This is a genomic window from Paraburkholderia sp. RL17-383-BIF-A (assembly GCF_046028015.1).
Taxonomy (GTDB): Bacteria; Pseudomonadota; Gammaproteobacteria; order Burkholderiales; family Burkholderiaceae; genus Paraburkholderia.
Window position 1 is genome coordinate 57022 of record NZ_JARESR010000012.1, and the last position, 115343, is coordinate 172364.

The 115343-nt window shown below is 63.1% G+C and carries 98 protein-coding genes (2 of these 98 only partly in view); 56 read left to right on the forward strand and 42 right to left on the reverse strand.

Annotated elements, in window-relative coordinates; genetic code table 11:
* Both P0D71_RS16190 and P0D71_RS16195 read right to left on the reverse strand, forming a co-directional pair.
* Window positions 1-637 carry the start of a CoA-acylating methylmalonate-semialdehyde dehydrogenase gene (locus P0D71_RS16190; protein WP_408300764.1) on the reverse strand. 887 nt of this gene lie to the left of the window's left edge, so 637 of the gene's 1524 nt are visible here — the first part of the coding sequence; it begins with the start codon at window positions 635-637; its stop codon lies off the left edge, out of view.
* Window positions 638-894: 257 nt separating this feature from the next.
* Entirely contained in the window at window positions 895-1851 is a 957-nt protein-coding gene (locus P0D71_RS16195; RefSeq protein ID WP_408480970.1) for a LysR family transcriptional regulator, read from the reverse strand.
* A 261-nt stretch (window positions 1852-2112) separates the two neighbouring features.
* Here P0D71_RS16195 and P0D71_RS16200 point away from each other — a divergent pair, with 261 nt between their 5' ends.
* Genes P0D71_RS16200 through aroQ form a run of 3 tightly spaced genes read left to right on the forward strand, consistent with a single transcriptional unit; the run spans window position 2113 to window position 5104 of the window.
* A complete protein-coding gene (locus P0D71_RS16200) occupies window positions 2113-3519 on the forward strand; it encodes an MFS transporter (RefSeq protein WP_408480971.1) in 1407 nt (468 codons plus the stop codon).
* 33 nt (window positions 3520-3552) lie between these two features.
* Window positions 3553-4620 (forward strand): Gfo/Idh/MocA family protein, encoded by a 1068-nt coding sequence (locus P0D71_RS16205; RefSeq protein ID WP_408480972.1) that lies wholly within the window; start codon window positions 3553-3555, stop codon window positions 4618-4620.
* Between the two features lie 46 nt (window positions 4621-4666).
* Entirely contained in the window at window positions 4667-5104 is a 438-nt protein-coding gene (aroQ, locus tag P0D71_RS16210; RefSeq protein ID WP_408300768.1) for a type II 3-dehydroquinate dehydratase, read from the forward strand.
* A gap of 60 nt (window positions 5105-5164) precedes the next feature.
* Here aroQ and P0D71_RS16215 read toward each other — a convergent pair whose 3' ends face one another.
* On the reverse strand, window positions 5165-6253 hold the full coding sequence (locus tag P0D71_RS16215; protein WP_408480974.1) for a hypothetical protein: 1089 nt from the start codon (window positions 6251-6253) through the stop codon (window positions 5165-5167).
* Window positions 6254-6452: 199 nt separating this feature from the next.
* On the opposite strand from P0D71_RS16215, the gene P0D71_RS16220 reads away from it, so the two are divergent.
* The 3 genes from P0D71_RS16220 (at window position 6453) to P0D71_RS16230 (ending at window position 9322) form a co-directional block, all read left to right on the forward strand.
* Window positions 6453-7358, forward strand: coding sequence for a LysR family transcriptional regulator (locus tag P0D71_RS16220; protein ID WP_408480975.1), 906 nt, complete (start codon window positions 6453-6455; stop codon window positions 7356-7358).
* A 131-nt stretch (window positions 7359-7489) separates the two neighbouring features.
* Window positions 7490-8161: an HAD family hydrolase gene (locus P0D71_RS16225; protein ID WP_408480976.1), complete on the forward strand. Its 672-nt coding sequence runs from the start codon at window positions 7490-7492 to the stop codon at window positions 8159-8161.
* A gap of 21 nt (window positions 8162-8182) precedes the next feature.
* Entirely contained in the window at window positions 8183-9322 is a 1140-nt protein-coding gene (locus P0D71_RS16230; protein ID WP_408480978.1) for a DSD1 family PLP-dependent enzyme, read from the forward strand.
* Window positions 9323-9372: 50 nt separating this feature from the next.
* Here P0D71_RS16230 and hpaR read toward each other — a convergent pair whose 3' ends face one another.
* The gene (gene hpaR / locus P0D71_RS16235; protein ID WP_408300778.1) at window positions 9373-9780 is read right to left on the reverse strand and encodes a homoprotocatechuate degradation operon regulator HpaR; all 408 of its coding nucleotides are present in this window, start codon (window positions 9778-9780) and stop codon (window positions 9373-9375) included.
* A 179-nt stretch (window positions 9781-9959) separates the two neighbouring features.
* Between hpaR and P0D71_RS16240 the strand changes: the two genes are divergently transcribed.
* From P0D71_RS16240 to hpaI, 7 genes are read left to right on the forward strand one after another with little or no spacing between them, the layout of a single operon-like run.
* Window positions 9960-10733 carry a fumarylacetoacetate hydrolase family protein gene (locus tag P0D71_RS16240; RefSeq protein ID WP_408480979.1) on the forward strand — a complete coding sequence of 258 codons (774 nt, stop codon included), beginning with the start codon at window positions 9960-9962 and terminating at the stop codon, window positions 10731-10733.
* A complete protein-coding gene (locus P0D71_RS16245; RefSeq protein ID WP_408348316.1) occupies window positions 10730-11488 on the forward strand; it encodes a fumarylacetoacetate hydrolase family protein in 759 nt (252 codons plus the stop codon). Before P0D71_RS16240 ends, P0D71_RS16245 begins: the two co-directional genes overlap by 4 nt.
* Window positions 11489-11514: 26 nt before the next feature.
* Window positions 11515-12972, forward strand: a complete 1458-nt coding sequence (gene hpaE / locus P0D71_RS16250) for a 5-carboxymethyl-2-hydroxymuconate semialdehyde dehydrogenase (protein WP_408480981.1) — start codon at window positions 11515-11517, stop codon at window positions 12970-12972.
* Complete coding sequence (gene hpaD, locus P0D71_RS16255) at window positions 12972-13835, forward strand: 3,4-dihydroxyphenylacetate 2,3-dioxygenase (RefSeq protein WP_408181979.1); 864 nt, start codon at window positions 12972-12974, stop codon at window positions 13833-13835. Before hpaE ends, hpaD begins: the two co-directional genes overlap by 1 nt.
* A gap of 21 nt (window positions 13836-13856) precedes the next feature.
* Complete coding sequence (locus P0D71_RS16260; protein ID WP_091802438.1) at window positions 13857-14258, forward strand: 5-carboxymethyl-2-hydroxymuconate Delta-isomerase; 402 nt, start codon at window positions 13857-13859, stop codon at window positions 14256-14258.
* A 20-nt stretch (window positions 14259-14278) separates the two neighbouring features.
* Window positions 14279-15082, forward strand: a complete 804-nt coding sequence (gene hpaH, locus P0D71_RS16265; RefSeq protein WP_408300788.1) for a 2-oxo-hept-4-ene-1,7-dioate hydratase — start codon at window positions 14279-14281, stop codon at window positions 15080-15082.
* A 32-nt stretch (window positions 15083-15114) separates the two neighbouring features.
* Window positions 15115-15918: a 4-hydroxy-2-oxoheptanedioate aldolase gene (hpaI, locus tag P0D71_RS16270; protein WP_408480982.1), complete on the forward strand. Its 804-nt coding sequence runs from the start codon at window positions 15115-15117 to the stop codon at window positions 15916-15918.
* Between the two features lie 49 nt (window positions 15919-15967).
* Here hpaI and P0D71_RS16275 read toward each other — a convergent pair whose 3' ends face one another.
* Together P0D71_RS16275 and P0D71_RS16280 are read right to left on the reverse strand one after the other, a co-directional pair.
* Window positions 15968-18298, reverse strand: coding sequence for an EAL domain-containing protein (locus P0D71_RS16275; protein ID WP_408480983.1), 2331 nt, complete (start codon window positions 18296-18298; stop codon window positions 15968-15970).
* Window positions 18299-18412: 114 nt separating this feature from the next.
* Window positions 18413-19564, reverse strand: a complete 1152-nt coding sequence (locus tag P0D71_RS16280; protein WP_408480985.1) for a GGDEF domain-containing protein — start codon at window positions 19562-19564, stop codon at window positions 18413-18415.
* A gap of 131 nt (window positions 19565-19695) precedes the next feature.
* Between P0D71_RS16280 and P0D71_RS16285 the strand changes: the two genes are divergently transcribed.
* The 8 genes from P0D71_RS16285 (at window position 19696) to P0D71_RS16320 (ending at window position 33303) form a co-directional block, all read left to right on the forward strand.
* Entirely contained in the window at window positions 19696-19962 is a 267-nt protein-coding gene (locus P0D71_RS16285) for a hypothetical protein (RefSeq protein WP_408480987.1), read from the forward strand.
* Window positions 19963-20135: 173 nt separating this feature from the next.
* The gene (gene bcsD, locus P0D71_RS16290; protein WP_408480988.1) at window positions 20136-20591 is read left to right on the forward strand and encodes a cellulose biosynthesis protein BcsD; all 456 of its coding nucleotides are present in this window, start codon (window positions 20136-20138) and stop codon (window positions 20589-20591) included.
* 228 nt (window positions 20592-20819) lie between these two features.
* Entirely contained in the window at window positions 20820-21749 is a 930-nt protein-coding gene (bcsP, locus tag P0D71_RS16295; RefSeq protein ID WP_408480990.1) for a cellulose biosynthesis protein BcsP, read from the forward strand.
* Window positions 21746-22534, forward strand: a complete 789-nt coding sequence (bcsQ, locus tag P0D71_RS16300) for a cellulose biosynthesis protein BcsQ (protein WP_091802461.1) — start codon at window positions 21746-21748, stop codon at window positions 22532-22534. The genes bcsP and bcsQ overlap by 4 nt, the downstream gene beginning before the upstream one ends.
* Window positions 22531-24735, forward strand: a complete 2205-nt coding sequence (gene bcsA / locus P0D71_RS16305; RefSeq protein ID WP_091802463.1) for a UDP-forming cellulose synthase catalytic subunit — start codon at window positions 22531-22533, stop codon at window positions 24733-24735. Before bcsQ ends, bcsA begins: the two co-directional genes overlap by 4 nt.
* Before the next feature lie 3 nt (window positions 24736-24738).
* Window positions 24739-27309, forward strand: a complete 2571-nt coding sequence (bcsB, locus tag P0D71_RS16310) for a cellulose biosynthesis cyclic di-GMP-binding regulatory protein BcsB (RefSeq protein WP_408480991.1) — start codon at window positions 24739-24741, stop codon at window positions 27307-27309.
* Between the two features lie 10 nt (window positions 27310-27319).
* Window positions 27320-28501: a cellulose synthase complex periplasmic endoglucanase BcsZ gene (gene bcsZ / locus P0D71_RS16315; RefSeq protein ID WP_408480993.1), complete on the forward strand. Its 1182-nt coding sequence runs from the start codon at window positions 27320-27322 to the stop codon at window positions 28499-28501.
* Entirely contained in the window at window positions 28492-33303 is a 4812-nt protein-coding gene (locus P0D71_RS16320) for a cellulose synthase subunit BcsC-related outer membrane protein (RefSeq protein WP_408480994.1), read from the forward strand. The genes bcsZ and P0D71_RS16320 overlap by 10 nt, the downstream gene beginning before the upstream one ends.
* Before the next feature lie 75 nt (window positions 33304-33378).
* Here the strand turns inward: P0D71_RS16320 and P0D71_RS16325 are convergent, their stop codons facing one another.
* Window positions 33379-34611: a DUF2252 domain-containing protein gene (locus P0D71_RS16325; RefSeq protein WP_408480996.1), complete on the reverse strand. Its 1233-nt coding sequence runs from the start codon at window positions 34609-34611 to the stop codon at window positions 33379-33381.
* Between the two features lie 353 nt (window positions 34612-34964).
* Between P0D71_RS16325 and P0D71_RS16330 the strand changes: the two genes are divergently transcribed.
* From P0D71_RS16330 to P0D71_RS16345, 4 genes are all read left to right on the forward strand, one after another.
* On the forward strand, window positions 34965-37613 hold the full coding sequence (locus P0D71_RS16330) for a response regulator (protein ID WP_408480998.1): 2649 nt from the start codon (window positions 34965-34967) through the stop codon (window positions 37611-37613).
* Window positions 37614-37649: 36 nt separating this feature from the next.
* Entirely contained in the window at window positions 37650-38561 is a 912-nt protein-coding gene (locus tag P0D71_RS16335; RefSeq protein WP_408300803.1) for a DUF72 domain-containing protein, read from the forward strand.
* A 128-nt stretch (window positions 38562-38689) separates the two neighbouring features.
* Window positions 38690-39637 (forward strand): phosphatase PAP2 family protein, encoded by a 948-nt coding sequence (locus tag P0D71_RS16340; RefSeq protein ID WP_408300805.1) that lies wholly within the window; start codon window positions 38690-38692, stop codon window positions 39635-39637.
* Window positions 39638-39901: 264 nt separating this feature from the next.
* Window positions 39902-40168, forward strand: coding sequence for a hypothetical protein (locus P0D71_RS16345; protein ID WP_091802485.1), 267 nt, complete (start codon window positions 39902-39904; stop codon window positions 40166-40168).
* 117 nt (window positions 40169-40285) lie between these two features.
* Here P0D71_RS16345 and P0D71_RS16350 read toward each other — a convergent pair whose 3' ends face one another.
* The 3 genes from P0D71_RS16350 to P0D71_RS16360 all read right to left on the reverse strand — a co-directional run bounded on the left by P0D71_RS16350 (window position 40286) and on the right by P0D71_RS16360 (window position 42780).
* Window positions 40286-41641 (reverse strand): ATP-binding protein, encoded by a 1356-nt coding sequence (locus P0D71_RS16350; RefSeq protein WP_408480999.1) that lies wholly within the window; start codon window positions 41639-41641, stop codon window positions 40286-40288.
* Window positions 41638-42351, reverse strand: a complete 714-nt coding sequence (locus tag P0D71_RS16355; protein ID WP_091802491.1) for a response regulator — start codon at window positions 42349-42351, stop codon at window positions 41638-41640. Before P0D71_RS16355 ends, P0D71_RS16350 begins: the two co-directional genes overlap by 4 nt.
* Before the next feature lie 135 nt (window positions 42352-42486).
* Window positions 42487-42780, reverse strand: coding sequence for an EF-hand domain-containing protein (locus P0D71_RS16360; RefSeq protein ID WP_091802493.1), 294 nt, complete (start codon window positions 42778-42780; stop codon window positions 42487-42489).
* A gap of 541 nt (window positions 42781-43321) precedes the next feature.
* On the opposite strand from P0D71_RS16360, the gene P0D71_RS16365 reads away from it, so the two are divergent.
* Complete coding sequence (locus tag P0D71_RS16365; protein WP_091802496.1) at window positions 43322-43567, forward strand: hypothetical protein; 246 nt, start codon at window positions 43322-43324, stop codon at window positions 43565-43567.
* 51 nt (window positions 43568-43618) lie between these two features.
* On the opposite strand, the gene P0D71_RS16370 is transcribed toward P0D71_RS16365, so the two are convergent.
* A complete protein-coding gene (locus P0D71_RS16370) occupies window positions 43619-44869 on the reverse strand; it encodes an arsenic transporter (protein ID WP_408481001.1) in 1251 nt (416 codons plus the stop codon).
* Window positions 44870-45002: 133 nt separating this feature from the next.
* Entirely contained in the window at window positions 45003-46019 is a 1017-nt protein-coding gene (locus P0D71_RS16375) for a GGDEF domain-containing protein (RefSeq protein WP_091802502.1), read from the reverse strand.
* A 229-nt stretch (window positions 46020-46248) separates the two neighbouring features.
* Here P0D71_RS16375 and P0D71_RS16380 point away from each other — a divergent pair, with 229 nt between their 5' ends.
* The 5 genes from P0D71_RS16380 to dinB all read left to right on the forward strand — a co-directional run bounded on the left by P0D71_RS16380 (window position 46249) and on the right by dinB (window position 50449).
* Complete coding sequence (locus P0D71_RS16380) at window positions 46249-46803, forward strand: cytochrome b (RefSeq protein ID WP_091802505.1); 555 nt, start codon at window positions 46249-46251, stop codon at window positions 46801-46803.
* Window positions 46804-46921: 118 nt separating this feature from the next.
* A complete protein-coding gene (locus tag P0D71_RS16385) occupies window positions 46922-47497 on the forward strand; it encodes a YceI family protein (protein ID WP_091802508.1) in 576 nt (191 codons plus the stop codon).
* 46 nt (window positions 47498-47543) lie between these two features.
* Complete coding sequence (locus P0D71_RS16390) at window positions 47544-48122, forward strand: YceI family protein (RefSeq protein ID WP_091802511.1); 579 nt, start codon at window positions 47544-47546, stop codon at window positions 48120-48122.
* 483 nt (window positions 48123-48605) lie between these two features.
* Window positions 48606-49211, forward strand: coding sequence for a hypothetical protein (locus tag P0D71_RS16395; protein ID WP_408300914.1), 606 nt, complete (start codon window positions 48606-48608; stop codon window positions 49209-49211).
* Between the two features lie 71 nt (window positions 49212-49282).
* The gene (gene dinB, locus P0D71_RS16400; RefSeq protein WP_408481003.1) at window positions 49283-50449 is read left to right on the forward strand and encodes a DNA polymerase IV; all 1167 of its coding nucleotides are present in this window, start codon (window positions 49283-49285) and stop codon (window positions 50447-50449) included.
* On the opposite strand, the gene P0D71_RS16405 is transcribed toward dinB, so the two are convergent.
* The 6 genes from P0D71_RS16405 to P0D71_RS16430 all read right to left on the reverse strand — a co-directional run bounded on the left by P0D71_RS16405 (window position 50416) and on the right by P0D71_RS16430 (window position 59431).
* On the reverse strand, window positions 50416-51870 hold the full coding sequence (locus P0D71_RS16405) for a heavy metal sensor histidine kinase (protein WP_408182032.1): 1455 nt from the start codon (window positions 51868-51870) through the stop codon (window positions 50416-50418). The genes dinB and P0D71_RS16405 overlap by 34 nt on opposite strands.
* Window positions 51867-52553: a heavy metal response regulator transcription factor gene (locus P0D71_RS16410; RefSeq protein ID WP_091802526.1), complete on the reverse strand. Its 687-nt coding sequence runs from the start codon at window positions 52551-52553 to the stop codon at window positions 51867-51869. Before P0D71_RS16410 ends, P0D71_RS16405 begins: the two co-directional genes overlap by 4 nt.
* Window positions 52554-52629: 76 nt before the next feature.
* A complete protein-coding gene (locus P0D71_RS16415) occupies window positions 52630-54126 on the reverse strand; it encodes an efflux transporter outer membrane subunit (protein ID WP_408481005.1) in 1497 nt (498 codons plus the stop codon).
* Complete coding sequence (locus P0D71_RS16420; protein WP_408481007.1) at window positions 54123-55346, reverse strand: efflux RND transporter periplasmic adaptor subunit; 1224 nt, start codon at window positions 55344-55346, stop codon at window positions 54123-54125. Before P0D71_RS16420 ends, P0D71_RS16415 begins: the two co-directional genes overlap by 4 nt.
* Before the next feature lie 35 nt (window positions 55347-55381).
* Window positions 55382-58621 (reverse strand): efflux RND transporter permease subunit, encoded by a 3240-nt coding sequence (locus P0D71_RS16425; RefSeq protein WP_408481009.1) that lies wholly within the window; start codon window positions 58619-58621, stop codon window positions 55382-55384.
* A 375-nt stretch (window positions 58622-58996) separates the two neighbouring features.
* Window positions 58997-59431 carry a VOC family protein gene (locus P0D71_RS16430; RefSeq protein ID WP_408481011.1) on the reverse strand — a complete coding sequence of 145 codons (435 nt, stop codon included), beginning with the start codon at window positions 59429-59431 and terminating at the stop codon, window positions 58997-58999.
* A 143-nt stretch (window positions 59432-59574) separates the two neighbouring features.
* Between P0D71_RS16430 and P0D71_RS16435 the strand changes: the two genes are divergently transcribed.
* The 3 genes from P0D71_RS16435 to P0D71_RS16445 all read left to right on the forward strand — a co-directional run bounded on the left by P0D71_RS16435 (window position 59575) and on the right by P0D71_RS16445 (window position 61682).
* On the forward strand, window positions 59575-60459 hold the full coding sequence (locus tag P0D71_RS16435; protein ID WP_408481013.1) for a LysR family transcriptional regulator: 885 nt from the start codon (window positions 59575-59577) through the stop codon (window positions 60457-60459).
* A 155-nt stretch (window positions 60460-60614) separates the two neighbouring features.
* Window positions 60615-61253 carry a LysE family translocator gene (locus tag P0D71_RS16440; protein ID WP_408481097.1) on the forward strand — a complete coding sequence of 213 codons (639 nt, stop codon included), beginning with the start codon at window positions 60615-60617 and terminating at the stop codon, window positions 61251-61253.
* A 69-nt stretch (window positions 61254-61322) separates the two neighbouring features.
* Complete coding sequence (locus P0D71_RS16445) at window positions 61323-61682, forward strand: hypothetical protein (RefSeq protein ID WP_091802544.1); 360 nt, start codon at window positions 61323-61325, stop codon at window positions 61680-61682.
* Between the two features lie 42 nt (window positions 61683-61724).
* On the opposite strand, the gene P0D71_RS16450 is transcribed toward P0D71_RS16445, so the two are convergent.
* Complete coding sequence (locus tag P0D71_RS16450) at window positions 61725-63422, reverse strand: SulP family inorganic anion transporter (protein ID WP_408481015.1); 1698 nt, start codon at window positions 63420-63422, stop codon at window positions 61725-61727.
* Between the two features lie 717 nt (window positions 63423-64139).
* Between P0D71_RS16450 and P0D71_RS16455 the strand changes: the two genes are divergently transcribed.
* Window positions 64140-64997, forward strand: coding sequence for a PA4780 family RIO1-like protein kinase (locus tag P0D71_RS16455; RefSeq protein ID WP_408182050.1), 858 nt, complete (start codon window positions 64140-64142; stop codon window positions 64995-64997).
* 95 nt (window positions 64998-65092) lie between these two features.
* On the opposite strand, the gene P0D71_RS16460 is transcribed toward P0D71_RS16455, so the two are convergent.
* The 12 genes from P0D71_RS16460 to rpoD form a co-directional block, all read right to left on the reverse strand.
* Window positions 65093-66148, reverse strand: coding sequence for a LacI family DNA-binding transcriptional regulator (locus P0D71_RS16460; protein ID WP_408481017.1), 1056 nt, complete (start codon window positions 66146-66148; stop codon window positions 65093-65095).
* A 50-nt stretch (window positions 66149-66198) separates the two neighbouring features.
* Window positions 66199-67386, reverse strand: a complete 1188-nt coding sequence (locus P0D71_RS16465; RefSeq protein WP_408481019.1) for an ABC transporter ATP-binding protein — start codon at window positions 67384-67386, stop codon at window positions 66199-66201.
* Between the two features lie 4 nt (window positions 67387-67390).
* The gene (locus P0D71_RS16470; protein ID WP_408481021.1) at window positions 67391-68311 is read right to left on the reverse strand and encodes a carbohydrate ABC transporter permease; all 921 of its coding nucleotides are present in this window, start codon (window positions 68309-68311) and stop codon (window positions 67391-67393) included.
* On the reverse strand, window positions 68311-69252 hold the full coding sequence (locus P0D71_RS16475) for a carbohydrate ABC transporter permease (protein WP_408481023.1): 942 nt from the start codon (window positions 69250-69252) through the stop codon (window positions 68311-68313). Before P0D71_RS16475 ends, P0D71_RS16470 begins: the two co-directional genes overlap by 1 nt.
* Window positions 69253-69261: 9 nt before the next feature.
* On the reverse strand, window positions 69262-70500 hold the full coding sequence (locus P0D71_RS16480) for an ABC transporter substrate-binding protein (protein WP_408481025.1): 1239 nt from the start codon (window positions 70498-70500) through the stop codon (window positions 69262-69264).
* Between the two features lie 52 nt (window positions 70501-70552).
* Complete coding sequence (locus P0D71_RS16485) at window positions 70553-71965, reverse strand: GH1 family beta-glucosidase (protein WP_408481027.1); 1413 nt, start codon at window positions 71963-71965, stop codon at window positions 70553-70555.
* Window positions 71966-72243: 278 nt separating this feature from the next.
* Entirely contained in the window at window positions 72244-73458 is a 1215-nt protein-coding gene (locus tag P0D71_RS16490; protein ID WP_408182068.1) for a DUF2252 domain-containing protein, read from the reverse strand.
* A 43-nt stretch (window positions 73459-73501) separates the two neighbouring features.
* Complete coding sequence (locus P0D71_RS16495; RefSeq protein ID WP_408182070.1) at window positions 73502-74269, reverse strand: bestrophin-like domain; 768 nt, start codon at window positions 74267-74269, stop codon at window positions 73502-73504.
* Between the two features lie 188 nt (window positions 74270-74457).
* Window positions 74458-75423, reverse strand: a complete 966-nt coding sequence (ftrA, locus tag P0D71_RS16500; RefSeq protein WP_408481029.1) for a transcriptional regulator FtrA — start codon at window positions 75421-75423, stop codon at window positions 74458-74460.
* Window positions 75424-75641: 218 nt separating this feature from the next.
* Complete coding sequence (locus tag P0D71_RS16505) at window positions 75642-76679, reverse strand: isocitrate/isopropylmalate dehydrogenase family protein (RefSeq protein WP_408481031.1); 1038 nt, start codon at window positions 76677-76679, stop codon at window positions 75642-75644.
* A gap of 139 nt (window positions 76680-76818) precedes the next feature.
* Window positions 76819-77274 carry a 3-hydroxyacyl-ACP dehydratase FabZ gene (fabZ, locus tag P0D71_RS16510; RefSeq protein ID WP_091802585.1) on the reverse strand — a complete coding sequence of 152 codons (456 nt, stop codon included), beginning with the start codon at window positions 77272-77274 and terminating at the stop codon, window positions 76819-76821.
* A 79-nt stretch (window positions 77275-77353) separates the two neighbouring features.
* Window positions 77354-79231, reverse strand: coding sequence for an RNA polymerase sigma factor RpoD (gene rpoD, locus P0D71_RS16515; protein WP_408481033.1), 1878 nt, complete (start codon window positions 79229-79231; stop codon window positions 77354-77356).
* Window positions 79232-79781: 550 nt separating this feature from the next.
* Between rpoD and P0D71_RS16520 the strand changes: the two genes are divergently transcribed.
* Window positions 79782-80606: a fused MFS/spermidine synthase gene (locus P0D71_RS16520; RefSeq protein WP_408481035.1), complete on the forward strand. Its 825-nt coding sequence runs from the start codon at window positions 79782-79784 to the stop codon at window positions 80604-80606.
* Window positions 80607-80690: 84 nt separating this feature from the next.
* Here P0D71_RS16520 and P0D71_RS16525 read toward each other — a convergent pair whose 3' ends face one another.
* From P0D71_RS16525 to P0D71_RS16545, 5 genes are all read right to left on the reverse strand, one after another.
* A complete protein-coding gene (locus tag P0D71_RS16525; RefSeq protein ID WP_091802594.1) occupies window positions 80691-80888 on the reverse strand; it encodes a ribbon-helix-helix protein in 198 nt (65 codons plus the stop codon).
* A 174-nt stretch (window positions 80889-81062) separates the two neighbouring features.
* Window positions 81063-81836 carry a spermine/spermidine synthase domain-containing protein gene (locus P0D71_RS16530; protein WP_408481037.1) on the reverse strand — a complete coding sequence of 258 codons (774 nt, stop codon included), beginning with the start codon at window positions 81834-81836 and terminating at the stop codon, window positions 81063-81065.
* Between the two features lie 70 nt (window positions 81837-81906).
* Window positions 81907-82170: an HPr family phosphocarrier protein gene (locus P0D71_RS16535; protein WP_095422938.1), complete on the reverse strand. Its 264-nt coding sequence runs from the start codon at window positions 82168-82170 to the stop codon at window positions 81907-81909.
* 65 nt (window positions 82171-82235) lie between these two features.
* The gene (locus P0D71_RS16540) at window positions 82236-82682 is read right to left on the reverse strand and encodes a hypothetical protein (protein ID WP_408182093.1); all 447 of its coding nucleotides are present in this window, start codon (window positions 82680-82682) and stop codon (window positions 82236-82238) included.
* Between the two features lie 225 nt (window positions 82683-82907).
* Entirely contained in the window at window positions 82908-83033 is a 126-nt protein-coding gene (locus P0D71_RS16545; protein ID WP_286162082.1) for a hypothetical protein, read from the reverse strand.
* Window positions 83034-83301: 268 nt separating this feature from the next.
* Between P0D71_RS16545 and P0D71_RS16550 the strand changes: the two genes are divergently transcribed.
* Genes P0D71_RS16550 through P0D71_RS16580 form a run of 7 tightly spaced genes read left to right on the forward strand, consistent with a single transcriptional unit; the run spans window position 83302 to window position 91318 of the window.
* Entirely contained in the window at window positions 83302-84135 is an 834-nt protein-coding gene (locus P0D71_RS16550; RefSeq protein ID WP_408481039.1) for a fused MFS/spermidine synthase, read from the forward strand.
* 20 nt (window positions 84136-84155) lie between these two features.
* Window positions 84156-86165 (forward strand): hydrogenase 4 subunit B, encoded by a 2010-nt coding sequence (hyfB, locus tag P0D71_RS16555; protein WP_091802606.1) that lies wholly within the window; start codon window positions 84156-84158, stop codon window positions 86163-86165.
* Window positions 86162-87112: a respiratory chain complex I subunit 1 family protein gene (locus tag P0D71_RS16560; RefSeq protein ID WP_408348169.1), complete on the forward strand. Its 951-nt coding sequence runs from the start codon at window positions 86162-86164 to the stop codon at window positions 87110-87112. Before hyfB ends, P0D71_RS16560 begins: the two co-directional genes overlap by 4 nt.
* A complete protein-coding gene (locus tag P0D71_RS16565; RefSeq protein ID WP_091802611.1) occupies window positions 87113-87772 on the forward strand; it encodes a formate hydrogenlyase in 660 nt (219 codons plus the stop codon).
* Window positions 87765-89225, forward strand: a complete 1461-nt coding sequence (locus tag P0D71_RS16570; RefSeq protein WP_408481042.1) for a hydrogenase 4 subunit F — start codon at window positions 87765-87767, stop codon at window positions 89223-89225. The genes P0D71_RS16565 and P0D71_RS16570 overlap by 8 nt, the downstream gene beginning before the upstream one ends.
* A gap of 3 nt (window positions 89226-89228) precedes the next feature.
* A complete protein-coding gene (locus tag P0D71_RS16575; protein WP_408481044.1) occupies window positions 89229-90791 on the forward strand; it encodes a hydrogenase large subunit in 1563 nt (520 codons plus the stop codon).
* A complete protein-coding gene (locus P0D71_RS16580; protein WP_408481046.1) occupies window positions 90791-91318 on the forward strand; it encodes an NADH-quinone oxidoreductase subunit B family protein in 528 nt (175 codons plus the stop codon). Before P0D71_RS16575 ends, P0D71_RS16580 begins: the two co-directional genes overlap by 1 nt.
* A gap of 453 nt (window positions 91319-91771) precedes the next feature.
* Here P0D71_RS16580 and P0D71_RS16585 read toward each other — a convergent pair whose 3' ends face one another.
* Window positions 91772-92266 carry a universal stress protein gene (locus P0D71_RS16585; protein WP_408481099.1) on the reverse strand — a complete coding sequence of 165 codons (495 nt, stop codon included), beginning with the start codon at window positions 92264-92266 and terminating at the stop codon, window positions 91772-91774.
* 349 nt (window positions 92267-92615) lie between these two features.
* Between P0D71_RS16585 and P0D71_RS16590 the strand changes: the two genes are divergently transcribed.
* Window positions 92616-92948: a hypothetical protein gene (locus tag P0D71_RS16590; protein ID WP_408481101.1), complete on the forward strand. Its 333-nt coding sequence runs from the start codon at window positions 92616-92618 to the stop codon at window positions 92946-92948.
* A 148-nt stretch (window positions 92949-93096) separates the two neighbouring features.
* Here P0D71_RS16590 and P0D71_RS16595 read toward each other — a convergent pair whose 3' ends face one another.
* Complete coding sequence (locus tag P0D71_RS16595) at window positions 93097-94458, reverse strand: ATP-binding protein (protein WP_408481048.1); 1362 nt, start codon at window positions 94456-94458, stop codon at window positions 93097-93099.
* A gap of 2 nt (window positions 94459-94460) precedes the next feature.
* A complete protein-coding gene (locus P0D71_RS16600; RefSeq protein ID WP_408481050.1) occupies window positions 94461-95120 on the reverse strand; it encodes a response regulator in 660 nt (219 codons plus the stop codon).
* Between the two features lie 142 nt (window positions 95121-95262).
* On the opposite strand from P0D71_RS16600, the gene P0D71_RS16605 reads away from it, so the two are divergent.
* From P0D71_RS16605 to P0D71_RS16620, 4 genes are all read left to right on the forward strand, one after another.
* Window positions 95263-95730, forward strand: a complete 468-nt coding sequence (locus tag P0D71_RS16605; protein WP_408481052.1) for a PepSY domain-containing protein — start codon at window positions 95263-95265, stop codon at window positions 95728-95730.
* A 108-nt stretch (window positions 95731-95838) separates the two neighbouring features.
* Complete coding sequence (locus P0D71_RS16610) at window positions 95839-96309, forward strand: DUF2271 domain-containing protein (RefSeq protein ID WP_087670468.1); 471 nt, start codon at window positions 95839-95841, stop codon at window positions 96307-96309.
* 8 nt (window positions 96310-96317) lie between these two features.
* Window positions 96318-98534, forward strand: a complete 2217-nt coding sequence (locus P0D71_RS16615) for a PepSY domain-containing protein (protein WP_408481054.1) — start codon at window positions 96318-96320, stop codon at window positions 98532-98534.
* Window positions 98515-99513: an FAD:protein FMN transferase gene (locus P0D71_RS16620; protein ID WP_408481056.1), complete on the forward strand. Its 999-nt coding sequence runs from the start codon at window positions 98515-98517 to the stop codon at window positions 99511-99513. Before P0D71_RS16615 ends, P0D71_RS16620 begins: the two co-directional genes overlap by 20 nt.
* Here P0D71_RS16620 and P0D71_RS16625 read toward each other — a convergent pair.
* Window positions 99485-102145 carry a cation-translocating P-type ATPase gene (locus tag P0D71_RS16625; protein WP_408481058.1) on the reverse strand — a complete coding sequence of 887 codons (2661 nt, stop codon included), beginning with the start codon at window positions 102143-102145 and terminating at the stop codon, window positions 99485-99487. The two genes, P0D71_RS16620 and P0D71_RS16625, sit on opposite strands and share 29 nt — an antisense overlap.
* A 244-nt stretch (window positions 102146-102389) precedes the next feature.
* Here P0D71_RS16625 and P0D71_RS16630 point away from each other — a divergent pair, with 244 nt between their 5' ends.
* Window positions 102390-103448 carry an AI-2E family transporter gene (locus tag P0D71_RS16630; RefSeq protein ID WP_408481059.1) on the forward strand — a complete coding sequence of 353 codons (1059 nt, stop codon included), beginning with the start codon at window positions 102390-102392 and terminating at the stop codon, window positions 103446-103448.
* Between the two features lie 89 nt (window positions 103449-103537).
* Here the strand turns inward: P0D71_RS16630 and P0D71_RS16635 are convergent, their stop codons facing one another.
* Window positions 103538-104488 carry a universal stress protein gene (locus P0D71_RS16635; RefSeq protein ID WP_408481061.1) on the reverse strand — a complete coding sequence of 317 codons (951 nt, stop codon included), beginning with the start codon at window positions 104486-104488 and terminating at the stop codon, window positions 103538-103540.
* A 572-nt stretch (window positions 104489-105060) separates the two neighbouring features.
* Between P0D71_RS16635 and P0D71_RS16640 the strand changes: the two genes are divergently transcribed.
* Window positions 105061-106719 carry an AMP-binding protein gene (locus P0D71_RS16640; RefSeq protein WP_408481063.1) on the forward strand — a complete coding sequence of 553 codons (1659 nt, stop codon included), beginning with the start codon at window positions 105061-105063 and terminating at the stop codon, window positions 106717-106719.
* 136 nt (window positions 106720-106855) lie between these two features.
* Window positions 106856-109699 carry an AMP-binding protein gene (locus tag P0D71_RS16645; protein WP_408481065.1) on the forward strand — a complete coding sequence of 948 codons (2844 nt, stop codon included), beginning with the start codon at window positions 106856-106858 and terminating at the stop codon, window positions 109697-109699.
* A gap of 220 nt (window positions 109700-109919) precedes the next feature.
* Here the strand turns inward: P0D71_RS16645 and P0D71_RS16650 are convergent, their stop codons facing one another.
* Entirely contained in the window at window positions 109920-110957 is a 1038-nt protein-coding gene (locus tag P0D71_RS16650; RefSeq protein WP_091802643.1) for a LysR substrate-binding domain-containing protein, read from the reverse strand.
* Between the two features lie 101 nt (window positions 110958-111058).
* On the opposite strand from P0D71_RS16650, the gene P0D71_RS16655 reads away from it, so the two are divergent.
* The 5 genes from P0D71_RS16655 to P0D71_RS16675 all read left to right on the forward strand — a co-directional run.
* Window positions 111059-112135 (forward strand): ABC transporter ATP-binding protein, encoded by a 1077-nt coding sequence (locus P0D71_RS16655; protein WP_408481067.1) that lies wholly within the window; start codon window positions 111059-111061, stop codon window positions 112133-112135.
* A 75-nt stretch (window positions 112136-112210) separates the two neighbouring features.
* Window positions 112211-112924, forward strand: coding sequence for an HAD-IA family hydrolase (locus tag P0D71_RS16660; protein ID WP_091802649.1), 714 nt, complete (start codon window positions 112211-112213; stop codon window positions 112922-112924).
* A gap of 4 nt (window positions 112925-112928) precedes the next feature.
* Window positions 112929-114266 carry an NAD(P)/FAD-dependent oxidoreductase gene (locus P0D71_RS16665; protein ID WP_408481069.1) on the forward strand — a complete coding sequence of 446 codons (1338 nt, stop codon included), beginning with the start codon at window positions 112929-112931 and terminating at the stop codon, window positions 114264-114266.
* Entirely contained in the window at window positions 114263-115171 is a 909-nt protein-coding gene (locus tag P0D71_RS16670; protein WP_408348146.1) for an ABC transporter permease, read from the forward strand. The genes P0D71_RS16665 and P0D71_RS16670 overlap by 4 nt, the downstream gene beginning before the upstream one ends.
* On the forward strand, window positions 115168-115343 hold the 5' portion of the coding sequence (locus P0D71_RS16675) for an ABC transporter permease (RefSeq protein WP_408182148.1). 619 nt of this gene lie beyond the right edge of the window; only the first 176 of its 795 coding nucleotides appear in the window; it begins with the start codon at window positions 115168-115170; its stop codon lies off the right edge, out of view. The genes P0D71_RS16670 and P0D71_RS16675 overlap by 4 nt, the downstream gene beginning before the upstream one ends.

The window sequence follows — 115343 nt, forward strand, 5'->3', positions numbered from 1 at the left end:
CGACGTTGAACACGCCGTCGGGCAAACCGGCTTCCTTCAGCAATTCGGCAATCCGCAGCGACGCCGACGGATCACGCTCCGAGGGTTTCAGCACGAACGTGTTGCCGCAGGCGAGTGCGACCGGGAACATCCACATCGGCACCATGACAGGGAAATTGAACGGGGTGATGCCGGCGACCACACCGAGGGCCTGACGCAGATTCCAGTTGTCGATGCCGCCGCCGATCTGGTCGGTGAAATCGGTCTTGAGCAGGTTCGGAATGCCGCACGCGAACTCGACCACTTCGATGCCGCGCACCACTTCGCCCTGCGCGTCCGTGAACACCTTGCCGTGTTCGCGTGTAATCAGCATGGCCAGTTCGTCGTGATGCTGGTTGAGCAGTTCCTTGAACTTGAACAGAATGCGCGCGCGCTTGAGCGGCGCGGTCTCGCTCCAGGCGGGAAAAGCGGCCTTGGCGGCCTGGACCGCCGCATCCACTTCCTCGACCGACGCGAGGGCGACCGAGCCGGTCACCTTGCCGGTGGCGGGATTGAACACGTCCTTGAAACGGCCGCTGGCCGGCGCGGCCGGCGCACCGCCGATGTAATGGCCCAACTGCTGCACCGACAGCTTTGCTTGTTCATTCACTGCATTCATGTCTTACCTCGTGTTCGGGATCAACCGCGGCATGCCAGCGCCGGGGCATAGGCAAAAAATCGGGCTACGTCGCACCACCCTGAGCGGGCATCCGCTCGCCGGCAGGCTCCATCGAGACTTGCCAACTGTATCGACGGTGCCGGTCATACTCCCGATACAGCCAAATAAAACCGCGCCTCACTGTATTGTTTTCTGCGTGACAACTGTATTGGAACGTGGATCTCGCTCAGGCTCGAGCGGCGTCACGACCATTCCGGTCAAAACCCGCCCACGCCGCGCGTCACCAGCGCATGCGGCCCACTCGTCAGCTGCTCCCTGAGGAACTCGATGCACACCTGGACCTTCGCCGACGACGACAACCGCTCCGCCGTCACCGCCCATACGTCGGCGGATTGCATGTAGTCGGGCAGTACACGCACCAGTTCGCCTGCACGCAGGCTCTCGGCGACATCCCAGATCGATACCATCACCACGCCGAAGCCATCCCTCGCCCACTGCACCACGATATCGCTGAGGTTGGACGCAACGCTGCCCGTCACCTTCACGCTCTTTTCGCCGTCCGGCCCACTCAGGCGCCACACGCCGAAGCGGTCGTCGCGCCCGCGAAACAGCAGGCAATCGTGCTGCGCCAGCTCGGCCAGTTCGACCGGCGCGCCGCGACGTTCCAGATATTCGGGCGATGCGCAGAGTATTCGCGCACTCTCCACGATCTTGTGCGCAATCAGGTGAGGCTCCTGCACTGCCCCCACCCGAATGTCGATATCGAAGTTCTCGCCGACGAGGTCCGCGCGCCGGTCCAGCAATTCCAGCCAGATCTCGAGGTTCGGATGCCGCTTGCGCAGCATGGCCAGAATCGGCGAAACGTGTTTGCGGCCGAGCCTCAAGCTCGTGCTGATGCGCAGCAAACCACGCAACTCGGTGCGCCGGTCGGCGAACGCGTCGGCCATGCCCTGCACGTCGTCGAGTATTTTCTGCGCCCACTGCAAAGCGGCCTCGCCGTCGCTCGTCATGCTGACGCGGCGCGTGGTGCGCTGAAAGAGCTTCACACCGAGACTCGCTTCCAGCATGGCAAGGCGCTTGCTCACATGGGAGGGCGACAGCCCCATGTCAGTCGATGCCGCCACGAAGCTGCCCCGGCGGGCAATGTTGCAGAACAACTGGAGGTCGCGCAGGAAAGACTCATTGCTGGCTGTGAGCGCATTCTGATTTTCCATTGGGCCGCATTGTGTCGGTACAGAAGCACATTACCCTAGCCTTAACGAGTCGATCGGGCAAGCCGGGGCGGGGTCTGACAAATACTCCGGACAACCAGGCACTGGTTAACCCTATGACCGTGGATTCACTCGCTGCACGGCAGCATTCGGGCACCGCTCGCAGACCGTGCCCCGGTAAATCCTGGCTTGCATAGTTTCACTTTCAGGACGCAAATGAATCAGCCGTAGAAGCTGATCAAACATTTCTGTTCAGGAGACGACATGGAAACGAATACATCGGCGGGAGGCCATGAGCACCGCTCGCAGGCTCGCAAGGCAACCGCCAGCGGCTGGATCGGCTCAGCGCTCGAGTACTATGATTTCTTCATCTACGCGCAGGCAGCGGCGCTGATCTTTCCGCAGTTGTTCTTTCCTTCGGGCAATCCGAAGATCGCGATCGTGGCTTCGCTCGCCACGTATGGGGTCGGTTACGTCGCGCGGCCGATCGGTGCGCTGGTGCTTGGGCATTGGGGCGACACCCACGGCCGCAAGAACGTCCTGCTCGTCTGCATGTTCCTGATGGGCATCTCGACGATGGCGGTCGGCTTCCTGCCCACCTACCATCAGGTGGGGCTGCTCGCCCCCGCCCTGCTGGTGGTGTTTCGTCTGATTCAGGGCTTCGCGGTGGCCGGTGAAATCTCGGGCGCGAGTTCGATGATTCTCGAACACGCACCATTCGGACGGCGCGGCTATTACGCGAGCTTTACGCTGCAAGGCGTGCAGGCGGGCCAGATTCTCGCCGCCGCGGTATTCCTGCCGCTCGCGTATTACATGGAAGAGAGCTCGTTCAATTCTTGGGGCTGGCGTATTCCCTTCCTGTTGAGCGCGGTGGTGCTGATTGCCGGCTACATCATTCGCCGCGAGGTCCACGAAACGCCCGCCTTCGCCAAGGAAGACGAGAGCGGCAACGTGCCCAAATCGCCGATTGTCGAAGCCTTCCGCTACAACTGGGGCGATATGCTGCGCGTGGTCGGCTGCTCGCTGATGAACGTGATCCCGGTCGTTGCCACGATCTTCGGCGCGGCCTACGCGGTGCAGGCTTCGTACGGCATCGGTTTTTCCAAGAGCGTCTATCTGTGGATTCCGGTGATCGGCAACATCGTCGCCGTGCTGGTGATTCCCTATGTGGGCAATCTGTCCGACCGGATCGGCCGGCGCCTGCCGATCATCGTCGGCGCGCTCGGCGCGGGTCTGCTCTCGTTCGGCTACCTCTACGCGATCAGCATCCGCAACGTGCCGCTCGCCATGGTCATGTCGATCCTCATGTGGGGCATCATCTATCAAGGGTATAACGCCACTTTTCCAAGCTTCTATCCGGAACTGTTCCCGACCCGCTCACGGGTCTCCGCCATGGCCATCGGCCAGAACATCGGCACGACGATCACCGCCCTGCTGCCCGCGCTGTTTGCCTATGTCGCGCCGCCCGGATCGCACAACGTGCCGCTCATCATCGGCGCGATCACCTTCGGCATCACCATCATTGCAGCGGTGACCGCATGGAGCGCACGCGAGAACTACCGCGTCAAGCTGAGCGATCTGGGCGAGCCCAATGCGGTACCGATCGACAAAGTCAGCTATGAGCGCATGCGCGCCGAGACCATGGCTGAAGCGAAGAAAGCACTCGCGTAATCGCGCGCTCCCGACCTTCGGAGGAATTCACCCATGAACCGGATCCGGATCGCCGTAGCGGGCGCGGGTTACATCGGCCGCGCGCACATGGCTGTCGCCCAGCAGAGCGGCACATGCACGCTGTCGGCGATCGTCGATCCGTCGTCGGCGGCGCAAGCGCTCGCCTTCCAGGCCGGCGTTCCGCTTTACCGGACGCTCGAGGAACTGCTCGAACGGGATCGTCCGGACGGCGTGATTCTGGCCACACCGAACCAGTTGCACGTAGAGCACGCGTTGACCTGCCTCGCGGCCGGCGTGCCGACGCTCCTCGAAAAGCCGATAGCGCCCACGGTCGACGCCGCCGAGGCGCTGGTCCGCGAGGTCGAGCGCTGCGGCGTGCCGTTGCTGATCGGGCATCATCGCGCGCACAGTCCGATCATGGCCCGCGCAAGGCAACTGATCGACGAAGGCCGGCTCGGCAAACTGGTCGCGGTGATGGGCAGCGCGGTCTTTTTCAAGCCAGACCAGTACTTCTCCGACGCTCCATGGCGGCGCCAGCCGGGCGGTGGCCCGATTCTGCTCAACATGATCCACGAGGTGCACAACCTGCGCATGCTATGCGGCGATATCGTCGCCGTGCAGGCGTTTTCCTCGCACGCGACGCGCGGCTTTCCAGTCGAAGACACGGTGGCGATCAACCTGCGCTTCGCGAGCGGCGCGCTCGGCAGCTTCATGCTGTCGGACACGGCGGCAAGCGCTCGCAGTTGGGAACAGACCTCGCAGGAAAACAAGGCTTACCCTTCGTATCCGGATGAAGACTGCTATGTGATCGCGGGCACTTTCGGCTCGCTCGCCGTGCCCACCATGCGGCTGAAGACCTATCGGGAAGCCGCGGATCGTTCGTGGTGGAAACCCTTCGAAACCGGCGTCGCCGACACGACCCGCGACGATCCGCTCAAGCTTCAACTCGACCATTTCGTGCGTGTCATTCGAAGAGAAGCAGTTCCGCTCGTGAGCGCCAGCGACGGCCTGCAGAACCTGCGCATTACCGAGGCGATCGCCGCAGCGGCCGACACGGGCCTCGCGATCGAGACGACGCCCGCAGTCGCCGCGGCCCATTGACGTCGCGCCGCCCACACCACTAATTCCGTCACGCGAGGGAAGCTCCATGAAAACGTTCGTGATGCTCCACGGCATCAATCACAACATGTTCGGCAAGCGTGACCCCGTGCAATACGGCACGGTGACGCTCGCCGAGATCGATAGCAGCTTGCAGGCATTGGGTAAGGAACTGGGCGTCCAGGTCGAGAGCTTTCAGACCAACAGCGAGGCGGCCATGTGCGAGCGCATCCATCAGGCCTTCACGGACAACGCCGACGGCGTCATGATCAACGCCGGCGCATGGACGCATTACAGCTACGGCATTCGTGATGCGCTGGCGATCTTGACGGTGCCGGTGGTGGAGGTCCACATGTCGAACATCCACGCGCGCGAAGCGTTCAGGCATCAATCCGTCTTTGCGGAAATCGTCAAAGGACAGATTTGCGGCTTTGGGGTCGACAGTTACCTGCTGGGTTTGCGCGCGGCCGTTTCGGCGGCCGCCTAGGCGGCGGGCGGCGAGCCCGCCTCGCCGCGTTCGGTGCCGGTCACCGCGCGCGGCGAATGCTCAGCGCCATGCGTCGGTCAATTCGTTGGCGAGCACCATCTTCTCGCGGATCACTTCCACGAAGGCGGCATTAGCCCCGGCATGCGCCTTGAGGAATTTGAGCGCAGCGGAATGCACCGTGCGCATGGCTCGTCCATCGATTCCGTTCATGCGTGCGACGCTGCGACGCGTCTCTTCAACCAGGTCGCGTGCGCTGCCGAAGTCGGGCGACAAACCGCTTTGCGTTTCGAACGCCGCGCTCAATTCCCGCGCGTAGTCGCGCGAGGCCCCAAGCCGGTCGATGTCGACCAGCAGATCGACCCCGTCCGCCATGCGCAACGCACAAAGAATCCACAACGCGACGAATGCCCGATACGCGTTATTGCCTTCCGCCGTGCGCGCATAGTGCTCGCACGCCGCTGCATAAGCGTCTTCCGAAGTGGGCGCGGCAGGCGGCAAACTCACGCCGCAGATTTCGATAGCCTGCCTGACCAGCGGATCCGTCTGATTCAGCCCCAGCACACGAAACGGCGCAGCCACGAAGAACGGATTGCTCCATTGCCGGCTGAGCAACCATCCCGATGCGAACTGCGACGCCGGATTGCGCAACACGCCCACGTGCATGGCCCGCGGAAAAGCCTGCTTCAGCCAGGGCAGACGGCCTGACGAACGGCAAAACTTGAAAACCGGTACGCGGCCCTGTTCGGTGGTGCGCTCGCACAGATTGCGCAAATAGGCTTGCAGTGGGGCAAACGCCGCGTCCGGCTCGCTTGCGAAGCGATCGAGACTGAAGCCCCTCCGGTATCCGGCCACACCGCGAGTACTCTCCTGCAAAAACGGTCGGTATTCTTCAAAGTACGGCGCGGCAAGCGGCGGGTGCCCGGAAGTCAGCGTGGGACGCGACGCGGAAACGTCGGCGAGGCTCAGGTCCGCGAGCACATTGCTGAGCGGTTCATAGAAGGCAGTCACGGTCTCGAGTTCGCGCAGACGCGACCAGACCCACGTTCCCGCACTACGCCAGCCCGTGTGCAGAAACACCGCCTGTTTCAAGGCGCTGTTCTGCGCAGCATCGTTTGACAGGCCGTTCGACGGCCCATTGGACAACGGCATTTGGACTTCTCTTCAAATGAAAGTAACCGGAAATCGGCGCAAACGCGCACTTTAGCCGCTCGTGCCGCCTACCGGGTGACAGAAGCGTCACTTTACCTTGCAAACCAGGCTGCCTTCTTCGGCGCATGCGCAAGTCCAACTGGAAGCGCGCATTCAAACACTTTAAGCTGCCAGATTTGCGAACTCAAACGTTGCTGCCATGAACGACTCGGCCGATATCCGCTTCCTGTTGACACTGCGCGAAAACGGCAGCCTGATCGCCGCGGCGCGAAAGCTGGGGTTGTCGCCCTCAGCGGTCACCCAGCGCCTTCAGCAACTCGAAAAGAAACTGGGCGCGCAACTGGTGAACCGCTCCGCGCGTCGCCTGCAATTCACGGAAGAAGGCACGTTGCTATGCGAACGCGGCGCCGAGCTCGTCCAGCAATTCGACGCGCTGTTCGAGGATTTGCAGATGCGCCGCGGTGGGCTCGTCGGCACGCTGAGAATCAACGCGCCGCTGGGGTTCGGACGGCGGCACCTCGCACCCGCGATTGCCGAGTTTCAACAGCAACATCCGGATGTCGACATCGCGCTCACGCTCTCCGACCGCCCGTTGACCGAGACAACCGACCGTTTCGATATCGTCGTGCATATCGGCGAGTTGCCGGTGTCGAACCTGGTCGGCTACACGATTGCGCCGAATGCGCGTTTCGTCTGCGCCGCGCCGGCATTGATCAAGCGAATGGGCACGCCGGACTCTCCAGAAGAATTGAGCAAACTGCCCTGCATCGTGCTGCGCGAGAATAACGAAGACGTCTCGCTGTGGCAGTTCAGCAAAGGCCGCACGCGTCGCAGCGTGCGCGTATCCGCCCACCTGAGTTGCAACGACGGCGACGTGATCCGCCAATGGGCATGCGAAGGCCGCGGCGTGATCCTGCGTTCCGAATGGGACGTGGCCGACGACCTTGCCAAGGGCAGGCTCATCCGTTTGCTGCCGGAATGGAAAGCGCCCGCTGCCGACGTCATCGCGCTCACGCACCAGCGAACGGGGCTGCCGGCGCGCACCCGCCATTTCATGCAGTATTTGCAGAGCAGGTTCAGGCCGCAGCCGCCCTGGCGGCGATGACTGCCGCGCTCCGGTCGCGCGAAGTCACGAATGAAGCATTCAGTCTGACTGAATCTATGAGTTAGCCCATTTGAACGTCGCCACGCGGATCAAACTCTATAATCAGCTCACCGTTTCTTGCCGGTTAGATCATGACTCTCGCTTCCGCGCCCGCCACCTATCCCAAAGCGGTCCTGTTCGACCTCCTGACCGCCCTGCTCGACTCCTGGACCTCATGGAATCGCGCCGCCGGTTCCGAACACGCGGGCCGCGCATGGCGCGCCGCGTATCTGCGCCTGACCTACGGCTGTGGCCGCTACATTGCGTATGAACAACTGGTGCGCGAAGCCGCCGCGCAAGTCGGCCTGCCCGAATCCGCCGCGCTCGCGCTCGAGGCGGACTGGCTGACGCTTACGCCGTGGAGCGGCGCCCTCGACGCGTTGCAAACGCTTGAGCCGCACTGCAAGCTGGCCATCGTCACCAACTGTTCCGCGCGCCTCGGCACGCAAGCCGCCAACCTGTTGCCGGTTCGCTGGGACGCCATCGTCACCGCCGAAGAAGCCGGCATGTATAAACCCGACCCGCTGCCCTACCGCCTCGCGCTCAAAAAACTGGGCGTAGCGGCGCACGAAGCCGCATTCGTAGCCGGCTCAAGCTACGACATGTTCGGCACGGCCGCCGTCGGCTTGCGCACCTACTGGCACAACCGCGTCGGCCTGCCGCTCGTCAGCGGTGCGCAGCCGCCCGAGATCGAAGCGCCGACGCTCGACTCGCTCGTCCCGTGGCTCGCGCGCTTCGGCGCGAACCAGCATGACCTTGCATGACTCCATTTTCCCGGTGAAAGCATGAAACTCGACCAGATCGAAACCCCAGCCGCGTTGATCGACATTGCGCGGATGCAAAAGAACATCGCGCGGATGCAGGGGCATATGAACACGCTCGGCGTTGCGTTTCGTCCGCACGTGAAGACCACCAAATGCATCGACGTGGTCCGTGCACAGATCGCAGCGGGCGCGCGCGGCATCACCGTTTCAACCTTGAAGGAGGCGGAGGCCTTCTTTGCCGCGGGTGTCAGCGACATTCTTTACGCCGTCAGCATGGCGCCTTCCAAGTTGCCGCGAGCGCTCGCGCTGCGCCGCCAGGGGTGCGATCTGAAGCTCGTGGTGGACAATCCGACTGCGGCTGCCGCCATTGCCGCCTTCGGCGACCAGCACGGCGAAACCTTCGAGGTCTGGATCGAAGTGGACACGGACGGGCACCGCTCAGGCATCACGCCGGAACAGGACAGCTTGCTTGAGGTTGGCCGCATTCTCCATGAGAACGGCGTCAAGGTAGGCGGCGTGATGACCCATGCCGGCTCCAGCTACGAACTCGACACGCCCGAGGCGCTAGCGGCACTGGCGGAACAGGAGCGCGCGGGCTGCGTGCGCGCCGCGCAACGGCTGCGCGAGGCCGGCATTGCATGCCCGGCGGTCAGTGTCGGCTCGACGCCGACCGCGCTTGCCGCCGAAAAACTGGAAGGCGTCACGGAAGTGCGCGCCGGCGTGTACGTGCTGTTCGATCTGGTCATGCACAACGTCGGCGTGTGCGCGCTCGACGACATCGCGCTCAGCGTGCTCGCCACCGTGATCGGTCATCAGGAGGACAAGGGCTGGGCCATTCTCGACGCGGGCTGGATGGCGATGAGCCGCGATCGCGGCACGTCGAAGCAATCGCACGATTTCGGTTACGGCCAGCCGTGTCTCTTGAACGGCACGCCGCTGCCCGGCTATCTGATCAGCGGCGCCAATCAGGAACACGGCATTCTTTCCCCGACTGGAGAGACCCCTCACGCCGCAGGCGACATCACGCAACGCTTTCCGATCGGCATGAAACTGCGCATCCTGCCGAATCACGCGTGTGCGACCGGCGCGCAGTATCCCGAGTACCACGCGGTTACACCGGACGGCGACAGCGTGGAATGGAGACGCTTTCAGGGCTGGTAAAACCCGCACGCGGCTCGCCCGCCGAGCCGCCGAGCCGCTGAACCGCTACTTCACTCGTCCTCTTCCTCCAGACCGGCCAGCAGATCGTCCACGGCGCGATACACGCGCTCGACGATCTCCGCTCCCACCTTGCGCTCCAGCTCGCGGTAATGCGCCTCGAGATCCCTGGAAATCACGCGCACCAGTTCCCGGCTCGTATCCGTCAGCGAGACCAGCACGCGCCGCTGATCCTCCGCGAAGCGCTCCTTGGTCACCAGTTCCATGCTCTCCATGCGCGCGAGCACGCCGGCCATGCTCGGGCTCGAAATCGTGCAGATATCGGAGATGTGGCGCGGTTCCATCGGACCGTGTTCATTCAGCGCGCGAATCACGCGCCACTGCTGTTCGGTCAATCCATGCGCAGTAATCAATGGGCGAAAACGCTCCATCATTTTTTCTCTGGCGCGCAGCAGCAACATTGGCAGGTTGCGGTGCAGAACTCGGGTCGAGGCGGAAGCGGACATAGTGAAAGAGGATAAAGAACAGCCGTCGAAACTTAAGGGAAAACCCGCGATCAGCCGACAGGCTATTGACCGTGGATCATATCAAGCGCAATACTACTAACATGTTAGTGTTTTTGCCAAGAGACAGGTCGAATATGTTTGCACTTGCCGATCACCTGCTGCATCCCGAAGGCGAGGCGCTGCCCCGCGATGTGAATGCCAGCGCCGCGGCCGCGCTGCTCGCACGCGGCATGGCGTGCCGCGCGCCGGTTGGCGGCGCTGTCTACGCAACCTTGCTCAACGACCGTGCCGCGCTCGCGGCGTTGGGCGATGCGATGCACGCCGCCCCCTATAAAGCGCCGCCCAAAGCGCCGGTGCTCTATCTGAAGCCGCGCAACACGCTTGCCGGGCATCGCGCGCGTGTCGTCGTGCCGGACAATGCGTTGGGCGTGGAAGTCGGCGCGTCGCTCGGCATCGTGATCGGCCGCACTGCAACACGCGTTAGTGCGGAACAGGCATGGCACTACATTGCCGGCTACACACTGGTCGCCGATCTCAGCGTGCCGCATACGAGCGTGTACCGGCCGTCGGTGCGATTCCGGGCACGCGACGGCTTCTGCGTCGTCGGACCTGCTGTGGTTGCAGCGCGTCATATGCCGGCGCCCGACGCGTTGCCGATCAACGTTTCGCTTAACCATGGCGCGAGTTTCAGTGCGAACACTGCGTCGTCGGTGCGCAACGTCGCGCAGTTGCTCGCGGACGTGACCGACTTCATGACACTCAGCGCGGGCGACGTCATCACGCTCGGCGTGCCGCACGGTTCGCCGGTCGCGCATATCGGCGACACGGCCACCATGTCGATCGGTGCAATGCCGCCGCTCACGGTGTCGTTCGTCGCCGCCGAAGCACAACGGGGAGAACAGCCATGATGCGCGGCCGCGTTGCGTATGCAGGCGCGATTCACGAAGCTTATCCTGATGCCCATGGCGTGCGTCTCGCCGATGGCCGCGTGCGTCGCGAAGACGAAGTGGTCTGGCTTGCGCCGATCGAAGTCGGCACGATCTTCGCGCTCGGTTTGAACTACGCCGAGCATGCAAAGGAATTGCAGTTCAGCAAACAGGAAGAGCCGCTCGTGTTTCTCAAGGGACCGGGCACGGTGCTCGGTCATCGCGGCACGACGCGCCGCCCCGCAGACGTCACCTTCATGCACTACGAGTGCGAACTCGCTGTCGTCATCGGGCAAACCGCCCGCAATGTCACGCGCGAGCACGCCATGCAGCATGTGGCCGGCTACATGATCGCCAACGACTACGCAATTCGCGACTACCTGGAAAACTACTACCGCCCCAACCTGCGCGTGAAAAATCGCGACGGCGGCACGGTGCTGGGCCCCTGGTTCGTCGACGCCGCGGATGTCGAAGACGTCACGCAACTGGAGTTGCGCACGTTCGTGAACGGTACGCGCCAGCAACACGGCAACACGCGCGATCTCGTCACCGATATTCCGGCGCTGATCGAATACCTGAGCAGCTTCATGACCCTCGCGCCCGGCGACGTGATCCTGACCGGCACGCCGGAAGGCATTGTCAACGTCAATGCGGGCGACGAAGTGGTCTGCGAAATCGACGGCCTTGGCCGTCTCGTCAATACGATCGCATCCGACGCGGACTTCAACCGCGCCTGATCGACAGCTTTACAGGGGACAAGCCAATGCGAATCGAACACCTGATCGACGGTAAAGCCAGCGCCGCAAAAGACTACTTCGAGACCGTCAACCCGGCCACGCAAGACGTGCTCGCAGAGGTGGCCCGGGGCGGTGCGGAAGAAATCGACGCCGCCGTGCGCGCCGCGAAAAACGCGTTTCCCGCATGGGCCGGCAAGCCCGCCGCGGAACGCGCGAAACTGGTCCGCAAGCTCGGAGAACTGATCGCGAAGCATGTGCCGGAGATCTCGGAAACGGAAACCAAAGACACCGGCCAGACCATCTCGCAGACGCGCAAGCAACTCGTGCCACGCGCCGCAGACAACTTCAGCTACTTCGCCGAGATGTGCACGCGCGTGGACGGCCATACGTATCCGACCGATACGCATCTGAACTACACGCTGTTTCATCCGGTCGGCGTCTGCGCGCTGATCTCGCCGTGGAACGTGCCGTTCATGACCGCGACATGGAAAGTCGCGCCCTGCCTCGCGTTCGGCAATACGGCGGTGTTGAAGATGAGCGAACTGTCGCCGCTCACGGCCTCGATGCTCGGCAACCTCGCACTCGAAGCCGGCATTCCAGCCGGCGTGCTGAACGTGGTGCACGGCTTCGGCAAGGAAACCGGCGAGCCGCTCGTGGCGCATCCGGACGTGCATGCCGTGTCGTTCACCGGATCGACGGCAACCGGCAACCGCATCGTGCAAACCGCGGGGCTGAAGAAGTTCTCCATGGAACTCGGCGGCAAGTCGCCGTTCGTGATTTTCGACGACGCCGATTTCGAGCGCGCGCTGGACGCCGCCGTGTTCATGATCTTCTCGAACAACGGCGAACGCTGCACGGCGGGTTCGCGCATTCTCGTGCAGCGCTCCATCTATGCACGTTTTGCCGAGCGTTTCATCGAGCGCGCGAAGCGTTTGACCGTGGGCGATCCGCTATCCGACAGCACCATTGTCGGCCCCATGATCAGCCAGGGCCATCTGGCGAAGGTGCGCAGCTATATCGAACTGGGTCCGAAAGAAGGCGCGACGCTCGCCTGCGGCGGCCTTGCTATGCCCGAGTTGCCCGACGCCATGCGCAAAGGCAATTTCGTCCAACCCACCGTGTTCGTCGATGTCGACAATCGCATGCGCATCGCGCAGGAAGAAATCTTCGGCCCGGTCGCCTGCCTGATTCCGTTCGACGACGAAGCCGACGCGATCAAGCTCGCCAACGACATCTCCTACGGCCTGTCGAGCTACATCTGGACCGAGAACACGGGCCGCGCGCTGCGCGTCGCAGCCGCTGTCGAAGCCGGCATGTGCTTCGTCAATAGCCAGAACGTGCGCGATCTGCGCCAGCCGTTCGGCGGCACCAAGGCATCCGGCGTGGGTCGCGAAGGCGGCACCTGGAGCTACGAAGTGTTCCTCGAACCGAAGAACGTCTGCGTATCGCTCGGCTCGCATCACATTCCGCGCTGGGGGGTTTGATGGGCAAGCTCGCATTGGCAGCAAAAGTGACGCACGTCCCGTCGTTATATCTGTCCGAACTCGACGGTCCCCATAAGGGCTGCCGGCAGCCGGCGATCGACGGCCATCATGAAATCGGCCGGCGTTGCCGCGAACTGGGTGTGGATACCTTCGTCGTGTTCGACGTGCATTGGCTGGTGAACAGCGAATACCACATCAATTGCGCGCCGAAGTTCGAAGGCGTGTACACGAGCAATGAACTGCCGCATTTCATCAAGAACATGCCGTACGCGTGTCCGGGCAACGTCGAACTCGGCAATCTGATCGCGGAAGTCGCCAACGAAATGGGCGTGAAGAGCCGCGCGCATAGCGAAACCACACTCGGACTCGAATATGGCACGCTGGTGCCGATGCGCTACATGAATGCGGATCAGCATTTCAAGGCCGTATCGGTAGCGGGCTGGTGCGTGTGGCACGACCTCGCCACGAGCGCGCGTTTCGGCCTCGCGGTGCGCAAGGCGATCGAGGAGCGTTACGACGGCACCGTCGCGATTCTGGCAAGCGGGTCGCTCAGCCACCACTTCGCCAACAACGGTACGGCCGAGCAGTTCATGCACAAGGTGTGGAATCCGTTTCTCGAACTGATGGACCGCAAGGTGGTCGAGTTGTGGGAAGCCGGCGACTGGAAGACCTTCTGCGAGATGTTGCCGCTCTACAACGAGAAATGCTGGGGCGAAGGCGGCATGCACGACACCGCCATGCTGCTCGGCGCGCTCGGCTGGGATCGCTACGACGGCAAAGTGGAAGTCGTCACGCCGTACTTCGGCAGTTCGGGCACTGGCCAGATCAACGCGATCTTCCCGGTTACGCCGCTACCCGCCTGAGTTGCAAAGAAGGAGCCCGCCATGCCGCATCTCACACTCGAATACAGCGCCAATCTCGCCGATCACGCAAGCATCGGCCAACTGTGCAACGCGCTCGCGCATAGCCTCGACACGCAGCGCGAGAACGAACAGCGGGTCTATCCGCTCGGCGGCATCCGCGTGCGCGCCTTGCGCTGCGAGCAGTACTGCATCGCCGACGGGCGCGCCGACGCGGCCTTCCTGCATGCGAACCTGAAGATCGGCGCGGGCCGCTCCGAAGCCGTGAAAAAGGCCACCGGCGACGCTTTGTTCGCGCTCATCAAACAGCACTTCGCCGCTGAATTCGAACAGCACGGCCTCGCGTTGTCGCTGGAGATCAATGAGTTCAGCGAAGCCGGTACGTGGAAACACAACAACCTGCACGCACGCCTGAAGGCTGAATAGCGGCTCATCGAGACTCCACCATGCTAGACGAACAGACTATCCGCGACCTCGCGGCGCAACTCGACCATGCCGAGAAAACGCGTACCCAACTGCGTCACTTCTCCGCCGCTTATCCGCAGATGACGGTACAGGATGGCTACGCGATCCAGCGCGAGTGGGTGAAACTCAAACTCGCCGAAGGCCACGTGATCAAAGGCCGCAAAATCGGCCTCACTTCACGCGCCATGCAGCGCTCCTCGCAGATCGACGAACCGGACTACGCGCCGTTGCTCGACAGCATGTTCATCGAGAATGGCCAGGATATTCGCGCGGACCGCTTCATCGCGCCGCGCGTGGAAGTGGAACTGGCGTTCGTCTTGAGCAAGCCGTTGAAGGGCCCTGGTGTGACGCTGTTCGATGTGCTGGACGCGACCGCTTACGTGACGCCGGCCGTGGAGATCATCGACGCGCGCATCGAACAGTTCGACCGCGACACCAAAGCGCCGCGCAAGGTCTACGACACGATCTCGGACTTCGCGGCGAATGCGGGCATCGTGTTGGGCGGCCGCCCCGTGCGTCCAATGGATGTCGATCTGCGTTGGGTCGGCGCGTTGCTTTACAGGAACGGCGCGGTGGAAGAAAGCGGATTGGCGGCCGCGGTTTTGAATCATCCGGCCACCGGCGTGGCGTGGCTCGCCAACAAAATCGCCCCATACGACGAAATGCTCAACGCGAACGACGTGATCCTGAGCGGTTCGTTCACCAGCCCGATCGCCGCGCGCGCGGGCGACACGTTTCACGTCGACTACGGCCCGTTGGGCGGAATCGGCCTGAACTTCATTTGAGTCCATTTCAGTTCGTTTGAGTTGATAGCGACATGCCCACACCGCAAAACCCTTTCAAGCGCGCCCTCGCCGAAGGCAAACCGCAATTCGGCCTGTGGGCCGCGCTCGCCGACGCCTACGTCACCGAGCTGCTGGCCACCGCCGGTTTCGACTGGCTGCTGATCGACAACGAGCATGCGCCGAACGACGTGCGCAGCACGCTGGCCCAATTGCAGGCGGTGGCCGCGTATGCCTCGCATCCGGTGGTGCGTCCGGTGCGCAGCGACACAGCGTTTATCAAGCAGTTGCTCGACATCGGCGCCCAAACGCTCCTGCTGCCGATGATCGACACGGCCGAGCAGGCCACCGAAGCAGTCGCGGCCACCCGCTATCCACCGCAAGGCATTCGCGGCGTGGGCAGTGCGTTGGCGCGCGCATCGCGCTGGAACCGGATACCGGATTACCTGAACACTGCGGCAGACGAATTGTGCGTGCTGGTGCAGGTGGAAACCGTGCGGGGCATGGAGAATTTGCCGGCGATTGCGGCCGTGGATGGTATCGACGGCGTGTTCTTTGGTCCGGCGGACCTGAGCGCGTCGATGGGGCTGCTGGGCCAGCCCGGCGATGCCAGCGTGCGCGAAGCCATTTGCCACGGCATCCATATCGCGCGAAACGCGGGCAAGGCGGCAGGCGTGCTCGCCCCCGATCCGGCGATTGCCGCCGATTATCTCGCCGCAGGCGCCACCTTCGTCGCCGTTGGCACCGACACGGGTTTGCTGAGCCGCGCCGCGGCGGATCTGGCGGCGTCGTATAAAAAGACGACGGCGACGCCGGCATCGCCAAAGGGCGGGTATTGAGCGAGTCCGCGGGTCGCAAACGCGCTGGCCCGCGGCGGGAGAATACGCGCTACTCCCTCGCAGGCCACGGCAACCCCAGCGCCGACCAATCCAGCTCCACGCCGATCACGGAGCGCCCAGCAGCGAACTGCAACGCCAGCGTCACCGCGATACACGGCCTGCCGCTCGCGAGCGAAAGATAAGGATTACTGGCAACCGCGACGCCCGGCAACAGCACCGCATTGCGGAAATACGGACGATGGTCCCAGCGCGCATCGCGCGGATTCGCCACGGGGTGCAGCGAGGCGCCGTCACTGCGCGAGGCCGGCCCCGGCACTTCCAGACCGACCTGCCTGCCCGAGTCGTCGAGAATGAAACAGCTGATGCACCGCTCGAACCTGGCCAGCGAGGCGAACGCCTCTTCCATGGCCACGCCGGCCAGCAACGCATCGGCGGCGACGCGCAAGGCGGCCCGGTAAGGCTCCACTTCGGATTCGAACAACGCATGCCGATGCGCGCGGCCATGCGCGATGACATCGAAAGCATCGTCGATGCGCCGATGCACCGACTCCGGCCGCGCAATTTCCGCAGCCGGCCGGCCCAGCAGATAACCCTGCGCGAAATCCACATTCGATTCCACGGCGAGAATCAGTTCCTCGGTGGTCTCCACGCCTTCGACAACCACCAGCATGCCCGCCTGATGCAGCAGCGAAACGAGCTTCGGCAGAATCGGCTGCTCGGTGCCGTGGCTCGTCGCGCGAATCAGTTCGCCGTCGAGCTTGACCAGGTCAGGGCGGATTCTGAACAACCGGTCGAGATTCGACTGACCCGCGCCAAAATCGTCGACGGCGATCAGAAAGCCGTATTCGCGGTACAACGCCGCCGCCCGCGACATGTCGTCGACGCTGCCGCCGTGCGATTCGAGAATCTCCAGAATCACCCGTTCAGGTTCGAGCCCCACGCCCCGCACGATCTTCGCCAGTTGATCCGCATAACCTTCGGCAATGAACGTGGCCGGCAGAATGTTGAGGAAGAGCCACGCGTCGTCCGGCAGCGATCCGCGCGCGTTGGCCAGATGCACGGCGTGACTCGCACGGTCGAGCGCGCCTTCGTCGCTGGAAGGCCTCGGCGCGAACAGCACCGCGGGCGGCACCAGCGTGCCGTCGCCCTGCTCGCCGCGCAGCAAGGCCTCGAAGCCCACCTGCTTCTGATGCGACAGGCTGTAGAGCGGCTGGAAATGCGAGGTGAGGTAGTAATCCTCCCATCGGTGCCGCCGGACCGCCGCCCCACCCTCGCCCACTGCGTCCTCGCCAAGCCGGTGCAGCGCGCGCTCGGCGCACACGCGGTTTCTGCCGGAGTGCTTGGCGCGCAGCAGGGCTTCGTCGGCGCGATCGAGCAGCATCATGATGGTTTCGCCGCCGCGATGCTCGGCTACGCCGAAGCTCGCGGTCAGACGGCCGTCCGGCCGCTCGATCGCGGCAATCGCCAGACGCAGCCGTTCGGCCAGATGGAGCGCGCCGGTCAGCCCGTCGCGCAGCAGCAGCGCGAATTCCTCGCCGCCGATCCGGCTCACGCTGTCGTCCGCGGAGGCCTCTTCCATCAGCGCCTGGGCAACCTGATAAAGCGCGTGGTCGCCGACCGCATGGCCGAAGCGGTCGTTCAGGGACTTGAAGTTGTCGATGTCGAGAAAGATCGCGCTGATCCGCGTGCCCGGCGCGAGGGTGTCGAGACGGCGCTCAGCCTGCGTGACGAAGGCACGGCGGTTTTGCAGGCCGGTCAGCGGGTCGGTCGCCGCGAGTTGGGCGAGCTGGCTTTCGAGCAGAAAGTGGTTGCGGCGAAACCGGTAGAAGCCGAAGTGAAACACAGCGGAAGCCGGCGCGGCGAGCGCCGCCATCCACATCCACACCACGACGCCGACATCATGCGCAAGCGGCTCGCCGAACAATAGCGTGACAGCCGTCGCATAGAAAAGCGCGGTGCCGGCGATGTAATGCGTGGGCGTGAGCCACAACGGCGCGGCGCAGACCGGTATCACGACCATCGCCGGCAGCGCCCACAACAGCGGTTGCGCGACACCGGCGATGTTCATGGCGAGGCCCGCCACCAATACCTGCGAGTAAGCGACGCCGATCAGGCCAAATACCCAGGTCAAGTTCGCGCGTGGAATCGCCAGCACCAGCAACGCGAGCGGCAGCGCGCACGCGAGCCGGTACGCGAGCGGCGCAGCCGGGCCATCGACCAGATTGCGCGCTCCGATGAAGCACAGGAACGCGACCACCGTAAACGCCATGATCACGGTGGAAAGCGGACGCTGGTGCTCGAGCGAGCGCCGGTGGAAGCGATCGCGTAGACCGGCATCGGACGGGTGGTGCGTCGACGTGGAAAGCGTATTGATGGGCATCAGCCTGGTTCCGATCACTCTGCCATTGGTTATCGGCTTACATCTGACAAATATTTATGCCTTGCGCACAAATAGCGCCGCAAATTCTCCATCCCGGCCCCGGCCCGCCACGCCCTACGCGGTCATCACCCGATCGCGGCCCGACGCCTTGGCGGCGTACAGCGCGCCATCGGCCCGCGCCATCAACTGGGCGAGCGACTCGTCACCCCGAAGCCTGTCCACGCCGACACTGAACGTGTAGCGCAGCCCGCGCGGCCGCTCGTGCGGCGCGATGGCGGCAAGGCGGGTCCGCAGCCGGTCCAGCAGGCTCACCGCCTCGGCGGCGGTGGTGGCCGGGCACAGCACGCCGAATTCCTCGCCGCCCAGCCGGCCGAACACGTCGCCCGCCCGCAGGTTGCGCGCGACGAACGTCGCGAAGTGGCTCAGCACCTGGTCGCCGGCCGCGTGGCCGTGTTGGTCGTTGACGGCCTTGAAGGAGTCGATGTCGATGATCGCCATTGCCAACGGCGAGCGGCTTCGCCGCGACGCGTCCAGCAGCGCGACGCCGGCCGCCAGAAACGCGCGGCGCGACAGCGCGCCGGTCAGGTCATCGATATTGGCAAGCCGTTCGAGCCGTTCCGCGAGACGGTCGTGCGCGAGCATCACGACGCCGATCGAAAGGCACGGCGACGCCAGAATCCCGAGCGCGAGAAACAGGACGTTGGACGGCGAGACCTGCAGCAGGCTGGTCTGCGTCATCCAGCCGAGGCCGTACATGAACCCGCGCGCAGTATGCGCGGCAAACAGGAGTAGCGCCGCCCCGGCGACAAAGTAATAGCTGTAGCGCGGCCGGTTCGAAGGACGCCCACGCAGCATGAGGACGGCGAGCGTGACGCAAAGGCTCGCGTGATACGCCGACACCACCGCGACACGCGCGTTGAAGTTCGGCGCGGCGAAGGTCCAGTACGAAATGCCGAACAGCACCGCGACGAGGCCGAGGTAGGCCGGCCAGGGGCGCGTGCGCCGCCCCAGAAAGCGCAGGCAACCTTCCACCACCAGCAGCAGCGAAGCCGCCATCAGGACGTTGGACGCCACCAGGGTCAGCCACTGCGACGCATGCGCATGCCCTTGCAAGGCGAAAGCGAGCAGCGCGACGATCGCTGCGGCGTTGGCCGACAGCCAGTAGCCTACGCCGGGAATTGCCGCGCGCCATAACGATCCGAGCACGGCGATTGCCATGACGCCCGACAGAACGGTAACGAGAAGAATGCTAAGTGGATTGAACATTTGCAGCGAATGAATCGAACGGCATCGTGACGACGTGCCACTGAGGTGTCACTGAGGTGCCACCCACGAGCTAGGTGCACGCAGCGAGACACAAGTCCGCAAGCTTAACGGGCGCGGGCAAAACCTGGAGTATGAAAGCAAATGGAAAGATTCGGGAAGATTGCCGGCGAGATCGATTCGGCGAAGCTGCACGAGGCGCGAAACGTTGCATTTACCACGAAACGAAACAGCTCAATCAGGCGACGAATCAAGCCGTTAATGCAGACATCAAGGACGCAATTTTACCGGGCATCCTTGGCCGCGCGGCGAACAGCCAATTCAAGCAGCAAGATTTACCCATTGATCCGCATCCATCGCAAGCGGATCCGCGTATACGCAGACGAATGGAGAGTGGTTAAATCTTAATGTCTTAAGTAGACTGCTTCGGAGTGTGGTGAACGGACTAGACAGCCTGAGAAAAGTAACCTAGGCCGGATGCAATACGCGATTTCCCGATAACACTTTTTCTTTGCGCTCGGCCGTGAGCGGCCGATTTCAAGCGGCTCGAAGCAACGGCCATTTCCCGGAAAACATGGTTCCAATTCTCGATTACCTGCTGGAACGCCAAATCTCGCCACAGTGGCGCGGCATGCTCACCGCGTTGGCAAGCGAGTTCGAAGCACAGATCGGTCGCGACGAACTGCGCCAACTGATGCATCGCGTCGGCACCCGGTTCGCGGCGGCGCATCCGCTGCCCGCCTGCGACTCGACCGCCGAACTCGCGCGCACCTTGAACCTGTCCTGGCAGGAGATGGACTGGGGCTACGTCGAATTGGTGGACGAACCCGAGTCGCTGCGCATCGTTCACTATTGCGCGCCGTTGCCGGCGTTCGGTGGCAACGCGCTCGCATGGACGCCGGCGTTTCTCGAAGGCGTCTATCAGACCTGGTTGAGTGCGTTGGGCGCGCAAGGTTTGTCGGTGGCGCAAACGAGTGGGTATAGCGAGGACACCGCGATCGAATTTCGTCTTGGCCGTCATCCTGTTTGAACGGGATGGGCGGCGCACCGTGATGTGGTTGCTGCGGGCGCGTAGCGAACAGGCGAAGCAGCACGGGCAAGACCGAGCAAGACCGAGCAACACCAGGCAACACCAGGCAGTAGAGAAACGCGCCAGACCGGTGCGCGTGAAGTAGCGGGACAGGCAGTCCCGTGTTATAGCGCCGCGAACACAAGTTGGGATCGGGGCAAGGCTAGTCATGAACAAGACGGCGGCACTATGAGTTCATCGAGCGACATCGAAAAACTTTTCGATCATTTTGGCGGCGACGCCGACGCGTACCAGGAAATCGGCCGCGAAAACGAGGCGCGCTCGGCGCGCACCCGTTGGCCACTATTAGTCACGCTCGATCTGACCCAACCGACGATTCCCGCAATCGGGCAGCGTCGCGAGGCCAAGCCTCAGTCACCGGTGGCCGCGTCACCGGTGGCTGTCGATCGTCAGGACACCACGCCAAAAGATGCAGCGTCCGTGACGCGCGCCAAAGCGCCGTTATTCACGCGATCGCATCGGCGGGATATTCCGCCGGTAGCTGTCGCCGCTCCGGCTAGCACGCAGAGAGGCGCGTCACGCTTTGGCGAACTCGAATCGAAAGATGATGCGGCGCCGCTGGCGGTGGCCGGCGCTGCGCGAGTGGGCACGGTGGCTGCGCAAGCATCGCCGGCCGCGTTCGTGGCTCCGGTTTCTGTGGCTCCGGTTTCCGCAGACCCCGTGTCTGTGGCTCCGGTTTCTGCTGCACCTGCTTCCGCACTCCCCGCTACCGTGCCTCCCGTGATCGCCTTGCGCACACCGATCGCGCAAACGATTCCGTCCGTCGCCCCCAGTTGGGCAAATGCGCCGGCACAGGTGCGCGCTCACACGAGCGCGCCGTTAGCACCATCAGCACCATCGACGCTGCCGGCAGCAACCGCACCCGCCGCGCCGACGCAACAAGCTGCTTCGATCCTCGGCAAGCTTTTCGCGCCGGAACCCGAACCCACGCCGCCGCAACCCGACGCGGCCAGCGGCGAGTCCGCGCCCCTGCAAGGCATCTTCGACCGTCTGCGCGGCGCCCCCGCTCAAACGGCCGCCGCGCCCGCCGGCGCTACGTCTGCCGCTGCGCCCCGCACCTCCAACTCGTGGCTGGTCAACGGCCCTCGTCGCTCATGAAAGTCATCGCGGTGGTGTCCGCCAAAGGCGGGGTCGGCAAGACCACCCTCGCCGCCAATCTCGCTTCCGTGCTGGCCGCGAGCGGCCGGCGTGTGATCGCGCTCGACCTCGACCCGCAGAACGCGCTGCGCCTGCACTTCGGCGTGCCGCTCGACAGCATCGACGGTTTGTCGCGCGCCACGCTGACGGGCGACCCGTGGCAGAGCGTGATGTTCGACGGCGTGGACGGCGTGACCGTGCTGCCATACGGCGCGGTGCTCGAAGACGACCGCCGCCGCTTCGAAGCGTATATCGACCAGGAGCCGCGCTGGCTCGCGCAGTCGCTGCAGAACCTGCACCTCGAAGCGTCCGACATCGTGATCATCGACACGCCGCCGGGTTCGTCGGCGTATGTGCGCACGGCCTTGTGCGCGGCCACCTTCGCGCTGAACGTGGTGCTCGCCGACGCCGCCTCGTACGCCGCGATTCCGCAGATGGAGCGGCTGATCGCAACCTACGCGGCGCCGCGCGCCGAGTTCGGCGGCGACGGCTACGTGATCAACCAGATCGACCAATCGCGCCAGCTGACCAAAGACGTCCTCAAGGTGCTGCGCCAGATGCTCGGCGCCAAGCTGTTCCCGGGCGTGATCCATCTGGACGAAGGCGTGAGCGAAGCGCTCGCGTGCGACACCACGTTGATTCACTACGATCCGCTCAGCCAGGCGGCCGCCGATTTCCGCGCGTGCGGCACGTGGCTGATGGCGGCCATCGACGCGATCGCCGTCTCGCCGAGGAACGTCGCATGAGCACGACACCGTCGCAGGGTCTCGAGCCCGCGGAACCGTCGCGGCTCGAACGTTTCGTCGACGCGCGCTTCTGGAACAGCCGCATCGTCACGGGACTCGTCACGCTGTTCGCGCTGGTCATGCTTTACTTCGTGTTCACCGTGCCGCTCGCGTTCTACGAACAGTTGACGTTCGCGACCTGCTGCTTCGTCACCGCCCTCATGTTCCGCCGTCTGCAAGGCCGCTACGCGACGATGGTGATGATCATGCTGTCGGTGGTGACTTCAGGCCGCTATATGTACTGGCGGCTGACCGCGACCACCTACTGGGAACATCCGCTCGACGCCGCCTGGGGTCTGCTGCTGGTGTCGGCCGAAGTCTATTCGACCATCGTGCTGCTGCTCGGCTACTTTCAGACCGCCTGGCCGCTCAAGCGCACGCCGATGCCGCTGCCCGCCTCGCGCGCCGAATGGCCGACCGTCGACGTGTTCATTCCGACCTATAACGAGCCGCTCTCGGTGGTGAAGCCGACCATCTACGCCGCGCTCGCACTCGACTATCCGGCCGAGAAGATCTCGATCCACGTGCTCGACGACGGCCGCCGCCCCGAGTTCAAGGCGTTCTGCGAAGAGGTCGGCGTCAACTGGACGATTCGCACGCACAATCGCCACGCCAAGGCCGGCAACATTAACGAAGCATTGAAGATCACCAGCGGCGAATACCTCGCGATCTTCGATTGCGATCACATTCCGACCCGCTCGTTCCTGCAGATCGGCCTCGGCTGGTTCCTGCGCGACAAGCTGCTGTCAATGCTGCAAACGCCGCACCATTTCTTCTCAGCAGACCCGTTCGAGCGCAATCTCGGCACCTTCCGCAAGGTGCCGAACGAAGGCGAGCTGTTCTACGGCCTCGTGCAGGACGGCAACGATCTGTGGAACGCCACGTTCTTCTGCGGCTCGTGCGCGCTGCTGCGCCGGACCATGGTCGAGGAGATCGGCGGCATCGCGGTCGAAACCGTGACCGAAGACGCGCACACCGCCCTCAAGCTGCACCGCCTCGGCTACACCACCGCGTATCTGGCGATTCCGCAAGCCGCGGGGCTCGCCACGGAAAGTCTTTCCGGCCACATCGGCCAGCGGATTCGCTGGGCCCGCGGCATGACGCAGATTTTCCGGATCGACAATCCGCTCACCGGCAAGGGCCTGAAATTCGGCCAGCGTCTGTGCTATCTGAACGCGATGATGCACTTCTTCTACGGCATTCCGCGTCTGGTGTTCCTGACCGCTCCGCTGTCGTATCTGTTCTTCAACGCGCACGTGATCGAAGCCGCGGCCGGCACGATCGCGATCTACGCGCTGCCGCACATGATGCATGCGAGCATCACCAACTCGCGCATGCAGCGCTCGTTTCGCCATTCGTTCTGGGCCGAAGTGTACGAATCGGTGCTGGCCTCCTACATCACCGCGCCGACCCTGCTTGCGCTGATCAACCCGAAGCTCGGCAAGTTCAACGTGACGGCCAAGGGCGGCCAGATCGAGAAGAACTACTTCGACTGGGCCATCTCGCGCCCGTATCTGTTCCTGCTGTTGCTGAACCTGATCGGCTTCTGCGTGGGCATCGTGCATATCTATTACAACTGGCACATTCGCAGCGTGGTGCAGACCACGATCCTCAATCTCGGCTGGACCACCTACAACATGCTGATTCTCGGCGCGAGCGTGGCCGCCGCCAGCGAGCGCAAGCAGATTCGCGCGGTGCACCGCGTGGCGATGCAGATGCCCGTGATGCTCAAATTCTCGACCGGCCGCACGCTTGCCTGCGAAACCATCGACTACTCGGAAGGCGGCGTCGGCGTGGCGCTGCCCGCCGCGATCCAGGTGCCGATGCACGAGCGCGTCACCGTGTCGCTGTTTCGCGGCGACGAGGAATATGCATTCCCCGCCACGGTCGGCTTCACCGCCCCGGGCCGCGTGGGTCTGCGCTTCTCGGCGATGACGCGCGAGCAGGAATACGAGTTCGTCAAGACCACCTTTGCACGCGCCGACGCCTGGACCGGCTGGGCGGAAGGACGGCAGCAGGACACGCCCCTGCGCGGCCTGTCGCATGTGCTGACGGTCGGCGCCCGCGGCATCGCGGGTCTGTTCGAGCATCTCTATGCCGACCTCCGCAGTTCGATGAAAAGCCGTCCAGTGGACGTCAAGAAGCTAAAAACCAAAGACTGATCTATGCGCAACAGGATGGCGAAGGGCAACATCGAACGCTCGATTCACGAGCGCAGTGGGACTGGATTGCAGACGCGCCGCATCGGACGCCCCGGCTCGCATCGGCTGATGCGCGGCCTCGCATGCTGGCTCGCGTTGCAGACGGCATTGGCCGCGCCGCTCGCATCAGCGGCGGAAGTCGTGGCGGCTGCGGGCGCCAGTTCGGCCGGCGCGATTCAGAGCGCGGCGGGCACCGTGCATGGCGCGCCGGCCACGTCCGCTGCTCCGGTCGCGACCGGTGTCGGTAGCGTGCCCGCGCCGAGTGCCGCGGTGCCCTACGATCCGAACACGATCGCGCAGGCTCAACTGGCCACGCCGACGCCGGCGCTCGCCGCGTCGTCGGTGAAAGCGTTGGGCATCAAAACGCCGACCACCGCAGAGCCAGGCACGCTGGTGCCGGGCGGCCGCCGTCAAACGCTGACCTTCGCCGACCTCGGCGCGCTCGACCCGCTGCAACTGCGCGGCACCGACGGCCAGAACGGCGTGGCGTTCTCCGTGCGCGGCGACGAAGTGGTGACGGGCGCGGTCCTGCATCTGGTCTACAGCTACTCGCCCGCGCTGCTCGCGAATATCTCGCAGCTCAAGGTGCTGGTGAACGGCGAAGTCGCCGCCACCCTGCCCGTGCCGCACGAGCAGGCCGGCATGCTGGTGGCGCGCGATGTCTCGATCGATCCGCGCTTCATCACCGAATTCAACCACCTGAACGTGCAGTTGATCGGCCATTACACGACGAGTTGCGAAGACCCCGCCAACTCCTCGCTGTGGGCGACCGTCAGCAATGCGAGTTCACTCGATCTGACGTATGCGTCGCTCGCCAGTAAGCCGGATCTGGCGGCGTTGCCGCAGCCGTTCTTCGACCGCCGCGACGTGCGCCGTCTCGAGTTACCGTTCGTGTTCCCGCAAAAGCCGAGTAACGCCACGCTCGAAGCGGGCGGCATCGTGGCGTCGTGGTTCGGCGCGCTCGCCGGCTATCGCGGCGCGGTGTTTCCGGCGCAACTGGACAACGCGCCGCTGTCGGGCAACGCCGTGGTGTTCGCCACCTCGGATCAACGTCCGGCCGGTATCACGATTCCGGCGATTTCCGGCCCGACCATCGCCGTGGTCGATCGCGAAGCGCCGGCGCGCGGCAAGCTGCTGCTCGTGCTCGGGCGCACCGAGGCCGAACTGAAAACCGCCGCGAAGTCGCTCGGCATCGGCCAGAACACCTTGACCGGCCAGAGCGCGACGATCACGCAGCTAAATGAACTCACGCCACGCGCGCCGTACGACGCGCCGAACTGGCTGCCCACCAACCGTCCGGTGCATTTCGGCGAACTTGCCGATCCGCGCGATCTGACCGTGTCCGGCTACGACGCCGACGCCGTGCACGTGAATCTGCGCGTGCCGCCCGATCTGTTCATGTGGCACACCAAGGGCGCGCCGATCGATCTGCGCTACCGCTACACGGTACGTCCGTTGCGCGATCGTTCTTCGCTGAACGTGAGCGTGAACAACGGCTTCGTGCAGGCGCTGCCGATTCCGGCCGAATCCGCCTCGGTGTTCGAGCTGAGCCATTACTTCGGCCGCGTGTTGCCGGACAAGACTGCCGAAGCGCGCCGTACCGTGCATATTCCGCCGCTGCTTCTGACGCCGCGCGCGCAGGTGCGCCTGCACTTCTACTACGACATTCCGAATACCGGCGAATGTCACGGGCGTCTGCTCGACAACGTGGTCGGCGCGATCGACCCGAACTCGACGATCGACCTCTCGTCGTTCCCGCACTACATGGCGCTGCCCGATCTGGCCGCGTTCGCCAATAGCGGTTTCCCTTTCACGCGCATGGCGGACCTCTCCGAGACCGCGGTGATCCTGCCGAACGACGCCGATTCGAGCGACTACAGCCTGTACCTGCTGACCATGGGCCGGATGGGCACCTCCACCGGCTATCCGGTCATGGGCGTGACGGTCGGCACCGCCGACGACGCCGACAAGTTCGCCAACAAGGACCTGCTGATTTTCGGCGCGCCGGGCAAGCAACCGCTGCTGCAGCGCTGGGCGAAGTCGATGCCGTTCTCCAGCGACGGCGACTCGCGCACCTTCCAGCTCTCCGACATCGCCTTCAAACTCGAGGACTGGTGGCATGGCGAACGCGGCGTCGAGCGCACACCCGCGCGCGCCGATCTGACACTGGTGAGTTCGAACGGCGACGCGCTGCTGACCGGTTTCGAATCGCCGCTGCAGAAGAACCGCAGCGCCGTCGCACTGGTGAGCGCGGCCGGGCAGTCGGACGCGGACCTGTCCGCGGCGCTGCTCGACGCCGACGTGCTGCCGCAGATTCAAGGCGCGATGGCCGTGATCCACGGCCGCACCGTCACCATCACCTCGAACGGCGAGGCGTATTACGTCGGCCACCTGTCGCCGCAGGAGTATCTGCGCTGGGCGCTGTCGTCGCATCCGTTGCTGTTGATGCTGGGCGGCGTGCTCGCCGCGCTGATCATCGCGGGCCTGTTCTACCGGACGCTGCGCTCGATCGCCGCGCGCCGCCTGAAGGACTAATAGGATTGATATGCGGGTTCGAATCAACAAGACAATCGGCCTCGCGCTGACGCTCGGGCTGGCGGCGTCGGCGAGTTTCGGCAATATCGTGAAAGTGGCGCAGAGCACCGCCGCACCCGGCGTGTGCGGCGACTGGAGCGGTTATCGCGCGTTCGTCGAACGCTTCGTGCAGGCCGACGGCCGCGTGATCGACTACTCCACGCCGACCCAGCAAACCACCTCCGAAGGCCAGTCGTACGCGCTCTTCTTCGCGCTGGTCGCCAACGACCGCGCCACCTTCGACCGCCTGCTCGGCTGGACCCGCAGCAATCTCGCGGGCAATCAGTTCGACGCGCAAAACATGCGGCTGCCGTCGTGGCTATGGGGCAAAAAAGCGGACGGCTCGTACGGCGTGCTCGATCCGAATTCCGCCTCGGACTCCGACTTGTGGATCGCTTACGATCTGCTGCAAGCGGGCCGCCTGTGGCATGAAGCGGGTTATACGCAATTGGGCGAGGCGCTCGCCGCGCAGATCGCGCGTCAGGAAATGACCACGTTGCCGGGTGTCGGGCCGATGCTGCTGCCCGGGCCGCAAGGCTTCAAAAATGGCGGCGTGACGCGCCTGAATCCGAGCTATCTGCCGCTACCGGTGCTGCGCGCGCTCGCGCACGAGATGCCGAACGGCCCGTGGGGCAAGCTCGCCGAGAGCGCGTACAAGCTCGTCAAGACCACCGCGCCGCAAGGCTTCGCGCCCGATTGGGCGGCCTGGCAGAACGGCCAGTTCGTGGTCGATCCGAAAAACGGCGACACCGGCAGTTACGACGCGATTCGCGTCTATCTGTGGGCCGGTCTCGCCTCGCCGGCCGATCCGCTCGCCAAACCGTGGCTCGCGGCGCTCGGCGGCATGCGCGCGCGCGTCGCGCAAACCGGCATTCCGCCCGAGAAGGTCTCATCGACCACCGGCGCGGCGAGCGGCGAAGGACCGCTCAGCTACTGGGGTGCGCTAGCGCCGTATTTCAAGGCGCTCGGCGACGAGCACGGGCTCGGCCTCGCGCGCACGCATCTCGCCGCGCTCGACGCCGCCGTGCCGGGCCGCGAACCGGTTTACTACGATCGTGTGCTGGGCTTGTTCGGCACGGGTTTCATCGACGGCCGCTATCGTTTCGACGAAGCCGGACGTCTCGTGCCGAGTTGGAGAAACGCATGCGATTGAGCGCCCTCGCGTTGTCATTGCGCTTCGCGCTCAGCCTCACCGCCGTCTGCTGCGTGGCGACGGTTTCGCCCGACGCTCTCGCGCAGGCGTCGAAAGATCCGTTGAATGTGCTGATCGATCAGGGCAAGTACTGGCAGTCGCATCAGCGTGGCGACCTCGCCGAGCAGGCATGGCTGAAGGTGCTGCGCATCGACCCCAAGCAACCCGATGCGCTGTTCGGCATGGGCATGGTGCTCGCCGACCGCAAGGACGGCGCGGGCGCGCAGCAATACCTGGCGCGCCTGAAGGCGATCGCGCCGAACTATCCGAATCTGGATGAGCTCGGCCGGCGCCTGGGTGAATCGAGCCTGCGCGACCAGACCGTGAACGACGCGCGGCGGCTCGCGCAAAGCGGTCAGAGCGCGAGCGCCGTGCAGGAATATCAGCGCGCGCTGACCGGCAAACCGGCCACGCCCGAATTGCAGCTCGAGTACTACCAGGCGCTCTCGGCCACGCCGCAAGGCTGGGATCAGGCGCGCCGCGGTCTCGAACAGCTCGCGCGCGACAACCCCGACGATCCGCGTTACGCCCTCGCCTACGCGCAGCATCTGACCTATCGCGACGTGACGCGCCGCGACGGTATCGCGCGGCTGCAAAAGCTGGCGGGCGACAGCACGGTCGGCGCGTCGGCGAAAAAGAGCTGGCGCCAGGCGCTGTTGTGGCTGGACGCGCGGCCCTCCGACGCCGCCCTCTACCAAGCCTATCTGCAAACCGCGACCGACGACGCCGCGGTCAAGGCGCGCTTCGAGTCGATGGTTCAGCAGGACAGCGCGGCCCGTGCGCGCTCGCAGGAAAACGCCGCCGTCGACGCGCGCGGCCGCACGATCGCCGACGGTTTCGCCGCGCTCGATCGCAACGACGTGACCACGGCGCGCACGAAGTTTTCCTCGGTGCTCGCCACGAGCCCGAACGACACCGACGCGCTCGGCGGCATGGGCATCGCCGCGTTGAAGCAGGAGCGTTTCGCCGAAGCCCGCAATTACCTGGAGCGCGCGTCGCGCAACGGCAATCCGGCGCGCTGGAAAACCGCGCTCGACAGCGCGAGCTACTGGACCTATACGAGCGACGCGATCGGCGCGCGCAGCAACGGCGAGTTCGCGAAGGCGAAGTCGCTGTTCGAGCGCGCAATCGCGCTGAATCCGTCGGATGTCACCGCGCAGGTCCTGCTCGGCGAAATGCTGCTCGCCAACGGCGACCCGGTCGGCGCGGAGCAGGCCTACCGGATGGCACTGCGCCGTCAGGCCGACAACCCGGACGCGGTGCGCGGCCTCGTCGGCGCGCTCGCCGCGCAAGGCCGCGGCGACGAGGCGCTGCAGTTCGCCAATCAGCTGAACGCCGAACAGCAATCGAAGGCCGGCGGCATCAACCGTCTGCGTGGCGAAGCGCAGGCTGCGCAAGCGCGCGCCGCCGAAGCGCGTGGCGATCTCGGCAACGCGCGCAGCCTCTTCGAAGACGCGCTGCTGAATACGCCCGACGACCCGTGGCTGCGGCTCGACCTCGCGCGCATCTACGTGCGCCAGGGCGCGGTCGCCAACGCGCGCAGCATGATGGACGGCCTGCTCGCCGCGCATCCCGACATGACCGATGCGCTCTACGCGAGCGCGTTGCTGTCAGCGGAAACGCAGGACTGGTCGGCCGGTCTCGCGCAACTCGAGCGCATTCCGGCCGCGCAGCGCACCGACGCGATGACGACCTTGCAGCACCGCTTGTGGGTGCATCAACAGGCCGATCTCGCTACGCGCATGGCGCGCAGCGGCCAGACGCAACAGGCGCTCGCCACGCTGCGGGCCGCGGAGCCGGTCGCGGGCAACAGTGCCGAACTGATCGGCGTGATCGCCGCCGCTTACAGCCAGGCCGGCGACCCAAACCGCGCGCTCGGACTCGTGCGCGCCGCCATGAACGCGGCGCCCGGCAACACCGATTTGCTGCTGCAATACGCGGGCATTCTGTCGGCCACGCAGCAGGAAGCCGAACTCGGCATGGTGATGCGCCGGCTCGCCGCGATGCAGTTGACGCCGCAGCAACGCACCGACTTCGGCAACCTGAATCTCGGCATCGTCATCAAGCAGTGCGACGCGGTGCGTCAGCGCGGCGACCTGGCCAGTGCCTACGACGTGATCGCGCCGTGGCTCGCGGCCATGCCCGACAATCCCGATCTGCAAGCCGCGCTCGGCCGCCTTTATTCGAGTGCCGGCGACGACCGCAACGCGGTCGCGAGCTATCGCGTCGCGCTGCAACGCAAGCCCGACGATCTGAATCTGCTGCAAGCGACTATTTCCGCCGCGGCCGGCGCAAAGCAGTTCAGCTACGCCGAGTCGCTCGCGAAGCAGGCCTTGAACGCGGCACCAGGCGATCCTGCCGTGCTGGCCACCGTCGGCCGCATGTATCGCGCGGAAGGCAAGCTGTCGCTCGCGTCGACTTATCTGCAACGTTCGCTCGTGGCCGCCAACACGCCGCTGATGGCGAACGCCCCGCGCAACCCGGCGAGCAACGTGCCGCGCGGCTGGGAAGTGGCAATGCGGCGGATCGGCGCGACGCCGCTGCCGGGCACCAATCCCTTCGAGGGCAAGACCGCCACCGTCACGCCGACCGACGCCGACAACGCCGCGCTTGCCGGCGGCAGCTACAACGCCGCGCGCGCAGCGCTCCCGTATTCGCAGTCTTCCTTGCCGACACAGACCGTGCCGAACTATCCGCCGCCTACGCAACCCGCGCCTTACGTCGCGCCTTATACGTCGCCCGCGCAGCCTTATGCGCCTGGCTCGGCGCCCGCTACCCTTCCGTATAACGCGCCGCGTCCGGCCGGCGGGTCGGCTGGCAACTCGGGCGGCTATGGTCAGGAAGCCTACGGGTCGAGCCAGTCGGGCGCGCCGTTGCAACCTTATCCGGGTCAAGGCCAGCAGCCGATGCAGGCGCAAGCGCCGCAGATGCAGCAGGCACCGCAGCAGTACAACCCGGGTTATCCGCAGCAGGCGCCTTATGCGCAGCAAACGCCTTACCCGCAGCAGACGCCTTATGGGCAGCAGGGTCCTTACGCGCAGCAGCCGCAATACGGCGCGCCGGATGGTTATGCGGCCACGCCGTGGCCGATGTCGCCGGCCGCGCGCGAAGCGCAGGCCAACGCCGGTTCAATGCAGGCGCAACCTTATGGCGCGCCGGGCACGGGTACAAGCACGAAACGCGCGGCCAGCAAGAAGCAAAGTGCGTCGAAAAATACCCGCAACGCGCCCGCCTACGCGCAGGCGCCGTATGGACAACAGCAAGGCTATCCGCAGCCACAGCAGCCCTACTACGGCCAGCCGGCCTATCCCCAGCAGCAGCAGCAACAGCAGGGCTACGCGCAGCAACCTTATCAACCGTATCCGCCGCAACAGCAGGCTTACGCGAATCAGGGCTATTACGCGCAGCAGCAACAGCAGCCATACATTCCTCAGCCGCCCACCGGTTATGCGCAGCCGTACTACCCAGCGCAGCCTGGCGCGAACGGCGCGGGCAACGGCAACGCCTATGCGCCGTCGAACGTGGCGAACGCGCAAACGCTCGGCGTCGCGGAAGAGCTCGCGCAGGTCAACCGCGAGCAGTCGAGCACGATATCGGGCGGCATCGTGTTCCGTAACCGCACCGGCGAGGACGGCCTGTCCAACCTCACCGACATCGAAGCGCCGGTTCAGGGGCGCATCAAGGCGGGCAACGGCCATATCGTCGTCACGGCAACGCCTGTCACGCTCGACGCTGGCAGCGCAGCCGCCAATGTGTCGACGCTCGCGCGCTTCGGCTCGGGGCTATCCAGCGATGCATCCAAAACAGCCGCCCAGGCGGGCAACAACACGTACGGCAGCCAGACGGCGAATGGCGTGGGCCTGTCGGTCGGCTACGAAGGCCGCAGCCTCAGCGGCGATATCGGCGTGACGCCGATCGGTTTCCGCGAGACGAACATCGTGGGCGGCGCACAATACAACGGCGGCATCACCGACAAGGTGTCGTATTCGCTCGCCGTCGCGCGCCGCGCGGTGACCGACAGCCTCTTGTCCTACGCCGGCGCGCGCGACTCCGGCTCAGGCCTCGAATGGGGCGGCGTCACCTCGAATGGCGGGCTCGCCAGCCTCGCCTGGGACGACGGCACGAACGGCCTGTACGTAAACGGTTCCTTTCAGTACTACGATGGCAACCACGTGCCGAGCAATACCGCCATCAAAGGCGGCGGCGGCGTCTACACGCGTCTGCTGAAAGACGCCGATCAGACGCTCACGATCGGCGTGAATACGACGCTGATGGGCTACAACAAGAATCTGTCGTACTTCACGTACGGCCAGGGCGGCTACTTCAGCCCGCAACAATACGTGATCCTGAACTTGCCGATCGAATGGACCGGGCGTAACGGCGCGTTCACCTACGACGTGAAGGGTTCGATCGGCGTACAGCATTACCGTGAGGACGCGTCGAATTACTTCCCGCTCAACGACGGCTCCAACCGCCAGAGCACGGCGGCGAACAGCGCGGATTCCATCGGCACCAGTGTGCAGAGCGGCGCGCAGTACCCGGGCCAAAGCAAGACCGGCGTGTCGTATTCGCTCAGCGCCGTGGGCGAATATCAACTGGCTCCGCAACTGGCGTTCGGAGCGACTGCTTCGCTCGGCAATGCTTATGAATATCGCGAGTGGCTCGCGGCGGTTTATGTGAGGTACAGCTTCAGCAAGCAGACGGGCTTGCAGCCGTTCCCGCCCACGCCGCTCGTCTCGCCGTATGTGTCGTTGTCGAACTGAGGCTGGCTTGACCTCGTTAGCGGTTTTCCGGCGGCGGCTCCAATCATGTTGCCGCCGCCAGTGGACAAGCCTGCGTCAACCGTCCCGGCGCTCGGTCGCGTAGCGCCGGCAATGCTCCAGATAGCCGGCTGCATGGCTGCTCACCAGTTCCACGATGCCTTTCCACAGCCACCCGGGCGCGTCGAGGGTCTTTGAACGGTTTCTGCGCAGTTCGGTGAGCCAGGCCTTGCGCTCGGGGCGATCCATTTGCCGCGCATGCGCCCGGCCGACCACCATTGCCAGAAAGCGCGCCGCCTTCGTCGCTTCGTCGCGGGTCAGTTGCTCGATGGTCAGCTTCATATCCTGCGGCAGCAGTTCGCGAATCACGACGGCGCGATCCGCGAACCGCGCCGCCCGCATCCGCTCGCCGAGCGACGGCGACAGATGCCGCGCACCCTCCACCACCCGCTCCGCGTTGTCGCGCGGCATCCGCACGCCGGGATAGCGCGGCGCGGCGGCCTGCGCGGCCTCCTTGATATCGATAAGGCACAGGTCGTCGCCCTCCATCGCGGCCCCGTCGATGTCGAGCAGCACCGCATACCGCAACCTGCCGAGCGAACTGCATCCTTTCACCCAGTAAGCGGCGTCGAGCACTTCCACGTCGGTCTCGTCGCCGACGGCGCGCAGCACCGTGGCGAACCGGGCCAGCGAGCCCTTCTCGAACAGCGCTTCGATCTCGCGTCGCTCGCTCTTCGCAAGCGGCCAGAAGCGCGGACCGAGCGGAATGCTCGGCTCGAGATCCTCGATGCGCTCCTCCGCCAGATGCCGCCACGAGCGGCGCACCGCTTCCTTCATCACAACCCGCACCGCCTCGGGCTTTTCTGCGCGGATGTCGGCGTCGCTGGCCGCTTCGTCGAAGGCGCGCTCGTAGCCGTCCGCCAGCGCTTCCATCATGCCGACAGTCGTCACGCCCGGCAGGTCCGAACCACGCGCGGCGGTCGCCAACGAGAGGCCGAGGCGAATCAGGTCGTGGGCCGGATTGCCGATCACGGTCTGATCGAGGTCGCGAATCTGAATCTCGACGCGCCCTTGCGCATCGGCCACCGGCCCGAGATTGCCGGTATGGCAGTCGCCGCAAATCCAGATGGCGGGTCCCTCCGGCAACGCATGGCCGTCGATGCCTTCGAGCCATTCGTAGAACTTGCTGGTATTGCCGCGTACATAAGCGTGCGCCGAGCGCGCCATTCTGGCATTGCGGCGCGTAACGAGAAGCGCCTGACGCGCATCCGGTTTGGGCAGCTTGTTTCGTGTGCTGATTTTCTTCGCCATTGTGTGGTCCGCGTTGTTCAAGGTTCGAATTCTGCGTGGTGCCCCGCCCCACGATGCGCCAGGTGGCGCACGCGAACAAGTGGGATCAGCAGGATTCGCGCCTGGGGTAGACCTTCCACGCAAAGTCCGCGAACGCGTCTTGCGGATGTGATCCAGACGACCCGCCGGTCGCCGGGGCGACCTGTCACCCGTTGGGGGTTGTGACCTACAATTGTCGCTGCCTGCCTGCAGCTATCCTGCCGGCAGATGTGGACGGCAAAGGTTCATCCCGCCTGCTGCCAGGCATAGAAGCGCGTCACACACGCCGGCAGAGTGGGAACACATTGATCGACGTGACCTTTGGAGAGCGCAGCATGCCATTTCCGGCACAAGACCATGGCTGCCCAGGCTGGAGCGGGGAGATGGCGCAGCGCATCAGCGCCTTCGACTGGGCCGCCACCGGCATCGGCGCAATTGAAGACTGGCCGCGCAGCCTGACCGCCACGGTCCAGCTGGTGCTTGCCTCCCCCGTGCCGCTCGTGCTGCTGTGGGACAAGCCCGGCTACATGATCTACAACGACGCCTACGCGGTCTTCGCGGGCGGACGGCATCCCTATCTGCTCGGCAGCCCTGTCGAAATCGGCTGGCCTGAGGTTGCCGACTTCAACCGCCACGTCATGCACACCTGTCTCGCGGGCGGCACGCTGTCGTATCGCGACAAGGAACTGGTGCTGCTGCGCGACGGCCGGCCCGAAGACGTGTGGATGGATCTCTACTACAGCCCGGTCGCCGGCGACAGCGGCGCGCCGGCCGGCGTGCTGGCAATGGTCGTCGAAACCACCACGCGTGTGCTTACCGAACGCTGGCGGCAACGCGCCGAAACCGAACTGCACGAAACCAACGAGCGGCTGCAACTCGCCCTCAACACCGGCGCGGTGCTCGGCACATGGGTACTGGACGTGCGCACGGGGAAGGTCAGCGGCGACGAACGTTTCGCGCGCACCTTTTCGTTTCCGCGCGAAGAAGCCGCGAAAGGCATCGATCGTCATGCGGCCACGCAGATGCTTCATCCGGACGATCAGCCGCTCAACGATCAGATGACCGTCGAGGCCATGCGCACTGGCGCGCCGTTTCGCGCCGAGTACCGAATCCGCCGGCCCGATGGCGACTATCTGTGGGTGCAGGCGAACGGCCGCTGCGAATTCGACGAGCATGGCGAGCCGACCCGCTTTCCCGGCGTGCTGATCGACATTCACGAACGCAAGATCGCCGAACAGTCGCTGCGTCAGTTGACCGAAACGCTCGAACAGCGCGTTACCGACGCGGTCGCGGCGCGTGCGCTGGCCGAGGAACAATTGCGCCAGGCGCAGAAGATGGAAGCGATCGGCAGCCTCACGGGCGGCGTCGCGCACGACTTCAACAACGTGCTGCAGGTCATCAACGGCAACCTGCAAATGCTCGCCGCCGACGCCGGCGGCAATCCGGCCACGCTGCGCCGCCTGTCCGCCGCAACCGACGCTGTCAAACGCGGGGCGAAGCTGGCCGCGCATCTGTTGGCGTTCGCACGGCGCCAGCCGCTCTCGCCCACGGTGCTGAACCCGCGCCGCCTCTTGAACGGCATGACCGAGATGCTGCATCGCGCGCTCGGCGAAACCGTCAAGGTGGACACGGTCCTGAGCGACGATCTGTGGCACGTGCAGGCCGATCGCAATCAGCTGGAAAACGCGCTGCTCAATCTGGCGATCAACGCGCGCGACGCGATGCAGGCAGACGGCACGCTCACCGTGCGCGCCGCCAACCGCGTGCTGGACGCCGCGTTTTGCCAGGATAAGCCGGAGCTGTCGCCGGGTGAATACGTGGTGTTCTCCGTCGCTGACACCGGCGGCGGCATGCCGCCCGAGATCTTGCAACGCGTGTTCGAGCCGTTCTTCACGACCAAGCCCGACGGCCACGGCACCGGTCTCGGCCTGAGCATGGTATTCGGCTTCGTCAGACAAAGCGGCGGTCACACCGTGATCGAGAGCGAGGTGGGACGCGGCACCACCGTCTCGCTGTTTTTTCCGCGCTGCTGCGAGCCGGAAACCGCGGAAACGGTCGACGATACCGCTGCGCCGAGCGGCGGCGGCGAAACGATTCTGGTCGTGGAAGACGATGCCGACGTGCGGCTCACCGCCGTCGAGATGCTCGCGCAACTCGGCTACAAAGTGCTGACCGCGTCGAGCGGCGACGCGGCGCTCGAGTTCATCGACAGCGACGTGCCGATCGATCTGCTGTTCACCGACGTGGTGATGCCGGGCAAGGTGAAGAGCGTGGAATTGGCGCGGCGTGCCGCAGCGCGCTCGCCCGCCGTGCCGACACTCTTCACCTCCGGCTATACGCGCGACGAAATCGTCCATCACGGCAAACTCGACGCCGGCATTACGCTGCTCTCGAAACCGTACCGGCGCGACGATCTCGCCCGCATGTTGCGCAGCGTGTTGCGCGCCGGCCTGGCCGCTGCGCGGAGTGGGTCCGTGCCCGGCGCCACACCGGTTTTCCTGCCCGCTGGACAGATCGCCGCTTGCGTGCCGCCCGCCGTCTACGACCCTCCCGCGGACCTCGGCCAGCAAAGCGGGCATCCCGAGCCCGATACTTCGGCACGGCCTTCCGGCAGCCCGGCTCGCGTGCTGCTAGTCGAAGACGACGCGGATTCGCGCGCAGCCTTCAGCGATCTGCTGAGCGTCCTCGGCTTCGCTTGCACCGCAGTCGAAAGCGCGGAAGAAGCACTGCCGCTCGTGCTCGCGCAACGCTTCGACATCCTCTTCACGGACCTGACGCTGCCCGGCATGTCCGGCGACTGCCTCGCGCGCGCCGTGCTGTGCCAGCAGCCGGAGATTCGCGTGCTGCTGGTGTCGGGCTACGGCAAGAGCGCGGAGATCGGCGACGCCATTCCCGGCGCGCGTCTGCTCGGCAAGCCGCTCGACATCGCCGAGTTGCGGCGCGAACTCGCGGAATGGATCGACCACACCGAAGCTGCCTCCTAGCCCGCCCACACGACGCCCTTTGACACGAGCTCGCCGATGGATATTCGATGCGGCACCGCAGGTTGGACCGACAAGACGCTGATTGCCTGCAAGCGTTTTTATCCGCGCGGCAGCAACAGCGCTGAAGCACGCCTGCGGTTTTATGCGTCACAGTTTCCGCTGGTCGAAGTCGACTCGGCTTACTATGCAATGCCTTCGGCAAGCAATGCGCAGTTGTGGTCCGAACGCACGCCCGAGGGCTTCACCTTCAACTTCAAGGCGTTCCGTCTTTTCACCGGCCATCAGACCTCGCCCGACGCGCTGCCGAAAGACATTGCGATGGCGCTGCCGGCCGGCATCACCGGCCCGCGCAAGAAGAACGTCTACTACCGCGACATGCCGGCCGATATCCGCGATGAACTGTGGCGGCGCTATCAGGAAGCGCTCGAACCGCTGCGCCGAACCGGCCGCCTCGGCGCCGTGCTGTTCCAGTTCGCGCCGTGGATCACGCGCGCGCCGGACGGCCTGGCACTCGTGGAGGAATGCCGGGCGCGCATGGCGGGCTACATGATGGCGGCTGAATTCCGCAATCAGTCCTGGTTCGACGACCAGCATGCGGCGGGGTCGCTCGAATTCCTGCGCGAGCGCGGCATCGTGCATGTGATCGTGGACGCGCCGCCAGACGTGACCAACCGCGTGCATACGCTGTGGGAGGTGACCCAACCCGCACTCGCGATGGTGCGCCTGCATGGGCGCAACACGCAGACATGGAGCGCGACGGGCGCGGCGAGCGCGGCGGAGCGCTTCGACTACGACTATGACGAAGCGGAATTGACTGAACTGGCCGCGCCGATCCGCGCGATCGCGAGGCGGGCGGGTCGCACGCATGTCATTTTTAATAACTGCTTTGAAGACCAGGGGCAGCGCAATGCGCGCACCTTGATGAGCATTCTGGGAAATGATGCGTAATCAATATGGAATGCGGTAAGTCCGCTTTGATAATCTGATTTCACGCCCGCCTCGGATTTTGCGGCTGAGCACCGTGCATCTTTGAATTAATATCGCAGGCATAATGCGAAAAAAAATCCGAGAGACCTATGCCAAAACAAATGCGCGCGCTTTACGGGGCGGCCTGGCAGTTCACTTTCCTGATGTTGCTGATCGACTGCATATGGGCGGCCCGTATCGGCTTTCGGCTCGAGCATAGCGGCGTCGCGCTGGCCATTGCGCTGACTTGCGGCCTCGTTGTGATTGACGCAGTGCTGTGGATCGTTTCGCGCGTACCTTTCAAAAAAGTCGACAGATCGATGTTTTATCGGAACGTGCTCGACGCGTTCTTGTGGATCACCGTTATGGCCACGTTCAGCAAGGTCGGCGTCGTATTCCAGTATCTGTGCGTGACGACGAATTTTCCGCTCGCGACCCATGCATTCATCGCCGCCGACGCCGCGCTCGGATTCCACTGGCCCGATCTCTATCGATGGGTTCAGGCGCACCCGTGGCTGCACACAGCGCTTGCCTGCGCCTATAAGTCCGGCGCCTGTCAGCTCCTCGTCATTCCGGCCATTCTCGCGGTGACCCGCAACACGCAGGACTATGCAGAGTTCGTCGTGCAGTTCATGGTGTCGGCTACGTTGGTGATATTGATCTCTCTGCCCTTTCCGGCTGAAAGCGCCTTCGTGCATTTCGGCATTCACGATCCCAATACGGCCTCGACCGTGTCGGACTTTGCCGTTTTCAGAAGCGGCCACACGAGAGAACTGAATCTGTCATTAGCGCAGGGACTGGTTTCCTTCCCGTCGCTGCATACGATTCTGGCGCTCTGCTACGCGTATGCATTGCGTCACGTTCGTTATGTCTTTCCCGTGGCGATTGCGCTGAACGCCTTAATGATCGTTTCGACGCTCACGCAGGGCGGCCACTACCTGGCCGACGTTCTGTCAGGACTGGTCGCCGGCGCGGTTGTGATCTGCGTGGTCCGCAGGGTCGTTTTCCGGCTGGCCGTTCCGGCCGCCGAGCAGATTCCTTCGGCCGTGACATCGTAAGGTTTGCGTGGCATCGCGCTTTTTAGCCTGCTGCGGGAAATGCAGCTTATATTGATGTTAAGCGTGTTCCTGCATCAACGGGACTACCGGTTCAGCGCAATCGCCGCGCTCGTACCGGCGATCGTGGTCTTGGAGTGGGTGGCTGGCGCGGCATGAAATGCGCGCCACGCACACACCCTGGTATGATGCCCATCGCGCTTCTTTTGCGGAGTCCGGTTCACCAATGCTCCCCGCGCTGCTTTTCCTATCGTCACGAGATCCATCATGCCCGCCCAACACGACAAAGTCCCCGCTGACAGCGCCACGCCGGGCCAGGCCAGGCGCCGAACCATGCCCATTGCGGCGCGCAATCTTCTGATGGTGGCCGTCGGCGTCGCGGTCTTCGCGATCGTGGCGACCGTCGTGCTCTATGGTCCGATCACATACGGCGACGAGATTCCGAACTTCGGCATCATCCTCATGCTGACGGTGCCGGTTATCGCGGGCGTGGCGTTCCGGGTCGGGCTCGATGCGTGGCTTGACAGAAAATGAAGAAAGGACGCCCACCAGCAAGGCGACCGCTCGCCGCACCCGCGACGTGTAAGCCGGTTGACGCCCAGGCACGCAGAAGATGGCATGGCCCGAACCGTACACAGGAAGTCGCGATCTCTAGCGTGGCGAGCCACTGAAAGGCAACACGACCCACACCTCCAGCCCACCACCCTCGCGCGCATGAAACTGCAGATTGCCGCCATGCAGCCGCGCAATCCGCTCGACGATCGCCAGCCCCAATCCCGTACCGCCGCTATGCGAACGCGCATTGCGGCCGCGCTGGAACGGCGCCTTGAGCTGCTCCAGCTCGGCCGCTGAAAGACCCTTGCCGCGATCGCCGACCGCCACATACACCGCCTCGCGCGTCGCCCAGCTTCGTACCGCGAGTCCGGTTCCGGCGTAGACGATCGCGTTCTGCATCAGGTTCATCAAAAGCCGCATCATGCTGATCGGACGATAAGGCACAGGCGGCAGATTCGCGAGAGAGAGATCGAACTCGTGCCCGAGCCCCGCGAAATCGCCCGCGAGCCGTTCGATCAATGCATTCAGATCACCCGGCTCCGGCTGCTCGCGCTCGCCGCTGCCCGCGTAATCCATGAACTGCTGCAGGATCGTTTCGATCTGATCCAGATAGGATTCGGCGGCGACCGCGAAGCTGCTGTCGCTGCCGTCGGGCATCGCCATGGCCATTGAAAGTCGCAGCTTGGTGAGCGGCGTGCGGATGTCGTGCGAGATGCCGGCCAGCATCAGCGCGCGCGTCGCCTCGGCTTGCTGCAACGCTTGCGTCATCTGATTGAAGGCGCCGCTCACGGCGGCGATTTCGGTAGGGCCATCGGTCGGCAGCGGCGCGGGCGTTTCACCGGCGCTCACGCGGCGCGCCGCACGCGTCAACTCCTGGAGCGGCTGGTTCAGGTGGCGCTGGATCACGTAACCGGTCAACGCGGCCAGCGCGCCCAGGCCGAGCGACAGCAGGATGGCGGCGTCGAGTCCATTACCCTGCGCGTCCTCGGGAACCGGCAGCGCGATCCAGTACGGCGCCTGTGGCGCATCGGCCGGGCCGTGCATCCGGATCCACAGGCGCTGGCCACCCACGGACTGCCAGCGCGCCGGCATATCGGCGGGCAAGTGCGCGCGCAAGCTATCGAGAAACAGGTCGCGCTGATAGATGCGATAGGCGCGCATCCAATTCCGCGGCGGCGTCTCAAAGGCTTCGGCCGGCAATTGCGCGCGAGCGTCGAGGCGCGCCGTCAATTCGACGCGCGCCTTGGGTGGCGTTGCCGCGAGCAGATTGTCGAGCGTGGTCACATACGTGGCGAACACAGCCGCGGCGCGCTCGACGCGAGGCCGCTGCACGTAGTGCAGCAGCACGCCGAGCGCGCACACCTGGCTCAACATCACGAGCGCGATCAGCAGCGCGATATTGCGCGCCAGCAGCGTTCTGGGCAGCGCTCTTTGCAGCAGCGAGCGCGTCATGAGTCGACGTCCGCTGCCAGCATGTAACCCACGCCCCACACGGTCTTGATGAAGCGCGGCTTGGACGGATCGGCCTCCACGATCTGCCGGAGCCGCAGCACCTGCACGTCGATGCTGCGATCGAGCGCATCGTGATCGCGGCCCCGCGCGCGCGCCAGCAGATTGTCGCGGCTCACCGGCCGGTTCGGCGACGAGGCGAGCGCGACCAGCAACAACATCTGCGCCGAATGAATGTCCAGCAACTCGCCCGCGCGCGACAGTTGCTGCTTGGCGACATCGAGAGAGAAATCGCCGAAGCGCACGCTTTGCGAGGTCACGGTGACCTCGCCCGATGCGATCTTCTGGCGACGCAGCAGCGCATTGATGCGCGCTACCAGTTCACGCGGCAGGAACGGTTTGGCGAGATAGTCGTCGGCGCCGGTTTCGAGGCCGAGCACCCGGTCGAGCGGGTCGCCCTTCGCGGTCAGCATCAGGATCGGCAAGGTTTGGCCCTGCTCGCGCAGGCGGGCGCAGATGGCGAGGCCGTCCTCTTCGCCGATCATCAGATCGAGCACCAGCAGATCGAACGGTTCGCGCTCCAGATAGCGGTCGAGACGCTTGCCGTCTTCGGCGACTCTCACGTCGAAGCCGTGGCCGCGCAGGAAACGCTGCAGCATGTTGCGCAATTCGACTTCGTCGTCGAGCACGATGATTTTCGCGGGGCGATCCATGCGAAAGCTCCTTGGTTCAGCTGGCGGTTGGTCGGGCATCAGGCACGATCGGAGTATGACGGACCGATGCTTGCGTGTCCGGTGAGCGCCGCGCCGCGCGCCGCGACTCTACGGTCCCGCCCATCGCCACGCGGCTCAGTGCGCTGCCCCGCGTTCCTGCATGAATGCCTCGATCTGCGGCAGGGTGATGTAGCCCGCCTTCTGCGTATCGATTTCATCAAAGTGCTTCGCCAGCATCGGCATGCCGGAGGCGGCCTGATCTTTGGTGAGCTTGCCGTCGTGCGTGGTATTGGCATTCGCAAAGCGCGTTTGCAACTGCTGCACCATGCGCTCCATGCGTTGCGGATTGCCGGCTTGAGGCGCGGCGGTCTGGGCGAACGTGACGGTGGATGCGCTGCACAGCAACACGATAGCGATCAACTTTTTCATGACTGACTCCTTCGTTTGAGCCACCGGCCGTCGCCTGCCTTTTGCCGCGATCCGTTTCGATGACAGACCGAATTCTTGAGGAAGCGCCGCCGGAAGGCAACGCCACAATCATGTCGACTTATGTCACGCGTTTCACCCACCCGCAGCCGATGATGAAGACACTGCGCCATGGGCGCCGGACGTGCATGTATTCACGGGATTGATGCCGGGTTGATGACCCCGAAACGGCTGTGAAAGCAGCATAGGACATGCCGTCGCGAGGAAAGCCTGGTGAATTCCCGTTGTTGTGAGGAATTTGGAGTCGCCGGGAATAAAGCGGTCGGCACACCGGTTACTGAAGGAGACAAACGAAAGAGAGAAGCGCGTGCGATTTCATTCCAACGAATGCGGAATGGGCCTTGCTGGACGTTATTCATCATGCGAGCCATGTCCATTCGTTGGACATATCTGTCCAACTATCGCATTCGCGAGCGCATGCATGAAACCGGCTCGGACAGACCCGAACCGGCGCCACCAGGTAACCCTTGGGGGAAAACATCAGATGAACCATCTGGAAATCGACAGGGAAATCGCCCACCTCGAACGCGTATTCGTGGTCATCTCCACCAACGACCACATTCCGCTGTCCTATTGGCAGCAGCGCCTGCATGGTTTGGTGAAGCCATGTTTAATGCCGTCACAACGAGAACGCGTCGCGCGCCTCGTGGAAATGCTGCGCCTGCTAGAAGAAGCGGAGGAAGTTTTGCGCGCCAAACCTCCGCTACATCGCACCGGCACCCGGTCGTGACGCCGCGCCCTCGAACCAGAGGCGCCGCATTCAGATCTCGCGCACGCGTCTTCAACCGGTCAGTATTCGCGCGCCGAGAGCCAGCACGAGCGCCGGCAGCATCACCAGCGCCCCTACCTTCAGAAACTTCATGAAGCTCACGTCTTCGCCCTCGCGGCGGATCGCGCTGAGCCAGAGGATCGTTGCCAGTGAACCGGTGATGGACAGGTTCGGCCCCAAATCCACGCCGATCAGCAGCGCGTCGATCACGCGCTCCGGGCTGTGGGCCTGCATCACGGTCGAACTGGCGATCAACCCGGCCGGCAGGTTGTTCATCAGATTGCTGCCGATCGCGATGATGCTGCCGGCCCAGCCCGCCGCGGCCAGTTCGTCGTGTTGCGCGGCGCGCTGCGCCAGTTGGGCGAGCGCCGTAATGACGCCGGTGTGATCGAGCATCTCGACGAGCACGAACAGTGCGGCGACGAGCGGCAGCACGCTCCACGAGATCTCGCGGATCATCGGCAGCGGCGATTTGCGCTCCTGGATCAGCACGATCAACGCGGTCAGCGCGCCGAGTATCGCGGTGGGCAAGCCGAGCGCGACATCGAATGCCGAGACCGTCAGCAGCACGGCAGCCGTCACCGCGATGCCCGCCAGCGCCACGCGCCCGCTCGACGACAGTTCGAGCGGTTCGAGATTGGCCTCGCAGGTGCCGGCGAGCGCCTCACGCTGGGTCCAGCGCAGCATCGCGTAGGTCGCGATGATCGACAGGAGCGAGGGCAGCGTGAAGCGCAGCAGCCAGGCGCCGAGCGCCGGCGTGTGAGTGCCGTACAGCACGATGTTGGCCGGATTCGAGATCGGCAGCACGAAGCTCGCCGCATTGGCAATGAACGCGCAGACGAACAGCAGCGGCAACGGATCCGTCTTCGCTTTTTTGGCGGCGGCGAACACGGCCGGCGTGAGGACGACGGCGGTGGCGTCGTTCGATAGAAAAGCGGTGATCACCACGCCGACCAGATAGACGAGCAGGAAAAGCTTGCGCGGCGAGCCTTGGGCGTGATTGACCGCGAGCACGGCCACCCAGTCGAACAACCCTTCACGGCGGCCCACTTCCGACAGCAGCATCATGCCGAAGAGGAACAGATAGACGTCGGTGCCCTTGCCGATCGCCTCGATCGCCAGATGCACGGGCAATAGCCCGAGCGACACCAGCAGCAACGCGCCGGCCACGGCCCAGACAGCCTCCGGCCATTTGAACGGCCGGGTGATGACACCCGCCGTGGCGACCGCGGCGATGCCCCAAGACAGAAAAATGGAATTCACAACGTAAGCCCTAGATTCTTGATAAGTGCGAGCACGGGATTTCGCCCTCGCTTCGCAGCCGCACCATGAGCCGGCGGCCGCAGGCGCTCACTTTAGCAAGTTGCGCGCCTGCGGCGAAGCCGTTGGCCGCGCTTCATCCCACCCGGCTCACCGCGGCGATGCAGTCGCGCCCGTTGTCCTTCGCGCTGTACAACTGCGTATCCACCAGGTTGACGAAGGCCACCGGGTCGCCCGCCTCTGCCGGAATCGTCGTGCCGACGCCGAAGCTGGCCGTCACCGTCTGCCGGAACGGCGAGCGCTCATGCGCGATCTGCTCGGCGGAAATCCGCTCGCGGCAACGCTCGGCCACCTGGCGCGCGGCCTCGGCGCCGGTGTTGGGCAGGATCAGCACGAACTCTTCCCCGCCGAAGCGGCCGACGAAGTCACCCGGCCGCACCGCGCCGCTCAGCACGCCGGCCAGCCGCCTCAGGCACTCGTCGCCCTGCACGTGCCCGTAGTAATCGTTGTAGGACTTGAAGAAGTCGATATCGACCATGACCAACGAGAGCGGCGCCGCATGGCGCAAGGCCGCGCTCCATTCCCGTTGCAGGTTGGCGTCGAACGCGCGCCGATTGCCGACGCCCGTCAGGCCGTCCCTGAACGACAGCGCCTCGAGTTCCCGTTGCAGCGCGGCCAGTTTCTCCTCGGTCTTCTTGCGCTCGCTGATATCGAACATGAAGCCGACCAGCGATTCCACCTCGCCCTGCGCGTCGCGCACCACATGCACCACGTCGCGCAGCCACACGTATTCACCCCGGCTCGTCAATGCGCGATAGTCGGCTTCGTGATCGGTGCCGGCCTTCGATTGCGCCACGCAGAATTCGACCACCTTGTCGCGGTCGTCCGGATGCATGCGCGCCGCCCAGTCCTGCACGGTTTTCCAGCTAGCGGGCGCCCAGCCGAGCAGGGCTTCGATCTGCGGGCCGATATAGGCGAACTCCATGGTCGCCCAATCGATCTTCCAGGGAATCGCCCTGGTCGATTCGAGCAACGTGCGGTAGACCGCCGCGTCGTGCTCCAGGTAGCCTTCCACCCCGGCTGCGGCAGCCGCCGTGTCGTGCCGCAGAAAATCCGCGCCGAGCGCGACAGCGTTGTTATCGATTCTGTTCATTGGCCTCAACTCTCCTCGCGGTTCAGCCGGCAAATTACCACAGCGCCCTGTCGCGCGGCCCGTTAAGGCCGCCGCCGCGCGTTATTCCAGCGACATTAGCGTCACGGTTACAACAATGTGTTCTCTTCTGCATGCCTATTCAGTTTTCATTGGCATCCCTACCATCCGCACTTCATCTGCATTTATCTGCATTCGTCGGTTATCGCCGACGCCCCACGAGCGCGACACAATGAAATCCAGCCCTGCCCAACCAGACCGCTACCACGGCGCCGCCATTGCCTTGCACTGGCTGATCGCGGCGTTGATGATCTGCGGCTTCTATATCGGCTGGATCATGACCGATATCCCCGGCTTCACGCCCACCAAGCTCAAATATTTCTCCTGGCACAAGTGGATCGGCGTGACCGTGTTCGTGCTCGCCGTGGCCCGCGTGCTGTGGCGCGCCACCCACCGCGCGCCGGCGCTCGACAGCGCCACGCCCGCCTGGCAGAAGGCCGCCGCGCATCTCGTGCACGCCGTGCTGTACGTGTTGATGCTGGCCATTCCGCTGTCCGGCTACTTCTATAGCTCCGCTGCCGGCATTCAGGTGGTGTATCTGGGCATCGTGCCGCTGCCCACCTTGATCGGCCCGGATCAGGCGCTCAAGGCGAGCCTGCGCACCGTCCACGTGCTGCTCAACTACACGTTGCTCGCCCTCGTTGCAATGCATGTGGCGGCGGCGCTCAAGCATCAGTTCCTCGACCGCGATGGATTGCTCGCGCGGATGGTTCCGTTCCTCAAGTAACTGACCGGCAGGCAACTCATAGCAGACGGACCGCAGGTCATTGGCAACGGTTTGTTGGCAATCAAATTCCCAGCGGTGCGCAATCAACGCACGCGGGTTCGATAGGATGCGTACCACTATGAAATCAAACTTTTATCTCTCCGCTCACCGTGTCACGCTCGCCGGCATAACGGCCATCTCGCTGTTTGGCGCGAGCTTCGCGCACGCCGATGTCGACACGAGCAAGAGCACCGTCATTGCCACCACGAAGCAGATGAACGTGCCCGTCGACGGCAAGTTCAGGAAGTTCTCGGCGCAACTGACTTTCGATCCGGCCAAACCGACCGCCGGCAGCGCCAATGTGTCGATCGACACGGGCAGCTACGACCTCGGCGCCGACGACTACAACAAGCAGGCCCAAGGCAAGGAATGGTTCGACAGCGCCGCCTACCCGGCCGCGACCTTCGTCTCCAGCGCGATCGCGCCGGCGGGCGGCAATCAGTACAAGATCACCGGCAAGCTCACCATCAAGGGCAAGTCGCAAACCGTGGTGGTGCCCGTCACCATTGCAAGCCAGGGCGCTACGCAAACCTTCGACGGCGCGTTGCCGATCAAGCGCTCGCAATTCGATGTCGGCACCGGCGAATGGAAAGACACCTCCGTGGTCGCCGACGAAGTCGTCATTAAATTTCACCTCGTCGCTTCGAAGAAATAACCCGACACCGAAGCGTCGCCGCACTTTCTGAAACCTGGAGAACACCTTGAAGAAACAACTTTTGCTCGCCGCAGGCGCGCTGGCCGCCGCATTGTCCTTTAACGCCATGGCAGCCGACACGTACCAACTCGACCCGACGCACACCTACCCGAGCTTCGAGACCGACCACTTCGGCGGTATTTCGGTCTGGCGCGGCAAGTTCAAGAAGAGCAGCGGCACCGTGGTGCTGGATCGCGCGGCGAAGACCGGCACGGTGGACGTGACGATCGACATGAGCTCGGTGGACATCGGCAACGACAAGCTCGACGCGGAACTGGTCACGGACAAGTTCTTCGACGCCGCCAAGTATCCGACCGCGTCCTACAAGGGCACGCAGATCCGCTTCGACGGCGACAAGCCGGTGGAAGTGATCGGCACGCTGACGATGCACGGCATCACCAAGCCGGTCAATCTGAAGATCGAATCGTTCAAGTGCTTTGTCAACCCGATGCTCAAGCGTGAAGTGTGCGGCACGGAATCGACCGCGACGTTCAATCGCGACGACTTCGGCGTCGACTTCGGCAAGGCCTACGGCTTCAAGATGCAGACCACGCTGCACATCCAGGCCGAAGGCATCAAGCAGTAAACCGCTGCCTTTCAGGCCGGCGTCAGGCGGTTGCGGCAACCGGTCTCTGTACCGGCATGTCGCCGCAACCCGCCCCTACCTGAGTACACCGGCCGGTTCCGTCGCTCAGCCGACCAGCCGCTCACGAGCGAGCGGAACGTATCCTTTTTCGAGTGCCGTGTGCGTGCCGAACGGGTCTTCTGTGGAAGTAATTATCGAAGCGCCGCAACGGTTCAAGTCACCGAATAGCCCTATAAAACAGGGCTATTTTTCATGTCGCGTGCGATTAAATCGCGTGTTCGGCATGTTTTACGCGTCATAAATTCCGTTTTCTCCGCAACCCAAAACTTGAGCGCGAAGAGCTGCCATAAGTACCCGCTATTCATTCATTTGAACCGCTCGGTTAAACCGTAAAGTCGCCAGCACGGAAATAATCCTTTGTCGGGAGACTGTGCGGTGAAATTGGTAAAAAATGCGGCTGTGGTCGCGGCGTTGGCGGCGACGATGGTGGGAGCAGCACAGGCGCAGGAGATTTATGTTCACGGCGGCTCGCTCGGCGCCGGTGTGGGCGCGGCGCTGCCGCTGACCTCATGGGCGGGCGTGCATGCGGAAGTCGAAGGCTTTGGCCTGTCGCATTCGGTCCACGCCAACGACAACGAATACGACGGTCACCTCAAGCTCTTGCAGGGCGGCCTGTATCTCGACCTGTTCCCGTTCAGCTCCAGCGGTTTTCGCGTCACGGCCGGCGCGCTCATCAACGACGACGAACTGAGCGCCCACGCCGTGCCGAACGCGCAAGGCAACTACAAGATCGGCGACGACTACGTGCCGGCCGTGGCCGCCGCGCCATCGGCCACGGTCACGCTGCCGCGCGTCATGCCCTATCTCGGCATTGGTTACGGCCATAAGCCGGTTTCGAAGGGTTTCGGGCTGACGCTCGATCTCGGCGTCGCCTACGGCCGTCCGCGCACCACCTATAACGTGCCGGCGATCTATTCGATGTTCACCACGCAGGCAAATATCGACGAGCAGGAACGCAAGATCAGCGACAAGGTGGAGCGCTACAAGGTTTATCCGGTGCTGCAGATCGGCGTGAGCTACCGCTTCTGAGCGGTCCTTGCGGCGGCAGAGCAAGGTAGTATTACGGTTTGGCTTTTGTTGTCATCCGTTTTCTCCATCCCATGAGTTCTGCAGGCCGCCACATCGCGCACCTCGACATGGACGCGTTCTACGCGTCCGTCGAACTCTTGCGCTATCCGGAATTGCGGGGCCAGGCGGTGGTGATCGGCGGCGGCCGCAGCGGCGTGCCGCAAACGCTCGAAGACGGCACCCGCCGTTTCGCCAGGCTGCGCGACTACGCGGGCCGCGGCGTGGTAACCACCTCCACTTACGAAGCCCGCGCACTCGGCGTGTTCTCGGCCATGGGCATGATGAAGGCGGCCATGCTCGCGCCGGACGCCATCCTGCTGCCCACCGACTTTGACTCGTATCGCCACTACTCGCGCCTCTTCAAGGCGGCGGTCGCCACCTTCACGGACCGTATCGAAGACCGCGGCATCGACGAAATCTATATCGATCTGACCGACGTGCCGGGCGAGCCGCGCGAGACCGCCGCGCGCATCAAACAGGCGGTCAATCAGGCCACCGGACTCACCTGCTCCATTTGCGTGGCGCCGAACAAGCTGCTGGCGAAGATCGGCTCCGAACTCGATAAACCCAACGGACTCACGATCCTCACGCCGGCCGATGTGCCGCTGCGCGTGTGGCCGCTGCCGGTGCGCAAGGTCAACGGCATCGGGCCGAAGGCCGCGGAAAAGCTGACCGCGCTCGGTCTCGCCACGGTCGGCGACCTGGCCGCGGCAGATGCGGGACTGTTGCAGGACCACTTTGGGCGCAGCTACTCGGCGTGGCTCATGCAGGTCGCGCAGGGCCAGGACGAGCGGCCGGTGGTGGTCGAATCGGAGCCCAAGTCGATGAGCCGCGAAACGACCTTCGAGCGCGATCTGCATCCTCGTCACGACCGCCCGGCGTTGTCGAGCTCGTTTACCGGCTTGTGCGTGCGGGTGGCGGAAGATCTGGTGCGCAAAGGCTACGTGGGTCGCACGGTGGGTATCAAGCTGCGTTACGACGATTTCCGCACCGTCACGCGCGATCTGACGCTGGATGCGCCGACCGCCGACGCCGCCGAGATCCGCCGCGCCGCAACCGAATGCCTGCGCAGAGTGGAATTGAACCGCAAGCTGCGGCTGCTCGGTGTGCGCGTAAGCGCCTTGAGCCCGGCCAACGCGCTGCCGCCGCAAAGGCGGCTGCCGGTTCAGGCCGACTTGCCCTTTACCAGCGACGAATAATCCGCCGACCCGGCCGCAGCGCTTGCGTTCGCCCGCACCGGCCGCATGCCGGCTTCGACCGGCAGCGCCGCGACCGAGAACGCAAAGGTGTTGATGCCGTGCGCGCTCTGCGCCGACACCGTACCGCGATGCATCTCCGCAATCGCTTTCACGATCGCGAGACCCAGCCCGTGGTTTTCGCGGCTATTGGTGCGCGAGACCTCCGCGCGATAAAAACGGTCGAACAGATGTTCGAGCACGTCCGGCGAAATCGGTGCACCGGGGTTGGCCACCGCGACGCGCACCTGATCCTCTTCATTCACGATCGTCACGTTGATCTCCGCGCCGGGCTCGCAATGCTGGATGGCGTTCATCAACAGGTTCGTGCAGGCGCGGCCGAACAGCGAGCGGTTCACGCGCGCCACGGCGTCACCGCGCAATTGCGCATGCACTCGCGCTTCTTCGAGCGGAATCTCGAGAAACTCCAGCGTGTGTGCGACTTCCGCGGCCAGCGACACTTCGACCAGACCAGTTGCCCGCTCGCCCTGATCGGCGCGGGCGAGGAACAGCATGTCGTTGATGATCGCGCGCATGCGCTCGAATTCTTCGAGGTTCGATTGCAACGTATGGCGCAGATCGTCGACCGAACGATTGCGTGTCAGCGCCACTTCCGTCTGGCCGATCAGAATCGTCACCGGCGTGCGCAGTTCGTGAGCCACGTCCGCATTGAACGATTCGAGGCGGCCGTAGGCGCCGTCCAGCCGCTCGAGCGCGCCGTTGAAGGAATTCGCCAGGTCGCTCAATTCGAGCGGCAGCGCGGCCGTGTTCAGACGCTGCGAGCGATTGTTCGGGCTGACGGCGGACGCGTCGCGCGTGAGGCGCGTGAGCGGCGCGAGACCGAGCCGGGTGACGGAGTAGCTGAGCAACAGGACAGCAAGACTGCCAAGCGCCGACAGCGCGGCGAGTGCCGAGCCGAACACGCGCATGGTGCGCACGTTGGGCGAGTAGCTCGCGGCCACCTGCAATTGAACCGGCGGACGCGCGCCGTAGGCCGGGATCGTCACCGTGGAGGTGAGCATGTCCTGACCGCCGCCGGCCGGCGTCACGCGTGTATAGCCGCCCGGCCAGCTCGTCACCACCGGACCGTCCACCAGCTTGCCGTAATGAAAGTATGGGTCGGTGCTCGACACCGCATAGACGGTGCTGCCGTCGTGCGGCGTCATGTCAGTGAGTTTTTCGCGCGCCATGCGCCATTTTTCCGGCGTGACCGCGTGATAGACAATGATGCGCGCAATCTGCGTGCGATCGTCGAGCGACTCGCGCAGATGATGTTCGAGCTGCGTGCGCAGCACCAGAAAGAGCCCCGTGCCGACCAGCGTGAACACGAACAGTGCGACGAACGCGAACATCATGGCGAGGCGCCGGGCGATCGAACGGTTCATGACTGCTCCGCCTCCTCGCGCACTTCGAGCACGTACCCCATGCCGCGCACGGTGTGCAGCAGCTTGGAGGAAAACGGGCCGTCGAGTTTGGCGCGTAATCGTTTGATCGCGGTTTCGACCACGTTCGTATGGCTGTCGAAATTGACGTCCCAGACGAGTTCGGTAATCGCGGTCTTCGAGAGTATGTCGCCTTGCCGGCGCGCCAGCACGCTGAGTAACTGGAATTCCTTGGCGGTCAGGTCGAGGCGCACGCCGTCGCGGGTCGCGCGCCGGCCGATCAGATCGACGAACAGATCGCCCACGGAAATCAGCGTGGATTCCTGCGAACGGGTGCGCCGCGCCAGCGCGTGCAACCGTTCGACCAGTTCGAGAAACGAAAAGGGTTTGGTGAGGTAGTCGTCCGCGCCTTCGCGCAAGCCGCGCACGCGGTCGTTCACATGGTCGCGCGCGGTGAGCATGATGACCGGCGTCGATTTGCGCATGCGCAGTGCCTTCAGCACGCTGAAGCCGTCGCGTTTGGGCAGCATCACGTCGAGGACGATCACGTCGTAATCGAATTCGGTGGCCAGATGCATGCCTTCCTCGCCGTCGAGTGCGACGTCGACGACCCAGCCCTGCTCTGTCAAACCGGAGCGCAGGTAGTCCACCACCTTGTGCTCGTCTTCAACAATCAGCAATTTCATGCGCGTCCCCTTGTCTGTGCATTATACGAAACGCCTCGCCGCTCCCCTGCGTCCGCGCTACTCATGATCCATCGGCTCACCGCGCGGGAGCCATTGCCTCCTTCGTGTCGCCGGGCTGCGTGCTCTTCGGCGTGTCCGCCATATCCGCGCCGACGTCCCAGCCACCGCCGAGCGCCTTTACGAGCGATACCGACAGCGTCATCTGCTGGCCGTGAATCTGCACGTCCTGGCGCTCGCTGGTCAAGAGCGACTGCTGCGCGGTAATGACGTCGAGGTAAGCGACGAGGCCGCCCGAATAGCGGTCGTTGGCGAGCGCCAGCAGATGCTGCGCGTCGGTCACGGCCTCGCGCGACTGCCTGGCCGCGCCGTCCAGCACGGAGAGTCCGGTAATGCCGTCCTGCACCTGCTGGAACGCGGTGAGCACGGTCTGGCGGTAGTTCGCCTCGGTGGCCTTGTAGCCTTCGCTCGCGAACTGCACGTTGGCCGCGCGGCGGCCGCCGTCGAACAGCACCTGGCCGACCGCCGCGCCGAGCGTCCACATCAGCGTGGGCGCGCTCAGCAGGCTGGCGAACTGCGTGCTTTCCCAGCCAATGCTCGGTGTCAGCGTCAGACTCGGGAAGAACGCCGCCTTGGCGACGCCAATCTGCGCATTCGCCGCGGCCATCGCGCGCTCCGCCGAGGCGATATCCGGCCGCCGTTGCAGCACGTCGCTCGGCACGCCGAGCGGAATCGACGGCACCTGGACATCGACCACTTTGGGTGCGATCGAGAACTGCGGCGCGGGCACGCCGACCAGCGCGGCAATCGCATGTTCGAACTGCGCGCGCTGATTCAGGAGCAGTTGCGCCTGCACGCGTGTCGAGTCGAGCAGCGACTTCTGTTGCAGCACGTCGAGTCCCGACACCGAACCGAGATCGTGTTCCGTCGTGACGTAGTCGAGCGCCTTCTGTTGCAGTTTCACCGATTGATTCAGCACGTCGATCTCGGCGTCGAGTTCGCGCAGCGAGAAATAGTCGGTGGCGAGATCGGTGGTGAGAACGAGGCGTGCGTTGGCGAGGTCGTCCGCCGATTGCTGTGCGGATGCCACCGAGCCTTCCACTTCACGCCGTATCCTGCCGAATAGATCGGTGTCGTAGTTGATGGTGGGGCCGAGCTGCACGTTGTTCTGCACGGTCGACGTGGTGGGCGTGCCGTAATTGGTCCGCGGGCGATCCTGCGAAATCCGGAAACGCGATGCCTGTGCCGCCAGATCGACTTCAGGAATCTGCTGCGCGCGGGTGTTCGCCAGCGTCGCCCTGGCTTGCTCATAGTGCGCGCTGGCCGCCACCAGCGTCTGATTCTGCGCGAGCGCCTGGGTTTCCAGCGTGGCAAGCGTCGGATCGTTGAACGCACTCCACCAGTCCGGCGAAATCGGCGCATGCGACGGCACGGCCACGCGCCAGTACGAATCGGTTTGCCAGGTAGGCGGCACCTCGGCCTGCGGCCGCTGATAGTTGGGCCCGACCGTGCACGCGGCCAGCAACGCCGTGCCCGCGAGCGTCGTTATCGCACGCCCTGTGGCCACGCGCTTCACGACGCCCCCTTGCCGTTGGCCCGCGGCGGCTGGATCTGCACGTGATCGCCGTCCGCGATCGAATCGCTCGGGTTGATGATGACCTTGTCGTTGGCCTCGATCCCGCTTTCTATTTCGAGCGACTGTCCGAGGTCTTGCGCAATCACGATCTTATGCAACTGCACGTTGCCGTTCGCGTCGACCACCGCGACGCGCGGGCCTTCGGCGCGGAACAGCAGCGCGTTGCCCGGCACCATCAACTGCGCGTGGGCGACTGCCGGCACCGCGACCTGCACGTAAGCACCGGGTCGCAGCTTGTCGTCGGGATTCGGCAGCGTCACTTCGACCTGCAACGAACGGGTGGGCACGTCGATCGCGCCGGACATGTGCGTGATGGTGCCGTGGAATTGCTGGCCCGGCAGTTCGGCCTGCGTCACCACCACCTTCTGTCCCACCGACACGTTTTGCGCGTATGCCTGCGGCAATTGCACATAGACACGCAGCGGGTCCGACTGCGCAAGCGCGAAGAGCGCGCGGCTCGTGCCGCTGCCCGCGTCGATCAGGTCGCCGACATCCACATTGCGCTGCGTGACCACGCCCGCGAACGGCGCAACGATGCGCTTGAACGATTCGAGCTGCTGCAGGCGCTTGACGTTGGCGTCGGCAGCGGCCAGGTTGGCGACGTCCTGCGCATACGTGCTCTGCCGTTCGTCGAGCTCCTGTTGCGAGACCGCGTCGCGCTGGCGCAATTGCTGCCAACGGTCCAGCGAGCTTTTGGCGAGGCCGAGGCTCGAACTGGTTTGCTGACGCTGCGCCAAAGCCTGCGCGAGTTCCTGATCGATTTCCGGCGTATCCAGATCGGCGAGCAGTTGGCCCTGCTTCACGCGCGTGCCGATATCGGCGTACCAGTGCAGCAGATAACCCGTGGAGCGCGCATAGATCGGCGATTCGACATAGCCGCGCAGCGTACCCGGTAGCAGCGTATTGCCGCCGCCTTCGGTCTGGGTCGGGCTCACCACGTTCACGTACTGCGTGGCGTTCTGCTTCGTGGTCTCCGCCACCGAACGGTTTTGCATCACGTTCGCGATCACGGTGCGCAACGCCCCGACGGCGAGCAGCGCCAGCACGATCCAGACAGCGATTTTGGCGCGTTTCCATTCGCGATGGCGCGGCGGCAAGGCGTGGCCGCCTTCGGTCTCTCGCGAGGGAATCGCTAGCGATGCATGAGTTTTTTCGGTCATCTCAGTCAGCCATCTCAGTCAGCCGTCAATTAACTTTACGCGGGCTTGCCGGCGCCGCCGTGGTCCGGCGTCGGGCCATCGTGGCCATCGCCGTGGGAGTCTGCGTGGTTCGCGCCGCCGTCGTCGCCATCGTCACGGTGGCGGCGTGCGAGCCGCGTGTGAATGGCCGCGAACACGAGCGGCACGAAAAACAGCGTGGACACCGTGGCGAATAGCAATCCGCCGATCACCGCGCGGCCGAGCGGCGCATTCTGCTCGGCGCCTTCGCCGAGACCGAGCGCCATCGGAATCATGCCGATGATCATCGCAAACGCGGTCATCAGCACCGGCCTGATCCGGCTCGCACCGGCTTCGAGCGCGGCGGTCAACGGCGGTGCGCCGGCGGAAAGCCGTTGGCGCGCGAACGACACCATCAGAATACTGTTGGCGGTAGCCACGCCCATCGTCATGATCGCGCCGGTCAAGGCCGGCACACTCAGATGCGTGCCCGTCAGGAACAGCATCCAAACAATGCCCGCGAGCGCCGCGGGCAACGCGCTGACGATAATCAGCGGATCGACCCACGACTGGAAATTCACCACGATCAACAGGTACACCAGCACGATCGCCATCGCCACGCCGAGTCCCAGCCCGAAGAACGAACTGCGCATGGTCTGCACCTGGCCGCGCACGGTAATCTGACTGCCGCGCGGCAGCGACGCGCGCATGTTGTTCACGAGCTGGTCGACCTGATTCGCCACGCTGCCCAGGTCGCGCTTCTCGACGCTCACATACAGGTCGATCACCGGCTTGATGTTGTAGTGCGTGACTTCCGCGAACTGGTTTTGCGGCGAGACCCGCACCAGGTTGCCGAGCAACTGCGTCGGGCCGTTGGCCGAGCCCGACACCGGCGTGCGCAACAGTTCATCGATCGACGAGACCTGATACTGCGGCGTCTGCACCGCCGCGTTGTATTCAACGCCGTTCTTGTTGTTGAACCAGAAACCCGGCGAGGTCTGCGAACTGCCCGACAAGGAAATGAGCACGTTCTGCGCCACGTTGCTCGCGCTCAGATTGAGCTGCTGCAAACGCGTGCGATCCATCTGAAGGTTGATCGCCGGTTCATCCAGCTTCTGCTGAATGTGGGTATCCACCGTGCCGGGAATCAGGCGCACCTGTTTCAGCAGCTTGCGCGCGACGTCGAAGTTGCCCTCCTGATTCGCGCCGGAAATCTGCACGTCCACGGCGGCGGGCAAGCCGAAGTTGAGAATCTGCGTGACGATGTCGGCCGGTTGAAAGAAGAACTCGACGCCCGGAAATCGCTGCGGCAGGATCGCGCGCAGTTTGTCCATGTAGATTTGCGACGGCTCGTGGTCTTCATTGAGCGCCACCTGGATCTCGCCGTCGAGCGTGCCGATCGTGCCCGCATTGCTATAGGAGAGGTTGATGCCGCTATAGGGCAAACCGAGGTTGTCGAGAATCGTGCCGAGTTCTTTAGCGGGCACTACCTCGCGGATCACATTTTCGACCTGGTCGGCCAGACGCGCGGTTTCCTCGATGCGGGTGCCCGTCGGCGCACGCATGTGCAGGCGAATGTCGCCAGCATCCACACTCGGGAAAAAGTCTTCGCCGAGCACGAAAATCAGGCCCATCGACACGACGCAAAAACCGAGAAACACGCTGCCGAACACACCACGGCGCACCAGCACACTGCTGAGTATCATGATGTAGCCGGCGCGCATGCGCTCGAATCCGCGATCGAAACGGTGATAGATGCGCATGAACGGATTCGGCTTCGCGCCCTCTTTCGGTTTGTGCGCGTGCCCCATCAACAGCATCGCCAGGGTCGGCACCAGCGTACGCGACAGAACGTACGACGCCAGCATGGCGAACACCACGGCCTCGGCGAGCGGCACGAAGAGATACCGCGCCACGCCGGTCAGGAAGAACATCGGCACGAACACGATACAGATACACAATGTCGACACCAGCGCCGGAATCGCGATTTCGCCCGCGCCATCCAGAATCGCATCGTGCAGATTCGTGCCCATATGCAAGTGCCGTTCGATGTTCTCGATCGTCACCGTGGCATCGTCCACCAGAATCCCGACCGCCAATGCCAAACCGCCGAGCGTCATGATGTTGATCGTCTGCCCGAGCGCATGCAGCGCGATCAGCGAGGACAGGATCGACAGCGGAATCGAGATCGCGATGATGCAGGTGCTGCGCCAGTTGCCGAGAAACAGCAGGATCATCGCCGCGGTCAGCGCGGCGGCAACCAGCGCCTCGCGCACCACGCCCTGCACGGCCGCTTTAACGAACACCGATTGATCGAATAGCGGCGTGATCTTCAGGTCCGGCGGCAGTGCCGCCTCAGCGCCCGGCAGCAGGCCACGCAGCGTGTTGACGATCGAGAGCGTCGACGCACTGCCGTTCTTGAGCACCGACATCAGCACGCCGCGATGGCCGTCCTGCCGCACGATATTGGTCTGCGGCGAGAAGCCGTCGCGCACGTGCGCGACTTCCCTCAGATACGTCGTGGCGCCGTTGAGCGTACGCACCGGAATATCGTTGAGCCCTTCCACCGTGGCGGGCGAACCGTTCATGTTGATCGTGTATTCCTTCGGTCCGATCTTCGCCGTACCGGTCGGCAGAATCAGGTTTTGCGCGTTGAACGCGCTGACCACGTCGGATGGCGTCAGGCCTTTGGCAAGCAATGCGCGCGTGTTCAGATCGACCGAGATCAGCCGCGATTTGCCGCCGTAGGGGTACGGCACGGCCGCGCCCGGAATCGTCACGAGTTGCGGGCGCAGAAAGTTCAGCGCCGTATCGTTGAGCGCCTGCTCCGAGAGCTTTGGGCTCGACAGGCCAAGCTGGATCACCGGAATACTGGAGGCCGAGTAGCTGATAACCAATGGCGGCGTGGCGCCGGGCGGCATCTGCTTGAGCTGCGCCTGTTCGACGGCCACCGTCTGCGCGATCGCGGTCTGGATGTTCGCCGTCGGCTGCAGGAAAACCTTCAGAATCGTAATGCCCGCGAGCGATTGCGATTCGATGTGTTCGATGTCGTTGACCGTGGTAGTCAGACTGCGCTCGTTCACCGACGTAATGCGGTTGGCCATGTCTTCGGCCGACAAGCCCGTGTAGGTCCAGATGATACTGACCACCGGAATATTGATTTCCGGCAGCACGTCGACCGGCGTGGTGAACAGCACGAATGGCGTCGCCAGCAAGATCAGAATGGCCATCACGATGAACGTGTATGGCCGTTTAAGCGCAACGTTGACGATCCACATTGAAACGTGCCCGAGAGAATGCAGGTAAGGGATGGGTGAATCTGCGCCTATGCTAGATCGATAGCACCAACGCCTGCATGGCGCGAAAATGGCGGAATTGTCAGGAAGGCTAATGTAAGAAAACGGGGCGCTTGAGACGGGACGCAGTTTGCTGACAAGCAAACGTTTGATACCCAAAGATAGGCGAGATTGATGCGCGCCTTGACGCGATGCTCCGCGCCGGCATCGCGGAACATCGCACAGATTGATTTGCGCAAAGCAAATACTTCACGCTTGTTGAAAGCTTAGTCGATCACTGTCCACTTGCCATTTCGCCGGCACTTTCAGCAGTGCCGGTTCTGGCGTTCAGTTCGGCTTCAGCGTGAATGGCCGGCATTACTTGGCGAACAACGACGACATATCCGCGAACGCCTTGAACTCCAGCGCATTGCCCGACGGATCGAGGAAGAACATGGTGGCCTGCTCGCCCACTTCGCCCTTGAAACGCACGTGCGGCTCGATGATGAAGTCGATGCCCGCTTTCTGCAGTTTGTCCGCCGCAGCCTGCCACTGCGCCATCGAGAGCACCGCGCCGAAATGACGGACCGGCACGGCGTCGCCGTCGACCTTGCTGGTCTGACGGTGGCCGATTTCTTCAGGCGCGAGATGGGCGACGATCTGATGACCGTAGAAATTGAAATCGACCCATGCGTCCGAGCTGCGCCCTTCCGGACAGCCCAACAGGTCGCCGTAAAACTCGCGCGCGGCGGCAAGGCTATGAACAGGGAACGCCAGATGGAACGGCGGCAAGGCGGTGTCGGCAACGCTCATGATGGGGAAACTCGCTGATTGGAATTGGGTTGAACGTGCCGGCGCTCCACGCCACACGCGTAAGGCCAAGTTTAACCATGACTAAAAATGGTGAAAAACGATATATATTTGACCTGACCCACACCAAAATCGATCAATCGATCATGCTGAGCGAACTCAAGACCTTTATCGCCGTGAGTCAGTACGGCACGTTTTCCGGCGCCGGCGCGCGGATCGGCCTGACGCAATCCGCCGTGAGCGCGCAGATGCAGCGGCTCGAACAGGAACTTGGCTTTGCGCTATTCGACCGTACCGGCCGCTCCGCCACGCTCAACGACGCCGGCCGCGAAACGCTCGCGCTCGCCGAGGAAATGATGACGCTATACGCCCGGCTCTCCGAACGCGGCGCGGGCGCGGCGGAAAGCGGCATGCTACGGGTGGGCGCCATTGCTTCCGCGCAAGTGTCGTTTCTCGCCGATGCGCTGGCGCGTTTTCGCGAAGACCGGCCCGGTTGGCGAATTCGCGTCGTGCCGGGCGTGTCGCTGGGCTTGCTGGGCCAAGTGGATTCCGGCGAACTGGATCTGGCCGTCATTATCAAACCGCCCTTCGCGCTGCCGTCCGAACTCGAATGGCGCACGCTCGTCACCGAACCGTTCGTGCTGCTCGTGCCCAAGACGCTCGTGCGCGGCAAGGGCCACGCCCGATCGTGGCGCGAGCTGTTGCGCAGCGAGCCGTTTATCCGCTACGACCGCACGTCGTTCGGCGGCAGACTGGTCGACCGGTTCCTGCGGCGCTCGCGGCTGAACGTACACGATGTGATCGAACTGGATGAGTTACAGGGGATCGTGCAACTGGTCGCGCGCGGCATCGGCGTGGCGCTGATTCCGGATAGCGCGGGACTCGGCAACTGGCCCGCCAACGTCGCCGCGCTCGAACTCGGCGAGGCGACGTTTCACCGTGAGATCGGACTCGTGCAGCGTCCACGGCATAGCCGGCAGGCGGTGGCAGGCGCGCTCGCCGATTGCATCGGCATGGCGGCAAAAGCGTGAAGCGCTGCGCGTACGCATGATTGTGCCGTTGCGGGAGCGGTCAACTGTATCTGTGAGACTCGTGCGGCCCCATGCAGAATCCTCATTCGCGTGACGCTTACCGCTTTCCGCCCGTGTGCGCGCCGCACGGTTTGCCCGCCGCCGAGGTTCAGCCCATGACCGCCAGCCCCTTCCTCACTGCCGATGTCCTGATTGCCTACAGTGCGTACTTCGTCGGCACGGCAAGTCCCGGACCGAGCAATCTCGCCATCATGTCGCTCGCCATGAGCGCGGGCCGCCGATCCGCCTTGACCTTCGCGCTCGGCGTGGTGTCGGGGTCGTTCTTCTGGGCGCTGCTGGCGTCACTGGGTTTGTCCGCGGTGCTCGCCACGTACTCGGAGTGCCTGGTGGCGATCAAGGTCGCTGGCGGACTGTATCTGCTGTGGCTCGGTTTCAAATCCGCACGCTCGGCCTTGCGCGCCGAGGCATTGCCCAGCGCCACGACACGGCAGGACGCAACGCTCAAGCGCCTGTATCTGCGCGGGCTGCTGCTCCATCTCACCAATCCGAAAGCGATTCTCGTCTGGCTGTCGATCGTTTCGCTGGCCATGTCACCCGCGAGCGGCACGTCGCACACCGCGCCGGTCGTGCTCGGTTGCATGTGCATCGGCGTATCGGTGTTCAGCAGTTATGCGGTGCTGTTTTCGACCGCTTCCGCGCGGCGCATCTATGTGGCGATCCGGCGCTGGCTCGACGGCTCGCTCGCGATCATGTTCGGAATCGCCGGCATCAAGATGCTGACTTCAAAAAGCTGAGCGCGCTTCGAGACATCCACCGCTCTGCGATACTGTCGCCGTGACGACTGAAGCGGATAAGCGAACACGATGAGCGGCGGTAATGAAGTGAACCCGGCAACGCAGCGCTCGCCGCGGCAGAAGCGGTTCTATCTCGCGGGCATGGTCGCGCTCGTGGCCGGCGTGATCGCGGCGGCGATCATCTATGCGACAGCACCACCGCCGGACAGCGCCGTCTCCATGTACAGCATGGCCGATCCACGCTATCAGATCGAATTGCAGCGCATCGGCGGCAATGCGGCGGTGCTGATGGCGCAATTTCATCAATGGTTCGACGGGCTTTGGCACGGCACGGCGCTCGCTTATACGGTGGCCGTGCTGGGCATCGCCATCGCGGGCATGTGTTTCTTTATCGGCCATTTCTTCGCTGACGAAGAACCGCCACGCTAAAGCCATCACAGCTCGACGCGAGCATGCGCTTGCGTGCCTCGTCTACCTGCCGGCCGGGCTCACTACGCCGGCCGCGCGCAGCGCCTCGTGCAAGGTGTTGAAAATACAGCTTGCATCGATAATCGGCGTAATGCCGTGCCGGTCCATATCCGAGCGCAAATATTGGTTCACGCGCGCGAAGAAAACCTCGATGCCCTGGCGCTTCAGCGTCGCGCACAACTCGCCGACCGAGCGCGCCGCCGAATAGTCGATGTCGGTGATCGCGCTCGCGTCGATCACGAAACAACGCACTTTGCTGGGCGCCTCGTCGATCAGGCGGCGGGCGTCGTCGACGAAAAAGTGGTCGTTCGCGTAAAACAGATCGGCGCCGAAGCGATAGACGATCAGGCCCGTCGCGGTCTGCATGCCGGGCACGGCAGGCTCCGGAACCCAGACGCCGTTGTCGCCGGGAACGAGAATCATCGTGTGCGGACGGTAGCTGTGCCGCACGTGACGCAGCAGCGAGAGCGCCACCGCGACCAGGATACCGTGCTCGACGCCGATCAGCACCACCGCCGCCGCGGTGAACACGGCCAGCGCGAATTCACCCGGGCTTTCGCGGCGAATCGCAAACAACGTCTTCAGATTGATCAGACCGATGGCGATCGTAAACACGATGCTGGCGAGAATGCAGTGCGGCAGATACTGCAGGAATCGGCTGAAAAACAGCAGCACCGCGACCACCACCGCCGCGAACACGAGCTGCGCGAACTGGCTGCGCGTGCCGGCGAGATCCGCCATGGCGGTTTGCGTCGGGCTGCCGTTCACCACGAACGCGCCTGAAAACGCCGCCGCCGCGTTGGCTGCGGCGATGCCCAGCAGATCGGCATTCGTGTCCACCGATTCGTGGTAGCGCTCGGCGAACACGCGACTCGCGGCAGCGCTTTGCGCGACGATCATCACGAAGCAGGACGCCGCGACGGGCAGAAGATCGAGCGCCTGCTGCCATGTCACCGACGGCATGCGCAGCGCCGGCAGCCCACCCGCCACCGGGCCGAGTACGGCGATACCGTGAGCCGAAAAACCGTAGAGATTGCTTGTGGCGATACCCGCCACCACCGCGATCAACGGCACCGGCACGCGTGGCTGAATGCGCTTGAACGTCAGAATGGCGCCGACCACCAGCAGCGAAATGGCGAGTGTCGGTGGATGGATTTGCGCTGCTCCGTGCACCACCAGCATCAGCTGATCGACGCTGCGCGAGGCGCGGCCGGGCACGCCGGACATGTCGCCCAGCATGCTGATACCGACCTGCACACCGACACCGGCGAGAAACCCCACCAGCACGGTGCGCGACAGGAAGTCAGCCAGAAAGCCCAGTTTGAAAATGCGCGCGACGAACAGCAATGCCGCGGTCAGCAAGGCAACCATCGCGGCAAGCGCGGCATAGTCGGCGCTGGAGGGCGGCGCCATGGTGGAAAGCCGGCTTGCGAAAATAGTGGCGGTGGCGGAGTCGGCGGCCACGACGAGGTGCCGCGAGGCGCCGAAGAAGGCAAAGGCGATGAGTGGCAGAAAGACCGTGTAGAGGCCCGTCACGGCCGGCATGCCGGCAATGCGCGCATAGCCCAGCACTTGCGGAATATCCATCGACGCAAGCTGCACACCGGCTAGCGCATCGCGCGCCGCCGCAGCACGGTTCAGGGGGAGGACGCCCTTCAGCACGCTGACACGCGCCGTGACATTCACCAGAAAATCTCGCATACGCGATACTGCCCTAATCTTGGGTTATCGCGCATCGTGCCGCGACTCGGCACTTAAAGGCAAGACTTGTCGCGAGATCGGCTCAACAAAACCGCACTCCCCAGCACGCGGTTCAGCGGTGCTGCAGGAAACATCCGACCAGCGGATTCAACGCTTGAATTGTCCCGTCACCGGATCGACGTGCCGCGCGAAACCAATTAACGCGGCGATGCCGATCGGGCAGGCAATGAAGAACACGGCCAACATCTCACACCCCGTAACAAAATGTTACCGGCAAGTCTACGTGATTGGCCTGCGAATTGAATGAGGGAAAACGGCAAATCAGTGTATCGGCAATTACAACAATCTCTTGAGTGTCCGCTTTCGCGCGCGGCGAAAATATCGGCAGAAAATGCGGCATAAAGCGCGGGAAACCGTATGTTGCACGAGACGTTTCGATACGCAAACGCTTGCGCATTTCTCCCCGTTCGACACTGTCAGATCCGCTTTTCCGTGGCGACACCTCGCAATTAGACGGACGCTTCTACAAGCTATTACGGCGAACACGCGTTGGAGACTTTCGGGAGTCATGCGATCGGATTCGCGCCCAGGTCGGGACCGCGCCCATGCTTTTTGCGGTCTCCCCGTATAATCCGGCATGAACCGAATCCCGCACCACCCGCCCTCGCAACCGGCCGCTGCTCGCCGCCGCGCTGCCCGCCACCCTTCGGCGGTCGCATGAAAACTCCGAAACGTCTGCTCCCGCTGGTCGAAGAAGGCCTGATCGACGAAGTCATCTCCCAGCTGATGAGCGGTAAGGAAGCCACCGTCTACGTGGTGCGCAGCGGCGACGCCACGCGCTGCGCTAAGGTGTACAAGGACGCCAAACAGCGCAGTTTCCGCCAGGCCGCCTCCTATCGCGAAGGCCGCAAAGTCAAGAACAGCCGCCAGCAGCGCGCCATGGAAAAAGGCAGCCGCTATGGCCGCGAAGTGCAGGAACAGGCCTGGCAGAACGCCGAGGTCGACGCCCTGTTCCAACTCGCCAATGCGGGCGTACGTGTGCCGCAGCCTTTTATCTGCACCGACGGCGTGCTGCTGATGGAGCTGGTGACCGACGCTGACGGCAATGTTGCACCGCGTCTGAACGACGTCGAGATGAGCGAGGAACGCGCGCTCGAATTGCACGCGCTGCTGTTGAACCAGGTGGTGCGCATGCTGTGCGCCGGCATGATTCACGGCGACCTGTCCGAGTACAACATTCTGCTTGCCGCCGACGGCCCGGTCATCATCGACCTGCCGCAAGCGGTGGACGCCGCCGGTAATCTGGAAGCGCCCGCCATGCTCGAGCGCGACGTCAACAACCTCGCCACGTATTTCGGCCGCTTCGCGCCGGGGCTGCTCGAGACGCACTACGGCAAGGAAATCTGGGCGCTCTACGAAGCGGGCGCGTTGCATGTCGACGCCGCATTGACCGGCCGCGTCGAAGCGGACACCACGCCGATCGATCTCGAAGCCGTGCTCCAGGAACTCGAAGATACGCGGCTCGACGAAGAAGCGCGCCTGCGCTACGAACAGTCGCTGCGCAGCGGCACCTGAGTGTGTGCCGCCAACGGCAGCGGCATGGAGCGGCACGTAGCGGCAGTAGCGCTTAGCAGCATCGGCGCGCAGCAGTTCGCCGCTGCCGTACCCGGCTACCGCGTACGGCCCAAATGTGCAGCGTCGATGGCACCGGCCGCCACACCCGGCGCCAGCCCCACCGATTCGCGCATCGTCACCGTCACTGGAAACTCGCGGAAAATCTCCCACGTGGTCCGGTAGCACTGGTTGACCAACCAGCGCACGGCGTTCTGCGTCAACTCGGCCGTTGGAATATGCACCGAGGTCAGCCCGGGCGCAGCGTAAGCAGCCGAGTAATCGTCGTCGTAGCCGATCACCGAGACCTCGTCGGGAACGGCAATACCCGCCTGGTGAAAACGCGCCAACGCGCTCACGGCCATCGTATCGTTCGCGCAGAACACGCCCGTGAAGCGACGTTTCGCGTCGAGCAATTTTTGCGCGGCAGCGTAGCCGCCTTCCGGTGAGAAATCCGATTCGATCAGCGTGACGTCGTCGCGCGCAATGCCCTCGCGCGCCAGCTCGGCAAAGAAGCCTTCCAGACGGGTCAGGTTGTCGGACGCGGTAAAAGGCCCCGAAATCACCGCGATGTCACGGTGCCCATGATCGAGCAGCGTGCGCGCCGCCAGCTCGCCGCCACGGTGGTGGTCGGCGCAAAACGACGCCTCCGGCAACTGGTCGAACGCGCGGTTCAGGAACACCATTTTCGGATGCATGCGGTGCAGCATGACCAGATCCTCGTCGTGCAGATCGTGACTGATCACCACCACGCCGTCGCAATCCCGGCCGATCAGAAAACGCACCGCCTCGATGGCCTGTTCACGCGGCGACACTTCTCCGCAGCCGGTCGCCACCACCACGTGACGGCGTACCGCGCGCAGTTCGGTATCGGTCTGCTTGAGGATCGTGCCGTAGTAGGAGCCGAAGAAAGTCGGCACGAAAAGGCCGACCATGCCGAGCGACTGCGTAGCCATGGCGCGGCCGATGGAGGACGGCCGAAAGTTCAGCTGCTCGATGGCCGCTTTCACGCGAGCGGCGGCATCTGCCGAAATCGGCCCTTTACCGGAAATGGCGCGCGAGGCAGTCGACATGCCCACGCCGGCCAGTGCCGCGACATCTTTGAGTGTTGCCACGCGGTTCTCCGTCAAGCATGTTGTATTTGGAGCGACGCCGCGTGCCGGCGCTACAAACGCGCGCCGCCCGCTTTGTCGAACAGAGAGACATGTGTGCCGCCGAACGAGAACGCCACGGTGTCCCCCACCGCCACTGGCGTCTTCGTCTGGTCGATCGACGCGACCTGAACTCCATGATAGTCGAGCCAGATGACGCGGTGGTTGCCCATCGGCTCCACCAGCGAAGCTTTTGCGCGTTCGCTCGCGCCCTCGCCCACTCTCACGTCTTCGGCCCGCACGCCAAGCACGCACGGCAATGCATTCGCCGGCGTGGACTTGAACGGGTACGCAGAGACGTCGAGCCGCCCATGCTCAGAAGAGAAGTGGACGCTGCCGTCGCGTGTTTCGAGCGTGCCCTTGAGCAGGTTCATCGCGGGCGTGCCGAGAAACGTGGCGACGAACAGGTTGTCGGGGCGCGCGTAGACTTCGGCGGGCGTGCCGAACTGCTGGATCACGCCGCCGCGCATCACCGCCATGCGGGTCGCGAGCGTCATCGCCTCGACCTGATCGTGCGTGACGTAGATCATCGTCGCGCCCAGACGCTGATGCAGTTGCTTGAGTTCGCGGCGCAGTTCGGTGCGCAATTTCGCGTCGAGGTTCGAGAGCGGTTCGTCGAACAGGAATACGTCGGCTTCGCGCACGATCGCCCGGCCAATCGCCACCCGCTGCCGTTGGCCACCTGAAAGCTGCGCCGGTTTGCGCTTGAGCAGCGGCCCGAGTTGCAACATCTCGGAGGCCCGCGCCACGCGCCGCGCAATCTCCGCCTTCGGCGTGCCGTTGATGCGCAAGGCAAACGACAGATTGCGCTCCACGCTCATGGTCGGATAGAGCGCGTACGACTGGAACACCAGTGCGATGCGCCGGTCTTTCGGGTCGGCCCAGGTCATGTCTTCGCCGGCAATCTCGATGCTGCCGTCGCTCACGTCGATCAATCCGGCGATGCTGTGCAGCAAGGTGGATTTGCCGCAGCCCGACGGCCCGAGCAGTACGACGAATTCGCCGGCCCGCACGTCGAGATCGAGGTTCTCGATCACCGTGTTCGCGCCCAGCCGGATGGTCAGATTGCGCACGGCCACGTTGGCCTGTGTCGTGAGACCCGCCGCGTCCGCCGCCTCGGGACGGGTCGCCACGCCCGCCGCGTCGGCCGCGCTTGCGACCGGATTGACCAGCGCGTTTGCCGCATTAGCCACGTTTGTCATTGCCCTATCCCTTGACGGCGCCGGAGGCGATCCCGCGCACGAACCAGCGGCCCGAAACGAAGTACACCGCGAGCGGCACCGTGGAGGTCAGAATGGTCGCCGCCATATTGACGTTATAGAGGCGCTCGCCGGTGGTCGTATTGATGATGTTGTTCAGTTGCACCGTCATCGGCAGATTCCTGGTGCCGGCGAACACGAGACCGAGAATGAAGTCGTTCCAGATGCCCGTGACCTGCATGATGACCGCCACCACGATGATCGGCACGGACATGGGCAGCATCAGTTGCACGAAGATACGCCAGAAACCGCCGCCGTCGATGCGCGCCGCCTTGAACAGTTCCTGTGGAATCGACACGTAGTAGTTACGGAAAAGCAAGGTCATCACCGGCATGCCGAAGATGGTGTGAATCACCACGATGCCCGGCAGTGAACTGAACAGATGCACGCTCGCCAGCACCCGCACGAGCGGATAGACCATCACCTGCACGGGGATGAAAGCGCCCATCAGCAGCACGCCGAACAGCAGGCCCGCGCCGCGCGGACGCCAGAACGACAGTGCATAGCCGTTCACCGCGCCGATCGCGATCGACAGAATCGTGCTCGGCACGACAATGCGCACCGAGTTCCAGAAACCGACCTGAATGCCGTTGCAATCGAGACCGGTACACGCGGACTGCCACGCGGCGCCCCACGCGCTGAGCGTGAAATGTGCGGGGAACGCCAGCAGATTGCCCAGACGAATCTCGCTCATCGGTTTGAGCGAGGTGACGAGCATTACATACAGCGGCAGCAAGAAGAATAGCGCCGCCGTCAGTAAAAATGCGTAGACGCCCAGACGCGCGGGGGTGAATATCGCACGGCGGCGGCGGCGCTGCGGAGCGCGGCGCGGCGTACCGTCTTTGAGCGGTGGACTGAGCGTGTTCATCACCTCTCCTCGTGCCTGGCGGCGCGGCTGCGGGCATAGAAGAAAGGCGCGAGGATCGCCAGCACCGTCGCCAGCAAAACGATCGACGCCGCCGAAGCAAGCCCGATATTGGCGCGGCCGAATAGATAGTCCATGATGAACTTCGCCGGCACTTCGCTCGCCGTGCCGGGGCCGCCTTGCGTCATCGCGACCACCGCGTCGTAGAGCTTCACCACCATCACGAACAGCAGCACGAAAGCGGTGGAGAACGACGGTCCGAGCATCGGCACGACAATGCTCGCATACACCCGCCAGCGCGGAATGCCGTCGATGCGCGCGGCCTTCCACAATTCGTCGTCGATGCCGCGCAGGCCCGCGAGCAACAACGCCATCACGAGGCCCGAGGCCTGCCACACCGTCGCGATCACGATGGTGTAGATCACCCGGTCCTGATCGACGATCCAGTCGAAGCGCGCGTGCGCGAAACCGAGCTTGTGCAGCACGGCCTGCGCGCCGAGTTGCGGGTTCAGGATCCATTGCCAGACGAGCCCCGTCGCCACGAACGACATTGCATACGGATAGAGAAACACCGTGCGCAACGCGCCTTCAGCGACCACGCGCTGATCGATAAAAATCGCCAGCAGCAAGCCGATCACCATGCACGCCAGGATAAAGCACGCGCCGTAGATCACGATGTTTTGCAGCGACAGCAGCCAGCGGTCGTTATTGAACAGCCGCGCGTATTGGGTGAAGCCCGCGAAGTCGCCGGAAGGAAACGTGCGCGAATTGCTGAGCGACACGCGCGCGGTCCACACCATCGTGCCGAGATATGCGAACACGACGGTCAGAACCATTGGCAGCAACGCGAGCCACACCGCGAACGGAAAACGCTTTTTGAGCGGCTTCTTCAGCCGCGCTTTTTGCGCCTTCGACCCGGCTGCCGGCAACTTGAGCGCGTGCATGCCGCGCACCTAGCTCTTCAGCGCACTGGCAAATGCCTTCTGCGCGTCGTCAACCGACTGGTTCTTGTTCCAGAAGTTGGTGACGACGTCGATCAACGCGCCCTGCGTGTCAGGCGAGAGCAGCATTTCCGGATTCGGCAACTGACGCGACTTGTCCTTCATGATCGCAATGCCCTCCTTCGCGCAGATGTCGAGACTGCTGGCGTCCACGTCGGGACGAATCGGAATCGAGCCTTTTTTCGCGCTGAATGCGACTTGCGCGGACGGCGAGGTCATCACCGTGGCAAGCAGATTTTGCGCCTTGATCGCAGTGGGATTGTCCGTTTTCGGGAACACGAACACGTCGCCCGCGACCAGATACGGCGAGTGCAGCCCGAAACCGGGGAAGCAGCCGAAGTCTTTACCCGCGCTCTGATTCGCCGCCGAGAATTCGCCCTTGGCCCAGTCGCCCATGATCTGCACGCCCGCTTTGCCGGAGATCACCAGCGCGGTGGCGTCGTTCCAGTTGCGGCCGGGCGAACCGGCATCGACGAAATCGTGCAGACGCTTGAACGACGCCAGCACCTTCTTGAAGGCATCCGACTTCACGGCATTCATGTCGCGGTCGCGGTACACCTTCAGATACAGATCGGCCCCGCCCACGTCAGCCAACACTGCGTCGAAGGTGATTTTCTCCTGCCAGGGCTGGCCGCCGAGCGCAAGCGGAATCACGCCCGCGGCTTTCAGCTTGCCGAGATCGGCGAGGAACTCGTCGTAGCTCTTCGGCTCGGCGGTAATGCCCGCTTTCTGGAACACCGGCTTCGAATAGAAGAACCAGGCGGGCATGTGGATATCGACAGGCGCGGCGTAATAGTGGCCCTTCACCTTGATGCTGTCGAGGATCGACTGCGGAAATACGCCGTTCCAGTTCTCTTTCGCGGCGACGTCGTCGACATTGTTCAGCAGGCCCTGATCGATCAGGTCGTGAAACTGCCTGGACGTATTGAACTGCGCGGCGGTGGGTGGATCGCCGCCGACGATCCGGTTGATCGCCGTGGAGCGCGCCTGATCCGCACCCGCCACTGCGTTGTCGACCCATTGGCCCCCGGCCTTGTTATACGCGTCGGCAAACTGGCGAATCGCGGCTGACTCGCCGCCGGAGGTCCACCAGTGAATCACGTTGGCCTTCAAAGGCTCCGCATGCGCGACGACGCCATATAACGTCAGTGCCGCAACCACGCCTCGCAAGACCCATTTTCTGCTGTTCATTCCGTCTCCTTTGTCGGTGTTTCAGGTCGACATGCAAACCAGCACCCGCCCGCTATTCGCTGCGTGCTTTGCGCTCCTTCAGGAATTTCGACACCAGTTCGGCACTGCGTTTGATCGTGCGTTGCTGGGTAGCGTAATCGACATGCACGACACCAAAGCGACGCTCGTACCCGAACGCCCACTCGAAGTTGTCCATCAGCGACCAGAGAAAATAACCGCGAATCTCCACGCCGGCCTTGATGGCCTGATCGACCGCGGCGAGATGGCGCTTGAGGAACGAGATGCGCTGGGTATCCTCCACGTGGCCGTCGATCACCTTGTCGTCCGAAGCCATGCCGTTTTCGGTGATGTAGATCGGCGGCAGGTTCGCATACGTGGCCTTGAAACCGGTCAGCAGATCGCGCAAGCCGTCCGGAAACACTTCCCAGCCCATCTGCGTGCGCTCCACGCCTTCGAGCGGCACTTCCCTGAAACCGTGCGCGCCGTCGCTCGCGACATTGGTGCGGAAATAATAGTTGATGCCGAGGAAGTCCAGCGGCGCGGCGATGGTCTGCATATCGCCGTCGAGCACCAGCGGCTCGGTGCCCGGCCACAGTTCGAACAGATCCTGCGGGTAGCGACCCTCCAATAGCGGATCGAGAATCCACGCGTTGTGCTGCACCTCGAACAGATGCGCCGCGCGCTGATCGGCCGCGCTCCCGCTGTTGGCCGTGCCGCGTCCGACATTGGCGACGATGCCCTTTTGCGAAGCCGGATCGTTGGCGCGCAAGACCGGCACCGCGAGACCGTGCGCGAGCAGCAGATGATGCATGGCCTGCGTGGCATAGCGTCCGTCTGAGAGCCCCGGCGCGTGGTGGCCGTTGCCGTAGCCGAGGTACGCCGAGCACCAGGGCTCGTTCAGCGTCATCCAGCCGTCCACGCTGCCAGTTAGCTCGCGGCTCATCAGGTCGGCGTAGTCGGCGAAACGGTACGCGGTATCGCGATTGAGCCAGCCGCCGCGATCTTCCAGATGCTGCGGCAAGTCCCAGTGATACAGCGTGACGAAGGTCGTGACGCCCTTCTCCTTCAACCGCCCGAGGAGCCGTTTGTAGAATTCGATGCCTTTGCGGTTTGGCGCGCCGGCCGCGTCCATCACGCGCGGCCAGGCGATGGAGAGCCGGTAGCCTTCGAGGCCGAGCCCGGCCAGCATGTCCACGTCCGCTTCCCAGCGATGATAGTGATCGCAGGCCACGGCGCCGGTGTCGCCGGCGAGAACCTTACCGGGCGTCGCCGAGAAGGTGTCCCAGATGGAAGGCAGGCGGCCGTCTTCGTTCACCGCGCCTTCGATCTGATAGGAAGCCGTGGCCGCGCCCAGCAGAAAATTCTTGCGCCATAGCGACGAGTCCGCTGGCGGGGTGAAAGGATCGGCTGGCGATTGGGAATGGGGGGAGAGAGCGTCGGATACAGCAGAAGCGTCGTTTGCCACGGGGTCTCCATACATAGCAATTACCGCGCTGAGGCCATGAAACGGCGGCACAGCGAACGTCCACGCTCATCCACTCAGAAGCCCAAAGTGGAAGCGCTTCCACACGACCAGCGAACGATATCAGCGGCCGATTCAACGCAGCAATCAGGGTTTGTCTGGAGCGGTTCTGGCACGCGCGACGGCATGATGCGCCGCGCATTGAGAGACGCTTGCAAGCGGCGCACCGACCACGCCGGAAGCGCACAAGGCGCGATATAACGCGCCCAACGTAACGAAGCTCAGTGCCCGGCAGTCAGGTTGAACGCGCCACTATCGTAAGCATCGCAATACGCTTTCCAATCCGCAGCCACCTGCGCTTCGCACTGCATCGCCACGTTCACCAACGGCACCTGCCAATCCTGCCGGTTACCGAACGCAATCAACTCGTCGGCGATCGACGACTTTTGCCGCCCACCGCTGCGCAGATGTGCCCACGCGCTCAATTGGGCCATGTTCTTCACCACCTCTTCGAGACGCGGCAGCTTGCCGTCCCAATCGCTCAACGCCACGCGGTCTTCCGAAGGCTGAAGACTACGCAACACATAGGATCGCTGATTGAATTCAACCGCGTGCAGGAATGCCTGCGAGACCGCCTGATTGCGCCGTTGAATTTCCACCACCCGCTGCGCTTCCGTCTGCCAGGCCGGTTGCGGCGTATTGATGTGTGGCGTGACCGAAGAAGGCAGTGCCTCTTTCAGATCAATCAGATAATTGCCGTCCGGCGAGCCTTTTCCTTCGACGAGGATTACGTAACGATCCACACCGAGACTCCCCGTGCCGGCAATGCGCCGCGCGACGTCGAGAATGCGGAAGAAGTCGGGATTGGGCTCGGTCGCGGCGAACTTTTGCATGAACTGCGTGACCGCGGCCCGCTGGGTATCGCTCACCGCCAGCGCTTTCTTGCCGTCCACTTTCAGCGCGCGGGTTTTGCCTTTGAGCGTGGTGCGCCGGTCCAGATGCGCAACCCGCGTACGGCTGGCGAGCGCGACGAACAGATCGCGCACCATCCCCGTCGCGGTTTCCTCTTCGATCCAGCGCGATTTGCCGTCCGCGAGCGCCGCGCCGTACGCTTCCACGGCGGTGTGGCACAGCGCCAGCGCCTGCGCGCGGCTCAGTTTCAGATCGCTCGCGCCGACCAGCACGCTCGTCAGCAACCGCACCAGCTCGTAGAGATTCGGCGCGAGACACGCTTCATCGAAATCGTTGTTGTCGAAGTAGATCAGACGATTGTCGGCCTTGTAGCTGCCGAAATTTTCCAGATGCATGTCGCCGCAGATCCAGACCGGCGGTGCGTCGTCGAGCGCCTTGTCGCGCGGCAGGCGTTCGTAAAAGAGGTGGCACGTGCCGCGCAAAAACACGAACGGTGAAGTGCGCATCGCCTTGTATTTCATCGCAAGCCGCTCGGGATCACGACCTGTGTTAAAGCTGGCGATGGTCTTTGCGATATCGAGCATGAGTTTCCTTTGAATGAGCGACTCAGCGCCGCCCGGCTGTCGTTCAATGCGGGCGCATGGAATCCGCAAGCGCATGCAGATTGAGTGGCTTCACGCGTATCATGCCGCCGCGCGGACTGTCGATATCCGCGATCAACGTGAACGATAGCGACACCAACAGTGGCACGATCAGCAGCAATCCCGCCCCCGCTTTCAATCCGCGCGCGCCGTAGCCGACCAGCAGATTGGCCCCCATCGCTATTAGCATCATGAGCACCCACGCTGCGGCAGGAATGCGATTCCACCACGCGGCCTGGGTATAACCTTGCGCATTGAGCACATCGTTCATTCCCGAAACAGCCAGTGCGACGATCGGCGTGGGCTGCGCGGTGGCCGCCTGTTTCACAGTAGACCACATGGCGTCCTGCAGACGCTCGGTTTCCGCGTTGACCTTCGCCAACTCCTGCTCGTCGCGCGTGGTGTAGAACAGCACGCGCTCCTCGATATAGGCTTTCAGCAGGCCGCGCACCATGGCCGCATCGGCGGCGGGCAGCAGTTCGGCGCGAATGTATTCGGTGCCGATAGCGTTCGCCTCCTCTTCCTCATAGTTCTTGCGCTGGTCGTAGCGTCCCACCGCCATCGAAAACGTGAAACCGATGATCAGCGCAAGCAGTGTCAGCGTAGCGGCCTGAATCACGCTGAAGTCCTCGCGGGCTTCGTCCTCGATTTTTCTGAAGCGCCGCAGGAGTGTGGCGCCGAGACGCGCCGACAGCCACATCAGCACAAAGGATACGATGAATAGGCGTTCCGGGTGACGAAGGATATCTTGCATGGCGAGCGGTTGTCTCAGAGCGGGTGGGCAGGAAACGCTTTCTGATACGGAATCGACGTGTATGACCGCTGCATGATAAGCGCCGCGGCACATGCGCGGATAGGGCCGCGATGCTCGTTGGCAGGTACGGCCGGAAGATCGCCGAGCACGCTAACCCAACAAGCCGGCCCAATGCAGTGCTAAACCGCTTAAGCCGTTTCCCGCGCGCCGAACTTCTTGCGATACGCAGCCGGGCTCGTCAACGCGATGCGCCGGAAATGCCGCCGCAACGATTCCTCGGAACCGAAGCCCGCGAGTTCCGCGATGCGCGCCATCGGCAGCAGCGCCTGTGCTTCGAGCAGTTCCCGCGCGATCGCCACGCGCTCGCGCACGAGCCACTCATAAGGCGCCATGCCGGTGGCGTCGTGAAACTGACGCTGCAATGTGCGCGGACTCATTGCCGCGCGTTCAGCCAGCGAGCGCAACGTGTGCGGCAAGGCGGGATGGCTGCGCACCCAGTCCATCAGCTTCGACAGGCGTCCGCTTTCGTCCTGCGGCATGGGGCGCGGCACGAATTGCGCCTGACCACCCTCGCGATGCGGCGGCACCACCAGCCGCTGGGCAACCCGGTTCGCCACCGCGCTGCCGTGATCGCGCCTCACCAGATGCAGCAGCATATCGAGCCCCGCCGCCGAGCCCGCCGACGTGATGATCTGCCCCTCGTCGACATAGAGGGAGTCCGGCTGCACATGCAATGTCGGGTAGCGCTCCTGCAATTTGCCGGCATAGCGCCAATGGGTCGTGACGGTCTTGCCGTCGAGCACGCCCGCGGCCGCGAGGACGAACACGCCCGAGCAGATCGAACAGAGGCGTGCGCCGCGCGCGTAGGCGGCGCGAATTTTCTTCAGGAGCGGTTCGGGCGGCACTTCGTCGGCATCGCGCCAGCCGGGAATCACGATGGTGTCGGCGCGCTCAAGCAGCTTGAGCGTGTAGGGCGCGGCCAGGGTGATCCCGCCTGCCGCGCGAATCGGGCCCGGCTCGCTCGCGCAGACCGCGAAGCGATACCAGTCCACGCCGAGTTCGGGACGTTCGAGCGCGAACAGCTCGGTTACGCAGCCGAATTCGAACGTGCAGAGCCGGTCGTAAGCGAGGGCGACGACGAGATGATTGTGCATGGCGCGATGTTACCGGAGATTGACGATCACGCTACCCCATCCGCACGGCGCGCAACGTCTGAAGACGTATGTCCCGGCGCCCGGACAAAATGAACGCCATGATCGAGCCGTCCTTCGCCGCTGATGAATTCGATCTTCGATTTCGACAACGAACCATTGAAATCGAAGTACGTCGATCCAACGCGTCGTATCCGGTGCAAATCAACCGGCTCGGTGAACTAGGCGTTCTCGATCCGACGAACCACGGCACCAGCGAACTCGCTCGTCGACGCAGTCCCTTTCAGGTCACGCGTGCGGATATGGTCAGTGTTCAGGGTTTCAGTGATTGCAGCTCGCAATCGCTGGGCGAGATCACCTCTGCCGACATGGTCAAGCATCAAGCCAGACGCAAGGAGCAAGGATATGGGATTGGCCACGCCCTTGCCGGCAATGTCCGGCGCCGATCCGTGCACGGCTTCAAATATCGCAGTGTCATTGCCGTAGTTCGCGCCTGGAGCCATGCCGAGTCCGCCAACAAGACCCGCTAACTGGTCCGAGAGAATATCCCCGAACAGATTGGTACACAGCAGCATATCGAATTGCCACGGGTTCATCACCAGTTGCATGGCACACGCGTCGACGATCATGTCATTCATTTCCACACGGCCTGCGTACTCCCGCGCGACGTCTCTCGCGGCTTCCAGGAACAATCCCGTCAGTGCCTTCAGGATGTTGGCCTTGTGGACAACGGTGATCTTTTTCCGTCCGTGTTTCAAAGCATATTCAAACGCGAATCGGGTGATTCGCGTGCAGGCATCGCGTGTGTTGACTCCTGTCGCGACCGCAACCGCTTTCGGGTCATTGCCGACAGGAACATAGTACTCATGCGCAACATAGAACCCACCCAGGTTCTCGCGTACGAGCACGAGGTCGATGTTGTCGTAGCGACCGGGCACGATGGTACGCACGGGCCTAACATTGGCAAAAAGCTGAAACTCTTCCCGAAGCCGAACGTTGGAAGAACGGAACCCCTCACCGACCGGAGTCGTCAGTGGACCTTTGAGGGCAAGCCTGGTTCTGCGAACACTATCGAGTGTCGCGACTGGTAGCGGGTCGCCACTGTGGGTGACCCCGGCGACCCCGGCATGCTGCACGTCCCAAACAAATGGGGACCCTAAAGCGTCAAGAATGTGGGTCGTGGCGTCAACCACTTCCGGCCCGATTCCGTCGCCGGGGATCAGCGTTGCGGGAATTTGTTGGCTCGTCGTACTTTCCATGACTTTTCTTCCTGATCTGGATGGCGGCGGGCCGCCGGGAATGGCGATGATGGTGGCCACAACCAATGCGACAGCGTGAGTCGCGGGCATGGACCATTATCAGTATTTCACTAATGTAATACGCATGTGTCAGGCAACGTCAATCCGCATGCCTGACGGTGCACATAAGAGTGGCTTGCGCTGCCACTGCATCCTCCACTTCAGCGCGTGCCGTAAACTTCCAGATGCCGCGCATATGGCGCTGGAACGAGACCGTCAGGAGAAGTTGGTCACCCGGCTCGACCACCCGCTTGAAGCGCGCCTCGTCGATACCCACGAAAAGATACTGCGAGCTGGCCGGATCGTGCGGCTCTTCCGAGAACGTCAGCAGCGCCGCGGCCTGCGCGAGCGCTTCGAGGATCAGCACACCCGGCATCACAGGACGGCTCGGGAAATGCCCCATGAAGTACGGCTCGTTGATCGATACGTTCTTCAGCGCCTTGATGCGTTTATGCGGCTCGAGTTCGAGCACCCGATCTACGAGCAGAATCGGATAGCGATGCGGCAGCAGCGTGAGAATCTTGTGGATGTCGAGATTGGTTTTTTCGGTGCTCATGGTATTTCTGCTCACGCATTGGCCGTGCGGCGATGGGTCTGACTGCCGGCGCACGGGTTCGTCATTCTGCCGGTGCCGTCTAGCCTTCATCCAGAAAAGACTTCAGGCGCTCGGATCGGGCCGGATGCCGCAGCTTGCGCAGCGCCTTTGCTTCAATCTGACGAATCCGCTCGCGCGTCAACTCAAACTGTTCTCCGAGTTCCTCCAATGTGTGATCCCTGCCGCTCTCAATACCGAAGCGCAGGCGCAAAATCTTCGCTTCGCGCGGCGTCAGCGTCATGAGCGCCTCGCCGATGGCGTCCCGCATGCTGGCGTGGAGCGCCGCGTCGTCGGGCAGAATGGCGGCGGAGTCTTCGATCAGGTCGCCTATCGACGTGTCGTCGTTTTCCCCGACGGACGCGTCGAGAGAAACCGGCTCCTTGACGATTCGCAGCATTGCCCGAACCTTCTGCTCCTGCATTTCCATCAACGGCGCAAGTACAGCGGCGTCGGGTTCACTTCCCGTCTCCTGCAGGATCTTGCGCGAAATCCGCTTGAGCTTGTTGAGCGACTCGATCATGTGGACGGGAACCCGGATGGTGCGCGCCTGATCCGCGATCGACCGGCTGACGGCCTGCCGGATCCACCAGGTCGCATACGTGGAGAACTTATATCCGCGGCGGTATTCGAATTTGTCCACGGCGCGCATCAGCCCGATGTTGCCTTCCTGGATCAGATCGAGAAACAGCAGTCCGCGATTTGTGTAGCGCTTGGCAATGGAGATCACCAGCCGCAGATTCGCCTCGATCATTTCGCCTTTCGCGCGCAGCGTTTTTGCCTCGCTTGCGCTCAGCGCGCGACAGACCTCGCGAAATTCGTCGAGCGGCAACACGACCCGCTTCTGCAGGGCAAGCAGTTTTTCCTGCTCCAGCTGGATCGCGGGGAGGTTTCGTTCCAGCACGCTGCTGAACGGTTGCCCTGCCGCAACGAGCTGCCGCGCCCACGCAGGGTTGGTCTCATTACCGAGGAAATGCGCGACAAACGTGTCACGCGGCACGCCGCATCGCTCTACTACGATCCGCGCGATTTCGCGCTCGATGGTTCGGACTTCGTCGGCTGACAGCCGCAGTGCCCCGCACAAGCGGTCGATCGTGCGCGCGGTGAAGCGGATTGTCATCAGCTCGGCCTCGATCGCTGCCTGTGCGGCGCAGTAGCGTGCGGAACCGTAGCCTTGTGTTTCATAGGCATCCCGCAATTGCCCGAACCAGTCAGCCACTTTCGCAAATTTCGCAAGCGCGTCGTGTTTCAGCGTCTCGATGTACTGATCGGCGGGTTCGGTTCCAGCGTCGTCGTCTTCGTCGCCCTGGTCGTCGTCGAACACAGGGGCCGAATCGAGTGAGTCGTCCGGCACTGCGGTCATATCGTCCGTCCCGGGTTCATCCGGATCGACCAGACCGTCGACGAACTCGTCGATGGCCGTTTCGCCGCAGGCGACGCCGTCAGCAATCGTGAGTATCTCCGCTATCGTTGCGGGACACGAAGATATGGCCCGGATCATGCCGTTGCGGCCCTCTTCGATTCGTCGCGCAAGGGCAATCTCGCCCTGACGGGTGAGCAGCTCCGTGGCGCCCATTTCACGCATGTACATGCGCACGGGATCGGTAGTACGGCCGAACTCCGCGTCCACGCTCGAGATAGCCGTGACGGCCTCTTCCTCCATCTGCTCGTCGCTCGCAACCGCGGCCGGATAATCGCTCATGATCATCGACTCCGCGTCCGGCGCCTGCTCGAACACGGCAATGCCCATTTCTCTGAACGCTCTGATCACGTTCTCGATCGCATCCGGTTGCGCGAGGCGCTCGGGCAGACAATCGCTGATTTCCCCACGAATGATGAAGCCACGCTCGGTTCCGAGCTTGATCAGTGCTTTCAGGTCTGCGCGGCCGCTTTCATTTTCTCCGCTGGACTCATCGGGCATCGAGGTGATCGCAGCATGCACAAGTGTGCTCGCTTTCGTGCGACGTGACGCCGCCCGCGTCGGGACCGTTCCGTCCGGGACCCCGGTGCGCGGCGTCACGTCCTGCGCCGGGGCGTTCGCCGGTTGCGTCGTGATTGCAGGCGTCTGACCTGCAACCGTTATGCGGACGCGTTCGTCCTGCATGTCGATATCTTCCGCTGCCACATCCAGTGCCCGCCTTTTCACCGCCCTCTTCGTCACGCCGTCGCTCCTTTGAGTATCACGTTCGGATCAGCACGCAGCCCGTGCCCCGCCGATATTCGGTGGGAATGCAATGTCAAGGGCACGCGCCGCGCGTCCGATCGACTGGCTCCGCTCAGATGCCAAGTCCCTTGCCCACGCCCCGTCACACAGTGGCGGCCGAAATGACTGACGTGATAATATCATTATCATAATTTGCAAATCTGGTTAGCCGTGTGACATGATTGCCGGCCGAGCGGAAGCGGAGCGAAGGCGCTCCCGGTTATCACGAGGCTGAAGAGCCAGACTTACACGCTGCCCAGGCAACTGCATGGATCATTCGCACGCGTCCTTCAACGCCTACATGAAATTTCTTGCCGAGCCGCCAGCGGACGGTACGCCCGTTGTACTGGAAACAGCCAATGCGCTGTCGCTGCACTTCGACTTGCTGGCCACGCAGAGCTTCATGTCCCAGCGCGATCCGCACAAGCTGGTGCTCGGCTATACCCGGACAATGATGGGATTCCTTTTGCTGAAGCCCACGCCCAGCAGAATCTCGATGATCGGGCTGGGCGGAGGGTCGCTGGCCAAGTTCTGTTACCGGCACCTTCCGGACACACGAATAGTGGCCATCGAAATCGACCCCGCAGTGATCGCGCTGCGCGACACATTCCATATTCCGCCGGATGACGAGCGATTCGAGGTGATCTGTGCAGACGGGGCACGATACGTCAAAGGCGACGACGCGCGCCCTGAGGTGATTCTCGTAGATGGCTTTCTGGCACACGGCATGCCCGCGCAGTTGGGTAACGCGGCGTTTTACTCGGCGTGCCACGCGCGACTTACGGACGATGGAGTGCTCGTCGCCAATTTCGTCGAGGACGATCCGCTTATTCCCCATTATCTGGAAGAGGCGCGCTCGGCGTTTGGTGACTCGCTCTCCATTTTTATGGCAGAGGACAGTTGCAACTACACGATGTTTGCATGGAAAGGCGCGTCGAAGCTTCCGTCCCGGGATGCGCTACTCGCACGTGCACGCACCCTTGCAACGAGACATCCGCTGAACCTGCTCGCGACCGCGCGTCGACTGAAGCAAGGCACGAGCCTCGCCATGAATTGGAGATCTGAACAGAATCGGGAGCTGGGCGAGCGCTGACAGCAATTGTGCAGCCGCCACCCGCTTGCAACGAAGCGCAGCGACGCTGAAGGATCGGGGTGGGGACTTGAAAACCGCCTTGATTCAGGCAGTTTTGCGGCGCGGACGCGCACCAATAGCGCTCTTTGTCTTGTAGCTGACGCCGTGCTGCTCAAGGTAATCGCGGATCAATTGCCGAACCACCTGTGAGGGCGTCAGGTCCTGCGCTGAGCACAGTTTCTCGAACGCTTCCTTCTTCACAGGATCGATTAAAATCGTGAGCCGAGCGCTTTTCGTTTCCATGACGGGCAGAGTCCAGATATGTTAATTTGATTATAATACATGGCTGCTCCCGAGTCATCCTGGCGCCGCCCTCGCTGCCGCGTCCTGCCGTCGCCTTCCTTGCGCGAGCGCACACTTGCTCGATCTGTCCGGTCCGTAGAGATGAAACCGTCCGCAGATAGCGGACACCTTCACTCAAGCCGTCCGTCCATATCGGCTCCAGTTAAATTTTTTGCCGTATTCAATGCGCGTGGCCGTGGCGTGGAGATTGACCGCGTGCCGCGCCTGAAGCGCGCGCGCCCGCTCAAGCATTGCTGTAAATGATGGAAGTCCGCCCGCTCCTTTCCACGCAAAAACGGTGACGTTGTGCTCACTACCTTCAGACGGCGCCAGAGCAACCGCGCCGGCAAACACCTCCCAGAGCGCGCGGAGGTAGCGGTGGAAGTCGGGTTCGTCCGTCACCAGATTGGCCACCAGCACGCCATCGTCGCTCAGTCTGCGCCGACAGGCCTCGTAGAACGCGCTACTGCCCAACCTGGCCGGCAGGCCGTCGGCATTGAAGCCATCGACCAACAGCACGTCGGGCCGGTGACCCGGCGCGGCGACGTACTGCGCACCATCTGCGCAGACCACTGTGAAACGCCCATCGTCGCGCGGCACGTGAAAATGGTCACGCAGCGCGATGACATCCGGATTGATTTCGATCGCGGTGATGGCGGTGTCCGGCAAATGGCGATAGCAGTATTTCGCCAGTGAACCGCCTCCCAGACCGATCATTGAAATACGGCATGGAGACGGCCGGAACAGCAGAAAGCCCATCATGGTCCGCGTATAGCCCAGTGCGAGAGCGTAGGGATCGTGCCGCAACATCGTGCTCTGGACGCCGCGCGCGTCGAAGTACAACGACACCACCTGGTCGTTTTCAATCACCAATGGCTTGTTAGGGTTTCTCTTTCCTGTCTTGAGCATGATCGGGGGCGAATCGTGGCGTGGTCGGTTGGCGAGTGCGTGTCGAGTGGGGTGCCCTGCCTGAAGCGGGTCAGGAAGACACCTGCGCATGCAGAACCGCCGACAGGGCATCCATCGCGGCGCTTTCGTCGGGCCCCGTAATCAGGATGCGTACGAGCGTGCCTCGCCTCACCCGAAGGGACATGACGGACATGACGTCCTTGGCGTTAACGGACCGGCCGTTCGCCATGCAGACGATATCGCTGCCAAACCGGGCAGCACTCACCGCGAGCCTCGCCGATTCGTGCCCGTTCAGCCCCCACCGGCCATTTATCTGAATCAATGCCTCGACCAACCCACTCCCCTTTGCACGTAAATCGTCACAGCCGACGCCCCCGCCCGGACATAGCCACACAGCACTCAATGCATGGAACTTGCGGCCCTCTGCGCAAGGAAAGCGCGTAATTCCCGGTCCCATTCGTCATCCCGCACCGCAATGTCGACCGTGCCGAGTCGCTTCATATCCCGATCCAGATGAACCGCCCGAAGCGATTTTGGACGCAGTGGAGCACGAAAGAACTTCCCGTCGTCGTCCAGAAACAGACAGGGCCGCTGCCGGTATCGCGCCCCGAAAAGCGAGGTTGTGTCGTGGACATGGCGGGCCGATTCCTTCTGATAGACGAAGATGACATTGATCCCGCAGTCTTCCAGGCTGTCGCAGATGTCGGAGAACCGGTACAGCATCTGAAATCCCCGCTCGCCCGCCCTGCCTACACCAATGACAATCAGTCCGTGACGGCCCATCAGGTCTCGCAAGAACCGGTGCGTGTAGTCATGGGACAAAAGCGAAATACTCGTGTCAATCACGTCGATCTCCCCTCAAACGCAGCGCCCCGTCCGCACGATCCCCGCATTCAGGCTCGCAAACACAAAGGGCGTGCCGGTCAATAACCAGCATTATCATTGTAGCGCACTCTAATGATGATCTTATTATCATAATATGTGCGTCCGCGTCAGGCAGACCGTTTCCATCCTGATGGCGGCTTCGGGCGCGGCGAGCGGGACGTCACGAAGCCGCAGCCAGCTATTGCGCTAGCGGTCGAGCCAATAGATCCGTCCGCGCAGATCGTCGATCAGCGGCACGATCGCCAGCGCGATCAACAGTGCCGCGAGTGGAAATAGTCTGCTGGCATCAGGTATCGACTCCTGTGTTTGCATGCATCGAGCCGCGCCGGCGCATGCAGGAGCCGGTGCGGCAAGCTGCTTCTGAAATTCCATGCGTTATGTGAGGCTCGCGCCGTCAATGCCCCGGAAGGACGCGGCGCCGCTTTTCCGCGGATGTCGCCGGAGCGGCATCGGTGGAACCATCTCGACAAAGCTGCTACGATGATAATGACATTATCATAAACTGGTAACCCGATGCACCTTACGGTCTGGCAGATTCAACGCACGCACCCGGCCCAGGCAGTTTCCGGAGACGATTGATTTGTCGGCCAATCACCATCACTTCAGGCAGGCGCTGGCGGAACTGTTGAATGGCCCGCCCGGAAATCCCGTGCCCGTGGTGAGCGACGGGTTGCGCACACGGTCGCTGCGCTTCGGTCCATTGGGCATACAAAGCTCGATGCGCAAGCGCGACCCGTTCGAACTCGACCTCCCGTACACACGGGCCATGATGACCTTCGGGCTCTTCCACCACGCCCCGCGAGACATCCTGATCGTGGGGCTGGGCGGAGGATCGTTGTCGAAATACTGCTTCCAGAAGTTTCCGTCGGCGCGGGTCACTACGGTCGAAATCGACGCGAATGTGATCGCGTTGCGTGAATTTTTTTTCGTCCCGCCCGATTCGGAAAGATTCCACATCGTGCATGCCGACGCGGCCGCGTATCTTTCACACCGGACGGGCATTGCCGACGTGATCCTGCTCGACGGCTTCGACGCAACGGGTCTGCCCGCTGCCCTGTCCAGCCAGTCGTTTTACGATTCTTGCCGTGCGGCGCTGCGCGACAAAGGGGTTCTCGTGTCAAACCTGCTGAACAATGACGCCCGGCTCGCCACGCACCTCGCCCGGATGCGCCGGGCGTGCGACGCAAACCTGCTCCGCACCACGGCGCAGTGCGGGGCAAACGTCATCGCCGTCGGCTTCAAGCGGAGAACCGTGCCGGAGTGGGACGACCTCCATGCCCGCGCGAAGGCCTTGACGACATCGCTGGGTCTCGACCTGTGTCGTCACGTCAAACGAATGGAACATCATCACCGGGAGGAGTCTGATTCGGAGTACCCTTCGTCCGGCGAGCCTGCCGTCGAACACGACATCTGACAGCCCCGGAGACAACGGCGATGGAACACCTGCTGGTCATCCACTACGTGCTGCTGGTCGTCGCGGGCTGGCTGATCGTCAGCGTTCTGGGACTCGCCAGCCTGCGACGGACACGGGTGGTTGCGCACGGGCTGTTTCCGGTCGGCGCAGTGTTTGGCCTGGCTCTGTTCGGGCTGGGCCTGACCGGCGTTTTCGCCGGTCCTCAGGAAATCATCCTGCCGCTCGGGTTGCCCGACCTCCCCTTTCATCTTCGGCTCGATGGACTGTCGGCGTATTTCCTGGCTGTGCTCGGCGTGGTAAGCACGGGCGTCAGCGCGTTCTCCGCCGGTTATTTCCGCAAGGGTGAAGGCACGCCGCCCGGCTTACTCTGCTTCGAATATCACGTGTGCCTCGCGAGCATGGCGACACTGTTACTCGCGGACGATGCGTACAGCTTCATGGTCGCATGGGAAACGATGACCGTGTCGGCAGTCTTTCTTGTCATGACCAATCACCGCATCGCGGAGATCCGTCGAGCCGCTTACCTCTACTTCCTGATCTCCCATGTCGGCGCGCTGGCGCTCCTGTTGTGTTTCGGCCTGCTGCAAGCCAATACCGGCGACTATACGTTTGCCAACATGCGCGAACAGCATCTCGACGTATTCTGGGCCTCCGCCGCATTCCTGCTGGCGCTATTCGGCTTCGGCGCAAAGGCGGGGGTCTTCCCCCTGCATGTGTGGCTACCCGAAGCCCATCCGGCTGCGCCGTCACCCGTGTCCGCCCTCATGAGCGGCTTTATCCTGAAGGCGGGTCTGTACGGCATTCTGCGCACGGTGTTCGACTTGCTGCATGTCCAGTTGTGGTGGTGGGGAGTCTTCGTGCTGGCCCTCGGACTCTTCACCGCCCTGTTCGGCGTCGTGTTCAGCGCGATCCAGACAGACATGAAACGGCTGCTCGCGTATTCGTCGATCGACAACATCGGGCTGATGTTCGTCAGCATGGGACTGGCGATCCTGTTTCGCGCGTACGGCATGAACAGTCTCGCCGCGCTCTCGTTGACTGCGCTGTTCTACCAGATCGCCAGCCACGCAACGTTCAAAAGCCTGCTGTTTCTCGGCACGGGTTCCGTGCTGCATGCCACCGGCGAACGCAATCTCGGCCGTCTGGGCGGCTTGATCCGCGTGATGCCGTGGACCGCATGGGCGGCGCTCGTGGGCGCATTTGCGAGCGCCGGACTGCCGCCGTTGGGCGGGTTCGTCTCCGAATGGCTGTTGCTGCAGAGCTTTCTGTTCACGCCGGGCTTGCCGAACCCGTTCCTGAATATGGTGGTGCCGCTGGTCGCGGCGCTGATCGCGCTCGTGGCCGCGCTGGCAGGCTATACGATGGTGAAGTTCTTCGGCATCGTCTTTCTGGGTCAACCGAGAGAGGCGAAGCTGGCGCAAGCGCGCGACGCGAGCCATTGGGAGCGCATCGGCTTCGTCTGGCTGGCGGCGATATGCGTATTGCTCGGGCTGCTGCCGGTGCAGTTCGTGGCCGTGCTGGACCGCGTCACCCGGACGCTGGTGGGAACCGGCATCGGCGAGGCCGTCGCGCGCAATGGCTGGCTGCTGCTCGCGCCCACCAGCGTAGACCGGGCCAGCTATATGCCGGCTGTTTTTCTGCTGTTCTTCTGCGCGTGCTGCGCGCTCGCCTGGTTACTGGTCCGCCGTCTCTACCACGGGCGCCTGAGGCGCGCGGCGCCGTGGGCCTGCGGCTATCCGTTCGTGACCGCTCGGATGCAGGACACTGCAGAAGGGTTCGGGCAACCCATCCGCGAAATTTTCACGCCGCTATTCAAGATCGAGCGCCGGCTTCCTTCGCCGTTCGACCAACACCCGGAGTACAGCGTCACCGTGACGGATCGCGCGTGGACCCTGATCTATGCGCCGCTGGAACGGCTGATCATGCGCATCGCGGCATTGGCCGGACGGCTTCAGACCGGCCGCATTGCCATGTATCTGATGCATAGCTTCATCGTGCTGATCGTGCTGCTCATGCTGGTGAGACGATGATCACGCTTTCCGGACTGATTTCGCAGGGGCTCGAAATCCTGCTCGCACTCGCGGCCGCTCCGCTGCTCACGGGCTGGGTCAACATGTGCCGCGCCCGCTTACAAAACCGCCGCGCGCCGAGCATCTGGCAGCCTTACCGGATGCTTCACAAGCTGTTCAACAAGGAGTCAGTGGTCGCTAGCCATGCAAGCCCGATATTCCGTGGCGCGCCTTATGTTGTCTGGGCGTGCATGACGCTCGCCTGCGCGATCGTGCCGACGCTCTCGACCGACCTGCCGCTCTCGCCTGCCGCGGACGCAATCGCGCTGGTCGGCCTCTTCGCGCTGGCACGTGTGACGCTTTCGCTGGCCGCTATGGATATCGGCACCGCGTTCGGCACGCTCGGCGCGCGTCGCGAGATGCTGGTGGGTTTCCTCGCCGAGCCCGCCTTGCTGATGGTCCTGTTCTCGGCATCGCTCATCACGCAGTCCACCTTGCTGACCAGCATCGTCGCCACGCTCAGTCACCGCGAACTGGCAATCTATCCGAGCCTTGCTTTCGCGGGCATCGCGTTCACGATGGTGTCGCTCGCCGAGAACGCGCGTCTGCCGGTCGATAACCCGACTACCCATCTCGAACTCACGATGATCCACGAAGCGTTGATCCTCGAATATTCGGGCCGGCATCTCGCTCTGATGGAATGGGCCGCGAGTCTCAAGCTGTTCGCGTACTCCTGCATCGGCGTTGCCCTGTTCATTCCGTGGGGCATTGCCGAAGCCGGCAATCCGACTGCGCTGCTGTTCTCCATCCCCGCGCTCTTCGTCAAGCTTCTGGTGGGCGGCGCGGTGCTCGCGATAGTCGAGACGAGCAACGCGAAGATGCGCATTTTCCGCGTCCCTGAGTTTCTCGCCACGGCCTTCCTGCTGGCCGTCATCGGGATGCTCGTTCATTTTCTGCTGGGGGCATGAATGCACGGATTCGCCACGCAGATCATCAACTTTCTGGCCGCCATCCTGCTGCTATTGTCGTTTGCGATGTTGAGCCAGCGCCGGATCCTGTCACTGATCCACCTCTACACGCTGCAGGGCCTGACGCTCGTATCCGCCAACCTGGTGCTCGGATACGTGACCGCCGACTCGCACCTCTACATTTCCGCGATGCTGACCCTCGTGCTCAAGGTCGGCCTGATCCCCTGGATTCTCTACAAGCTCGTGCAGCGGCTCAATGTCAGGACGGATGTCGAACCGCTCCTCAATATTCCCGCCACACTGCTGGTGGGCATCGTGCTCGTGATCATCGCGTTCAATGTCGCCTCGCCGATCAGCCAGCTCGCCTCGTCGGTCGCGCGCGGCACGCTCGGCATTGCGCTCGCCTGCGTGCTGCTGTCGTTCATGATGATGATCACGCGTGCGAAAGCGATCCCTCAGGTGATCGGCTTCCTGTCGATGGAAAACGGCCTGTTTTTCGCCGCGGCCGCAGCCACTAACGGTATGCCGATGATCGTCGAACTCGGCATTGGACTCGATGTGCTGGTGGGCAGCCTGATCCTCGGCGTGTTCATGTTCCAGATCCGGGAGCAGTTCGACAGTCTGGACATTCATCACCTGGAAAAACTCAAGGATGACTGAAGCCTGGGTACTGCTGCTGGTTTTCGGGATCCCGCTTTTCGCGGGCGCATGTCTGGCGCTCGTGGGACAACACCGTGTCGCGGCGGAACTCAACGTCGGGTTCAGTTTCCTCACATTCGCGGCCGCCGCGCTGCTTGCCGTGCAAACCGTGGCACACGGGCCTGCGTTCGCGCTGGGCAAACTGTTCTTCGTCGATCCGCTCAATGTGTTCCTCGTCGCCCTGACGGCTTTTGTCGGCTGGACCACTTCGATCTTTTCGAGGCCGTACATGCGCATCGAGCGGGACCGGGGCAAGATGACCGGCCCTCGCATGCGCCTCTACCACAGCATGTACCAGCTGTTCATCTTTGCGATGCTGCTCGCGCTGCTCACCAACAACATGGGCATTCTGTGGGTCGCCATGGAAGCCGCCACGATCGCGACCGTGCTGCTGGTCAGCGTATATCGCACCGCGGCCAGCCTCGAAGCCGCGTGGAAGTACTTCATCCTGTGCGGTGTCGGCATCGCACAGGCGCTGTTCGGCACGATCCTGCTCTATCTTGCCGCGAGCCGGCAACTCGGCGGCGACGAGGCACTGCTCTGGACGAGTCTGAATGCGGTCAAGGGCAGTCTCGACCCGACCATCATTTCGCTCGCGTTCGTGTTCCTGCTGATCGGCTACGGCACCAAGGTCGGCCTCGTGCCGATGCACAACTGGCTGCCCGACGCGCATGCCGAAGGCCCCACGCCGATTTCCGCCGTGCTGTCCGGCCTGCTGCTCAATGTTGCACTCTATGCGGTGCTGCGCTGCAAGGTGCTGGCCGATGGCGCACTCCATAACGGCCTGCCGGGAAACCTGCTGGTTGGCTTCGGATTGGTCTCGGTGCTGGTCGCCACCTTTTCGCTGTTCCGGCAAAAGGACGTCAAGCGGCTTTTTTCGTATTCGTCGATCGAGCACATGGGTCTGATGACGTTCGCCTTCGGACTCGGCGGCCCCATTGCGACCTTTGCGGGTCTGCTCCACATGACGGTGCATTCGTTGGTGAAGTCGGCCATTTTCTTTACCGTGGGGCATGCGGCCCAGAAGGCTGGCACCCAGGCGATCGACGACATCCGAGGTTTGTTGCGTGTGAGCCCAACCGTCGGCTGGGGCATGATGCTCGGCGCGCTCGCGATCCTCGGCATGCCGCCATTCGGCGTCTTCGCGAGTGAGTTCCTGATCCTGACCACCGCGATGAGCAAGCTGCCGTGGGCCACGCCCTTCCTGTTGCTCGCGCTTGCTGTAGCCTTCGCGGCTATCTTCGTGCGCGTGCAAGGCATGGTGTTCGGCGACACGACGGCCAAAGTTCTTGAACACCCACCGGCGTTGCTGCCCGTGTTCGTCCATCTCGGCGTCGGGTTGATGCTGGGAGTCTACATTCCGCCCTATCTTGCAACGTGGTATCGGCAGGCGGCGGCCATGATCGTGGGGTGACACATGCGCATTGAGGCATTCGGGTTTTCCGACCTGGTTCGCCTGTCCGTGTTTGCGGGCAGGTCCTCGGCTTTTCTCGCACGTGTCGATTTTGATGCGTGGACCCGCACCGCCGGCACCGTGCGCGAGACGGGTGGCCGTCTGATCTCCCTGTGGGGTGCCGAAGAGACTCCGGGCACATTCACTATCTCTGTCGCATACGCGCTGGAAGACGGCATCTTGTGGCTTAAGTTGCCGGTAGGCGACGGGCATGGGGGCAGCGACGGATACCCCGATATATCGGCGCTCTTTCCGTGCGCGACACGCATGCAACGGGCCGTCTACGATCTGGTCGGGCTGCGCGCGATCGGCGCCGACGATACACGGCCGTGGCTGAATCACGGCAACTGGCCTGCCGATTACTTCCCGTTGCAGAAATTGTCTTCCAGGACCGAGCAGTTTCAAATCCAGGAAGCGGACTATCCGTTCGTCCACGTCGATGGTGACGGTGTCCACGAGATTGCCGTCGGTCCGATCCACGCAGGCATCATCGAGCCCGGACACTTCCGCTTCTCGGTCGTCGGCGAAAAGGTGTTGCGCCTCGAGGAACGGCTGGGCTATGCGCACCGGGGAATCGAGCGGCTATTCGAACACATGCCCGCGCTCGACGGACACCGTCTCGCAGGACGCATCGCCGGAGACACCACGGTCGCCTTTACGTGGGCCTATTGTATGGCGGTCGAGCGCGCGTTGAATGGACGGATTCCGCCACGCGCGCAGTGGCTGCGTGCGCTATTGCTCGAGCGCGAGCGCATTGCCAATCACCTGGGCGATCTTGGCGCGCTCGGCAACGACGCGGGGTTCGCGTATGGTCTCTCGCAGTTCTCCCGTCTGAAGGAAGACTGGTTACGCCTGAACAATCTGGCTTTCGGGCATCGCTATCTGATGGACCGGATCGTTCCCGGGGGCTTGTCAACGGACCTCGATGCGCGCTTCGTCACCTCGATGCTGACGCAGTGCGATCAGATCGACACACAAGTCCGCGTCATGCAGCGCATCTACGAGGATCAATCGGGACTGCAGGATCGCTTTGCAGGTACGGGCATACTTTCCGCAAAATTGGCGGAGCACTTCGGTGTGTGCGGGCCGGTCGGACGTGCGAGCGGCCGGAAAATCGACGTGCGTATTGATCACCCTTACGCGCCCTACCACGAGGTTCAGGTGCGGATGGTCAGCGATGACCGGGGCGATGTGGCAGCCCGGACCGCCGTCAGGTTCAACGAAATCTACGAGTCCACTCGGTTGATCCGGACCCTCCTCGCCGATCTGCCTGGTGGTGACATCGTCTCCCGGGTCGAATACAGTGGCTCGCCATCCTGCGGGGTCGGTTGGATCGAAGGCTGGCGGGGCGATGTATTCATCGCACTCGAGACCGGGGCAGACGGAACCATTTCGCGCTGTCACTGCCATGACCCGTCGTGGCAGAACTGGCCGGCCCTGGAGCACGCGATCATCGGCAATATCGTTCCGGATTTCCCGCTGATCAACAAGTCGTTCAATCTGAACTACGCGGGACACGACCTGTAATGTGGCAACTTCTCAAACAGATCGCGACAACCGGCACACCGACTCAACGCCTGCCCGATGGCGATGAAGCATGGCGGTCCGAAGGCCACCGTATCCAGCAGGAAATACTCGACGTGCTGGGTCGGGCGCTATGCATTCGCGAGATTGATGCGGGCTCCTGCAACGGCTGCGAACTGGAAATCCATGCGCTCAACAATCCGTACTACAACATCGAAGGTCTGGGTATCAAGTTCGTCGCGAGTCCCCGTCACGCCGACATGCTGCTCGTCACTGGCCCGCTGACACTGAACATGAAGGAAGCAGTGCTGCGGGCCTACGAGGCAACGCCGCATCCGAAGCTGGTCGTCGCAGTTGGCGAGTGCGCCTGCACCGGAGGCATGTTCAAGGAAAGCTACGCCGTGTGCGGACCGCTCTCGAAACTTTTTCCTGTCGACGTCACGGTGCCGGGTTGTCCGCCGCCCCCCATCGATATCCTGAGAGGCATTCTCGCCGCGCTTCGTGTGAAACGCACGTTGCTCAAGCCATGATCACCAGCCGTGACATACGCCGCTGACAGTGTTCCTGGTTGAGGGTTCCGCGCGGGAACCAAGTGTGATGACGACTCCAGCACGCCACACTGATGTTTATAAGGACCGTGGAACAGCAGTCTAAGCTCGCACCCGGCGCGCTCTTGCATAGGGCCGGCCATACAGAAGTAACTTCAGATCCAGCGTTCGCATGGTCAAGCGTCTTGACCCAGTGGGGCTCCTGCGCGATCTTTCTGGCAATTGTAGCGGTGTGGGGGCTGGGCAGCGCACATGCCGACTGAATCCCGAACCCGCCCAGCGCGTCAGTCGACGTTTCCCGCGCACGGGTGAAAACCTGAAGTCCACAGTCACCGAAACCGGCCATTGCAGCGGTTCAGGCTATGGGGAAACACGCACCGGGAAGGCTGCGACCAAGGCACGGGCTACGATGTACGTCCGGAGCGGAGAAGGCTTTTATTCAGACGGCTGCCTGCTGGATTCCACAACATGGCCCGCATCGGTCTGCGTCGGCTCCCGGACGACGAGGACCGGGATCCGACAGTGCGTCAGCACCTTCAGGGTCTCACTGCCGAGCAATAAGGCACGCATGCCGCCTCGGCCATGGGATGCCATGACAATGAGATCACAGCTTCGTTGCGCTGCCACGCTGATAATCGCCTCATACGGGTGAGCGTGGTTTCTGGTAACCGTATCGCACTCGACACCGGCCTGGGTAGCCGCTTTTGTGACGGCCAGCAGATAGTTATCCGCATGCTGTCGGGTAACCTGAATGACCCGATCCTCCGTGTCGGCGATCATTTCGGTGCCATACGCGAGGACATGGAATTCCGGAATGACATGGAGCCCGGTGACCTTTGCGCCGCTTTCCGTGGCAAGCGTCACCGCCATCTGGATAGCAGCGTCAGAAAGTGTCGAACCATCGGTTGGCACCAGCACATGCTTGAACATACGTTTCTCCCAGCGGCCAGGTCTGCTCGTCCTGAAGTCCTGCCCGGAGCCCACCGCTTGAGCCAGGCACACCTGAAACAAGGCGACTTCTTTCAGTATAGTCAGCTTTATGAAGCCTGCCAGGTCGACTGATTTGTGTGTCAAAGTGCCGCGCGTCAACCTCACCGAAGTCAGATACATTCGACAGGCATCCGGCGTCGTTCCGGGTTCGCTCAGCGCGCACCAGACGCTCGGCCTGCGGCTTGTCGCAGATCGTCCCGCCACTCGGCTGCTTCCTGCCGATGCGATGCAGCAGATCAAACGTTGGATCAACCCGGTCGTGGCTCAAGCATCTTCCCGAAAATCTGCAATGACGCCCATCAAGTTCATACTCCGCTACACGGCTGTGCCGTTCATGGCAATCGTCGCCGTCGTATCTTGGGCCTCACTTCACTCGTCTGCCGAAATCGATGCCCGACAGTACGCGGCATTATCAGGCGCCTATGCAAGCTTCCCGGTGGATCTCCGACGAGATATCAGACAGGCTCTGCATTCGGGGAAGCTGAGCAAGTGGGATTATTCGTCGCTGGTACGGGAATCCCTCAACGATGGAGTTGTTCTCGACTGGCCGTCCGACGATAAGGAGGACGTCGCTACCGAGCGGGAAAAGCTGGCTGCGCTCGTCAAGGCGGACCGACCCTGAGCCACGCCACTCACTGAGTTACCAGTATAGATACGCCACGCTCGTTGTCTGGGATGCCACCCCGTTTTATTGATAAGGCATCCATATTTATAGAAAGTGGCTTGGCCAGACCTGCTGTTTGCAGCAGTGGCCTTGATTTCAGCCCTGGCTAGCGGACTCTCTCGCGAAAGACTGGTGGCGAATCAGGTATTGCCAGTCCCTCCACGACGGCTTCAAAGCCGTCCGGCATGCCGGCGGCTGGCGAACCTAGCGTGAGTCGTGCGCCCGCCGCCTGGGCGATCGCATTGACGATTGCCAGCCCCAGGCCGCTTCCCTTCGCTGTTGTGGCCCCGCGTTCGAACGGCTGGCTCAGGCGCGCGAGCGTCTCCGAGGGTACGACAGGCCCCCGGTTCCGGACGCTCAAGGTGCCGCCGCTCGTGAGCATGATACGAACGGCCGTTGCGTCCGTACCGTGCTTGACGGCGTTTTCAATAAGGTTGCGCGCAAGAATGGCGAAAGCGTCCTGGTCGATTCGCGACAATACGGGTTCATCGGGCAGGCTCAGTGCGAGTTCATTAGATCGTGCAATGCGCCGGACATCGTCGACCACGAGTTGAAGGACGGGCCGCAAGTCTTGCGCGATATCAGAGAGGACGCGGGCGCCTTCTGCCCGGGCCAGTTGCATGAGCTTTTCGCTGAGTCGCACGAGCGTCTGCAAAGTGATCTCGACGTTTCGCGCACGTTGCTCGATTGGCGTGCCTTGTGCCTCGGCTATCAGGCGTTGCGTTTGCGCAAGTGCTGCGGCAATCGGCGTGCGAAGCTCGTGTGCGCTGTTGGCCGTGAAGCTGCGCTCGGCGCTCAGTGCCCGGTCAAGCCGCTGCATCAGGTCGTTGACCGCGTCAGCTATTGGCTCGATTTCCGTAGGCATGCCGACCTTGGCGAGCGGAGTGAGATCGTCGCGACCTCTAGAGGCAACACCCTCGCAAAACCGGCTGATCGGACGCAATCCTGTCTTCACGATCAGCCACGTGCCGACGAGGCCAAGCAAGATGAGAACAAGGAGCGGCTCGATCACCGCAAGTGCCGCCCGGGTGCTGACGTGACGGCGCTCAACCAGGGGTTCCGCAATCGCGAGCAGGACCGTTCCTTGCAGGACCGTTTCCGTATAAATCCGGTGGCTGGCCGTCGACGTGAAGCCTGCCTTCAGATCAGCCGGGAAGACCCCAGGGTCCGCATCATGAGACTGCAGGACGGTCTTGCCGGTTTGGTCGCGCACGATATAGGTGAGCAACTCGTCGTGCGCGCGTACGGCCGCTACGCGCTGTCCGGTGCTGCCTTGCGTACTTAGATCAAGGATATCCGTGACGGCCAGCGGCACGAGCCGCTGCGCCGTCTCCTGCAAGGCGCTATCCGAGATCCGGTCGATTTCGTCTTGCAGGACATGAAACGCCGCTGCTCCTACAAGGAGCGACAGTGCGGCCAGGCCAACGGCAAGCGCTACTGCGAGGCGCGCCTGGAGGCTGTGCAGCATCGCTAGCACTGCCTGAGTTTGTAGCCGAGGCCACGCGCCGTCTCGATCAGGTCGCCCCCCAGCTTCTTGCGCAGCCGGCTCATGTGCACCTCGATGGTGTTGCTGCCGATTTCGGCGTTAAACGAGTAAAGGCGCTCTTCCAGCTGCGCCTTTGAAAGAATCATGCCCTGTCGCTGAATGAACGCCTCGAGCAATGCCCATTCGCTGGCGGTAAGGGAAATGGAACGGCCTTCTCGACAGATGCTGTGGGCGGCCAGATCGATCTGCAAATTGCCCAGTGTGACAAATGGGTTGGGATTGCCTGAATACCGGCGCGCAACGGCGTTGACGCGCGCGGTGAGCTCGGATAGATCGAATGGCTTGACAAGGTAGTCGTCGGCGCCAGCGTTTAATCCGGCGATGCGGTTGGCGACCTGGTCGAGCGCAGTCAGGATCACCACGGGTACCGAAGAGCCGGATACACGCAATTCACGCAGAAAATCGATTCCCTTGCCGTCCGGCAGCAGCAGGTCCAGCAGGATCAGGTCGTAGTTCGCGGCTTGCACGTAGCGCCGGGCGTCGCCCAGGGTCGTGACGTAGTCGGTGGAATGTCCGTCCCGCGTGATCTGGTCCCGAACGGCTTGGCCGAGCAGCGGATCGTCCTCGACAAGCAGTACTCTCATGCGATAGTCCCGGCGGTTGTTATCGCAAACTGTGCTACGCCAAGCTTACGCCAGGCTGAAGAAAAATCTTTTCGTTCGCAAGGCTGGCTTCAGGTATGGGCCGCATTGTAGAGCCTGTCAGGACAAAACCACACGCCCCGTCATGAAACGACCACCGATCCGAAGAAGCATTGCCATCGTATCCCTTGTCGCGCTATGCGCTGGCGTCGCCCAACTGGCGCAGGCGGACGACGACTGCACCGCACCGCTCACGAACTGGAAACCGGTCAGCGAGATCGATGCGCTAGCCAGAAAACAAGGCTGGAACGTGAGTCGGGTCAGAACGGATGACGGTTGCTACGAGATCCGTGGACTCGACGCGCAGGGGCGGCACTTCAAAGCCAAAGTCGATCCGGCCACGCTCGCGATCATCCGGCTGAAAACCGATGGCGACGCCCAGGACGAGCGCCACGGTGAAGACGGCGGTGAGCACGAGGACCGGAGCGGCCCGCGACCGGCTGCGGCAGGACCGCGCGCGCCCAACGATAAACCGGGTAACGCGGCAAGCGGCGCGCAGCCATCCAATGGGCTATTGACCCCGGGGAGCCGGCCGCAGGTTCAGATCCGCTGACCTGCGAAAACCGTCGTCGCAACACACTTTCGTCATACGCAAATCAACGCTGACGCAGGGTAAGTGCGCCGTCTCGCCCGGCGTAGCCACTATTGAAGAGGACAGGTCATGAAATACACATTCCCTATTGCAGCGCTTGCCGGTGCACTCGCGATTCCCTCGCTGGCGTTCGCCCGCCCCGTCACGATTGAAGCGCAATTAACCAATTACGGCGGTGACGGTGCGTACGTGGTGATGTACGTCACCGACCGGGCTGGCCGCTATCAGGGCACGCTGTGGATGGCAGGCGAGAAGGCGAAGTACTACAGGCACCTGAGCGCCTGGTACCGGATGACGGGAAATGGCGCGGCAAGGATCGACGGCATTACGGGTGCGAGCGTTGGTGCCGGCAGGACGCTGAAGGCAACGCTCGATCTTGCCGATACGCTAATCGACGCCGGCTACGAAATTCACGTGGATACCGCAGTGGAGAACATGAACGAGAACCCGTCCGAGGTGGTCGTTCCATTGACGACATCGGGAACCGGAAAGTCTGTCAGAGGGCGCGGCTATGTGAAGGCGTTTCGCTATACGTTGTGAGGGATGCCATGCTTCGCAAGCTTCATTCGTTGCCCGGACTGATCGCCGCCCTCGTCCTGATGGTCACGGCGATCTCCGGTGCGATGCTGTCTCTGAACCCTGTGATCGAACGCGCAGGCGTAGTTCAGGTTAGCCAGCATTCGCTCGACGCAGCGACGCTCGCCGCACGTGTGAAGGCCCATTACCCCGGCCTCGAGAAAATCGTGCGAAAGCCCTCGGGCGCCGTCATTGCCTATTACTCTTCAGGCGGCGAGTCTGGCGCCGCCAGCATCGATCCCGTGACAGGTGACGGTGTCGAACCTTATACGCCATCGACCACCATGCGCTGGCTGACCAATCTGCACCGCAAGCTGCTCATAAGCGATGCCGGGCGCGTCGCAACCGGCCTCGGGGCAGGTTTGATGCTGCTGCTGGCCGCATCCGGCCTTGCGCTACTCGAACGCCGTATGGGCGGATGGGCGAAGCTGTTCGGCCGCATTCGGGGTAGCGGTCTGCAGCGAATCCACAATGAGGTTGCCCGCGTCGCCATTCTCGGGCTGACGCTCTCGGCTGCAACAGGGCTCGTCCTGTCGTTGACGACCTTCGAGGTGATCCCCGAACGAGCCACGGCGCAACTTCCGTTTCCGGCCTCCGTGAGCACCGGCGCCCCGCTTGTAGTGAATCGCGTTGCTGCGCTCAGGAACGTCGATGTAACCGACCTGCGTGAACTGATGTTGCCCTCCCCCCAGAACCCGGGCGATGTCTACGCGTTGCGGACATCGAGCGGCACCGGCTACATCGACCCGTCGTCAGGGAAATGGCTCGCGTGGCAGCCCAATGACGCTTGGCAGCGTTTTCACGAGGTCGTGTTCATGCTGCATACGGGCGAGGGACTGTGGTGGCTCGCGCTGATCCTCGGGCTTGCGAGCGCGTCGGTGCCGGTTTTGGCGATTACTGGAGTATGGCTATGGGTGCGGCGTCGCCGCGCGACGGTAAAAGTTCCAGACAACGTGAGCGCGGGTCAGGCCGATACGGTCATTCTCGTGGGAAGCGAAGGAAACAGCACCTGGGCGTTCGCTGCCGCAATTCATCAGGCGCTGACGCGCGCGAATTTTCGCGTGCATATAGCGCCGATGAACGATCTTTCATCACGCCACTGCAAGGCGCAACGCCTGATCGTACTGACTTCGACGTATGGCGATGGTGAGGCACCGTCCAACGCCACGCAGTATTTGAGCAAGCTCGCGAGCATGAACGACTATGTTCCACCAACGTTTGCCGTCCTCGGTTTTGGGGATCGCCAGTTCCCCCATTTCTGTGGTTATGCGCAAACCGTGCACGATGCGTTGATCGCCAAAGGCGGCCAGGCGCTCATCGAGTGCAGCAGCGTTGACCGGCAGTCGGAGAGCACGTTCAGGAAGTGGAGCGAGCAACTGGGTATCGCACTCGACGTGCGACTCGACGTGCGCTACCAGCCGTCGCTACCGCGCACCGTCTCCCTGACGCTTGTGGAGCGCAAGGACTATGGACTCGACTCTGGAAGTGTCACGTCGGTGTTGCGCTTTGTCCGCAGCACACCGCGCAATCGGCGGTGGCACACCCCGCTGCAAAGGGCTCTGCCGTCATTCGACGCGGGCGACCTGCTCGGGGTGATCCCGCCCGGCGACACCGTGCCGAGGTTCTACTCGCTCGCGAGCGCTTCGCGAGATGGTTTTATCGAAATCTGCGTGCGCAGGCATGCGCATGGGGCCTGCTCTGGCTATCTGACAGCTTTGCAACCCGGCAACGCGATTCAGGCGTTCATTCGCCGGAACCCTGCGTTCAGACCCGCGGCGGGAGAGGCGCCAATCATTCTTATCGGCGCCGGGACGGGCATCAGCCCATTCGTCGGCTTCATCCGGCAAAACTCGGCGGGGCGGCCCATGCATCTGTATTTTGGTGCCAGACGCTCAGGCGAGGCGTTCCTGTACGACGAAGAGTTGCAGAACCTGGTCGGCAACCGCCGGCTGACGACTTTCAAGACCGCCTTCTCGTGCCCCGTACGGAAGACCTACGTGCAGGAGCGACTCATGGCCGACGCGCCAACGCTTCGTGAACTCGTCGCCAGCGGAGCGCAGATCATGGTGTGCGGAGGCAGAGACATGGCCAACTGTGTGGCCCGAGCGTGGGAACACATTCTGGATGGCTCCGGCCTTTCCGTGAACGAGATGAGATTGAAGGGAAGATATGTCGAAGATGTCTATTGAAGGACCGATGGCCGGTTGTCCCGAGCGCTATACGTTCAACGGACCGACGATGGGCACCCGATACAGCGTGCAATGCTACGCGCCGGCGGGGTTGGACCGCGCCCTGATCGCTTCTGAACTGGATGCGGCGGTACGAGCGGTAGACGAGGAAATGTCGAACTGGAAGGACAGTTCCGATTTGACACGGTTGAATAGAGCCGAGCCCGACGTCTGGGTGCCGATATCCCGCAATCTTGCGACGGTGCTGGTGCGCGCGACGGAGATGGGGCGCGAGACAGACAATGCGTTCAACGCAGGTGTCGGCGATGTGGTGGATCAGTGGGGCTTCGGCCCATCCAACGCGCCGCGGCCAACCATGCGGGAAGCCTCGCGCGAACGACCCCGACGCCCGCTGGTCGAACTGCTCGACGTCAACGTCGAGCAGTGTCGCGCTCGCAAGCAGGCGCATGTGAGCCTCGACTTGTGCGGTATCGCCAAAGGCTTCGGCGTAGACGAATTGGCGCGTGTGCTGGACAGTCATGACGTTCGGTCGTGGCTTGTCGGAATCGACGGTGAGATGCGTGCGCGAGGCACAAAGACTGGCCAGGCACTGTGGGCAATCGCAATCGAGCGTCCCGACTACGAACGCCGGGAGGCGCTCGGCGTGATCGAACTCACGGATATCGCGGTCGCAACTTCGGGGGACTATCGTCACTGGAGCGAATGCGAGGGCAAGCGCATCTCGCATGTCGTGGATCCGCGCACAGGTGAGCCCTTATGCAACGGGGTCGCGTCGGTCACAGTGCTGGCGAGGTCCTGCATGGACGCGGATGCTTATGCAACCGCGCTCATGGTGTTGGGGCCTCAGAAAGGCCTGGATTTCGCACGCCGCAAGCAGCTGGACGCACTTTTTCTGCTGCGCGATGGCGCACAAATACTGGCGATCGGCACGGGTTTGTTTGATGCGGGTTTCAACGGTATAGAAGTCCCCGGCGGATAAGGTGTTTCTCGAGCTCGACCAGAACGAACACCACACTGGAGAGCAGAACACACATTGCCAGCTCAGTCATATTAAGCGCGGTCGTCCGGAAAACGGTGTTCAACATGGGTACATAGATCGTCGCCAGTTGAAGCGCAAAGGTGAGCAGCACCGCGCCCACAAGGGGCATGTTTGAACGCGCTCCCCGCGCGAAAAACGACGCTTGCTCCGATCGGATGGCAAGTACGTGTCCCATCTGGGAGAGCGTGAGCACCGTAAAGGTCATGGTCTGCCAATGTGCCGAAGCGACGTGAATGGCGTATGCCTGCGTGAGCAGCGTGACACCAGCCATTGCGAGCCCAACCCATACGATGTGCTGCCACATGCCGCGGGCAAAGACGCTTTCCCCTGGGGGCCGTGGTGGCCGCAGCATGACGCCCTTCTCCGCCGGTTCGGCCGCCAGTGCCAGCCCCGGCAGTCCATCGGTGACCAGGTTAATCCACAGGATGTGTATGGGAAGCAAGGGAATCGGCAGGCCGAGAAAAGGCGCGAGAAAAATAGTCCATATCTCAGCCGAATTGCACGTCAAGGCGTAGCGAATGAACTTGCGTACATTATCGAAGATTCGCCGCCCCTCTTCGACGGCACCGACGATGGTGGCGAAGTTGTCGTCCAGCAGCACGATACTGGCCGCATCCCGCGCAACATCGGTGCCCTTTTTTCCCATCGCAATGCCGATATCCGCGCCGGCGAGCGCCGGCGCGTCGTTCACGCCATCACCGGTCATCGCGACGAACTGGCCATGCGCCCGAACGGCCTCGACGATCCTGATTTTTTGCGCCGGGTCCACCCGGGCAAACACGCGGGTATGCACAACCTGCGCGACTAGCGCTTCATCCGTGAGTCGACTGAGTTCCTGGCCGGTCAACACGGTGTCCCCGGGGGCGAGAATGCCAAGTTCGCGGGCGATAGCACACGCGGTTACAGGGTGATCCCCCGTGACCATTACGGGTGTGATCCCTGCCGATCTGCAAGCCTTGACTGCCTGCCGTACGTCGGGCCGCGGCGGATCACGCATGCCAGCCAGGCCAAGCAAAGTGAGGCCGCATTCGATTTCTTCTATATCGTGACCGGCAGGCAGACTGTCCCACTTCCGGCTCGCGACGGCGAGTACACGAAGACCACTATCCGCCATCGCCTCAGCCGCCGCCAGCACGCGTTCGTGGTCCACAGCGACCATCCCATGATCTGACAGGGACGCGTTGCAACGTTCAATGACCGTCTCCGGTGCGCCCTTCGTGTAAGCAATAAATCCGGTTCCGCTGCGGTGAATCGTTGTCATCCGCTTGCGATCGGAGTCAAACGGGAACTCCAGGAAGCGCGGGCTCGTGACTTCGAGCGCGCTCTTGTCGAAGCCAGCGTCAGCGGCCACTCTCCACAACGCAACCTCGGTCGGATCGCCTGCGACCTCCCCGCCCGCAGCGCGGCTAACGTTGTTGCATAACGCCAATGCCTCCAGCAAGCATCTCGTAGCGGGCCTTTTTGTATCGAACGATGCGATGGGTAACCGCACGCCATCAGCGTAGAGCTCAGTTGTGCACATCTCGTTCAGGGTCAATGTGCCAGTCTTGTCGGTACAGATCCAGCTCACGGACCCCAAGGTTTCGACCGCAGGCAAACGTCGCACCAGGGCATTGTGTCGTGCCATATTGCGCGCACCAAGGGCAAGCATCACGGTCACCACTGCGGGTAAAGCTTCAGGGATAGCGGCGACGGCAAGACTCAGGCTCGTGAGAAGCATGAGCAGCACTGGCTCGCCCCGCAGCACACCTGTCGCAAAGATGATCGCGCAGATCACAAGAATCATCATGGCCAACCGGCGCCCAAACGCTGCAAGACGCTTTTGCAGCGGCGTCTGGACCACAGGTGCCGCTTCGATCATCCCGGCGATCTTGCCGAGTTCGGTGGCCATGCCGGTAGCAACGGCAATACCTCGTGCTCGACCGTAGGTGACAACAGTGCCCTTGAAAGCCATATTTGTCCGGTCGGCGAGTTGTAGCGAAGCGTCGTCAAGCGACGCGGTGCCCTTCTCTACCGGCACCGACTCCCCAGTGAGAACTGCTTCGGCGATCTTCAGCCCGGACGCCTCGGCAAGACGAAGATCGACGGGAACGGTAGAACCGGTATCCAGCAAAACGACGTCGCCCTGCACAATGCCCGATGCCGGGACCGTTTGACATTCGCCTTCGCGAATGACTGTCGCCTGCAGCCTGGCGAGTTGTGCGAGCGACGCCATCACACGCTCGGCGCGATAGTCCTGGATGAAGCCGACTGTGGCGTTAAGCAACACGATCGCGACGATCACGAGCGCGTCCGCAGCCTCGCCGATCAGGCCCGACACGAGAGCCGCCGCCAACAGAGCGACGATCATGAAGTCCTTGAACTGACAGATCAGCATGTCAAGGACGCCCCGGCGCCGCTGCTCACGAATCTCGTTCGGCCCGTCTTTGGCGAGGCGCCGGTGCGCCTCTGCCAGTGTCAGGCCATCCTCGCAATCGGTGCCCAGTTGCATGGCGATGGCCGCGACCTGCATTGCGTGCCATGTGTTGGAACCCTCTGCCCCAGGGCAAATCGTGCGCGTCGGAGTCAACATGGACCGATCCTTCTGTACGAGAGTCGACGAACGTCGCATTGAAGCGGTACGCGGCAAGTGCCAGTATCGGTGCGGGTCAGACTCGCTGATTGACCTTTATCAAGCAGTAACGTGCGGGTAGCGACAGATCATATGGTCTCCGGTCTCGCATCTGGATGCATTGTTTCGGCCTGCGATGACTGCCCGGATACAGAAACGCCGAATCCACGAACGGGAGCGCTCAATGCGATCGGGAAAGCATGTCGTGCTAGCACTGCTTCTGGCTGGTCTGGTAGCTTTGGGGTTCATGGTTCTGCGCCCTTTTCTAGTTCCGGTCGCGTGGGCGCTGATTATTTCGTATGTCACCTGGCCCGCCTACAGCCGTTTGCGACGCCTGCTCCGCGAAAGCGCGGGTACTAGCGCGCTGCTGATGACCCTTCTCCTGACGTGTGCGTGCATACTGCCAGTCGTCTGGCTGATGAAGCCGTTGACAGAAGATCTAAGGGACGCCAGCCGGGCTATCGTCGCCTACTTCTCCGATCGTCCTCGCGACTTACCCGATTTTCTGGCGCGCATCCCCTGGATCGGGTCCTCGTTGCAGGCGTTTCTCGATCATGTGGAGATTGATCCCCCTGCCATCCGCTCCCAACTCTCAGGATGGGCGAATCGCTGGACAAGCGAAATTGGTGACCTCCTCGGAAGTGCGGCCCGGAACGCCACAAAGCTGGGGTTTGCTCTCGTGACGCTGTTTTTTGCGTATCGCGATGGAGAAAGTCTCCTGAATCAGATACGGCAGGCTTTGCGGCCTTTCCTTGGCGAGCGCCTTGACGACTATCTCACCGCGATCGGCAGCATGACCCGATCCGTCGTCTACGGCATTGTGCTGACAGCAATCGCGCAGGCAGTGTTGGCCGGGCTGGGTTACTGGGCCGCAGGCGTAACTGCGCCCGTCACGCTGGCAGGGATCACTGCTCTCGTAGCATTGATTCCTTTTGGCACGCCATTGGTATGGGTGCCGGTGGCGGTCGGCCTTCTATTTGCGGGCCGCACGGTGGCCGGAGTCGGGTTATTGCTCTGGGGAATGCTGGTCATTAGCTGGGTAGACAATCTGATAAGGCCGTTTGTGATTAGCAGCAGCGCACGCATTCCATTTCTGCTCGTCATGTTTGGTGTGCTTGGTGGACTCGCCGCATTCGGTCTGATCGGATTGTTCCTTGGGCCCGCCATACTGGCTGTTCTGATGGCGCTGTGGCGCGAATGGCAGACAGAGGCGACACGGCAACAGGTGCGGCAACCGGTTCAGCGGAATGACATACCTAAGTAGTGGATCGCCAGCGGTGCTGGCACGAGCTTATCCAATCGGAACACAAGTAAATCATTTCGCCCAAGCTTTCACCGCGACCGGAGCCTGTTTCAGGCTTCGATCGGGCGGACGAGCAACACCGGCACGTGGGTGATACGCAGTACGCGGCTCGCCACGCTACCCAGCAGCCAGCGCGAGATACCACGCCGGCCGTGTGTGCCCATGACGACCAGATCGGCGTTCCAATGATCTGCCTCCCTCACGATGGCGTGGGGCACATCGTCGCCGGTTCTTTCCGTGCTGATCATCGCGGATTCCGCCTCGATTCGTAATCCGGCCAGCAACTCCGCTGCCGCCGCAAGTGCTGCATTGCCCTCTTTGACAAGTGCATCTTCAAGCAGAGGAAGTGGCACAAAATCGCTCATCCTCACCGCCTGATCAAGAATATTTACGATACGCAAGGACGTCTGCTTCGTGGCGAGTTTTAATCCGTATCGAAGCGCATGCCGCGATGGTGAGCTACCGTCGACGGCGAAGAGCATTCGCTTCGGACCGCCGCAGGTATCTCTTTCATAAGAAGCTGGAACAACTAGAATCGAGCACGGGCAGATTCGCGCCAGAGGTTCAGAGACTGTTCCTTCCAGCCAGCGTAGTAGCCGACGGTTCTGTCGGGTGCCAACCACGAGGAGATCGGCTCGCCACGTCCGCGCTGCTTCAAGCAGTGCGTAGGCTAGATCCCGACCCTGCATGGAAAGATCGATCACCTCCGTGTCGACAACCGTCTCGCCGCTCGAAAATATGCTCTGTGCCTGAGTGACCGCATCCGCGGCACCGCGCAGCAACTCGTCGCGCACCGGGCTGAGATCCACTCCGACAAGTGGATCCAACGGAATCAGCCTGCGTGGATCTTCAGCCACACTGATGATTCGCACGTGTGCCCCTGGCGCCGCAATGCCTTGAACATAGGCCGCAGCGCGCAAAGAGGCGGGCGAAGCGTCTACAGCAATGAGAATGCGACCGACTTCGTCGTGATCAAGGAGGGTTGAACTGGCAGGGTTCATGACGAAGTCTCCAAGGTGTCCGCATGGTGGGTCCGATATGTTTCCTCAGACGGTTTGTCGAGCCTTCGCGCGCGACGACACTCTCATGCGCCCTGCCCACGGGCTGTCCGGATAACAACGCCCCAGTACACTCTATTCGCCGGCTCATCCCCCAGATTGACCTGAATCAACCCATCCGCCCACGGGCTATCACTGTTGTTCGCAGCCGTCTGAACGGGACACTTCATGCCTCGCATTGCGGTTCGAACTCCAATAGCGAATGATTGCGCACCCCGACGGACCATTCATTACGACCAATGCATTGCTCTGGCTGCGAACAGACATGATGAGCCTCCATCGCATTCGATCCGTTGGGCACACCGGTCGTCTTGACGCACGTCAATCTCTCATGGCGAACGAGTCCTATGCTCGATCCATAGCGACACAAATCACGCGCTGAAGTGAATATGTCGAGGAATACCGTACTCGTTGACCTTTTAACGCCTGCCAAGCCGGCTACGCACACGTAGTCCTTAGGTGCGCAGACCTGACTGTCATCGCGTCTGCCCTATACGACAAAGGCCCGATCGACCATGAAGTGCCCGAAAGCGATCGACGTTCCCTCGTCCGAGCCGCCCGTCGCAGCTATCGATGCCAGAAGCGTTAGAACATTGCCTGAAATGTTCGAGGCTGCCTGTACGCGTTACGCAGGACGCCCCGCGTTCAGTTCGTTCAATCACACGCTCGAATATCGGGACGTTGCGCTATACGCGCACCGCTTTTCCGAGTTTCTTGTCAACGAATTCAAACTTGCGCCGCTCGAGCGTGTCGCACTCATCTTGCCGAATGGCTTACCCTATGTCGTCGCCTTTTATGGCGTCCTCGACGCCGGGCTCGTCGTCGTCAATATCAATCCGCTGGCTACGCCTCGTGAGATTCAGATCCAGCTCGCCACGGCGGCTGTTTCAGCGATCGTCGTACTGGAAAATTTTGCCTGCAAACTGGACGAAATCCTGGATGAGAATCAGGCGAAGGCTGTTATATCCGTCGCGGTGGGCGATCTGCTTCCGCTGCCCAGGCGCGCCGCAATGGATTTTGTACAGCGCGTCGTGCGTGACTCGATTCCGCCTGCAAAAAGGGAATACTGGACATTCAGTGCGGCCTTGTCGTGCCGGCATTCGATCGAGCGAGATCACATCCGCCCCAGTCTCGACGATGTCGCGCTGCTGCAATACACGGGAGGAACGACAGGCACTCCCAAGTGCGCGATGCTCACGCATCGCAACCTTAGCTCGAACGTCGCACAGATTCGTGCATGGCTGGGTTCGGCGTTCTGTTCTACGCCTCAGACCATTCTCACGCCGCTGCCGCTCTTTCATATATTCGCGCTGACCGCCAGTCTGCTGACTTTCTTTGAAATCGGCGGGCACAATGTCCTGGTGACGGATCCCCACTACCTTGCCGCGCTCGTCAGAACCATGCGCCACGCACGGCCCACCGCGCTGCTAGGCGTGAATACACTATTCAATGCCCTTCTCACCGCACCGCATTTCGACGCTGTGGACTGGTCACACCTGCGTCTCGTGATCGGCGGCGGCGCAGCGATTCAGGCTTCGGTTGCCGCGCGATGGCAGTCAGCAACGGGAGTGCCGATTATCGAAGGGTACGGGCTGACCGAAGCGTCGCCAGTAGTCTGCGTGAATCCGATGGATGCAAAGCACTTTTCCGGATCAGTCGGTCATCCGTTGCCTTCAACCGAGGTTAGCATCCGTGACGACAACAACGCAGCTGTCGCCGCGGGTGTCATCGGAGAAGTCTGGGTCCGGGGCCCGCAGGTCATGCGCGGCTACTGGATGAACCCCGTCGAGACCGCGGAAGTGATCTCGCCCGAGGGCTGGCTTCGCACGGGCGACGTCGGTTATCTCACGCCCGCGCAGATGCTCGTCCTGGTGGACCGCAAGAAAGACGTGATCGTCGTGTCCGGTTTCAAGGTTTACCCCTCGGACGTCGAAGCCGTGGTCTCCGCGCTTGCGGGCGTAAGCGCCGCTGCGGTAGTCGGCGTGCCGGATGAACGGACCGGACACGCCGTCAAACTATTCGTCGTCCGGTCCTCGGCGGATCTTACGGCCGCCGCCTTGCTGGAGCACTGCCGCGCTAATCTGAGCGCCTACAAGGTTCCCCGGTCAATTGAATTCCGTGACACCTTGCCTCTGAACCAGCTCGGCAAGGTCCTCCGCCGAACGTTAACCTGACCGAGCCAGGGATGCGATTGCATGGGTAACGGCGCGTGATTGCGCGCGAGGCGCAATTCAGCAATTGACGACGATCAAGCGCCCTCCTCCCCGTCGCGCCTATGCTGAAATCCCGACACGGAAGCGGTCGTGCGATATGAACGAAGACGTCACCCGCCGCCGATCGAGCGACGCCCAACGGTTGCTCGATATAGCGGATGCTTTCGCCGCTGAAGTCGGCCCACGGGGATACAGGCCACATGGCGTCACGCTGAACAGCGAGTTCGAACGTGACCTTGGCCTCGACAGTCTCGCGCGCACCGAACTGCTGGCTCGCATCGAGAAAACGCTCGGCGTGCATTTTCCGGTTGCGTTGTTCGAGCAGGCGAAGACGCCCGGTGATTTACTGCGTGCACTTGAAGGAGAAACATTGGGGCAACCCGGGTGCGCAATCGGCACCGCTGAGCTTCCAGCGCCGACCGACACCCTTGACCCGCCGATCGCCGCACAAACGCTGGTCGAGGCATTGCAGTGGCACGTATCCCGGCGACCTGAACACACGCACATCGTATTTCTCGACGAGGAAGCGTCGCCACACACAATGACCTACTCGGCGCTGTACGAGGCGGCCCTACGGGTATCGAGCGGGTTGCACAGACTCGGCGTGAACCCCGGCGACACCGTCGCACTGATGTTGCCGACCGGTAACGACTATTTCGCCTGCTTTGCGGGAATCCTGCTTGCCGGCGCAGTAGTCGTGCCGGTGTATCCGCCTGTGCAATCGGCACGGATCGACGATCACCTGAAGCGACACGCGGCCATTCTGCTGGATGCGCGCTCTCGCGTCATGATCGTGCCGTCACACGCACTCGTAGCAAGCCTTCTGGCAAAGGCGCGGATATCGACGTTGCGTGAGATCGTGACGACGCATCAGCTCATGGGCGAAACGGACAATGAGCGGTATATCCCTCGCGCACAAGACGTCGCGTTGCTTCAGTACACGTCCGGTAGCACAGGTGCGCCAAAAGGCGTGGTGCTCACACACGCCAATCTGCTCGCCAATATCCGGGCAATGGGAGAGACTGCCCGGATCGAGGAACACGACATCTTCGCGAGCTGGCTCCCTCTGTACCACGACATGGGCCTGATTGGAGCCTGGTTCGGGCCGCTTTACTTTGGTATCCCGTTGATTCTGATGTCCCCGCTGACGTTCCTCGTACGTCCAGCGCACTGGTTGCAGGCGATCGGCCACTACCGTGCCACCATTACGGCGGCACCCAACTTTGCCTACGAGCGATGCACGCGCCGGATCGACGACGCCGATCTCGAAGGCGTCGATCTGTCTTCATTGCGCCTCGCATTCTGCGGCGCAGAACCCGTCAGCGCGCCGACCATGCGAGCATTCGCCTCACGCTTTGCCGATCATGGGTTCAGGGAAACCGCCCTGACCCCCGTCTACGGTCTGGCGGAAAACACGCTTGGACTGGCGTTTTCGGAGCCGGGCCGCGGGGTGCGAACAGACTGTATCAGTCGCATGCGACTGGCTGAGTTACAGCGTGCAGCAAAAGCGGAATCGCCGGATGACGCACTCGAACTGGTCTCGTGCGGACGCGCATTACCCCGCAACCAGATCCGCATCGTTGACGTCGACGGCAATGACGTATCCGAAAGAACGGTCGGAAGAATTGAATTCCGAAGCCCATCCGCGACGCGCGGGTATTTTCAGAATGCGGAGCTGACCGCGCGGCTAATTCATGATGGCTGGCTCGATACCGGCGATCTGGGATATATGGCCGATGAAGAACTGTTCATCACAGGCCGCGTAAAGGATCTGGTGATTCGGGCCGGGCGTCACTTCTTCCCCTATGAACTGGAGGCGGCGGTCGGGCATCTGCCTGGCGTGCGCAACGGTTGTGTCGCAGTGTGTGGAACGCCCGACATTGAGACCGGTACCGATCGCCTGATCGTCATTGCGGAGACTCGCGAAACGGCACCTGAGGCAATCGCGGCGATGCGCACTGGCATTAACGAAGCCTCCGTGGCTCTGCTGGGCGCTCCGCCGGAAGAGATCGCTCTGGTCCCGCCGCATAGCATTCTGAAGACGTCGAGCGGGAAGATTCGTCACGCGGCTACGATGGAGATGTACCTGCGTAGTCGCGGGAATCTCCTGCCACGCCCTGCGTGGCTACAGTGGCTCGACATCGGAACGAACACCGTACGGCCAATCGGCCGGCGGGTTCGAGCCGCCGCCAGGCAGATCGCCTACGGCGCATGGTGCTGGCTGGTCGTAACCCTGATCGCCATACCGACATGGTTGATGACCGTATCGCATCAGGATGTCAGACGAAACTGGGCGATTGCATCGCGCGCGGCGCAGCTAGCCCTCGTGCTTGCAGGCATTCGCGTGACGGTACGCGGTGCCGAACTCATCGACATGGCGCGGCCGGCGATCTTCGTTGCGAATCACGCGAGCTACCTTGACGGCCTCGTGTTGCTGGCGGCCATCCCCATGCCGCTTGGCATCGTCGCCAAGCGTGAGTTGGCCGGCGGATTGCTGATGGGTGCCTTCCTTCGGGCAATCGGCACCCGCTTTGTCGAGCGCGTCGACTATGCGCGCATGGCCGAAGACGAACGCGAACTGGTGAAGCAGGCGACGGCTGGAACCTCGCTGCTCCTCTTTCCCGAAGGAACATTCGTCCGATCCGCGGGACTGCGGCAGTTTCGTCTCGGCGCCTTTGTGGCCGCCTGCGCATCGCACCGGCCTGTCGTACCGGTCGCAATCGCGGGCGCACGCGTTGTGCTTCCGGATGGACAGTGGTTGCCAACGCGAGCCGACGTAACAGTTACCGTGCTCCCCGCCCTGGAGCCAACAGGAGACGACATGAAGGCCGCCGCGGCCCTGCGTGACACCGCACGCGATGCAATAGCAGGCCATTGCGGGGAACGCATTCTGAGTGAAATTTCCCCGCTGGAAACCCCCACTCGTCACACCGAGATCTAAGCCTGCGTTATTCGAGGGTTCACCCGGTTCGACACTAGCATGCCCATGCCAGGACAGACACTAACTGCGCCGCTCCGACATCTGCCCGGGTGCCATGGGCGGGGACGCCGGAATGGCGACGATCTGATTGGCCTTGACATGGTCCGGAGCACTGGTCTGGGCTGAAAACGAGTTTCGAACAGCCGCCAACTTGACAGCGCCCATGGGCACGGCACGGTGCTTATCTCACCGTGGCCGACGGGTTGACTGACTGGACCGCCGCCTCGCCTCGCGCCTCACCGCGGGCCGGGCCGATCACCAACCCCGCTTGCGCCAGCAGGCGCCGCAGCCCCAGCTTCGGATATTTACGGTCCACCGCGCGCACATCGGCGCGCGTCTCCTCGATGATCCAGTCGCGCACTTCCGCGGCAACCGGCCGCAACGGCCGATTTTCCGGCCACACCAGACAGCAGCGCCGGTCCGTCATGACCAGTTCCTCCTCGGCGGGCAGCAGCGCGCCCTGGAGAAGCCAATGCGACACCACGTTGAGCCAGCCGAGCGCGACACCCTGCCCAAGCAATGCCGCCTGCACGACGATCGCGTAGTCGTTGAAGCTCAGCATGCTCGCGGCGTGCCGCCCCTGTGCCGCGAACGCGGCGAACCTGTCATGCCAGCCGCGCTCGCCGTCGTCCATCACGATCACCGTATCGCCGTGCTTGCGGCCCGCCTCGGTCGCGGCTGTCTCGTGATAGCGCCGGTTGCATACCGGCAGCAGCGTCTCCGGCATCACGAGCACGCTGTTCTCGCCGATCTGGTCCTCGCGCAGGAAGCGCATGCCGAGATCCACATCGACGAGTGGCCCGCCGATTCGCCCCGAGATGAGCTGAAACCGCAAGTCGACATTCGGAAACGCCTCGTTCAGACGACTCATGCGCGGCATCAGCCAGTGTGTGGTGAACGCGGTGGACACTGACAGCGTGACCGACTCGACACCGGTTGCGCGCGCTTCGATCTCGCGTATCGCGCTTTCTATGCCGTCGAAGCCTTCGGAGATCTTCCGGTAAAGGATCCTGCCGCTCTCGGTCAGCTCGATTCCGCCTCGCACGCGCTCGAACAGGCGCACGCCGAGATGGTCTTCCATACGCGAGAGCATGCGGCTCACCGCCGGCTGGCTGACATATAACTCCTGCGCCGCACGCGTGAAGTTGCCGCAGCGCGCAGCCGCCTCGAAGACGAACAGCGCGTTGGCGCTCGGCAGTTTTTTGCGAAGATTGGGCATGACCTGATGTTATGCCCTATCCAACAATTTGGGAATTGCCGCCAAAAATGGCTCGGCCTATATTTTCCCTAACGCAGGCTTCTACAGCGAGACAGGACGCAATGGACGCACGAGCGAAAACAGGTGTTTCGATCCGATCGGCAGCGAAACGTTATGGCCACGTAGTGGCCCTCGACGACGTTTCACTCGACATCGCCCCCGGCGAATTCGTGTCGCTGCTCGGCCCCTCGGGTTCCGGCAAGACCACCCTGCTCGGCATTCTCGGCGGCTTCGTGCAACCGAGTTCGGGAGCGGTCTGGGTCGGAGAGCGCGACATTACATTTGCGCCGCCGCACAAGCGCGACATCGGCATCGTCTTTCAGAACTACGCGCTCTTTCCGCACATGAGCGTGGGGGACAACGTCGCCTTTCCGCTGCGCGCCAGGCGTCAGCCAAAAGCCACGTGGGCGAGGAAAGTCGCCGACGCGCTCGCGATGGTCGAACTCTCGGGCTACGAGAGCCGCGGCATCGGCCAGCTGTCGGGCGGCCAGCGCCAGCGCGTGGCGCTCGCTCGCGCCATGGTGTTCGAGCCGCAACTGATCCTGATGGACGAACCGCTCTCCGCGCTCGACAAGCAATTGCGCGAAACCATGCAGATCGAGCTACGGCGGCTGCATCGCAAGCTCGGCGCGACGATCGTGTATGTGACGCACGACCAGCGCGAGGCACTCACCATGAGCGACCGCGTAGCCGTGCTGAAGAACGGCCGCCTCGTGCAGATCGACACGCCCGAGCGGCTCTACGACCGTCCGTGCGACGCGTTTGTCGCGAGCTTCATTGGTGAGGCGACACTGCTTGCCGTGACGCGCGCCGGCGACGATGCCGTGCGGCTCGGCGACACGGTGCTGCGCACCGCGCACCCGCTGCCACGCGGCGACAAACTGCTGCTCGCGGTGCAGACCGAAAAACTCGTGATCGATAGCGGCGACAGCCGCGACGGCGTCAATCGGCTGGCATGCCGCGTCACCGAGGTGCTGTATCAGGGCGAAAGCTTGCGCGTGTTCGCGACCCTCGCCGACGGCACCGCCATCAGCCTCAGGCAACCCGGCGGGCACGACTCGCGCCGCCGCATTCCCGAGCCGGGCGCGCCGATGAGCGTCGTACTCGATCCGCGGGACACGATCGTCGTGCCCGCCTGATTCCATTTTGCTATTTCCCGCCCTCGCCAGGGCAAACCCTCTCCCGATTCACAGCACACTGCAAAGGATGATTTCATGAAGCTCACCGATTTCAAGGTCCTGACGTTCGACGTCGTCGGCACGCTCATCGACTTCGAGCGCGGCGTACTCGCCTCCGTGCGCCGCCTCGGCGGCCCGGCCGCGAAAGACCTGACCGACGACCAGATTTTCGAGCCGTATATGCGCGGCCGTGCGGCCTACCCGGGCCGTTCGAGCCATGAAATGGCGAACGTCTACCTGTCGCTGGCAAAGGAACTCGGTCTGCCCGACGACGCGCAATCGGCCGCCGCCTTCCAGCGCGACGTGCTCGAATGGCCAGCGTTCGCGGATTCGGTCGCGGCGCTCAAACGTCTGCGCAAACACTTTCGCCTCGTCGCCATGACCAATGCGGACCGTGTCGCGCTGTCGGCCTACGCACACACGCTCGGCGACCCGTTCGACGACACCGTCTGCTGCGACGAAACCGGCGTCGCCAAGCCCGATCCGCAATTCTTCGCGTACAACCGCGGCCGTCAGGCGGCGTTCGGCTACAAGTTCGGCGAAATCCTGCACACCGCGCAGAGCCAGTATCACGACATCGGCGTCGCCACCAGCCTCGGCTACGCGACCTGCTGGATCGAACGCCGTCAGGGCGCGAAGGGCTTCGGCGCCACGCCCGTGCCGGAAGCCGTCACCACGCCGACCTTCAAGTTCGCGACGCTCGGCGCGCTCGCCGACGCCGTCGAAGCCGAAGCGCGTCTCGCCGCCTGAGCCGATGCTCGCGCCGACGCCACCCCACACGCCCGCGCCTGATTCGCTGTGGCGGGCGCTCCTAGCCGCCTCGCCCGGCGCCGGTGCGACGCTCAGCACCGGCGTGCCGCTCACGCGCGATCTCGAGGTCGAGGTCGCCGTGATCGGCGCGGGCTACTCGGGCCTCGCCGCCGCGTATGCGCTGCAAAAGCGCGGCGTCGACTGCGTGGTGCTCGATGCGAATCCGGTGGGCTGGGGCGCGAGCGGCCGCAATGGTGGCGTGGTGTCGTCCAAGTTCAGACTGTCGTTTCCCACGATCGACAAACTGCACGGCCTCGATACCGCCAAGCGCATGCACCGGCTCGCGCACGAGGGCGTGCGGGTCGTCGAGACGCTGGTCGACGAATTCCAGCTCACGCGCGCCCGCTTCGAGGCGACCGGCAGCTTGCGCTGCGCCCACACGGAGGCCGCCTTCGCCGCGATTCGCGCGGAGGCCGACTGGGTCCGCACGCAACTCGGCGATACCACGATGACCGTGCAATCGCGCGCCGAGATCGAACACGAGACGGGCTCGAAAGGTTTTGTCGGCGGCGTGCTGAGCGCGGACGCCGGCACGATCCTGCCGCTCGAATACGTGTGCGGACTCGCGCGCGGCCTTACGCTGCGCAGCGTGCCGATCCACGAATCGACGCCGGTGCAGCAGATGCACCGCGCTCCCGGCGAGCCGCGCGTAACGCTGCGCACGCCCGCCGGCACGGTGCGCGCGAAGCAGGTGATCGTCGCGACCAATGCCTACTCCGATCTCACGCCGGCCACCGCGGCGTATCAGCGTGAACTCGTGCCGTTTCGCAGCGCGATGATCGCCACCGAGCGGCTTCCCGCCGAGCTCGACGCGCGCCTGATGGTCGAGCGCCGCAGCTACACCGAAACGCGGCGCATGATGAAGTGGTTCCGCAAGGTGGACGGCCGCATGCTGTTCGGCGGACGCGACGCGTTCGGCAAGGAGGGGCAAACGACCGGCTTCGACGCGCTGCAGCGCGCCATGGTCGCGCTCTTTCCGGATCTTGCGGACGTGCGCGTGGACTATCGCTGGTCGGGGTATGTGGGCATGACGTTCAATTCGTTGCCGCATGTCGGACGCAGCGATGACGCCACGACCTTTTGTCTGGGGTATAACGGAGCAGGCGTCGCGATGGCGAGTCTGCTCGGCCAGCATGCCGCCGCGCTCGCGCTCGGCGAGACGCCGGAGCTCTCGCTGCTCGGCGCGCCCGGCTTGCGGCCCGTGCCCTTTCATTCGCTGCGCGCGCCGGGTGTGAGACTCGTCGCGGCGTGGTATCAGTTTCTCGACGCCGTAGGTGCATGATGACAACCGCCAAGCGGATGCTCCAGGGAACCACCTTGACGCAAGCCACCGAGTCCGATCCCGCCACGCGCTATCAGCGCCGCGAGGATCGCACCATGCTGCTGCTAATGACACCGGCGCTCCTCGTGATCGTCGTGCTGCTGGTCGTGCCGCTCGCGTGGCTGTCGTGGCAGTCCATCTATCACGACGGCTTCACGCTCGAAAACTACCGGCGCATGTTCACGGGCGCTTACCTCGAAACGTTCTTGCTGACCTTCAAGCTCAGTATCATCGTGACCGTCATCACGCTGCTGCTCGGCTATCCGGTGGCCTACTTCGCCGCCTCGTTGCCGCCGAAGCTGAGCGCGCTCGTGCTCGGTATGGTGATTCTGCCGTTCTGGACCAGCGTGCTGGTGCGCACCTACGCGTGGCTCGTCCTGCTGCAGCGCACGGGGCTGGTCAACAAGGCGCTGATCGCGTCGGGCCTCGTCGACCGGCCGGTGCAACTCGCCTATAACCAGTTCGGCACGGTGATCGCGATGGTTCACATCCTGCTGCCGTTCATGGTGCTGCCGCTCTATTCGGCAATGCAGAAAATCCCGTCGAATCTTTCGCAAGCCGGCGCGAGCCTGGGCGGCTCGCCGCTGCACGTGTTCCTGCGCGTGTTCCTGCCGCTGTCGATGAGCGGCGTGTTCGCAGGCGTGACGCTCGTGTTCGTGCTCTGCCTCGGCTTCTACATCACGCCTGAACTGATGGGCGGCGGCAAGTCGATCATGGTGTCGATGGTCGTGAGCCGCAACATCGAGATCTACAACAGCTGGGGGGCGGCGAGCGCGGTGAGCGTCGTGCTGCTGATCTGCGTGTTCGCGATTTTCTATGCCGCGAGCCGCGTGGTGCCACTCGAAAAGACCCTGGGCGCGAAATGAGCAAACTCCCGTTCGGACGGATCGTCCTCGGCGCGATCGTCGTGCTGATCCTGCTGTTCCTGATGGTACCGGTGCTGATCGTCGTGCCGCTGTCGTTCTCCGATACGCGCTTCATGACGTTCCCGCCGCCGGCCTACTCGCTGCGCTGGTATCACTCGTTCTTCGACAATCC

Coding starts and splice junctions, on each gene's coding strand:
- rpoD (WP_408481033.1), bottom strand. CDS start 79,231: ATGCCCGATGAGTCCAGCGGAGAAAATGAAAGCGGCCGCGCAGACCTG.
- P0D71_RS16445 (WP_091802544.1), top strand. CDS start 61,323: ATGAGCGGCGGTAATGAAGTGAACCCGGCAACGCAGCGCTCGCCGCGG.
- bcsD (WP_408480988.1), top strand. CDS start 20,136: ATGGTTCCAATTCTCGATTACCTGCTGGAACGCCAAATCTCGCCACAG.
- P0D71_RS16670 (WP_408348146.1), top strand. CDS start 114,263: ATGATGACAACCGCCAAGCGGATGCTCCAGGGAACCACCTTGACGCAA.
- P0D71_RS16665 (WP_408481069.1), top strand. CDS start 112,929: ATGCTCGCGCCGACGCCACCCCACACGCCCGCGCCTGATTCGCTGTGG.
- P0D71_RS16385 (WP_091802508.1), top strand. CDS start 46,922: ATGAAATCAAACTTTTATCTCTCCGCTCACCGTGTCACGCTCGCCGGC.
- hpaE (WP_408480981.1), top strand. CDS start 11,515: ATGCGAATCGAACACCTGATCGACGGTAAAGCCAGCGCCGCAAAAGAC.
- P0D71_RS16620 (WP_408481056.1), top strand. CDS start 98,515: ATGTCGAAGATGTCTATTGAAGGACCGATGGCCGGTTGTCCCGAGCGC.
- P0D71_RS16465 (WP_408481019.1), bottom strand. CDS start 67,386: ATGACAAACGTGGCTAATGCGGCAAACGCGCTGGTCAATCCGGTCGCA.
- P0D71_RS16450 (WP_408481015.1), bottom strand. CDS start 63,422: ATGCGAGATTTTCTGGTGAATGTCACGGCGCGTGTCAGCGTGCTGAAG.
- P0D71_RS16405 (WP_408182032.1), bottom strand. CDS start 51,870: ATGAACCGTTCGATCGCCCGGCGCCTCGCCATGATGTTCGCGTTCGTC.
- P0D71_RS16340 (WP_408300805.1), top strand. CDS start 38,690: ATGCCAAAACAAATGCGCGCGCTTTACGGGGCGGCCTGGCAGTTCACT.
- P0D71_RS16595 (WP_408481048.1), bottom strand. CDS start 94,458: ATGCTGCACAGCCTCCAGGCGCGCCTCGCAGTAGCGCTTGCCGTTGGC.
- P0D71_RS16480 (WP_408481025.1), bottom strand. CDS start 70,500: ATGAACAGCAGAAAATGGGTCTTGCGAGGCGTGGTTGCGGCACTGACG.
- P0D71_RS16580 (WP_408481046.1), top strand. CDS start 90,791: ATGTGGCAACTTCTCAAACAGATCGCGACAACCGGCACACCGACTCAA.
- hpaH (WP_408300788.1), top strand. CDS start 14,279: ATGCTAGACGAACAGACTATCCGCGACCTCGCGGCGCAACTCGACCAT.
- P0D71_RS16530 (WP_408481037.1), bottom strand. CDS start 81,836: ATGCTCAAGACAGGAAAGAGAAACCCTAACAAGCCATTGGTGATTGAA.
- hpaD (WP_408181979.1), top strand. CDS start 12,972: ATGGGCAAGCTCGCATTGGCAGCAAAAGTGACGCACGTCCCGTCGTTA.
- P0D71_RS16365 (WP_091802496.1), top strand. CDS start 43,322: ATGAACCATCTGGAAATCGACAGGGAAATCGCCCACCTCGAACGCGTA.
- hpaI (WP_408480982.1), top strand. CDS start 15,115: ATGCCCACACCGCAAAACCCTTTCAAGCGCGCCCTCGCCGAAGGCAAA.
- hpaR (WP_408300778.1), bottom strand. CDS start 9,780: ATGTTGCTGCTGCGCGCCAGAGAAAAAATGATGGAGCGTTTTCGCCCA.
- fabZ (WP_091802585.1), bottom strand. CDS start 77,274: ATGAGCACCGAAAAAACCAATCTCGACATCCACAAGATTCTCACGCTG.
- P0D71_RS16260 (WP_091802438.1), top strand. CDS start 13,857: ATGCCGCATCTCACACTCGAATACAGCGCCAATCTCGCCGATCACGCA.
- P0D71_RS16455 (WP_408182050.1), top strand. CDS start 64,140: ATGAAAACTCCGAAACGTCTGCTCCCGCTGGTCGAAGAAGGCCTGATC.
- P0D71_RS16600 (WP_408481050.1), bottom strand. CDS start 95,120: ATGAGAGTACTGCTTGTCGAGGACGATCCGCTGCTCGGCCAAGCCGTT.
- P0D71_RS16640 (WP_408481063.1), top strand. CDS start 105,061: ATGAAGTGCCCGAAAGCGATCGACGTTCCCTCGTCCGAGCCGCCCGTC.
- bcsZ (WP_408480993.1), top strand. CDS start 27,320: ATGCGGGTTCGAATCAACAAGACAATCGGCCTCGCGCTGACGCTCGGG.
- P0D71_RS16570 (WP_408481042.1), top strand. CDS start 87,765: ATGACTGAAGCCTGGGTACTGCTGCTGGTTTTCGGGATCCCGCTTTTC.
- P0D71_RS16430 (WP_408481011.1), bottom strand. CDS start 59,431: ATGAGCGTTGCCGACACCGCCTTGCCGCCGTTCCATCTGGCGTTCCCT.
- bcsB (WP_408480991.1), top strand. CDS start 24,739: ATGCGCAACAGGATGGCGAAGGGCAACATCGAACGCTCGATTCACGAG.
- P0D71_RS16230 (WP_408480978.1), top strand. CDS start 8,183: ATGAAACTCGACCAGATCGAAACCCCAGCCGCGTTGATCGACATTGCG.
- P0D71_RS16220 (WP_408480975.1), top strand. CDS start 6,453: ATGAACGACTCGGCCGATATCCGCTTCCTGTTGACACTGCGCGAAAAC.
- ftrA (WP_408481029.1), bottom strand. CDS start 75,423: ATGCACAATCATCTCGTCGTCGCCCTCGCTTACGACCGGCTCTGCACG.
- P0D71_RS16195 (WP_408480970.1), bottom strand. CDS start 1,851: ATGGAAAATCAGAATGCGCTCACAGCCAGCAATGAGTCTTTCCTGCGC.
- P0D71_RS16325 (WP_408480996.1), bottom strand. CDS start 34,611: ATGGCGAAGAAAATCAGCACACGAAACAAGCTGCCCAAACCGGATGCG.
- P0D71_RS16435 (WP_408481013.1), top strand. CDS start 59,575: ATGCTGAGCGAACTCAAGACCTTTATCGCCGTGAGTCAGTACGGCACG.
- P0D71_RS16345 (WP_091802485.1), top strand. CDS start 39,902: ATGCCCGCCCAACACGACAAAGTCCCCGCTGACAGCGCCACGCCGGGC.
- P0D71_RS16280 (WP_408480985.1), bottom strand. CDS start 19,564: ATGTTCAATCCACTTAGCATTCTTCTCGTTACCGTTCTGTCGGGCGTC.
- P0D71_RS16395 (WP_408300914.1), top strand. CDS start 48,606: ATGGTGGGAGCAGCACAGGCGCAGGAGATTTATGTTCACGGCGGCTCG.
- P0D71_RS16330 (WP_408480998.1), top strand. CDS start 34,965: ATGCCATTTCCGGCACAAGACCATGGCTGCCCAGGCTGGAGCGGGGAG.
- P0D71_RS16470 (WP_408481021.1), bottom strand. CDS start 68,311: ATGAACACGCTCAGTCCACCGCTCAAAGACGGTACGCCGCGCCGCGCT.
- P0D71_RS16205 (WP_408480972.1), top strand. CDS start 3,553: ATGAACCGGATCCGGATCGCCGTAGCGGGCGCGGGTTACATCGGCCGC.
- bcsP (WP_408480990.1), top strand. CDS start 20,820: ATGAGTTCATCGAGCGACATCGAAAAACTTTTCGATCATTTTGGCGGC.
- P0D71_RS16375 (WP_091802502.1), bottom strand. CDS start 46,019: ATGAACAGAATCGATAACAACGCTGTCGCGCTCGGCGCGGATTTTCTG.
- P0D71_RS16525 (WP_091802594.1), bottom strand. CDS start 80,888: ATGGAAACGAAAAGCGCTCGGCTCACGATTTTAATCGATCCTGTGAAG.
- P0D71_RS16575 (WP_408481044.1), top strand. CDS start 89,229: ATGCGCATTGAGGCATTCGGGTTTTCCGACCTGGTTCGCCTGTCCGTG.
- P0D71_RS16565 (WP_091802611.1), top strand. CDS start 87,113: ATGCACGGATTCGCCACGCAGATCATCAACTTTCTGGCCGCCATCCTG.
- P0D71_RS16245 (WP_408348316.1), top strand. CDS start 10,730: ATGATGCGCGGCCGCGTTGCGTATGCAGGCGCGATTCACGAAGCTTAT.
- P0D71_RS16200 (WP_408480971.1), top strand. CDS start 2,113: ATGGAAACGAATACATCGGCGGGAGGCCATGAGCACCGCTCGCAGGCT.
- P0D71_RS16660 (WP_091802649.1), top strand. CDS start 112,211: ATGAAGCTCACCGATTTCAAGGTCCTGACGTTCGACGTCGTCGGCACG.
- bcsA (WP_091802463.1), top strand. CDS start 22,531: ATGAGCACGACACCGTCGCAGGGTCTCGAGCCCGCGGAACCGTCGCGG.
- P0D71_RS16560 (WP_408348169.1), top strand. CDS start 86,162: ATGATCACGCTTTCCGGACTGATTTCGCAGGGGCTCGAAATCCTGCTC.
- P0D71_RS16420 (WP_408481007.1), bottom strand. CDS start 55,346: ATGACCGAAAAAACTCATGCATCGCTAGCGATTCCCTCGCGAGAGACC.
- P0D71_RS16655 (WP_408481067.1), top strand. CDS start 111,059: ATGGACGCACGAGCGAAAACAGGTGTTTCGATCCGATCGGCAGCGAAA.
- aroQ (WP_408300768.1), top strand. CDS start 4,667: ATGAAAACGTTCGTGATGCTCCACGGCATCAATCACAACATGTTCGGC.
- dinB (WP_408481003.1), top strand. CDS start 49,283: ATGAGTTCTGCAGGCCGCCACATCGCGCACCTCGACATGGACGCGTTC.
- P0D71_RS16380 (WP_091802505.1), top strand. CDS start 46,249: ATGAAATCCAGCCCTGCCCAACCAGACCGCTACCACGGCGCCGCCATT.
- P0D71_RS16615 (WP_408481054.1), top strand. CDS start 96,318: ATGCTTCGCAAGCTTCATTCGTTGCCCGGACTGATCGCCGCCCTCGTC.
- P0D71_RS16240 (WP_408480979.1), top strand. CDS start 9,960: ATGTTTGCACTTGCCGATCACCTGCTGCATCCCGAAGGCGAGGCGCTG.
- bcsQ (WP_091802461.1), top strand. CDS start 21,746: ATGAAAGTCATCGCGGTGGTGTCCGCCAAAGGCGGGGTCGGCAAGACC.
- P0D71_RS16335 (WP_408300803.1), top strand. CDS start 37,650: ATGGATATTCGATGCGGCACCGCAGGTTGGACCGACAAGACGCTGATT.
- P0D71_RS16275 (WP_408480983.1), bottom strand. CDS start 18,298: ATGCCCATCAATACGCTTTCCACGTCGACGCACCACCCGTCCGATGCC.
- P0D71_RS16425 (WP_408481009.1), bottom strand. CDS start 58,621: ATGTGGATCGTCAACGTTGCGCTTAAACGGCCATACACGTTCATCGTG.
- P0D71_RS16585 (WP_408481099.1), bottom strand. CDS start 92,266: ATGTTCAAGCATGTGCTGGTGCCAACCGATGGTTCGACACTTTCTGAC.
- P0D71_RS16605 (WP_408481052.1), top strand. CDS start 95,263: ATGAAACGACCACCGATCCGAAGAAGCATTGCCATCGTATCCCTTGTC.
- P0D71_RS16215 (WP_408480974.1), bottom strand. CDS start 6,253: ATGCCGTTGTCCAATGGGCCGTCGAACGGCCTGTCAAACGATGCTGCG.
- P0D71_RS16285 (WP_408480987.1), top strand. CDS start 19,696: ATGAAAGCAAATGGAAAGATTCGGGAAGATTGCCGGCGAGATCGATTC.
- P0D71_RS16545 (WP_286162082.1), bottom strand. CDS start 83,033: ATGCAAACACAGGAGTCGATACCTGATGCCAGCAGACTATTTCCACTC.
- P0D71_RS16635 (WP_408481061.1), bottom strand. CDS start 104,488: ATGAACCCTGCCAGTTCAACCCTCCTTGATCACGACGAAGTCGGTCGC.
- P0D71_RS16520 (WP_408481035.1), top strand. CDS start 79,782: ATGGATCATTCGCACGCGTCCTTCAACGCCTACATGAAATTTCTTGCC.
- P0D71_RS16355 (WP_091802491.1), bottom strand. CDS start 42,351: ATGGATCGCCCCGCGAAAATCATCGTGCTCGACGACGAAGTCGAATTG.
- P0D71_RS16495 (WP_408182070.1), bottom strand. CDS start 74,269: ATGCAAGATATCCTTCGTCACCCGGAACGCCTATTCATCGTATCCTTT.
- P0D71_RS16410 (WP_091802526.1), bottom strand. CDS start 52,553: ATGAAATTGCTGATTGTTGAAGACGAGCACAAGGTGGTGGACTACCTG.
- P0D71_RS16650 (WP_091802643.1), bottom strand. CDS start 110,957: ATGCCCAATCTTCGCAAAAAACTGCCGAGCGCCAACGCGCTGTTCGTC.
- P0D71_RS16360 (WP_091802493.1), bottom strand. CDS start 42,780: ATGAAAAAGTTGATCGCTATCGTGTTGCTGTGCAGCGCATCCACCGTC.
- P0D71_RS16590 (WP_408481101.1), top strand. CDS start 92,616: ATGACGCCCATCAAGTTCATACTCCGCTACACGGCTGTGCCGTTCATG.
- P0D71_RS16350 (WP_408480999.1), bottom strand. CDS start 41,641: ATGACGCGCTCGCTGCTGCAAAGAGCGCTGCCCAGAACGCTGCTGGCG.
- P0D71_RS16625 (WP_408481058.1), bottom strand. CDS start 102,145: ATGTTGACTCCGACGCGCACGATTTGCCCTGGGGCAGAGGGTTCCAAC.
- P0D71_RS16225 (WP_408480976.1), top strand. CDS start 7,490: ATGACTCTCGCTTCCGCGCCCGCCACCTATCCCAAAGCGGTCCTGTTC.
- P0D71_RS16320 (WP_408480994.1), top strand. CDS start 28,492: ATGCGATTGAGCGCCCTCGCGTTGTCATTGCGCTTCGCGCTCAGCCTC.
- P0D71_RS16475 (WP_408481023.1), bottom strand. CDS start 69,252: ATGCACGCGCTCAAGTTGCCGGCAGCCGGGTCGAAGGCGCAAAAAGCG.
- P0D71_RS16440 (WP_408481097.1), top strand. CDS start 60,615: ATGACCGCCAGCCCCTTCCTCACTGCCGATGTCCTGATTGCCTACAGT.
- P0D71_RS16610 (WP_087670468.1), top strand. CDS start 95,839: ATGAAATACACATTCCCTATTGCAGCGCTTGCCGGTGCACTCGCGATT.
- hyfB (WP_091802606.1), top strand. CDS start 84,156: ATGGAACACCTGCTGGTCATCCACTACGTGCTGCTGGTCGTCGCGGGC.
- P0D71_RS16490 (WP_408182068.1), bottom strand. CDS start 73,458: ATGCTCGATATCGCAAAGACCATCGCCAGCTTTAACACAGGTCGTGAT.
- P0D71_RS16505 (WP_408481031.1), bottom strand. CDS start 76,679: ATGGAAAGTACGACGAGCCAACAAATTCCCGCAACGCTGATCCCCGGC.
- P0D71_RS16645 (WP_408481065.1), top strand. CDS start 106,856: ATGAACGAAGACGTCACCCGCCGCCGATCGAGCGACGCCCAACGGTTG.